At 68.8% G+C, this 111,690-nt stretch carries 110 protein-coding genes and 5 tRNA genes (2 of these 115 running past the window's edge); 55 read left to right on the top strand and 60 right to left on the bottom strand.

The window, feature by feature from the left end; translation table 11 throughout:
* Together ACIQF0_RS39580 and ACIQF0_RS39585 are read right to left on the bottom strand one after the other, a co-directional pair.
* Nucleotides 1-604 carry the beginning of an aldehyde dehydrogenase family protein gene (locus ACIQF0_RS39580; protein WP_401038731.1) on the bottom strand. The gene continues 842 nt to the left of window position 1, outside the view, so only the first 604 of its 1,446 coding nucleotides appear in the window; the start codon lies at nt 602-604; the stop codon falls past the left edge of the window.
* Nucleotides 605-614: 10 nt separating this feature from the next.
* Nucleotides 615-1,283 carry a phosphotransferase family protein gene (locus ACIQF0_RS39585; RefSeq protein ID WP_401038733.1) on the bottom strand — a complete coding sequence of 223 codons (669 nt, stop codon included), beginning with the start codon at nt 1,281-1,283 and terminating at the stop codon, nt 615-617.
* A 19-nt stretch (nt 1,284-1,302) separates the two neighbouring features.
* Here ACIQF0_RS39585 and guaA point away from each other — a divergent pair, with 19 nt between their 5' ends.
* Nucleotides 1,303-2,862, top strand: coding sequence for a glutamine-hydrolyzing GMP synthase (gene guaA, locus ACIQF0_RS39590; RefSeq protein ID WP_401038736.1), 1,560 nt, complete (start codon nt 1,303-1,305; stop codon nt 2,860-2,862).
* Between the two features lie 41 nt (nt 2,863-2,903).
* On the opposite strand, the gene ACIQF0_RS39595 is transcribed toward guaA, so the two are convergent.
* Nucleotides 2,904-3,098, bottom strand: coding sequence for a hypothetical protein (locus tag ACIQF0_RS39595; protein WP_360048264.1), 195 nt, complete (start codon nt 3,096-3,098; stop codon nt 2,904-2,906).
* Nucleotides 3,091-4,275, bottom strand: a complete 1,185-nt coding sequence (locus ACIQF0_RS39600; protein ID WP_401038739.1) for a PspC domain-containing protein — start codon at nt 4,273-4,275, stop codon at nt 3,091-3,093. Before ACIQF0_RS39600 ends, ACIQF0_RS39595 begins: the two co-directional genes overlap by 8 nt.
* 108 nt (nt 4,276-4,383) lie before the next feature.
* On the opposite strand from ACIQF0_RS39600, the gene ACIQF0_RS39605 reads away from it, so the two are divergent.
* From ACIQF0_RS39605 to ACIQF0_RS39615, 3 genes are read left to right on the top strand one after another with little or no spacing between them, the layout of a single operon-like run.
* Nucleotides 4,384-5,577: a PspC domain-containing protein gene (locus tag ACIQF0_RS39605; protein ID WP_401038742.1), complete on the top strand. Its 1,194-nt coding sequence runs from the start codon at nt 4,384-4,386 to the stop codon at nt 5,575-5,577.
* Nucleotides 5,574-6,224, top strand: a complete 651-nt coding sequence (locus ACIQF0_RS39610) for a response regulator transcription factor (RefSeq protein ID WP_090067146.1) — start codon at nt 5,574-5,576, stop codon at nt 6,222-6,224. Before ACIQF0_RS39605 ends, ACIQF0_RS39610 begins: the two co-directional genes overlap by 4 nt.
* A 7-nt stretch (nt 6,225-6,231) precedes the next feature.
* Nucleotides 6,232-6,813, top strand: a complete 582-nt coding sequence (locus ACIQF0_RS39615) for a hypothetical protein (protein WP_401038746.1) — start codon at nt 6,232-6,234, stop codon at nt 6,811-6,813.
* Here the strand turns inward: ACIQF0_RS39615 and ACIQF0_RS39620 are convergent.
* The 3 genes from ACIQF0_RS39620 to ACIQF0_RS39630 all read right to left on the bottom strand — a co-directional run bounded on the left by ACIQF0_RS39620 (nt 6,806) and on the right by ACIQF0_RS39630 (nt 9,829).
* Complete coding sequence (locus ACIQF0_RS39620; protein WP_401038748.1) at nt 6,806-8,086, bottom strand: serine/threonine-protein kinase; 1,281 nt, start codon at nt 8,084-8,086, stop codon at nt 6,806-6,808. The genes ACIQF0_RS39615 and ACIQF0_RS39620 overlap by 8 nt on opposite strands.
* Before the next feature lie 275 nt (nt 8,087-8,361).
* Nucleotides 8,362-8,781: an SsgA family sporulation/cell division regulator gene (locus tag ACIQF0_RS39625; RefSeq protein ID WP_093591358.1), complete on the bottom strand. Its 420-nt coding sequence runs from the start codon at nt 8,779-8,781 to the stop codon at nt 8,362-8,364.
* Between the two features lie 121 nt (nt 8,782-8,902).
* A complete protein-coding gene (locus ACIQF0_RS39630) occupies nt 8,903-9,829 on the bottom strand; it encodes a DMT family transporter (RefSeq protein WP_401038752.1) in 927 nt (308 codons plus the stop codon).
* Between the two features lie 81 nt (nt 9,830-9,910).
* Between ACIQF0_RS39630 and ACIQF0_RS39635 the strand changes: the two genes are divergently transcribed.
* Nucleotides 9,911-10,834: a LysR family transcriptional regulator gene (locus ACIQF0_RS39635; protein ID WP_401038755.1), complete on the top strand. Its 924-nt coding sequence runs from the start codon at nt 9,911-9,913 to the stop codon at nt 10,832-10,834.
* On the opposite strand, the gene ACIQF0_RS39640 is transcribed toward ACIQF0_RS39635, so the two are convergent.
* The 6 genes from ACIQF0_RS39640 to ACIQF0_RS39665 all read right to left on the bottom strand — a co-directional run bounded on the left by ACIQF0_RS39640 (nt 10,828) and on the right by ACIQF0_RS39665 (nt 17,421).
* Nucleotides 10,828-12,396 carry a protein kinase gene (locus ACIQF0_RS39640; protein ID WP_401038757.1) on the bottom strand — a complete coding sequence of 523 codons (1,569 nt, stop codon included), beginning with the start codon at nt 12,394-12,396 and terminating at the stop codon, nt 10,828-10,830. The genes ACIQF0_RS39635 and ACIQF0_RS39640 overlap by 7 nt on opposite strands.
* 190 nt (nt 12,397-12,586) lie before the next feature.
* Nucleotides 12,587-13,927, bottom strand: a complete 1,341-nt coding sequence (locus ACIQF0_RS39645; RefSeq protein ID WP_401038760.1) for a serine/threonine-protein kinase — start codon at nt 13,925-13,927, stop codon at nt 12,587-12,589.
* Between the two features lie 148 nt (nt 13,928-14,075).
* The gene (locus ACIQF0_RS39650) at nt 14,076-14,936 is read right to left on the bottom strand and encodes a hypothetical protein (protein WP_401038762.1); all 861 of its coding nucleotides are present in this window, start codon (nt 14,934-14,936) and stop codon (nt 14,076-14,078) included.
* 205 nt (nt 14,937-15,141) lie between these two features.
* Nucleotides 15,142-15,963 carry a hypothetical protein gene (locus tag ACIQF0_RS39655; RefSeq protein ID WP_401038764.1) on the bottom strand — a complete coding sequence of 274 codons (822 nt, stop codon included), beginning with the start codon at nt 15,961-15,963 and terminating at the stop codon, nt 15,142-15,144.
* A gap of 172 nt (nt 15,964-16,135) precedes the next feature.
* Nucleotides 16,136-16,990 (bottom strand): hypothetical protein, encoded by an 855-nt coding sequence (locus ACIQF0_RS39660; protein WP_401038766.1) that lies wholly within the window; start codon nt 16,988-16,990, stop codon nt 16,136-16,138.
* Nucleotides 16,991-17,094: 104 nt separating this feature from the next.
* Nucleotides 17,095-17,421 (bottom strand): hypothetical protein, encoded by a 327-nt coding sequence (locus ACIQF0_RS39665; RefSeq protein ID WP_401038769.1) that lies wholly within the window; start codon nt 17,419-17,421, stop codon nt 17,095-17,097.
* Nucleotides 17,422-17,491: 70 nt separating this feature from the next.
* On the opposite strand from ACIQF0_RS39665, the gene ACIQF0_RS39670 reads away from it, so the two are divergent.
* A complete protein-coding gene (locus ACIQF0_RS39670; RefSeq protein ID WP_401039142.1) occupies nt 17,492-18,544 on the top strand; it encodes a histone deacetylase in 1,053 nt (350 codons plus the stop codon).
* Between the two features lie 21 nt (nt 18,545-18,565).
* Here ACIQF0_RS39670 and ACIQF0_RS39675 read toward each other — a convergent pair whose 3' ends face one another.
* Nucleotides 18,566-18,826: a chorismate mutase gene (locus ACIQF0_RS39675; RefSeq protein WP_360048248.1), complete on the bottom strand. Its 261-nt coding sequence runs from the start codon at nt 18,824-18,826 to the stop codon at nt 18,566-18,568.
* Nucleotides 18,827-19,164: 338 nt separating this feature from the next.
* Here ACIQF0_RS39675 and ACIQF0_RS39680 point away from each other — a divergent pair, with 338 nt between their 5' ends.
* Nucleotides 19,165-19,641 (top strand): hypothetical protein, encoded by a 477-nt coding sequence (locus ACIQF0_RS39680; RefSeq protein ID WP_401038772.1) that lies wholly within the window; start codon nt 19,165-19,167, stop codon nt 19,639-19,641.
* 73 nt (nt 19,642-19,714) lie between these two features.
* A complete protein-coding gene (gene pcrA, locus ACIQF0_RS39685; RefSeq protein WP_401038774.1) occupies nt 19,715-22,027 on the top strand; it encodes a DNA helicase PcrA in 2,313 nt (770 codons plus the stop codon).
* 1,963 nt (nt 22,028-23,990) lie between these two features.
* On the opposite strand, the gene ACIQF0_RS39690 is transcribed toward pcrA, so the two are convergent.
* On the bottom strand, nt 23,991-24,779 hold the full coding sequence (locus tag ACIQF0_RS39690) for a M23 family metallopeptidase (protein WP_360044576.1): 789 nt from the start codon (nt 24,777-24,779) through the stop codon (nt 23,991-23,993).
* Between the two features lie 209 nt (nt 24,780-24,988).
* The gene (locus ACIQF0_RS39695; protein ID WP_360044573.1) at nt 24,989-25,882 is read right to left on the bottom strand and encodes an alpha/beta fold hydrolase; all 894 of its coding nucleotides are present in this window, start codon (nt 25,880-25,882) and stop codon (nt 24,989-24,991) included.
* Between the two features lie 221 nt (nt 25,883-26,103).
* On the opposite strand from ACIQF0_RS39695, the gene ACIQF0_RS39700 reads away from it, so the two are divergent.
* The 7 genes from ACIQF0_RS39700 to purH all read left to right on the top strand — a co-directional run bounded on the left by ACIQF0_RS39700 (nt 26,104) and on the right by purH (nt 34,846).
* A complete protein-coding gene (locus ACIQF0_RS39700; protein WP_401038779.1) occupies nt 26,104-27,783 on the top strand; it encodes a hypothetical protein in 1,680 nt (559 codons plus the stop codon).
* A gap of 240 nt (nt 27,784-28,023) precedes the next feature.
* Nucleotides 28,024-29,190 (top strand): ADP-forming succinate--CoA ligase subunit beta, encoded by a 1,167-nt coding sequence (gene sucC, locus ACIQF0_RS39705; protein WP_089915033.1) that lies wholly within the window; start codon nt 28,024-28,026, stop codon nt 29,188-29,190.
* Nucleotides 29,191-29,195: 5 nt separating this feature from the next.
* Complete coding sequence (sucD, locus tag ACIQF0_RS39710; protein WP_360044567.1) at nt 29,196-30,083, top strand: succinate--CoA ligase subunit alpha; 888 nt, start codon at nt 29,196-29,198, stop codon at nt 30,081-30,083.
* Nucleotides 30,084-30,244: 161 nt separating this feature from the next.
* Nucleotides 30,245-30,961 carry a DUF5336 domain-containing protein gene (locus ACIQF0_RS39715; protein WP_401038783.1) on the top strand — a complete coding sequence of 239 codons (717 nt, stop codon included), beginning with the start codon at nt 30,245-30,247 and terminating at the stop codon, nt 30,959-30,961.
* Between the two features lie 118 nt (nt 30,962-31,079).
* Nucleotides 31,080-32,615, top strand: coding sequence for a DUF6350 family protein (locus ACIQF0_RS39720; protein WP_401038786.1), 1,536 nt, complete (start codon nt 31,080-31,082; stop codon nt 32,613-32,615).
* A gap of 45 nt (nt 32,616-32,660) precedes the next feature.
* Complete coding sequence (gene purN / locus ACIQF0_RS39725; protein WP_401039144.1) at nt 32,661-33,278, top strand: phosphoribosylglycinamide formyltransferase; 618 nt, start codon at nt 32,661-32,663, stop codon at nt 33,276-33,278.
* A complete protein-coding gene (gene purH / locus ACIQF0_RS39730) occupies nt 33,275-34,846 on the top strand; it encodes a bifunctional phosphoribosylaminoimidazolecarboxamide formyltransferase/IMP cyclohydrolase (protein WP_401038789.1) in 1,572 nt (523 codons plus the stop codon). Before purN ends, purH begins: the two co-directional genes overlap by 4 nt.
* A gap of 52 nt (nt 34,847-34,898) precedes the next feature.
* On the opposite strand, the gene ACIQF0_RS39735 is transcribed toward purH, so the two are convergent.
* Nucleotides 34,899-35,621 (bottom strand): hypothetical protein, encoded by a 723-nt coding sequence (locus ACIQF0_RS39735; RefSeq protein ID WP_401038791.1) that lies wholly within the window; start codon nt 35,619-35,621, stop codon nt 34,899-34,901.
* Between the two features lie 224 nt (nt 35,622-35,845).
* Here ACIQF0_RS39735 and ACIQF0_RS39740 point away from each other — a divergent pair, with 224 nt between their 5' ends.
* The 3 genes from ACIQF0_RS39740 to ACIQF0_RS39750 are packed head-to-tail and all read left to right on the top strand — an operon-like array spanning nt 35,846 to nt 41,487.
* Nucleotides 35,846-36,640, top strand: coding sequence for a hypothetical protein (locus ACIQF0_RS39740; RefSeq protein ID WP_401038793.1), 795 nt, complete (start codon nt 35,846-35,848; stop codon nt 36,638-36,640).
* Nucleotides 36,637-38,139, top strand: coding sequence for a DNA polymerase Y family protein (locus tag ACIQF0_RS39745; protein WP_401038795.1), 1,503 nt, complete (start codon nt 36,637-36,639; stop codon nt 38,137-38,139). The genes ACIQF0_RS39740 and ACIQF0_RS39745 overlap by 4 nt, the downstream gene beginning before the upstream one ends.
* A gap of 60 nt (nt 38,140-38,199) precedes the next feature.
* A complete protein-coding gene (locus ACIQF0_RS39750) occupies nt 38,200-41,487 on the top strand; it encodes an error-prone DNA polymerase (RefSeq protein ID WP_401038797.1) in 3,288 nt (1,095 codons plus the stop codon).
* Nucleotides 41,488-41,489: 2 nt separating this feature from the next.
* Here ACIQF0_RS39750 and ACIQF0_RS39755 read toward each other — a convergent pair.
* The 6 genes from ACIQF0_RS39755 to ACIQF0_RS39780 all read right to left on the bottom strand — a co-directional run bounded on the left by ACIQF0_RS39755 (nt 41,490) and on the right by ACIQF0_RS39780 (nt 44,801).
* Nucleotides 41,490-41,561, bottom strand: a tRNA-Asn gene (locus tag ACIQF0_RS39755).
* Between the two features lie 10 nt (nt 41,562-41,571).
* Nucleotides 41,572-41,660, bottom strand: a tRNA-Ser gene (locus tag ACIQF0_RS39760).
* A gap of 8 nt (nt 41,661-41,668) precedes the next feature.
* Nucleotides 41,669-41,753, bottom strand: a tRNA-Ser gene (locus tag ACIQF0_RS39765).
* Nucleotides 41,754-41,869: 116 nt separating this feature from the next.
* A tRNA-Arg gene (locus ACIQF0_RS39770) sits at nt 41,870-41,941 on the bottom strand.
* 286 nt (nt 41,942-42,227) lie between these two features.
* Nucleotides 42,228-44,165 carry a hypothetical protein gene (locus tag ACIQF0_RS39775; RefSeq protein WP_401038799.1) on the bottom strand — a complete coding sequence of 646 codons (1,938 nt, stop codon included), beginning with the start codon at nt 44,163-44,165 and terminating at the stop codon, nt 42,228-42,230.
* Nucleotides 44,166-44,237: 72 nt separating this feature from the next.
* Nucleotides 44,238-44,801, bottom strand: coding sequence for a dihydrofolate reductase family protein (locus ACIQF0_RS39780; RefSeq protein ID WP_401038802.1), 564 nt, complete (start codon nt 44,799-44,801; stop codon nt 44,238-44,240).
* A 73-nt stretch (nt 44,802-44,874) separates the two neighbouring features.
* Between ACIQF0_RS39780 and ACIQF0_RS39785 the strand changes: the two genes are divergently transcribed.
* Complete coding sequence (locus ACIQF0_RS39785) at nt 44,875-45,444, top strand: TetR family transcriptional regulator (RefSeq protein ID WP_360044534.1); 570 nt, start codon at nt 44,875-44,877, stop codon at nt 45,442-45,444.
* On the opposite strand, the gene ACIQF0_RS39790 is transcribed toward ACIQF0_RS39785, so the two are convergent.
* The 3 genes from ACIQF0_RS39790 to ACIQF0_RS39800 are packed head-to-tail and all read right to left on the bottom strand — an operon-like array spanning nt 45,434 to nt 47,506.
* Nucleotides 45,434-45,754, bottom strand: coding sequence for a DUF3017 domain-containing protein (locus ACIQF0_RS39790; protein ID WP_360044531.1), 321 nt, complete (start codon nt 45,752-45,754; stop codon nt 45,434-45,436). The two genes, ACIQF0_RS39785 and ACIQF0_RS39790, sit on opposite strands and share 11 nt — an antisense overlap.
* Nucleotides 45,741-46,589, bottom strand: a complete 849-nt coding sequence (locus tag ACIQF0_RS39795; protein ID WP_401038807.1) for a bifunctional methylenetetrahydrofolate dehydrogenase/methenyltetrahydrofolate cyclohydrolase — start codon at nt 46,587-46,589, stop codon at nt 45,741-45,743. Before ACIQF0_RS39795 ends, ACIQF0_RS39790 begins: the two co-directional genes overlap by 14 nt.
* Nucleotides 46,586-47,506 (bottom strand): DMT family transporter, encoded by a 921-nt coding sequence (locus ACIQF0_RS39800; protein WP_401038809.1) that lies wholly within the window; start codon nt 47,504-47,506, stop codon nt 46,586-46,588. Before ACIQF0_RS39800 ends, ACIQF0_RS39795 begins: the two co-directional genes overlap by 4 nt.
* Nucleotides 47,507-47,644: 138 nt before the next feature.
* Between ACIQF0_RS39800 and ACIQF0_RS39805 the strand changes: the two genes are divergently transcribed.
* Nucleotides 47,645-50,308: a glycohydrolase toxin TNT-related protein gene (locus ACIQF0_RS39805; RefSeq protein ID WP_401038811.1), complete on the top strand. Its 2,664-nt coding sequence runs from the start codon at nt 47,645-47,647 to the stop codon at nt 50,306-50,308.
* A 78-nt stretch (nt 50,309-50,386) separates the two neighbouring features.
* Nucleotides 50,387-50,692 carry a hypothetical protein gene (locus ACIQF0_RS39810; protein WP_401038813.1) on the top strand — a complete coding sequence of 102 codons (306 nt, stop codon included), beginning with the start codon at nt 50,387-50,389 and terminating at the stop codon, nt 50,690-50,692.
* On the opposite strand, the gene ACIQF0_RS39815 is transcribed toward ACIQF0_RS39810, so the two are convergent.
* Complete coding sequence (locus tag ACIQF0_RS39815; RefSeq protein ID WP_360044602.1) at nt 50,678-51,229, bottom strand: pentapeptide repeat-containing protein; 552 nt, start codon at nt 51,227-51,229, stop codon at nt 50,678-50,680. The genes ACIQF0_RS39810 and ACIQF0_RS39815 overlap by 15 nt on opposite strands.
* A gap of 141 nt (nt 51,230-51,370) precedes the next feature.
* On the opposite strand from ACIQF0_RS39815, the gene ACIQF0_RS39820 reads away from it, so the two are divergent.
* Together ACIQF0_RS39820 and ACIQF0_RS39825 are read left to right on the top strand one after the other, a co-directional pair.
* On the top strand, nt 51,371-52,351 hold the full coding sequence (locus tag ACIQF0_RS39820; RefSeq protein ID WP_189154450.1) for a malate dehydrogenase: 981 nt from the start codon (nt 51,371-51,373) through the stop codon (nt 52,349-52,351).
* 20 nt (nt 52,352-52,371) lie between these two features.
* Nucleotides 52,372-53,241: an inositol monophosphatase family protein gene (locus tag ACIQF0_RS39825; protein WP_401038816.1), complete on the top strand. Its 870-nt coding sequence runs from the start codon at nt 52,372-52,374 to the stop codon at nt 53,239-53,241.
* Here ACIQF0_RS39825 and ACIQF0_RS39830 read toward each other — a convergent pair.
* The 9 genes from ACIQF0_RS39830 to ACIQF0_RS39870 form a co-directional block, all read right to left on the bottom strand.
* The gene (locus ACIQF0_RS39830) at nt 53,181-53,372 is read right to left on the bottom strand and encodes a DUF1918 domain-containing protein (RefSeq protein WP_330853138.1); all 192 of its coding nucleotides are present in this window, start codon (nt 53,370-53,372) and stop codon (nt 53,181-53,183) included. The genes ACIQF0_RS39825 and ACIQF0_RS39830 overlap by 61 nt on opposite strands.
* Before the next feature lie 96 nt (nt 53,373-53,468).
* Nucleotides 53,469-53,816: a hypothetical protein gene (locus tag ACIQF0_RS39835; protein WP_319975015.1), complete on the bottom strand. Its 348-nt coding sequence runs from the start codon at nt 53,814-53,816 to the stop codon at nt 53,469-53,471.
* 45 nt (nt 53,817-53,861) lie between these two features.
* Nucleotides 53,862-54,833, bottom strand: a complete 972-nt coding sequence (locus ACIQF0_RS39840) for an ATP-binding cassette domain-containing protein (protein WP_401038819.1) — start codon at nt 54,831-54,833, stop codon at nt 53,862-53,864.
* Nucleotides 54,830-55,627 carry an ABC transporter permease gene (locus tag ACIQF0_RS39845; protein WP_401038822.1) on the bottom strand — a complete coding sequence of 266 codons (798 nt, stop codon included), beginning with the start codon at nt 55,625-55,627 and terminating at the stop codon, nt 54,830-54,832. Before ACIQF0_RS39845 ends, ACIQF0_RS39840 begins: the two co-directional genes overlap by 4 nt.
* Nucleotides 55,620-56,330: an ABC transporter permease gene (locus ACIQF0_RS39850; protein ID WP_401038825.1), complete on the bottom strand. Its 711-nt coding sequence runs from the start codon at nt 56,328-56,330 to the stop codon at nt 55,620-55,622. The genes ACIQF0_RS39845 and ACIQF0_RS39850 overlap by 8 nt, the downstream gene beginning before the upstream one ends.
* 112 nt (nt 56,331-56,442) lie before the next feature.
* Nucleotides 56,443-57,813, bottom strand: a complete 1,371-nt coding sequence (locus ACIQF0_RS39855; RefSeq protein WP_401038827.1) for a serine/threonine-protein kinase — start codon at nt 57,811-57,813, stop codon at nt 56,443-56,445.
* A 37-nt stretch (nt 57,814-57,850) separates the two neighbouring features.
* On the bottom strand, nt 57,851-58,798 hold the full coding sequence (locus ACIQF0_RS39860) for an esterase-like activity of phytase family protein (protein WP_401038829.1): 948 nt from the start codon (nt 58,796-58,798) through the stop codon (nt 57,851-57,853).
* A 68-nt stretch (nt 58,799-58,866) separates the two neighbouring features.
* Complete coding sequence (locus ACIQF0_RS39865; protein ID WP_360044493.1) at nt 58,867-59,433, bottom strand: HhH-GPD-type base excision DNA repair protein; 567 nt, start codon at nt 59,431-59,433, stop codon at nt 58,867-58,869.
* A gap of 59 nt (nt 59,434-59,492) precedes the next feature.
* Nucleotides 59,493-60,608, bottom strand: coding sequence for a DnaJ domain-containing protein (locus tag ACIQF0_RS39870; protein ID WP_360044490.1), 1,116 nt, complete (start codon nt 60,606-60,608; stop codon nt 59,493-59,495).
* Nucleotides 60,609-60,714: 106 nt separating this feature from the next.
* On the opposite strand from ACIQF0_RS39870, the gene ACIQF0_RS39875 reads away from it, so the two are divergent.
* The 4 genes from ACIQF0_RS39875 to ACIQF0_RS39890 all read left to right on the top strand — a co-directional run bounded on the left by ACIQF0_RS39875 (nt 60,715) and on the right by ACIQF0_RS39890 (nt 62,922).
* Nucleotides 60,715-60,788, top strand: a tRNA-Ser gene (locus tag ACIQF0_RS39875).
* Between the two features lie 218 nt (nt 60,789-61,006).
* Nucleotides 61,007-62,242, top strand: coding sequence for a glycoside hydrolase family 18 protein (locus ACIQF0_RS39880; protein ID WP_401038833.1), 1,236 nt, complete (start codon nt 61,007-61,009; stop codon nt 62,240-62,242).
* A gap of 10 nt (nt 62,243-62,252) precedes the next feature.
* The gene (locus ACIQF0_RS39885) at nt 62,253-62,675 is read left to right on the top strand and encodes an MmcQ/YjbR family DNA-binding protein (protein ID WP_401038835.1); all 423 of its coding nucleotides are present in this window, start codon (nt 62,253-62,255) and stop codon (nt 62,673-62,675) included.
* Entirely contained in the window at nt 62,662-62,922 is a 261-nt protein-coding gene (locus tag ACIQF0_RS39890) for a hypothetical protein (protein ID WP_030478439.1), read from the top strand. Before ACIQF0_RS39885 ends, ACIQF0_RS39890 begins: the two co-directional genes overlap by 14 nt.
* Here the strand turns inward: ACIQF0_RS39890 and ACIQF0_RS39895 are convergent.
* Complete coding sequence (locus ACIQF0_RS39895) at nt 62,919-63,533, bottom strand: TetR/AcrR family transcriptional regulator (RefSeq protein WP_401038838.1); 615 nt, start codon at nt 63,531-63,533, stop codon at nt 62,919-62,921. The genes ACIQF0_RS39890 and ACIQF0_RS39895 overlap by 4 nt on opposite strands.
* A 60-nt stretch (nt 63,534-63,593) precedes the next feature.
* Between ACIQF0_RS39895 and ACIQF0_RS39900 the strand changes: the two genes are divergently transcribed.
* Nucleotides 63,594-63,929 carry a nitroreductase/quinone reductase family protein gene (locus ACIQF0_RS39900; protein ID WP_401038841.1) on the top strand — a complete coding sequence of 112 codons (336 nt, stop codon included), beginning with the start codon at nt 63,594-63,596 and terminating at the stop codon, nt 63,927-63,929.
* A gap of 5 nt (nt 63,930-63,934) precedes the next feature.
* Here ACIQF0_RS39900 and ACIQF0_RS39905 read toward each other — a convergent pair whose 3' ends face one another.
* From ACIQF0_RS39905 to ACIQF0_RS39915, 3 genes are read right to left on the bottom strand one after another with little or no spacing between them, the layout of a single operon-like run.
* Nucleotides 63,935-64,510, bottom strand: a complete 576-nt coding sequence (locus tag ACIQF0_RS39905; RefSeq protein ID WP_401038844.1) for an ABC transporter permease — start codon at nt 64,508-64,510, stop codon at nt 63,935-63,937.
* A gap of 28 nt (nt 64,511-64,538) precedes the next feature.
* Complete coding sequence (locus ACIQF0_RS39910; RefSeq protein WP_401038845.1) at nt 64,539-64,997, bottom strand: TetR/AcrR family transcriptional regulator; 459 nt, start codon at nt 64,995-64,997, stop codon at nt 64,539-64,541.
* Nucleotides 64,994-66,043, bottom strand: a complete 1,050-nt coding sequence (locus tag ACIQF0_RS39915) for a medium chain dehydrogenase/reductase family protein (protein ID WP_401038847.1) — start codon at nt 66,041-66,043, stop codon at nt 64,994-64,996. The genes ACIQF0_RS39910 and ACIQF0_RS39915 overlap by 4 nt, the downstream gene beginning before the upstream one ends.
* Before the next feature lie 108 nt (nt 66,044-66,151).
* On the opposite strand from ACIQF0_RS39915, the gene ACIQF0_RS39920 reads away from it, so the two are divergent.
* Nucleotides 66,152-66,778: a TetR/AcrR family transcriptional regulator gene (locus tag ACIQF0_RS39920; RefSeq protein WP_401038850.1), complete on the top strand. Its 627-nt coding sequence runs from the start codon at nt 66,152-66,154 to the stop codon at nt 66,776-66,778.
* 56 nt (nt 66,779-66,834) lie between these two features.
* Nucleotides 66,835-67,482: a hypothetical protein gene (locus ACIQF0_RS39925; RefSeq protein WP_401038852.1), complete on the top strand. Its 648-nt coding sequence runs from the start codon at nt 66,835-66,837 to the stop codon at nt 67,480-67,482.
* On the opposite strand, the gene ACIQF0_RS39930 is transcribed toward ACIQF0_RS39925, so the two are convergent.
* The 4 genes from ACIQF0_RS39930 to ACIQF0_RS39945 all read right to left on the bottom strand — a co-directional run bounded on the left by ACIQF0_RS39930 (nt 67,479) and on the right by ACIQF0_RS39945 (nt 71,317).
* On the bottom strand, nt 67,479-68,423 hold the full coding sequence (locus tag ACIQF0_RS39930) for a ribose-phosphate pyrophosphokinase (protein ID WP_360044457.1): 945 nt from the start codon (nt 68,421-68,423) through the stop codon (nt 67,479-67,481). The two genes, ACIQF0_RS39925 and ACIQF0_RS39930, sit on opposite strands and share 4 nt — an antisense overlap.
* A gap of 10 nt (nt 68,424-68,433) precedes the next feature.
* The gene (locus ACIQF0_RS39935; protein WP_360044454.1) at nt 68,434-68,916 is read right to left on the bottom strand and encodes a hypothetical protein; all 483 of its coding nucleotides are present in this window, start codon (nt 68,914-68,916) and stop codon (nt 68,434-68,436) included.
* A complete protein-coding gene (locus ACIQF0_RS39940; RefSeq protein WP_401038855.1) occupies nt 68,913-70,421 on the bottom strand; it encodes a PHP domain-containing protein in 1,509 nt (502 codons plus the stop codon). The genes ACIQF0_RS39935 and ACIQF0_RS39940 overlap by 4 nt, the downstream gene beginning before the upstream one ends.
* Nucleotides 70,422-70,510: 89 nt before the next feature.
* On the bottom strand, nt 70,511-71,317 hold the full coding sequence (locus ACIQF0_RS39945) for a metal-dependent hydrolase (protein WP_401038858.1): 807 nt from the start codon (nt 71,315-71,317) through the stop codon (nt 70,511-70,513).
* Nucleotides 71,318-71,589: 272 nt separating this feature from the next.
* Between ACIQF0_RS39945 and ACIQF0_RS39950 the strand changes: the two genes are divergently transcribed.
* The 3 genes from ACIQF0_RS39950 to ACIQF0_RS39960 all read left to right on the top strand — a co-directional run bounded on the left by ACIQF0_RS39950 (nt 71,590) and on the right by ACIQF0_RS39960 (nt 76,023).
* Entirely contained in the window at nt 71,590-72,813 is a 1,224-nt protein-coding gene (locus ACIQF0_RS39950; RefSeq protein WP_319975034.1) for an NADP-dependent isocitrate dehydrogenase, read from the top strand.
* Nucleotides 72,814-73,014: 201 nt separating this feature from the next.
* A complete protein-coding gene (locus ACIQF0_RS39955; protein ID WP_093591502.1) occupies nt 73,015-73,302 on the top strand; it encodes a hypothetical protein in 288 nt (95 codons plus the stop codon).
* 105 nt (nt 73,303-73,407) lie between these two features.
* Nucleotides 73,408-76,023: an AAA family ATPase gene (locus ACIQF0_RS39960; protein ID WP_401038862.1), complete on the top strand. Its 2,616-nt coding sequence runs from the start codon at nt 73,408-73,410 to the stop codon at nt 76,021-76,023.
* A gap of 28 nt (nt 76,024-76,051) precedes the next feature.
* On the opposite strand, the gene ACIQF0_RS39965 is transcribed toward ACIQF0_RS39960, so the two are convergent.
* On the bottom strand, nt 76,052-76,366 hold the full coding sequence (locus ACIQF0_RS39965) for a hypothetical protein (RefSeq protein WP_401038865.1): 315 nt from the start codon (nt 76,364-76,366) through the stop codon (nt 76,052-76,054).
* 169 nt (nt 76,367-76,535) lie between these two features.
* Here ACIQF0_RS39965 and ACIQF0_RS39970 point away from each other — a divergent pair, with 169 nt between their 5' ends.
* From ACIQF0_RS39970 to yhjD, 7 genes are all read left to right on the top strand, one after another.
* Entirely contained in the window at nt 76,536-76,754 is a 219-nt protein-coding gene (locus ACIQF0_RS39970; protein ID WP_319975036.1) for a hypothetical protein, read from the top strand.
* Between the two features lie 11 nt (nt 76,755-76,765).
* Nucleotides 76,766-77,560 (top strand): exodeoxyribonuclease III, encoded by a 795-nt coding sequence (locus tag ACIQF0_RS39975; protein ID WP_401038867.1) that lies wholly within the window; start codon nt 76,766-76,768, stop codon nt 77,558-77,560.
* A gap of 110 nt (nt 77,561-77,670) precedes the next feature.
* Complete coding sequence (locus ACIQF0_RS39980; protein WP_401038868.1) at nt 77,671-79,329, top strand: TIGR03767 family metallophosphoesterase; 1,659 nt, start codon at nt 77,671-77,673, stop codon at nt 79,327-79,329.
* Nucleotides 79,330-79,390: 61 nt separating this feature from the next.
* Nucleotides 79,391-81,913, top strand: coding sequence for a bifunctional FO biosynthesis protein CofGH (locus ACIQF0_RS39985; RefSeq protein ID WP_401038869.1), 2,523 nt, complete (start codon nt 79,391-79,393; stop codon nt 81,911-81,913).
* Nucleotides 81,914-82,036: 123 nt separating this feature from the next.
* On the top strand, nt 82,037-82,228 hold the full coding sequence (locus ACIQF0_RS39990; protein ID WP_093591525.1) for a hypothetical protein: 192 nt from the start codon (nt 82,037-82,039) through the stop codon (nt 82,226-82,228).
* Nucleotides 82,229-82,256: 28 nt separating this feature from the next.
* A complete protein-coding gene (gene trpS, locus ACIQF0_RS39995) occupies nt 82,257-83,282 on the top strand; it encodes a tryptophan--tRNA ligase (RefSeq protein WP_401038872.1) in 1,026 nt (341 codons plus the stop codon).
* 24 nt (nt 83,283-83,306) lie between these two features.
* Nucleotides 83,307-84,293 (top strand): inner membrane protein YhjD, encoded by a 987-nt coding sequence (yhjD, locus tag ACIQF0_RS40000; protein ID WP_401038875.1) that lies wholly within the window; start codon nt 83,307-83,309, stop codon nt 84,291-84,293.
* Between the two features lie 57 nt (nt 84,294-84,350).
* Here yhjD and ACIQF0_RS40005 read toward each other — a convergent pair whose 3' ends face one another.
* Nucleotides 84,351-85,619 (bottom strand): D-alanyl-D-alanine carboxypeptidase family protein, encoded by a 1,269-nt coding sequence (locus ACIQF0_RS40005; protein ID WP_401038877.1) that lies wholly within the window; start codon nt 85,617-85,619, stop codon nt 84,351-84,353.
* Nucleotides 85,620-85,680: 61 nt separating this feature from the next.
* Between ACIQF0_RS40005 and ACIQF0_RS40010 the strand changes: the two genes are divergently transcribed.
* Together ACIQF0_RS40010 and ACIQF0_RS40015 are read left to right on the top strand one after the other, a co-directional pair.
* A complete protein-coding gene (locus tag ACIQF0_RS40010) occupies nt 85,681-85,908 on the top strand; it encodes an SCO4848 family membrane protein (RefSeq protein ID WP_360044416.1) in 228 nt (75 codons plus the stop codon).
* Between the two features lie 10 nt (nt 85,909-85,918).
* Nucleotides 85,919-86,269 carry a hypothetical protein gene (locus ACIQF0_RS40015; RefSeq protein WP_319975046.1) on the top strand — a complete coding sequence of 117 codons (351 nt, stop codon included), beginning with the start codon at nt 85,919-85,921 and terminating at the stop codon, nt 86,267-86,269.
* A 97-nt stretch (nt 86,270-86,366) separates the two neighbouring features.
* On the opposite strand, the gene ACIQF0_RS40020 is transcribed toward ACIQF0_RS40015, so the two are convergent.
* Nucleotides 86,367-86,957 carry a hypothetical protein gene (locus ACIQF0_RS40020; RefSeq protein WP_401039166.1) on the bottom strand — a complete coding sequence of 197 codons (591 nt, stop codon included), beginning with the start codon at nt 86,955-86,957 and terminating at the stop codon, nt 86,367-86,369.
* Between ACIQF0_RS40020 and ACIQF0_RS40025 the strand changes: the two genes are divergently transcribed.
* Complete coding sequence (locus ACIQF0_RS40025) at nt 86,926-87,003, top strand: hypothetical protein (RefSeq protein WP_401039147.1); 78 nt, start codon at nt 86,926-86,928, stop codon at nt 87,001-87,003. The genes ACIQF0_RS40020 and ACIQF0_RS40025 overlap by 32 nt on opposite strands.
* A 39-nt stretch (nt 87,004-87,042) precedes the next feature.
* Nucleotides 87,043-87,957, top strand: coding sequence for a hypothetical protein (locus ACIQF0_RS40030; RefSeq protein ID WP_401038881.1), 915 nt, complete (start codon nt 87,043-87,045; stop codon nt 87,955-87,957).
* Between the two features lie 519 nt (nt 87,958-88,476).
* Here ACIQF0_RS40030 and ACIQF0_RS40035 read toward each other — a convergent pair.
* Genes ACIQF0_RS40035 through sdhC form a run of 4 tightly spaced genes read right to left on the bottom strand, consistent with a single transcriptional unit; the run spans nt 88,477 to nt 91,868 of the window.
* A complete protein-coding gene (locus ACIQF0_RS40035) occupies nt 88,477-89,259 on the bottom strand; it encodes a succinate dehydrogenase iron-sulfur subunit (RefSeq protein ID WP_319975049.1) in 783 nt (260 codons plus the stop codon).
* On the bottom strand, nt 89,259-91,013 hold the full coding sequence (gene sdhA, locus ACIQF0_RS40040; RefSeq protein WP_360044405.1) for a succinate dehydrogenase flavoprotein subunit: 1,755 nt from the start codon (nt 91,011-91,013) through the stop codon (nt 89,259-89,261). The genes ACIQF0_RS40035 and sdhA overlap by 1 nt, the downstream gene beginning before the upstream one ends.
* 22 nt (nt 91,014-91,035) lie before the next feature.
* On the bottom strand, nt 91,036-91,443 hold the full coding sequence (locus ACIQF0_RS40045) for a succinate dehydrogenase hydrophobic membrane anchor subunit (RefSeq protein WP_086660969.1): 408 nt from the start codon (nt 91,441-91,443) through the stop codon (nt 91,036-91,038).
* A gap of 2 nt (nt 91,444-91,445) precedes the next feature.
* Nucleotides 91,446-91,868, bottom strand: coding sequence for a succinate dehydrogenase, cytochrome b556 subunit (gene sdhC, locus ACIQF0_RS40050; protein WP_093591546.1), 423 nt, complete (start codon nt 91,866-91,868; stop codon nt 91,446-91,448).
* A gap of 675 nt (nt 91,869-92,543) precedes the next feature.
* Here sdhC and ACIQF0_RS40055 point away from each other — a divergent pair.
* The 8 genes from ACIQF0_RS40055 (at nt 92,544) to ACIQF0_RS40090 (ending at nt 101,133) form a co-directional block, all read left to right on the top strand.
* Nucleotides 92,544-93,677 (top strand): BMP family ABC transporter substrate-binding protein, encoded by a 1,134-nt coding sequence (locus tag ACIQF0_RS40055; RefSeq protein WP_360044599.1) that lies wholly within the window; start codon nt 92,544-92,546, stop codon nt 93,675-93,677.
* Nucleotides 93,678-93,769: 92 nt separating this feature from the next.
* Nucleotides 93,770-95,350: an ABC transporter ATP-binding protein gene (locus ACIQF0_RS40060; protein WP_360044401.1), complete on the top strand. Its 1,581-nt coding sequence runs from the start codon at nt 93,770-93,772 to the stop codon at nt 95,348-95,350.
* Nucleotides 95,350-96,423: an ABC transporter permease gene (locus ACIQF0_RS40065; protein WP_360044398.1), complete on the top strand. Its 1,074-nt coding sequence runs from the start codon at nt 95,350-95,352 to the stop codon at nt 96,421-96,423. The genes ACIQF0_RS40060 and ACIQF0_RS40065 overlap by 1 nt, the downstream gene beginning before the upstream one ends.
* A complete protein-coding gene (locus ACIQF0_RS40070) occupies nt 96,420-97,673 on the top strand; it encodes an ABC transporter permease (RefSeq protein ID WP_401038886.1) in 1,254 nt (417 codons plus the stop codon). Before ACIQF0_RS40065 ends, ACIQF0_RS40070 begins: the two co-directional genes overlap by 4 nt.
* A complete protein-coding gene (locus ACIQF0_RS40075) occupies nt 97,666-98,055 on the top strand; it encodes a cytidine deaminase (protein WP_360044392.1) in 390 nt (129 codons plus the stop codon). The genes ACIQF0_RS40070 and ACIQF0_RS40075 overlap by 8 nt, the downstream gene beginning before the upstream one ends.
* Entirely contained in the window at nt 98,052-99,326 is a 1,275-nt protein-coding gene (locus ACIQF0_RS40080) for a thymidine phosphorylase (RefSeq protein ID WP_401038890.1), read from the top strand. The genes ACIQF0_RS40075 and ACIQF0_RS40080 overlap by 4 nt, the downstream gene beginning before the upstream one ends.
* A 94-nt stretch (nt 99,327-99,420) precedes the next feature.
* Nucleotides 99,421-100,401 (top strand): hypothetical protein, encoded by a 981-nt coding sequence (locus tag ACIQF0_RS40085; protein WP_401038893.1) that lies wholly within the window; start codon nt 99,421-99,423, stop codon nt 100,399-100,401.
* Between the two features lie 66 nt (nt 100,402-100,467).
* Entirely contained in the window at nt 100,468-101,133 is a 666-nt protein-coding gene (locus tag ACIQF0_RS40090) for a hypothetical protein (protein ID WP_401038895.1), read from the top strand.
* Here the strand turns inward: ACIQF0_RS40090 and ACIQF0_RS40095 are convergent.
* Nucleotides 101,130-102,596: a serine/threonine-protein kinase gene (locus ACIQF0_RS40095; RefSeq protein ID WP_401038898.1), complete on the bottom strand. Its 1,467-nt coding sequence runs from the start codon at nt 102,594-102,596 to the stop codon at nt 101,130-101,132. The two genes, ACIQF0_RS40090 and ACIQF0_RS40095, sit on opposite strands and share 4 nt — an antisense overlap.
* 160 nt (nt 102,597-102,756) lie before the next feature.
* Nucleotides 102,757-104,202: a hypothetical protein gene (locus ACIQF0_RS40100; RefSeq protein WP_401038901.1), complete on the bottom strand. Its 1,446-nt coding sequence runs from the start codon at nt 104,200-104,202 to the stop codon at nt 102,757-102,759.
* Between the two features lie 957 nt (nt 104,203-105,159).
* On the opposite strand from ACIQF0_RS40100, the gene ACIQF0_RS40105 reads away from it, so the two are divergent.
* Nucleotides 105,160-106,254, top strand: coding sequence for an adenosine deaminase (locus ACIQF0_RS40105; protein WP_360044380.1), 1,095 nt, complete (start codon nt 105,160-105,162; stop codon nt 106,252-106,254).
* Here ACIQF0_RS40105 and ACIQF0_RS40110 read toward each other — a convergent pair.
* The gene (locus ACIQF0_RS40110; RefSeq protein ID WP_401038903.1) at nt 106,238-107,221 is read right to left on the bottom strand and encodes a dTDP-glucose 4,6-dehydratase; all 984 of its coding nucleotides are present in this window, start codon (nt 107,219-107,221) and stop codon (nt 106,238-106,240) included. The genes ACIQF0_RS40105 and ACIQF0_RS40110 overlap by 17 nt on opposite strands.
* Before the next feature lie 2 nt (nt 107,222-107,223).
* The gene (locus ACIQF0_RS40115) at nt 107,224-107,967 is read right to left on the bottom strand and encodes a GntR family transcriptional regulator (protein ID WP_401038906.1); all 744 of its coding nucleotides are present in this window, start codon (nt 107,965-107,967) and stop codon (nt 107,224-107,226) included.
* Nucleotides 107,968-108,057: 90 nt separating this feature from the next.
* On the opposite strand from ACIQF0_RS40115, the gene ACIQF0_RS40120 reads away from it, so the two are divergent.
* Nucleotides 108,058-108,387 (top strand): hypothetical protein, encoded by a 330-nt coding sequence (locus ACIQF0_RS40120; protein ID WP_401038909.1) that lies wholly within the window; start codon nt 108,058-108,060, stop codon nt 108,385-108,387.
* A 58-nt stretch (nt 108,388-108,445) separates the two neighbouring features.
* On the opposite strand, the gene ACIQF0_RS40125 is transcribed toward ACIQF0_RS40120, so the two are convergent.
* From ACIQF0_RS40125 to ACIQF0_RS40140, 4 genes are read right to left on the bottom strand one after another with little or no spacing between them, the layout of a single operon-like run.
* Nucleotides 108,446-109,672, bottom strand: a complete 1,227-nt coding sequence (locus tag ACIQF0_RS40125; RefSeq protein ID WP_401038911.1) for a primosomal protein — start codon at nt 109,670-109,672, stop codon at nt 108,446-108,448.
* Nucleotides 109,673-109,726: 54 nt separating this feature from the next.
* Nucleotides 109,727-110,164 carry a YbaB/EbfC family nucleoid-associated protein gene (locus ACIQF0_RS40130; protein ID WP_401038914.1) on the bottom strand — a complete coding sequence of 146 codons (438 nt, stop codon included), beginning with the start codon at nt 110,162-110,164 and terminating at the stop codon, nt 109,727-109,729.
* Nucleotides 110,161-110,514, bottom strand: a complete 354-nt coding sequence (locus ACIQF0_RS40135) for a hypothetical protein (protein WP_401038917.1) — start codon at nt 110,512-110,514, stop codon at nt 110,161-110,163. Before ACIQF0_RS40135 ends, ACIQF0_RS40130 begins: the two co-directional genes overlap by 4 nt.
* Before the next feature lie 5 nt (nt 110,515-110,519).
* Entirely contained in the window at nt 110,520-111,110 is a 591-nt protein-coding gene (locus ACIQF0_RS40140; RefSeq protein ID WP_401038919.1) for a TetR/AcrR family transcriptional regulator, read from the bottom strand.
* Nucleotides 111,111-111,198: 88 nt separating this feature from the next.
* On the opposite strand from ACIQF0_RS40140, the gene ACIQF0_RS40145 reads away from it, so the two are divergent.
* A complete protein-coding gene (locus tag ACIQF0_RS40145; protein ID WP_401038921.1) occupies nt 111,199-111,615 on the top strand; it encodes a 4-oxalocrotonate tautomerase family protein in 417 nt (138 codons plus the stop codon).
* A 1-nt stretch (nt 111,616) separates the two neighbouring features.
* Here ACIQF0_RS40145 and ACIQF0_RS40150 read toward each other — a convergent pair whose 3' ends face one another.
* On the bottom strand, nt 111,617-111,690 hold the end of the coding sequence (locus ACIQF0_RS40150) for a C40 family peptidase (RefSeq protein ID WP_401038924.1). 1,117 nt of this gene lie beyond the right edge of the window; the window shows 74 of its 1,191 coding nt (coding positions 1,118-1,191); its start codon lies beyond the right edge, outside the window; its stop codon occupies nt 111,617-111,619.

Genomic DNA, 111,690 nt, shown 5'->3' on the forward strand with positions numbered 1-111,690 from the left:
GCAGATCGGTCTCGGCCAGGATCTCGCCCAGCAGCAACGCGCTCAACGGCGTGGCGGAAGCGGGCTTCACGATCACCGGCGCACCGACCGCCAGCGCGGGCGCGACCTTGTGCGCCACCAGGTTCAGAGGGAAGTTGAACGGCGCCACGGCCAGCACCGGCCCGCGCGGCACGTGCCGGACGATCGCCATCCGCCCCACGCCACCGGCCTCGGTGTCGAGCCGCTGCAGCCCACCGGTGAACCGGCGCGCCTCCTCGGCGGCGAAGCGGAACGTGTTGACCGCGCGCGAGACCTCGATCTCGGCCCACTTCAGCGGTTTGCCGTTCTCGGCGGTGATCGTCTCGGCGATCTCCTCCGCGCGTTCGGCCAGCGTCCGCGACACCTGCAGCAGTGCCTCGGCGCGCACGTGCGCGGGTGTTCGCCGGAACTCCTTCGCGACCGCCGCGGCCGCCGCGATCGCGCGTTCCACCTGATCTCTGCCCGGTACGGCCACCGAGGCGACCTCGGTGCCGTCGAACGGGTGGAGGACCTCTAACGCCTGCTCGCCCTGCTCGGGGCGGCCGGCGACCCAGCACGGCCTGGGTTGCGGTGTGAACGCGTCCATGGGGATCACGTTAAGCCCTACTGGCCTGCACGTACCGGCTGAGATCCAAGTAGTGGTCAACATGCCCTTCTGCGCGTTGAAGTGCGAACCTCGGATCCTCCCGAATCGTTTGGATCATGTCGTCCAACCGGATCAGCACGTGCTCGCGGTCGTACTCGATCCCGTACGTCTCGCAGAACAGCCGGGTGCGCCGTTCGCGGTCATCGGGCAGTGCCAGCACGAACTGGATGATCGCCCAGCTGACGTCCCACCAGCGCGGACCCGGATGCGCGCCGTCCCAGTCGAACACGCCCTTCGGCGACCCGTCGTGGAACACGATGTTGTACGGCGCGAAATCACCGTGCAGCACCACCTCGACGGGTTCGCGGGCGGGGAACTGCCACCCGTTCAGCTCGCCGACGAGAGTGGCCGTCGCGTCGTGCAGCCGCCGCAGCAGCAGCGCCGACTCGATCAACGTCGCGTCGCTCGAAGGGGGCACGTGGCCAACGTCACCGGGCAGGTAGCTGAGCAGCTCGTGCTCCGCGTCGAGCCCGAGCGGAACCGGCGCGATCCCCAGCGGTGCCAAGCGCCGCAACAAATCGTGCACCCGAGGAGCCCACGGCCCGGCCGGCCTGCGCACCGCGTCACCCACCCTGAACACCTGGTTCAGCCCGCCACCGGTCAGCAGTTCCTCGTTCACGCATGAGATCCTTGGCGACGTGTCCGACACCAGCAACCGCCCTGTTCTCGTCGTCGACTTCGGCGCCCAGTACGCGCAGCTGATCGCCCGCCGCGTCCGCGAGGCCCAGGTCTACTCCGAGGTCGTCCCGCACACCGCGACCGTGAGCGAGATCCTCGACAAGAACCCGCTGGCCATCGTTCTGTCCGGTGGCCCGTCGAGCGTGTACGAGGAGAACGCCCCGCAGGTCGACCCGAAGCTGTTCGAGACCGGCGTCCCGGTCTTCGGCATCTGCTACGGCTTCCAGGCCATGGCGCGCGCGCTTGGTGGCGCGGTTGAACAGACGGGCACCCGCGAGTACGGCCGCACGGACCTGAGCGTGCCCAGCGAGGGCGGCGCGCTGCACCAGGAGCTCCCCGCGAGCCACCCGGTGTGGATGAGCCACGGCGACGCCGTCACCAAGGCTCCAGAGGGCTTCACGGTCACCGCGACCAGCGAGGGCGCGCCGGTCGCCGCGTTCGAGAACAAGGAGCGCCGGTTCGCCGGCGTGCAGTACCACCCCGAGGTGCACCACTCGCCGCACGGCCAGGAGGTGCTGCGCCGGTTCCTGCACGACATCGCGGGCATCCGTCCGCAGTGGACGACGTCGTCCATCCTGGACGAGCAGGTCAGCAGGATCCGCGAGCAGATCGGTGACGGCAAGGCGATCTGCGGCCTGTCCGGCGGCGTCGACTCCGCCGTCGCGGCCGCGCTGGTCCAGCGGGCCATCGGCGACCGCCTCACGTGCGTCTTCGTCGACCACGGCCTGCTGCGCTCCGGCGAGCGCGCCCAGGTCGAGCGCGACTACGTGGCCGCCACGGGCATCCGCCTGGTGACCGTCGACGCGCGCGAGCGGTTCCTCAACGCCCTGGCCGGCGTCACGGACCCCGAAGAGAAGCGCAAGATCATCGGCCGCGAGTTCATCCGCGTGTTCGAGCAGGCCGAGCGCGACCTCAAGGCCGAGGGCGACTACAAGTTCCTCGTCCAGGGCACGCTCTACCCGGACGTCGTCGAGTCCGGCGGCGGCGCGGGCACCGCGAACATCAAGTCGCACCACAACGTCGGCGGCCTGCCGGACGACCTGCAGTTCGAGCTGGTCGAACCCCTGCGCGCGCTGTTCAAGGACGAGGTCCGCCGCGTCGGCACCGAGCTCGGCCTGCCGGAGACGATCGTGCAGCGCCAGCCGTTCCCCGGCCCCGGCCTCGGCATCCGCATCATCGGCGAGGTCACCCAGGACCGCCTCGACACGCTGCGCCAGGCCGACGCCATCGCGCGCGAGGAACTGACCCTGGCCGGTCTCGACCGGCAGATCTGGCAGTGCCCGGTCGTGCTGCTCGCGGACGTCCGCAGCGTCGGCGTGCAGGGCGACGGCCGCACCTACGGCCACCCGATCGTGCTGCGCCCGGTGTCGTCCGAGGACGCGATGACCGCGGACTGGACCCGCCTGCCGTACGAGGTGCTGGAGCGGATCTCGACCCGGATCACCAACGAGGTGGCCGAGGTCAACCGCGTGGTGCTGGACGTGACGTCCAAGCCGCCGGGCACCATCGAGTGGGAGTAGAGACGTGAAAGGGGCCCCGGTCAGCTGACCGGGGCCCTTTCTCATTCGCGGGTCTTGCGTCTGATCGAGTTCGTCAGCAGCACCAGTCCGACCACGATGGCCGTCCCTCCCAGCGCCCACCGGAAGTCGAACCAGAACGACCCGTTGCTCAGCACGTAGGCCGCCATCAGCCCGCCGCCGATCCCGAAGACCAGCGTCACCGGGTCGATCCGCCTGCGCATCACCTGCTCAGTCACGGAGCACCTTCACCTCTCCGACGCTGGCCTGCACGTCGAGCTCGATCTGGAGGCCGCCCTCGCCGTTCTCGCCGAGGTCGCGACCGCTGACGTCCACGCTGTTGCCCTCGGCACGCTTGCCCAGGCAGTCGATCTCGCCGAGGGACGACGCCTCGCACCGGTACGTCACGTCCGCGTTCTTGGGCACGCGCACCTGCACCTCGCCGAGCTCGACCTCGATCGCGGTCTTCACCGAACCGGAGTCGGGCAGGTCGCGGAGATCGAGCTGCACGCTGCCCACGCTCGTCTCGTACCGGTCGCGCACGTCGGTCACGGACTTCGGCTTCTCGTTGTAGCTGCTCAGGTTGGACGGGCTGCCGTCGAAGTCGATCGCCGTCACGCCGAAGCCCACCACGGACAGCGGGATCATCAGCCAGATCAGGCCTCGGCCGCCGCCGGTGAACGACCCGATCAGCAGGCCCGCCGCCAGCACCGCGAGCACCAGGCCGATGACGTGCGGCACCGTGAACCACGGCGCCCAGGCACCGGCGATCGCGGAACCGGCGACCACCAGCGTCGCCACGCCCAGCGTCATCAGGCCGATGCGCGGTCCGCGAGGCGGCCTGGGGGCCGGTGGCTGCGGCTTCGGCGTCGGTTCCGGCAGGTCCCACGCGAACGGCGCGGCACCCAGCGGGTCCCAGGCCGGTGCCCCCGGCACCGGTGGCGTCACGGGTGTCACGGAGTCGGCGAGCGTCGTTGCTGGCTGCAGGTGCCCACGGTTCTTCTGCAGCAGGTAGACGCACGCGACCGCCGCGGCCAGCGTCACCACGACCTGGAACCCGCCGCTCCCGAACGTGAAGGCGAGCGCGGGGAACATCAGGAAGCCCAGCAGCACCGTCTGCGCCTGCGGCATCGAGCTGTGGCCCTTGTTGATCAACGACTCCAGCGGCGAGACCGCGTCGCCCTCCTCCGGCAGCAGCAGCCAGCCCGCGAGGTACAGCGGAACGCCCACGCCACCCGACAACGCGAGTGCGACGAACGCGATCCGGACGATCACCGGGTCGATCTGGAAGCGCAGGGCGATTCCGGTGGCCACGCCGCCGGCTTTGCGTCCTGCACGGGGCCGCACCGGACGGTGGGCCCAGAACTCTCTGAGCGTGTCCGCCACGCCCTGCATCGCCTTCTCAGTCCCGCTCACGATGACAAGGTTGCGCTGTCACGCCTGGAACCACATCAGGGACCAGCCCTGATTCACGGAACCGGGGTCATCCCTGATGAACAACTCGCCGGGACGTGTGACGATCGGATGGTGAGTGCACGCATTGAGCCGATGCGCCGTCGACGCACCGGCCGGGTGGTCGCGGGCGTCGCGAGCGGACTGGCCGACCATCTCGGCGCACCCGTCTTCTGGGTGCGCGCGATCTTCGCCGTGTTCGCCGCGTTCAGCGGGGTCGGGATCATCGCCTACGCGTTGCTCTGGATGTTCGTGCCGCAGTCCGCGGTGGCGGAACCGGAGACCGACAAGGACCGCAAGGAGTGGCAGCAGGCCGTCGGCCTCGCGGCCCTCGGCGTCGGTGTCGCGGTCTTCACCGGCCTGATCGGCGGGACGTGGAGCGGCTGGATCACCGGTCCGATCGCCGTGGCACTCGTGGGCGCCGCGGTCGTGTGGCGCGAGGCGGACGAGGCGCAGCGACGCCGCTGGAAGGACGGGGCGTTCGCGCAGGGGAAGACGGGGATCGTGCGGACGGTCGCGGGAGGCGCGCTGGTCGTGGCGGGGGTCGCCGCGTTCCTCGTGGTGAACGACACCGTCCAGAACCTCTCGACCGTCATCCTCTCCGTGCTGGCCACGTTGATCGGTGTCGCGGTGCTGACCGTGCCGCTGTGGATGCGGCTGGTGCGCGACCTCGACTCGGAACGCCGTGCGCGCATCCGCACCGAGGAACGCGCCGAGATCGCCGCCCACCTGCACGACTCCGTGCTGCAAACGCTTGCCCTGATCCAGAAGCAGTCGGAGTCGCCGCGCGAGGTCAAGCGCCTGGCCCGCAGCCAGGAACGCGAGCTGCGCGGCTGGCTCTACGGCCGTGAGGTGGGCGAGCAGCCGCATTCCATCAGCGTCGCGATCGCCCAGGTGTGCGCGGAGGTCGAGGACGGCTTCGCCATCGCCGTCTCGCAGGTCGTCGTCGGGGACGCCGAACTGGAGGACGGGATGTTCGCGCTGGTCCAGGCGTCGAAGGAGGCGATGGTCAACGCGGCCAAGCACGCGGGGGTGGCCGAGGTCAGCGTCTACGCCGAGGTCGAGCCGGAGAAGGTCACGGTGTTCGTGCGCGACCGGGGCAAGGGTTTCGACCCCGACGCGGTTCCGGACGACCGGCATGGCCTGGCGGGCAGCATCAGGGGGAGAATGACGAGGCACGGCGGGGAGGTGCGACTGCGCACGGCTCCGGGAGAGGGGACCGAGGTGCAGCTCGAGATGCCGAGGAAGACGGAGGCCAGGACATGAGCGTCAGGGTGTTCCTGGTGGACGACCACGCGTTGTTCCGCGCAGGGGTCAAGGCGGAGCTCGACACCATCACCGACGAGGTGGACGTGGTCGGCGAGGCCGGCAGCGTCGGTGAGGCGGTGGCCGGCATCGCGCACCACAAGCCGGACGTCGTGCTGCTGGACGTGCACATGCCCGACGGCGGCGGCGCCGAGGTGCTGCGGCAGATCCGCACCAAGATCCCCGAGGTCACGTTCCTCGCCCTGTCGGTCTCCGACGCGGCCGAGGACGTCATCAACGTCATCCGCGCCGGTGCGCGTGGCTACGTGACGAAGACGATCTCCAGCCAGGAGCTGGTCAGGGCCGTCGTGCGGGTGTCGGAGGGGGACGCGGTGTTCTCGCCGCGGCTGGCGGGGTTCGTGCTGGACGCGTTCGCCGACCGGCCTGGTGCCGCGCCGATCAGCGACCCCGAACTCGACCTGCTGACGCCGCGCGAACGCGACGTCCTGCGGCTGCTGGCGCGTGGTTACGCTTACAAGGAGATCGCGTCCGAGCTCTTCATCAGCGTGAAAACGGTGGAGACGCACGTGTCGAGCGTCCTGCGGAAGACCCAGCTCTCCAACCGGTACGAGCTCTCCCGCTGGGCCACTGATCGCAGACTGGTCTGAGGGGACATTGATCAAGAAGGTCGCCCGCGGTGCCACCGAGGTGCTGGCGCCGTGGGTCTGGGTGATTTTGCTGCCGTTCGGCGTTGCAGCCGCGACGGAGAACATCTGGATGACGCTGCTGTGGGGGTTCGTGGTCGCCGTGACGGCGTCCGTCATCCCCATGGCCGTCATCGTGCGTGGCGCGCGCAAGGGCAAGTGGGACGGCCACCACGTCACGAACCGCGAGGGCAGGCTCGTTCCGCTGGTCACGGCGGGAGCGTCGCTGGCCGCCGGCACGGTGATCATGGTCCTGGGCGACGCGCCCCGGAACATGCTCGCGCTGGCGGGCAGCATGTTCGCCTCGCTGGTCGTCAGCATGGCGATCACGTTCGGCATGAAGTGGAAGATCTCGCTGCACGCCGCCGTGGCGTGGGCCGCGGTGGTGACGCTGGCGATCGTCTACGGGCCGTGGTGGCTGCTTCTCGCGCTGCCCGCCGCCCTGGTGGCGTGGTCCCGCGTCGAGCTGGGTGATCACACGACGGCGCAGGTGCTGGCCGGGTCGGTCATGGGCGTGGTCGTCGGTGGCGGCAGCTTCTGGCTGCTCAGCTGACGCGCTTGGTGCTGACGATCTTCATCTGGTTGTCGACCGCGGCGACCTCGATGTCGTAGACACCGTTCTCGGTGACGCCGTTCCTGGTGGTCACGAGGCCGATGTTGACCACCCAGTTCCGGCCCTCCGACCGCACCGTCCCGGGTCCCGCGATGGTGACGCTCGAGTAGGTGCTCCAGCGCTGCAGGTAGTCCGCCTGCGGTTCGGCGGCCGAGCCGTAGAGGTTCCGCCACGCCGTTTCCGCGTTGTTCGGCAGCAGGCGGTAGTGGTCCTGCACGAAGCCGTTCGCCTGGTCCGCTGAGTAGTAGACCGGTTGCTGCTGGGTGAAGTCCGCCTGGTTGACCGGGGTGGTGCCGTTGCCGGTGCCGCCCCAGTACGCGGCCGCCGCGCCACCGCCGATCGCCAGCACCGCGATGACCGCGAGGATCACCAGGATCCGGCGGTTCGGCGCCTTGAGCCTGCGTTGTGGCCGCGGGATCTCCAGCGGCTGCGACGGCTGCGGCTCGGAGGCCAGCAGGTCGGCGGCCTCCTGCATGCTCGGCCGGTCCTCTGGGTCCTGCGAGAGCAGCCGCAGCAGCAACGGGGTGAGCTCGCCCGCGTTCTTGGGATCGCGGAGCTGGCCGCTGGCGGCGCGGTAGAGCAGGCCGAAGCTGTTGTCGCTGGGCCCGAAGACCGACTCGCCCTCGATGGCCGTGTAGATCGTGGCGCCGAGCGAGAACACGTCGGACGCCTCGCCGGGCTGCTCGCCGCGCGCCACCTCGGGTGCGAGGTAGGCGGGGGTGCCCGAGATCATGCCGGTGTCGGTCATCGTGCCGTCGCCGGTCGCCTTGGAGATGCCGAAGTCGGTGAGCTTGACCGTGCCGTCGTGGCCGATCAGGACGTTGCCGGGCTTGACGTCGCGGTGGACCAGTCCGGCGGCGTGCGCCGCGGCCAGTGCCGAGGCGACCTTGCCGCCGATGCTCGCGGCCTGGGCCGGCTTGAGCGGCCCGCGCTCGGCGATCAGCGCCGAGAGGCTGTGCGACGGCAGGTACTCCATGACGATCCACGGCTCTTCGTCGTCGCTGCCCACGACGTCGAACACCGCGATCGCGTGCTGGTGGTGCAGCCGCGCGGCGTTGCGGGCTTCCCGCATCGCGCGCTGGTGATCGCCGGTGATGAGCTCCTTGACCGCGACTTCGCGGGCCAGCACCTCGTCCCGTGCCCGCCAGACCACCCCCATCGCCCCGCTGCCGATGCGCTCCAGCAGCGTGTAGCGGCCCCCGATGGTTGTCACACCCTGAGACTAATCAATCGCGCAGACGAGCATCGAATGATCCGGTCTGCCCGTCGAAGATCGGTGAAGTGCTGTGCGCCGAGCCGAAGTCACCGGTGGGGACTGTCTGCCTCTGTGACCTGCTCAGCCTGTCGAGACGTGCGTTCGTCGCTGCCCACGACGTCGCACGGCGCCGTTCCCGGTGGTCTCCGGTGACGAGCTGGTCGGCAACGCTGCCCCGCGTGCCGGCACCTCGTCCCGCGCCCGTAGAACCACCCCGGAACCTCGCCAGGGGACTAGTCGATCGTCGAGACCAGCTTCTGCAGCTCACGGTCGAAGTCGATCCACAGGTCCTCCTCGCCCGGCTGCACGACGTCGTAGGAGCTGTCCAGGAACTCCGCCACGTCCTCGGCGACGGCGCTGAGGATGGCGAACCCGGTCGGCGCGTTCAGCTCGACCAGGACGCGCTCCGGGTCGTCGGACGCGGGCCGGACGAGGATGTCGCCCTCGCCGGACGGCGTCAGCAGACCGTCGGCCAGCAGGTCGCGGGCGAACATCCACTCGACGCGGCCGGAGCCCGTGAAGAAGATGACCGCGACCGCGTAGGGGTCCTCGGGGTCGTAGACGAGTTCGGCCTCGACCGGCGCCGGCGCGGCTCCGGGTGCCAAGAGCTGAAAAGTCGTCCGGGTGGTGACCTTCAGGTTCTCGTTGTTCATGTCGATGTCCTTCCCAGGCTGGTCTCCATGTCCGCTCACAAAGAGGAGACGGCCAACCAGCCCGTTAAGGACGCGATTCGTCTCGGAACCATCCTATTGGGGGAGACGTGCGTCTCACCCTTCAGCGTTTGACCAGGTCGCGTGTCTCGTTTGGTGAGATGGTCTGACCTGCCGCGACGGGCTTCCTCCGGGTCAGCGCGACGCCCAGGAGAACCACCAGCATGCCGACTACGACCCTTGCGTTGAGTTGCTCTCCGAGGAAGATCGCTCCAAGGAGTACCGAGACGACGGGCAGAAGGTAACCGACGGTAGTTGCCGTCGTGGCGCCCTCGTCGGCGATGACGCGGTAGTTGAGGATGAACGCGACGCCGGTGCCGAAGACACCGAGGATCATCACGGCGGCGACGCCGACCCAGTGCAGGTGCAGCGGCTGCAGGCCGCCGAACGGCGTCGCCAGGATCAGCATTCCCATCGCGGTGGTCAGCTGCATGGCGGCGAGCTGCGTCGAGGTGGCGCCCGTGTTGACCAGGTAGCGGCCGGCGTAGGAGTAGCCGATCGCGTAGCTCGCGGCGCCGATGAGGCAGAGCACCGCGCCCCAGCTCGCGATGCTGTTGGCCGACTGCCACGGCGCGAAGATCACCAGAACGCCCGCGAAGCCGAGCGCCAGTCCGAGCATGCGGACCACGTTGGTGATCTTCTCCGAACCGAGCACGAGGCCGATGGCCAGTGCGAACAGCGGAGTCGTGGAGTTGAGCACCCCGGAGACGCCCGAGTCGACGGTCTGGCCGCCGAACGCGAACAGCGTGAACGGGATGGCGCTGCCGAACAGGGCCACGAAGAGCATGTGACCCCAGATCCTGCGGTCACGCGGCAGGCTCATCTTCGCCAGCGCGAGCACGACGAACAGCACGAGCGCCCCGAAGAACGTCCGCACGAGCGAGATCTGCAGTGGCGCGAGACTCCCGAGCGCGAGCTTCATCCACAGGAAGCTGGATCCCCACAGCAGGGCGAGCACGCCCATCCTGATCAACGTTCCGCGTTGGTTCACGTGTCAACCATGCGCCCGCCGACACCTAATAACAATTTAATTGTTGTGCTGAACCTTTAAGCAGCGCTGTAAGGTCGAGGCATGTTGGACGTGCGACGAATGCAGGTGCTCAGGGCCGTCGTGAGCACGGGTTCCATCACCGCGGCCGCGACCAACCTCGGCTACACCCCGTCCGCCATCTCACAGCAGGTCGCGGGCCTGGAGAAGCAGGCGGGACTGCCGCTGCTGGAACGCGTCGGCAGGGGAGTACGCCCCACCGCGGCCGGGCGCCTGCTCACCGAGCACGCAGGTCGCCTCGCCGAGCAACTGGCCGAGGCCGAGAGCGCCCTGACGGCGTTGCGCAACGGCTGCGCCGGCACCTTGCGCGTCCGCTACTTCGCCACGGCCGGAGCGGCGCTCGTGCCGCCCGCGGTGGCGACGTTCCGGGCCGAGCGCTCGGGCGTGGAGCTCGACCTGAAGCTGACCGAGCCGACCGACCCGTTCGTCGAACTGGCGGCGGGCCGCGCGGACGTGGCGATCACCGTCCTCGAACCCGACGCGCCCGCGCCGGAGGGCATGGTCGCGCGGCACCTGCTCGCCGACCCGTTCTACGCCGTCCTCCCACGTGGCCACGCCCTGGCCCGCAAGCGCGTGCTCGATCTCGGCGAACTGGCCGACGAGCCGTGGATCGACGTGGACTGCGGCGCCTCCGGCCCGTGCGCGGACCTCGTGGGCAATGCCTGCGCGGGCGCCGGATTCTCGCCGCAGGTGGCCGTGGAAAGTGACGACTACGCGACCGCGCAAGGATTCGTGGCGGCCGGACTGGGCGTCACGATCATTCCCCGGCTCGGCCTGGGATATGCGCACCCCGGCGTTGTTCTGCGCAAGGTGCGCAATCCCGAACCCGTTCGGCACATTCACGTGGTCTACCGCGAAGATGCCGCGTGGAACCCTGCTGTGCTCACTCTCGCGGAAGCCCTGGAGAGGCCGCACGGGCCTCCTGACCAGGGCTGTCGCGATCAGTAGGAGCCGAGCGACTTGTCGCTCGAAAGCAGGAAGTTCGGGCTTGCCCACTGGAACGAGATACCGCGTCGCTCCGTGGCCTTGTCGCCGTTCTTCTTGGTGTACTCGACGACGACTTCCCAGTAGAAGCCTTCTTTTTCCTGGGCGTCGACGACCTTGGCCTGCTTGAACCCGGACCAGTAGTCCTGGAAGCCGCCGTAACCGCCGGGGTAGCTGCCCTGGAAGTTCGCGTTGCCCATCTTCCACGCGTCCTCGGGTGAGGCCGGAGCGTGGCCGAAGTAGTCGTTCAGGAACGACCGCATGTCGTCAGGAGTGGGCTGGCTCGTCCACTGACCGGCCTTGCCCGCGGACTTCGGCGGCGTCGACTGCTTCGTCTGGCCGGCGTCCTGCGTCTGCTGCGTCGAGGTGTTCGCGCCCGCGTTGTTGTCGTTCCCGCCGTCGCCGCCGTTCGACAGCATGCTCGCGAACATGATGCCCACGACCGCCGCCGCCACGATGGCGAGTGCGGTGTAGATCGTCGACTTCTTGCTCTTCGACGACGAGGACTGCGCTGCCGGCCTCGGGCGCTGCGAGTACTGCGGCGCGGCGGCCGGGCGGTGGTTCGACGGTTGCTGCTGCTGCGCGGTGCGCGGCGGCGGCGTGTGCATGTCCACCCGCGTCGCGTTGGGCGGCGGCGGTGCCTGCTGCTGCCCGTGCGGCGGCGTCAGGGCCCGCGTGGCGGCCTGCTGCTGCGGCTGCTGCACCGGCACACCGCGCCACGACGGCGGGTGGGTCGGTGCGACCACGGCGGGGGTGAAGGCGGGGGCGGCCTGGCCGTTCGCGACGGCGGCGAGCGCGTCGCGGGCCTCGGCCATGGTCGGGCGGTCTTCCGGCTCCGCTCGCAGCAGGCGCATCAGCAGCGCGGTCAGCGGCCCCGCGTTGCGCGGCGGGTTGACCTTGCCGGACGCGACCTTGTGCAGCAGCGCGATGGTGTTCTCGCTCAGGCCGAACGGCGGCTCGCCCTCGATCGCGGCGTACAGCGTCGAGCCCAGCGAGAACACGTCGGACGGCGAGCCCGGGTCGTAGCCCTTGGCCACCTCGGGCGCGAGGTAGGCGGGGGTGCCCGCGAGCATGCCCGTCGCGGTGACCGTGACGTCACCGGTCGCGCGGGAGATGCCGAAGTCGGTGATCTTGACCGTGCCGTCGTCGCCGAGCAGCACGTTGCCGGGCTTGATGTCGCGGTGCACGATGCCGGCGTTGTGCGCGGCCGCCAGTGCGGACGCGACCTGCATGCCGATCGACGCCACGTCGCGCGGTGGGAGCGTGCCGCGTTCGGAGAGCACCGCGGACAGGCTCTTCGACGGCAGGTACTCCATGATCAGCCACGGCTGGCTGTCGTCCTCGGCGACGTCGTAGACAGCGACGGCGTGGGGGTGTTGCAGGCGCGCGGCGATACGGCCCTCGCGCATGGCACGTCTCTTGGCCTCGTCCGTGTCAGCTTCGGCTAGTCCAGGCTGCAGGAGGAGTTGCTTGACCGCGACTGTGCGGTGCAGGCGTTCATCAAGTGCCGTCCAAACGACGCCCATGGCGCCGCTGCCGATCCGCTGGCTCAATCGGTAGCGACCAGCGACCAATCGGCCATCGTCGGTCACAGTTGCTCCCCGCTGTGCGGTCACTTGCTCTCTGTTCAACGGCTGATCACACCTTCGGGTTCAGATCACCCATCGGTGCGGGTACCCACCTTACGAGATTTCAACGACGTAATGATGCTTAGCCCTACTGCCCCTGTCCGGGCGGCGGCACCGTCGTAGTTGTTACGACAGGAACCGAGGACGACGGCTTCGGAGTAGTCGTCGTTGTAGTGGTAGTCGTCGTCGTAGTCGTCGTGGTGGTCGTCGTGGTGGTCGTAGTGGTGGTCGTCGTAGTGCTAGACGTCGTTTGCTGCGTTGTCGTTGCCTCGGGCGTGGTTGTGGTCACCTCGGGCAACGAACTCGTCGGCTCCACCGTCTGTGAACTGCTCGCCGGAGGCGCTGACGGGTTTTGCGGGTCCTTGTTGAAGACCCCGAGCGCGACCATCAAACCACCGATGACCAGCAACAACGCCAGCACCACCGCGGCGATCACCAGCGGCCGGTTGTCCTGACCCCTGGCGGGAGCCATCGGCGGCGCGGTGCGTGGTGGAACGGTCCGGGCCACCGGCCGGACCACGCGAGTCCGATCGGGTTCCACGATCGTCGTCGGGTCGGGCCCGGCGGTCACCGCCAGGCCGCTGAACGACGGCGAACGGCCGTGCGCGACGGCGTTGAGCACCTCGCGCGCCTGGGCCATGGTCGGCCTGTCGTCCGGTTCGAAGTTCAGCAGGTACAGCAGCGTGTCGGAGAGCGGGTGGTCGACGGTCGGCGGGTTGATCCGCCCGGCCGCGACGGCGTGCAGAACACCGAGAGTGTTCTCGCTCACTCCGTAGGGCGGCTCGCCCTCCATCGCGGCGAACAGCGTCGAGCCGAGCGAGTAGACGTCGGAGGCCGGCGTCGGGTCCTGGCCCCGCGCGATCTCCGGCGCGAGGTACGCGGGCGTGCCGGCGATCAGGCCGGTCTTGGTGACCGTGATGTCGTCGGAGGCGCGCGAGATGCCGAAGTCGGTGATCTTGACGACGCCGTTCTCGGCGATCAGCACGTTGCCGGGCTTCACGTCGCGGTGCACGATCCCCGCCGCGTGGGCCGCGGCCAGCGCCGCCGCGCACTGGGAGCCGATGCTGGCGACCTCGATCGGGTCCATCGGCCCGCCCTCGGCCAGCGCGTCCGCGAGGCTGTAGGACGGCAGGTACTCCATGACCAGGCACGGGACGCCGTCTTCCTCGACGACGTCGTACACGGCGATGGCGTTCGGGTGGTGCAGCTTGGCGGCGATGCGGCCCTCGCGCATGGCGCGCTGGATGGCCTCGTCCTGTTCGGCCTCGTCGAGACCGGGAGCCAGCAGCAACTGCTTGATCGCCACCTCGCGGCCGAGGCGTTCGTCGTGGGCTCGCCAGACGATGCCCATCGCGCCGGAGCCGATGCGGTCGAGGAAGCGGTACCGGTCGGCGATCAGACGGCCGTCCGAGGTGCCGGACGTCGTCACGGGCTCACCTCAGGGGTGCTCGAAGGCGTGACTGCGGCTGCGGCAGCAGATCCCACGCTCGTGCTCCTCGTGCGGTAGTCAGCGGGTCGTCCGGAATGCCCGCACAGGGTACCTGTCGAGGGCGGCCGCTGAAGCTACGTGTCGTACGTCAGTTCGCCGGGGCGAAGAAGTCGAATCCGCCGACGACGTCGCCCACGGTGTTCAGCACCGGGTCGAGGATGCCGAGGTCCACGCTCACGTCGACCGGGTTGGACGGCGGCGGCAGCGGGTTCTGGGAGGTGGGAGGCGTGCTGTTGCTGCTGCTCGGCGGGGTGGCCGTGGAGGAGCTCGGCGGCGGCGGAGGGGTCTCACTCGACGGCGGCGTGCTCGGCTGGCTGGTCTCAGTGGACGACGACGGCGGCGTGGTCTGCGTCGAGGTCTCGGACGTGGGCTGCTGCGTCGGCTGCTGGGTCTGCTGCGTCGGCTGCTGCTTGACCTGCGTGTTCGGCTCGACGCGCCTGGTCGGGCTCGTGGTCGTCGGGTCGGCCTGCTGGGTCTCGGTGGCGTCGGCCTGCTGCGTCTTGTTCGACGGCAGCTTCACGACGCCTTCGGTGCCGGAGCTGGCGCCACGGGCCTGGGCGCGCTCGTCGAACCGCACCTCGGCGAGCGGGCGCTCGTCCGGTGAGGACAGCCAGGAGGAGGCGGCGAACGCGACCGAACCGCAGATGATCACGCCACCGCTGGCCGCCGCGGCCAGCTTGCCGACGGTGAACCCGCCGCGGTGGGTGTCGTCGGCGAGGCCTTCACGGCGCAGCAGCTCCGTGATGTGCAGCTCCTTCATGGGCTGCTTCTTCTTGCCGCCAGGAGCCTTGACCGGCTTGAACTTGACGGTCGGCTCGAACGACTCGGGGGTGACGTCGTCGGCGAGCATGTCGGCGGTGATCACCGGGATCTCCACGGTTTCCGCCTCGCGGCGGGCGATCAGCTCGGCGACGGACAGCTGGCCGGTCGACTCAGCCGACCCGGTCAACCGCCGACGATGGTCCTCAATCGACACCGCTCGTTCACCCTTCCAAGTTCGCGTACGCGCACTGGCGGGGATATGGATACCGAATCGTGACCGGAGATGTAACCCCTATGGGGGAATTTTCACGATCAAACCTAGGTTTTCGCGACGAGCGGTCACCGTTCGACTGCGAACGGCGAATCAGTTGGGTGCGACCTAAGTTCGCGACCTAGCTGCGCTGCGCCGAAAGGACCTCGGTGCCGACGATGCGCGGCTGGCTCGTGCTGGTGAGCCAGAAGAGCTGCTCGATGCGCAGCCAGCTGCCGTCCACCTCCTGCATGGAGACGACCGCGAGCACCGATCCGTCCGGCCGCACCGACGTCTGGTCGACGTTCACCGTCTTGACCCTGCCCCAGGACTTCACGAACTCCGCGGGGTTCGCGCCGACCAGTTCCGGCGAGAGCAGCTTGGCCGCTGAAGCAGGCTTGGTCGTGAGCAGCTCGTAGAACCTCTTCACCACGTCCACCTGCGGCTGAGGACCGACCGAGACCTCGGGCGTGGACGGTTCGGGGTCGGCCGTCTGCAGCAGCAGCGCGGACGGCTGCGGCATCGGCACGGCGGTGGTCTGCACCGGCGCGTGTTCGTTCGGCAGCTGGGCGGACAGGACGTCCGGGCGCAGCGCGCTCGACCCGGACAGCGCGACGGGCCGTTCGGTGACCGGGACGCCGTTGTTGGCGGGGCGCTTGTTCGCGAGGACCGCCGCGCCCGCGATCGAGGAGACCAGCACGATCGCGCCGGTCAGCAGGCCGGCGGCCCTGGCGAGGGTGCCCGACTTCGTGCGGCGGCGGCGACCGGGCACGACCGGGATCACGGTCGTCGTCGCGGTCATGTTCTCGGTCGGGCCGAGCAGGGAGGTGACGAGAGCGTCGGTGGCGGCTTCCTCGTTCGACAGGATGCGCATCGGGGTCGGCTGCTGCTTGATCAGCTCGGCCACGCTGATCGAGCCGGCGCGGGTGTGCCGCCGTCCGGTCGTCGCCGCGGGACGCTGCACTGCTCTGGTCCTCCGTACTGTCCGTGTTCGACTGAAGACGTACCGTGGCCACGCGTGAAGATGCCAGTGTCCTGGTGAACTTCACTCGTTCGTGGCGGCCAGCGGCGCTCAGGATTCGCTCGAAGGTGCTACCTACTACGTTCGGTAGCTCCGGCCGTGACCTTTAGCCACTTCAGCCGCCGGCCTTCAACCGTTCACTGTTGATCAGCGGCAGGTCGCCGAGCGTGAAGCTGAGCTCGCGCTTCTCGGTGCTGACCGAGCCGTCCTTCTTCGTCACCTGCAGCAGGCTGACGGTGAGGCCCTTGCTCGGGTCGACCGCGATCTCCTTGACCTCGATCAGTGAGATGTCGGCGAGCCTGCCCTCCAGCAACGCGTCGGCGTTCGAGCGCACGGTGTCCGTGGTCATGGCGAGCGCGGTGTCCGCGTTCGTCGCCATCGCGCGGTAGAAGGTCTCGGTCTGCTGGGCGATCTTGCCGCCGTCGACCACGGGGGCCTGGGTGACCGGCACGGTCGTGATGACCGGCGGGGCCGTCCCGGACGGCTTGGGGTTCGGCGCGGAGGCCTGGCCGCTCGTGGCGGGCGCGCTGGAGCCCGTGCCCGGCACGGGGGCGCCCTTCCCGGTCTTCGCGGCCGACGGCGCGGTGCCCGTGGTGGCGGACGGCGTGGTGCCGCCGGTGGGCAGCTGGGAGATGAGCGGCACGTCCGACGGGTAACCGGGCAGCCCGACCGTCTCGGTGGCGCCACCGCCGCCGACCAGCTTGGCCGCGGCGACGCTCAGGCCGACCAGCACGAGCACCGACGAGACGACGGCGAACCAGGCCGCGCGCTTCCAGGTGCGCGGCGGCGTGACCGAGGCGGGCACCAGCCCGATGTTGAACTTGCGCAGCCCGTCGGTGTCCTGCAGCGGGTCGATCTGGCGGCGGCGCGGCAGCGGGATGCGGTCGCCCCCGACGACGGGCCGCGGCTGCATCTCCGGCGGCAGCGCGACCCCGTCGTCGAGACGATGCTTGCCCGGCAGTTCGTCCATCCCGACACCCCTCTGCGACGCAATCAGCGTAGGGCCGTCTGGAGGTACCGAACCAACCAAAAGGGGGTGTTCAGGACGAGTGACACTCTTTTGTGTGAAGTTTGTCAGCGCGGCGGGAGTTGAGCTTGACCGCTGTTCAGCTGCTTGCGCGTGTTCTGGACGCCGTTGAGCGCGGCCAGGCCGCTGCCGCCCGCGATCAGCGCGCCGATGACGTCGGCGCCCAGCGAGTCGCCGTTGGTGATCAGCAGGCCGATCACCGCGCCCGCGGTCGTGATGATCGCGGTCTTCCAGCGGCTGCGGACGAACTGCGAGACGGGCGCTCCGGCGAGGCCCTTCTTGTTCGCGGCCGAACCGAGCAAGCCCAGGTAAGCGTCGTGCGCCAAGGCGGCGAGCAGGCCGGCGATGGCGATCAGTGCGGCGATGAGGCCCATGTGTCCAGTGTGCCCCCAGAACTTTTCGGTGGACCATCCGTGATCGCCCTGATATCCGATTCGGGTGGACATGTTCTGGCACGACGACTGTCTCGAGCACGACGCCGGTGAGGGCCTGTGGGAGCTGCCGGGCTCCTGGCCGTGGCTGGACGTCGCCGAACCGCACCCGGAGACCGCGGCGCGCCTGCGCACGTTCCGGCACGCGCTGACGCACGGCCCGGTGGCGCCGCACTTGAAGTGGCACGAGGGGCGCCACGCGTCCGTTGACGAGCTTCTGCGCGTGCACACGGCGGGGTACTTGGACTCGTTGCGCGTATCGGAGCGTGTGGCGCTGGAGGTGAACACCATCGTGGGGCCGGAGACGTGGCGTGCGGCGTCTGCGGCGGCAGGCACCGCGCTGGCGGCGCTGGAGTCCGGTGCGCCGGTGGCATATGCGCTGGTACGACCGCCGGGGCACCACGCGCAGCCGGACATGGCGGACGGCTACTGCTTCGTGAACAACGCGGCGCTGGTGGCGGAGACCGCACGGCGCCAGGGGATGCGCGTCGCCGTCCTGGACTGGGACGTGCACCACGGCAACGGCACGCAGGAGGTGTTCTACGACCGGCCGGACGTGCTGACCATCTCGGTGCACATGCGGCACGGGTCGTGGGGCACGAACCACCCGCAGACGGGTGCGCCATCAGAAGTGGGCGCCAACGGCAGGAACGTGAACATCGAACTGTCGCTCGGTGCGGGCGACACGACGTACTTGCGCGCGCTCGACGAGATCGCCTTCCCGCTGCTGCGCGACTTCGAGCCGGACCTGCTGGTGTGCGCGTCCGGGTTCGACGGGTCGGCGTTCGACCCCAACGGCCGCCACAACCTCACGGCGGACGGGTACCGCGAGATCGGCCGCCGGGTGGCGTCGTTCGGACCGCGCGCCGTGCTCACCCAGGAGGGCGGCTACCTGCGCGGCTACTCCGCGTTGTGCCTGCACGCGCTGGTGGAGGGCCTGCTGCGGCTGCCGGAGCCGTTGCTCGAGGACCCGCTGGCCTACGTGCCGGACGACTCCCAGCTCGCGGACGCGGACCTCGAACGCGTGCGCGCCGCCCTGAAGCCTTTTTGGCCCGGCGTGCTGTGACGCCGGGCCCGTGGGGTGCTGCTACCTGCCGAGCGGGCCGCGCCCCATCTTGAGCAGGATCATCGCGAGATCCTTGCCCTCGGTGCCGAGCGGCCGGTAGCGGTTGAGAACGTCGATCTCGCGGTTGTGCACGATCTTCGTGCCGCCGGCCGCCATGCGGGCCGCGCCGATGATCTTGGACACCTCGACGCGTCGTTGCACGAGGCGAAGGATCTCCGCGTCGAGGTGGTCGATCTCCTCGCGCAGCGCGTTGATGTCGGGTTCGGTGGTGGTGGCGTCCATCGTGGTGTGACCTCTCGACTCTTCGAGTCCTGGCCCGGAAGCGACGAAGCCCCGGTGTCCGAGGACTCCGGGGCTTCGTGGTGGCTTTTCAGCGCTAGACGACCACGGGAGCCGGAGTCCGGGTCCCGTAGAAAAACTCGAAGAACGTCGCGCGCATGGATTCAGTGTTGCACAGAACCTCCCGCACTCGCCAAGCCCGCGCGGTTGAAGGGCTCACCAAGTGGGAACCCACCGTTCGAAGTTCCCTCTTCTGCCCTAGCTCCTCGGCAGAGGAGTGGACATACAGTCGTCCGGTGCTAAGACCAAGACCTGGGGGTCATGTGAAGTACGCACTCGGGATGGCGACCGCTCTGGCGCTGTCCTCCTCGGTCGCGCCGGCAGCAACGGCAGCGGAGCCGGATTTCGCCACCATCAAGATATCCAGGGTTTCCGGCTGGTTCGGCCAGGAGGACTTCTGGACCACCAGGGGTGGGTTCGTCCCCAGGCAGAAGTTCAGCGTCGACATCACGAACGTCGTTGGCCACGACGAGCGGGGCCTGAACCTCTTCATCTCGTTCCCGACCGACCGTCTCGAGGTCACGGGCTTCGAGGGCGACGGCTGGGACTGCCGTGACGTGAACGAGGGCATCGGCGCCGAAGGCCTCAGGTGCACGCAGGATCACCTGATCGTGCACAAGGAGGCGTGGCCGACGCTCACGGTCGAGACCAAGGCCGAGGCCGTCTGGACGCAGGACTCCATCGACATCTACGCCGAGGCAGGCGACCACGCGGCGGTGCACGCGTCGAAGCCGTTCAGGATCGACACCAGCACCTGATAGCTCCTGCTCATCGAACACATGGTCGGGCGGTACCGGATTTGTCGGTGCCGCCCGGTACCGTGGATGGACGATGAGCGCCTTGTTCGACTTGCCCTCAAGTCCCCCCGTTTCCCGCGCGGGTCACCTGCTCGACGACCTGAATCCCGCGCAGCGCCGTGCCGTCGAGCACGCCGGTTCACCGCTGCTCGTGGTGGCGGGCGCCGGCTCCGGCAAGACGCGCGTCCTCACCAGGCGGATCGCGTACCTGCTCGCGGAACGTGACGTGCATCCCGGCCAGATCATGGCCATCACGTTCACGAACAAGGCCGCCGCCGAGATGAAGGAGCGCGTCGCCGACATGGTGGGCGCGCGCGCCCGTTCGATGTGGGTGTCGACGTTCCACTCGATGTGCGTGCGCGTGATGCGCCGCGACGCGAAGACCCTCGGCATGTCGTCGAACTTCTCGATCTACGACAGCGACGACACGCGCCGCCTCGTCACGCTCGTTGCCAGGGACCTGGACCTGGACCCGAAGAAGTACGCGGCCCGCACCCTCGCCGTGCACATCTCGAACCTCAAGAACGAGCTCGTCGACCCGGAGACCGCCACCGCCCAGGCCACGAACGACCTGGAACGCCGGGTGGCCGAGGTCTACACCGTCTACCAGCGCCGCCTGGCCGAGTCGAACTCGCTCGACTTCGACGACCTCATCATGAGGACCGTCGAACTCCTCCAGCGCTTCCCGGACGTGGCCGAGCACTACCGCCGCCGCTTCCGCCACGTCCTGGTCGACGAGTACCAGGACACGAACCACGCGCAGTACACCCTGGTGCGCGAACTCGTCGGCAAGGCAGGCGGCGAGATCCCCCCGGCGGAACTCTGCGTGGTGGGCGACGCGGACCAGTCCATCTACGCCTTCCGCGGCGCCACGATCCGCAACATCGTGGAGTTCGAGCGCGACTACCCGGACGCCACCACGATCCTGCTGGAGCAGAACTACCGCTCCACGCAGAACATCCTCACGGCCGCCAACGCGGTGATCTCCCGCAACCCGAACCGCCGCGACAAGTCGCTCTGGTCCGACCTCGGCGAGGGCGAGAAGATCGTCGGCTACGTCGCGGACAACGAACACGACGAAGCGGCCTTCGTCGCCAACGAGATCGACCGCCTGGTCGACGGCGGCGAGGTCAACAACTCCGAGATCGCCGTCTTCTACCGCACCAACAACCAGTCGCGGGTCTTCGAGGAGATCTTCATCCGCCTCGGCCTCCCGTACCGCGTGGTCGGCGGCGTCCGCTTCTACGAGCGCCGAGAGGTCCGCGACGCCCTCGCGTACCTGCGAACCCTGGCCAACCCGGAAGACACGGTCTCGCTCCGCCGAATCCTGAACGTCCCGAAACGGGGCATCGGCGAACGAGCGGAAGCCTGCGTCTCGGCCTACGCGGAACGCGAACGAATCAGCTTCGCCGCAGCCCTCCGCGAGGCCGTGAACGACCGAGTCCCGATGCTGAACCCGCGCTCCCGCAACGCCATCGCCGGCTTCGTGGAGATGATGGACCAGCTGGGCGAGATGGTCGCCCGCGAGGACGACGTCGCCGACATCCTCGAATCGGTACTCGAAAAGACCGGCTACCGCACCGAGCTGGAAGCCAGCGAGGACCCGCAGGACCACACGAGGATCGAAAACCTCAACGAGCTCGTCACCGTGGCCCGCGAGTTCACCGAGCTGGAGCTCCCCGAAGGCGCCGAACCGATCCCGTCGCTCCCGGCGTTCCTGGAACGCGTCTCCCTGGTGGCAGACGCGGACTCGATCCCAGACGCGGACTCGGACGGCGTGGTCACCCTGATGACCATCCACACGGCCAAGGGCCTCGAATACCCGGTCGTCTTCAGCACGGGCTGGGAAGACGGCGTCTTCCCGCACATGCGAGCACTGGGCGACCCAGCCGAGCTGGCAGAAGAACGCCGCCTCGCCTACGTGGGAATCACCAGGGCCCAACGCCGCCTCTACCTCTCCAGGGCACTGGTGAGATCAGCCTGGGGCCAACCGTCAGCCAACCCGGCCTCCCGCTTCCTGGGCGAAATCCCACAGGACCTCCTGGACTGGCGCCGAGTAGAACCCTCACGCTCAGGCCCGGCGGCAGCCACGACGTGGGGCCGCTCAGCCTCAGGCGGCATAGCCTCCCGAGGCCTCTCCCGCCCGGCCCCGGGCAAAGCGGGCTGGAAGGACGGCCCAGCGATGAAGCTGGAAGTGGGCGACCGAGTGACCCACGACAAGTACGGCCTGGGCAGAGTGACGGCGGTGGACGGCGAGGGCCTGCGAGCCACCGCGACGATCGACTTCGGCGGCTCAGGCACAGTCCGCCTGATGCTGATCGGCAGCGTCCCAATGACGAAACTCTAACGAGCCCGAGCCCGAGCCCGAGCCCGAGCCCGAGCCCGAGCCCGAGCCCGGCCGCACGCTAGTCCGAGCCCATGCCCGACCGCACGCGAGCCTGAGCGCACGCCCGAGCCCGAGCCCGGCCGCGGGCGCGCCCGAGCCCGACCGCACCCCCGCGCGCGCAGAATGCAGGCTCGCGCAGGGGTCCCCTTCGAAGTTGGATCCCCCGCGACCCAACTTAGCGACGAGGTCTGACACTCCCGCGAAGCCGAAGCCGAAGCCGAAGGCGAGGCAGGCGAAGGGCGAGGGCGGACAGCCCAAGCGCGCGGTCAAGGCAAGCGCCCACCCACCCGCGATGCCGAAGGCGAGCCGTCCTTACCGTGCGGTCTGGGTGGGGTGGTTTCGTCACGAGTCGTGCCACAGCTCTTGCTGCAGGCAGAAGGGGATGTCAAACGGACACGCTTTTCGTCCGTTTGACATCCCCTTCTGCCTGTGGCCCGCTCTTGGCTCGACTCGTGACGAAACCACCCCACCAACGCGCCCACCTACTCAACGCCACTCCGCCCAAAGCAACAGGCGTGCCATCTACCTACGCACGGCGTGGACCCCGGTTTTTGATCAGATTGGTGGGGTCTGGGGCGGAGCCCCAGGAATCAGCCGCCACACCAAGCACGCAACCCAACCACCTACGAACAACAAACCGGCACCCGCCAACGCACCAGGGAGACGACCCACAAAACCAACGCGTACGCCGAAGGCGGCCGAGGCACTTACGGAACGTCAGAGACCCACCATCCGGGTGCACGACACAAGCCACATCCCCACCCAAACCGGACCACCCCCACCCCCCTGACCAGCACTTTCCCCACCCCCAAAGAAATCCCCTAATTTTCCTCAAAACCAGCGCAACGGACCGCCACAACGTGCGTCTATGTGGGTGTCGCAAGCAGCACAGCCAGGGAACGTTCGGGGCGGTCCAAGGCAACCAAGCAGCCTGCAGACGAAGGGGAGCGAAGGGACGGCGGGGGCCGAACTTCGCGGCGAGGTGCGGCCGGACCGAACGGGAGAGCGGTCCGGCCGCACTGTCTTCTCAGGACTGTCGTCTGGGGACTGTCTTCGGGGGACTGTCGTCTGGGACTGCCCAGTCCGGCACGGGGCCCGGACGACACAGGCAGAGGCCCAGTTTTGTCCGGCGCAGCCCAGGCATCTGTCCGGCGCAGCCCAGGCTTTCTTCGACACAGCAACAACTTCTGCCCGGCGCAGCCCAGGCGTCTGCCTGGCATGGTCCCTGCATCTGTCCAGCGCAGTCCCTGCATCTGCCTTGCATCTGCCCGGCTGCTGCCCTGCTCGTGTCCGCCACAGTCCGCACGCGGCTCCCGCCGCCCCGCCAAACCAGAAGATCGACGCAGGTCATCCCTACCGCGTCCAAAAATTGTCAGACCCCCGGAGCATCATCGACCGCATGAGGCCACAACCCCAGCGGGAGAGCTCAAGATGGATCACGTACTGGCCGGCGCCCTGCACGAACGTGTGTTCGCAATCCTCAGCCAGCTGGAATCCCCGGAAACGACCAACCTGGTCGAGGCGTGGCGCACCCTGCTCCGCCACCACGAACCAACGGCGAGCGGGTCCTGCAAGGCGTGCGGCCCACGCTGGCGCAGACACATGTGCTCGGTCTGGCGCGTAGCGGCCAACTACTTCGTCCGTTGTGAAGGCGGACGGCTGGAAGCCTCCCGGCGCGAAGTAGCCGGGCAAGGTCCCGCAGGAGCGGAGCTGGGGTGCGACTGGAGCGACGCTAGAGGCTCCTGGGCCACACGAGCCCTCTGAGGCTTCTCAAACGCCCTGACCCACACCGCGAGGTGGGTCAGCCGCGAAATCCCGTCAGAAAGCTACTGAGCCGTAGTTCAACAAGTCTCGAACCAAGTGGCCCGCAACGTCCGGCGAACCCGGAGGCCCGGCGAACCCGAGGACCCGGAGGTCCGGTGAATCAGACAGTCACACCGCGAGCGTTCAGCCAGGTCAGCGGGTTGATCTTCTGGCCGCCCGGGTTCCAGACCTCGAAGTGCAGGTGAGGGCCGGTGGAGAAGCCGCGGTTGCCCATGCGGGCGATCTGCTCGCCTGCCTTGACGACCTGGCCCTCGCGGACGTTGAACGTGTCGACGTGGCCGTAGACGGTGATGGTGCCGTCGGCGTGCTCCACGCGGACCCAGAGGCCGAAGCCGGAGGCGGGACCCGCCTCGAGCACCTTGCCGTCGGCGGCGGCGAGGATCGGGGTGCCGATCGGGCCGGCGATGTCGATGCCGAGGTGCATGGTGCCCCAGCGGCCGCCGTAGCCGGAGGTGAAGTCACCGGCGGCGGGGCGGACGAACTTCGGGCGCTTCTTCTCGGCCTCGACGGCCTCGCGCTCGGTGGTGAGCTGCTGGCTGCGCAGGAGCTTGGCGGCCTCGGCGGAACCCTCCGCCGTCGTCTTGGAGACCGCGAGGATCTGCGGGGCGGGGGCGGTGTCGCCTCCCACGCCGTCGAAGGTGGCGGCGCCACCGGAGTGGTTCGCGAGCTGGACGTCACTGCTGTCGTCCGCTGCGGCCTGGCCGATCTGTCCTGCGCCTGCTGCTGCGAACGCGCCTACTGCGACGGCGGCGACGACGATGCGTCCGCGAAGCGCCGACGGCGGCGGGGGGAGCCGGTGAGAGCTGACCGTGCGCGCGTTGGCGCGGTCGACTGCCTCTTCAAGCGCAGCACTGCGTTCATGGCCGCCGGGGGAGCGGTGGTGACTCAAAGCTTGCCCTTCCGCCTTCGGGGAGCCTGATCTTGTGGACTGCCGGGCGGGGGATTCCCGGTGAGTCAGGATTCGGGGTTCTGACTCGGTGTCCTTCTGTGATCAGACCGTGACAACGGACCGGGGGAAGGTAACGGCTGGGAGCCTCGGAGGGCAAACCCCAGTTCGTTATGTCCTCCCAATGGGCGGCGACCAGCGGGTTTCAACTGTCAACTGTGACTGTCGGTCATGCCAGGCGGTCGACACGCCTCACCGCCAGCGGCGATGGGGTGAGTTGACAAGTCATCCGATCGGGTGATGGCCGTCACAACTACATGAAGAGTCCTCGTGTCAACAGGCAAAGAAAGGTGACCTGAATCACGTATCTGGTGCTCTTCGACGAGTAACGACGAGTGCTCCAGCCGGGCGTTGCGCTGAGGCACGATGATCTGATCCATCTCCGACCAGACGACGACGAAACGCGTGCGGCACGGCCGGCACGGTTCGGCGAGCTCCTCGAGCAACTCGGAGCCCGGTCGCAGTTGCTTGGTCAGCGGAGTCGGCAGCAGATAGGCGGCGAGCGTGCCCCTGTGCGGCGTTCCCAGCGTTACGAGCGTGCGAACGCGTGCGTCGCCATGTAGCCGTTGTACGTAGTAACGAGCGATGAGTCCGCCCAGCGAATGGCCGACGACGTGCACCTGGTCGGATCCGGTCTGTTCACAGATCCGCTCGATGTGCGCGCCGAGCAACGCGGCCGAACGGCGGACGTCTCCGGTCAACGCCGTCAGCACGCTGTAGTTGATGGCGTGAACTACCCCGAAGCCCCGCCTTCGCAGCGCCCCCGACAGCACCGCGAAGGCGGAACGGTTGTCCCCGATGCCATGCACCAACACGATCGGGGTTCCCGCCGCGTCCATCGCCGAAACCATCAGCCCGCGCTGGCGCGGGGGCAGGCCGTCGGTGCGGTAGTGCCGGTACTGGCCGTCCGTGCGCAGCTGTTCGGTGATCGCACCCCACGGGTAGAGCACCGCGTGGGCCGTCAGCCAGGCCGCTTCCATCGCGACCCCGCGCACTCCGCCGGGCGTGGCCATCGCCCGCAGCGCGACCTTCACTTCTTCCGCCACGTCACGGGCCGTGTGCACGCCCCAGCCGGCACGGTCGAGAGCCGCGTCCGTCAGACGCGTGATCCACGACCGGCCGCTCTCGCTCATATGAGCGACGGTAAGTGATGAAGTCACGGGCTAGGAGTACCCGCCGGACGTTTTCCACATGCGAACGAATTTCGTCTTGATAGGCACAACGGGCCACACACGGGCACACACCGGTCTTGCTAGGTTCGCCCGCGATGACTCGCACCGAGCTCGAGAACCAGACCCCGGCGGCCGCGAGGCTGCGCACGTCGTGGGCACTCGCCGCGGCAGGCTCCCTTCTACTGGCGGCCGGTCCGCTGCTCGGCGTGGTCGACGGCGCGGATCCCGCGTTCACGTCGTGGCCGCTGCTCGCCCTGCTGGCGCTGTTGCCGCCGGTCGTCGCGGGTGTGCTGCTGATGCGCGGCCGTCCGTTCGTGGCGGCGGGACTGATCGCCGCGGTCGGTGTCTTCTCGGTCGGACGCCTGCTGAGCGACTTCCAGATCGTCCTCGACGCGATGAAGGTGGCGCGGCCGGAGCTGTTCCGGCCGACGACCCTCGTCGCGGTCGTCCCGTCGGCGGGAGTCTGGCTGCTGATCGCCGGGCACCTGCTGGTGATCGCGGGCGGTGCGCTCGCGGCTGGACGCGCCGGCATGCCGGCGGACGAGTCGGAGCCCCCGACCCTGGTGGCCCTGCCGGTGATCATCGCCGCGTGGGCCGCGATCGGGTTGCTGGGCAAGCCGTTCATCTCGACGGACCCGTTCCAGCTGGATCGCGGGCCGTGGGACCTGCCGGTGCTCGGCCTGACCGGCGGTCTGCTGATCGCACTGGCCGCGCCGCTCGCCACCGCGCTCGCGGCCAGCTCGCCCGACCCGGACACCCGCCAGGGCGGGACGATCGGCGTGACGCTCGCGTTGCTGGCCGTCGTGCTGCCGCCGCTGGTGGCGGGCACCGTCGCGGCCGGGCTGAGCATCAGCGCGGGGTCGATGATCGCGCTGGTCGCCGCTCTCGTGCTGCCCATCACGCCTCTCTACGGCCGGACGGCGCGACTGCTGCGCGGCAAGCGCGACGAGACGCGCGACCCGGCGCTGCCATCTCTTCGGCGCATGCACCTGGCCGCCGGTGTCTTCGCCGTCCTCTCGGCCGCCGCGATGCTCATCGGCGCGTTGCTGCCGCAGCTCGTTCTCAGCACGGGCGGTGTGGCACCCGATCTGGCGTCCGTGAACCTGCTCTGGGCGGCCGGACTCGCGTTCGCCGGGCTGGGACTTCTCCTGGTGTTGCCGTCCACGGCCGCTGTGGTGCGCCCGGCGTTGGTGGGCGGTTACTTCGCCATGCAGTTCGCCGCGGCGGGCGCGACCGAACCCGTGCTGGCGGCGAGCCAGCTGGGCGTCGCGCAGCCCGGCGCGGGGTTCTGGCTGATGACCGTCGAACTCCCGCTCGGCCTGCTGGCACTGGCCTGCGCGGGCCTCGCGGGCGCGATCGAGCGGGAGAACGCGGGCGAGACCAAGAAGGAGCAGGTGCCGGTGACCGAGCTGGGCGCCGTGCTGCTCGCCGGGCTCTTCGCGGCAGGCGCCTTCGCGCTGCCGACCCTGCGCGGCGACAGGTACACGTCACCGACCCTGGTCCCGGACAACGACCCGACGGTCTCCGCGGTCCTGCTGATCTCCCTCATCGTGCTGATCATGACCCTCGTGCTCGCGCTCCGGTCGAAGCCCGCTCGTGGCGCGGCCACGCTCGTGGGCGGCGCGCTGCTGCTCGGCGTGCGGGCTCTCGAACTGCCGCTGACCGGCGGACGCGTCGAGGGAGCGGTGGCGGCGCCCGGCACGTGGCTGGCGCTGGCGTCGATCGCGGCACTGCTGATCGCGGCCGGCTTGATGGGGACTCGCGCGACCCGCTGAAACGTGTCGCAAAAGACTTCTTGAACGTCTCGTACCCCTGCTTTTCCCTATAACGCGCGATAACGCGCGCGCACGCGTGATCGACCTCACCGCCGTTGAGACCGACCTCACCAGTGGTGGCGTGCGAGCGGTACCTGCAGCTCGATAGTGTCTGGGCCCAGCCGCGTCAAGTGGGTTCGCACGGCCCCTTGAGGACCACCCAGGCGCGGTGTTCCGACACCGACGTCGCAGGAGACCCGAGTGGACCTGTACGAGTACCAGGCGAAGGATCTCTTCGCCGCCCACGGCGTCCCGGTTCTGCCGGGCGATGTGGCAACCAACCCCGCCGACGCCAAGGCCATCGCCGCGAAGTTCGGCCAGGCCGTCGTCGTCAAGGCCCAGGTCAAGACCGGCGGCCGCGGCAAGGCCGGTGGTGTGAAGCTCGCTTCCACCCCGGAGGAGACCGAGGAGAAGGCGACCGCCATTCTCGGCCTCGACATCAAGGGGCACATCGTTCACCGCGTTCTGGTGACGCCCGCCTCCGACATCGCGGAGGAGTACTACTTCTCCTTCCTGCTCGACCGTGCCAACCGCACCTTCCTCGCCATGGCGAGCGTTGAGGGCGGCATGGACATCGAGGAGGTCGCCGCGACCAAGCCCGAGGCCCTCGCGAAGATCGCCATCGACGCCATCAAGGGCGTCGACGTGGCCAAGGCCACGGAGATCGCCGACGCGGCGAACTTCCCGGCCGAGGTCAAGGACCAGGTCGTCGACACCATCGTGAAGCTCTGGGAGACCTTCGTCTCCGAGGACGCCACGCTGGTCGAGGTCAACCCGCTGGTCCGCGACCCGCAGGGCAAGATCGTCGCGCTCGACGGCAAGGTCACGCTCGACGAGAACGCCGACTTCCGCCACCCGGCTCACGCCGAGCTGGTCGACAAGGCGGCGGAGAACCCTCTCGAGGCGAAGGCCAAGGAGAAGGGCCTCAACTACGTCAAGCTCGACGGCGAGGTCGGCATCATCGGAAACGGTGCCGGTCTGGTCATGTCGACGCTGGACGTCGTCGCGTACGCCGGTGAGCAGTACGGCGTGAAGCCCGCGAACTTCCTCGACATCGGTGGCGGCGCGTCCGCCGAGGTCATGGCCAACGGCCTGGACGTCATCCTCGGCGACGAGGCCGTCCGCTCCGTGTTCGTGAACGTCTTCGGTGGCATCACCGCGTGCGACGCCGTCGCCAACGGCATCGTGAAGGCGCTGGAGATCCTCGGCGACTCGGCCACCAAGCCGCTCGTCGTCCGCCTGGACGGCAACAACGTGGAGGAGGGCCGCGCGATTCTCGCCGAGGCCAACCACCCGCTGGTGACCGTTGTCGACACGATGGACAACGCGGCCGCCAAGGCCGCCGAGCTCGCGGCTGCGGGGGTCTGAGTCAGATGGCTATCTTCCTCAACGAGACCAGCAAGGTCATCGTCCAGGGCATGACCGGTGCCGAAGGCACCAAGCACACCAAGCGCATGCTCGCGTCCGGCACGAACATCGTCGGTGGCGTGAACCCGCGCAAGGCGGGCGAGAAGGTCGACTTCGACGGCACCGTCCTCCCGGTCTTCGGCACCGTCAAGGAGGCCATGGAGGCCACCGGCGCGAACGTGACCGTGATCTTCGTCCCGCCGGCCTTCTCGAAGGCCGCCGTGGTCGAGGCGATCGACGCCGAGATCGAGCTGGCCGTCGTCATCACCGAGGGCATCCCGGTGCACGACACCGCCTACTTCTGGGCGCACGCCGTCGCGACGGGCCACAAGACCCGCATCATCGGCCCGAACTGCCCCGGCATCATCAGCCCCGGCAAGTCGAACGCCGGCATCATCCCCGCCAACATCGCGGGCAGCGGCAAGATCGGCCTGGTGTCGAAGTCGGGCACGCTGACCTACCAGATGATGCACGAGCTGCGGGACTTCGGTTTCTCCACCGCGATCGGCATCGGTGGCGACCCGATCATCGGCACCACGCACATCGACGCCCTCGAGGCGTTCGAGGCGGACCCCGAGACCACCGCGATCGTCATGATCGGTGAGATCGGTGGCGACGCTGAAGAGCGCGCCGCGGCGTACATCAAGGAGAACGTGACCAAGCCGGTCGTCGGCTACGTCGCGGGCTTCACCGCTCCCGAGGGCAAGACCATGGGCCACGCCGGCGCCATCGTCTCGGGCTCGGCGGGCACCGCGCAGGCGAAGAAGGAGGCCCTCGAGGCCGCCGGAGTCAAGGTCGGCAAGACGCCGTCCGAGACCGCCGCTCTGATGCGCGAGATCATGCAGGGTCTCTGATTTCAGGCACTTAGCGCGATACGAGGGCTGGATTCCGAGTACTTTCGGAGTCCAGCCCTCGCTCGTATGGCGGAACCGGCATGATCGGTCCATCGTCCTAGTAGCGGTAGAGCACTGCTAGCGTCAATCGACGCACCCTGGTTTGAGGAGGAGACCTCGACATGTCCGTGCCTTACGGCGCACCCCAACAGCAGCCGCCGGGTCCGGCACAGCACCAGGCTCCGCCGCCGGCCCACGGGGCCGCCGGCGCCAACAACATCAACCTGGCCCTGATCCTCCCGCTGGTCGCGGCGGGTCTCGGCCTCGTGGCGTACCTCGTCGCGTTCGCGGACGACGTCAGCGGCAGCGTGACGTACCTGCTGGCCGCGGGCATGCTCGCCGGCCTCTCGGTGCTCCCCAGCATCCCGAAGGGCTTCGTCCCGGTCGCCGCGGTCCTCGCGGGCGTCCAGACGCTGCTCCAGCTGCAGGGCATCATCAAGTCGCCGTCCGTGCAGGGCCTCGACATCGTGCTGCTCATCGTCGCGCTGCTCGAGACGGCCGCGGTCGTGCTCGCGTTCCTGCTCGCCGAGGGCATCGTGAAGTTCGAGCCGAAGCCCGCGAACCCGTACGCGGGTCAGCAGCAGGGGCAGCCGGGCGGCTGGAACCCGCAGTCCGGCGCGTTCCCGCAGCAGGGCCAGCACCCGCAGCACGGCGCGCCCCAGCAGGCCCCGCAGCAGCAGGCGCCACAGCAGTTCGGCCAGCAGCAGCAGTTCGGTCAGCAGCCGCAGCAGCCCGCGCAGCCGGGTCAGCCGCCGCAGCAGACCAGCTTCATGCCGCAGCCGGGCCAGTTCGGCTCGCCGGGCACGCCGCCCGGCGGCTTCGGCGGACCGCAGCAGTAAGGTCCGCACACCGTTCGACCTCAGGGGTGGTGCCGGTTCTCCGGCACCACCCCTGTCGTATGACCCGGCGTGCCTGCCCCGAATGGCTCAGGCGGCCTGACACAGTGGAGAAGTGCCCGTGCTGCAACGCGATGTGACCCGTGAGGTCAACACCGTGCGCCCACCGGAGTTCTCGCGGTCCGAACGCACGCGCGTGCTCATCGCCTCCGCGGTCGGATCGGTGGTCGTCGGATACGCCGCGGTCGCCGCGGTCCTCGCGCTGGTCTCCGCGACGGCCACGTACGCCGAATTCTCCACGTCAGGCGTGCTCAGCGCCGCCGCGCCCGCCTGGCTGGCGGCGCACCACGTGCCGTTGCGCTTCGAGTCGGGTCAGCTCGGCGTGCTGCCGCTGCTGCCCACGGCGTTGCTGATGCTGCTGGTCGGCCGCACCGCCGCGGGGGCCGCCGACCGTCTCGGCCTCTACGAACCGCTGCAGGCCCGTGGGGTCGTGCTCAGCATCGCCGGATCGCACGCGGTCGTCGGCGGCACGATCGCGCTCGTCATGGGCGAGGGCGTCGTGCGAGCCACACCGGCCGTGGCGTTCTTCGGCTGTGCGGCGGTGTCCGGTCTCGCCGCGACGATCGGCGTGGCTCGCCGTTGTGGCCTGGTCGAGGTGGTGTTCGACAAGCTCGACCCGGTGGCGCTGCACGGTCTGCGCTCTGGCTTCATGGCATTGTTCACGCTGGTCAGCATGGGTGCGTTGGCGCTGGCCGCCGGTCTCGCGGCGTCCTGGCCGACGACCAGCGGGCTCTTCGCGGGGGCCGGTCCGTCGTTCGGCGTCGGTCTCGGCGTGTTCCTGCTGTGCCTCGGCTACCTGCCGAACGCGATCATCGCGGGCTTCTCGTACGTCGTGGGCGCCGGCTTCTCGCTGGGCGGGGTCGAGGTCGCGCCGACGCGGTTCGTCGGCGGTCCGGTGCCCCCGGTGCCGTTGCTGGCGGCCATGCCGGAGAACGCGTTCGTGTGGAGTCCCGCCGTGCTGGTCGGCGGCGCGGTGATCGGCGTACTGGTCGGCTGGACCTGCCGCAAGGTGTCCGACCGGCCGACCTCGCGGCTGCGCGCGGTGCTCGTGGCGGCGATCACGGCAGCCGTGGGCAGCCTGGTGCTCGCCGCGACGGCCGGTGGACGGCTGGCCGGCGGCGCGTTCGACCCCGTGACGGTGCCCGCGGGCCTGCTCGCGCTGCTCGTGGCGCTGTGGGTGCTGGTGCCGGGCGCCCTGGTGGCCTGGCTCGCGGGGAACCGCAAGAAGACCGTGGTGGCGGACGACGCCGAGTTCGTCGAGCCGGACTACGACGAGGACGCGGAGGCCGTCGACCCGGACGTCGTGTTCGAGGACGACGAGCTCACCGACCAGTTCGAACAGCTCGAAGTCGTGGACGAGGACGAGTTCGAGGTCGAAGAGGACCTCGAGGACGACGATTACTACGACGAAGACGAGTACGACGAGGAAGAGCCTGAAGACGTCGTCGAGGCCGAAGACGTTGAGGACGAACAGGAAGACGAACCGGAGGACGACGCGGACGAGGACCTCGAAGAGGAAGAGGACCTTGATGCGGAGTTCGACGAAATGCTCGGTATGGAGTCCGAGGAGGACCTGGACGGCAAGCCGGGACGGTGACGTCCTAGGCTGCTCCTGAGCTGCTGCAACGACCAGGAGTAGACGCTGAGCACCGAACTTCGGCTTCCCACACCGGCGCGCGTCGTCGTACTCGTCTCCGGTTCCGGAACCCTCATGCAGGCCCTGCTGGACGCGGACCTCCCGATCGAGGTGGTCGCGGTCGGCGCCGACCGCGAGAACATCGAGGGCCTCAAGCGCGCCGAACGCGCCGGGGTGCCCCACTTCGCCGTCAAGCTGCGCGACCACGCCGACCGCACGGCCTGGGACGCCGCCCTGACCGAGGCCGTCGCGTCGTACGAGCCCGATCTCGTCGTGTCCGCCGGCTTCATGAAGATCATCGGTGAGCAGTTCCTCGCCCGCTTCGGCGGCCGCATGATCAACACGCACCCCGCGCTGCTGCCGGCCTTCCCCGGCGCGCACGGCGTGCGCGACGCCCTGGCCTACGGCGTGCACGTCACCGGATCGACGGTGCACCTGGTCGACGCGGGCGTCGACACGGGGCCGATCCTCGCGCAGGAGGCCGTGGTCGTCGAACCCGGCGACACCGAGGACACCCTGCACGAACGCATCAAGGTCGTCGAACGCCGGCTGCTCGTCGAGACAGTCGGCCGGCTCGCCCGCGAGGGCTGCACCGTGAACGGACGAAAGGTGAGCATTCCGTGAGCACTCCTGCCGAGAGGCGACCGGTCCGCCGGGCCCTGATCGGGGTCTCCGACAAGGCCGGCCTGCTGGAACTGGCCACCGGCCTGCACGCGGCCGGAGTCGAGATCGTGTCCACCGGCGGCACCGCGAAGGTGCTGGCCGACGCGGGCGTCCCCGTGACGCCGGTCGAGCAGGTCACCGGGTTCCCCGAGTGCCTCGACGGCCGCGTGAAGACGCTGCACCCGCGCGTGCACGCCGGTCTGCTGGCCGACCTGCGCAAGGACACGCACGTCCAGCAGCTGCGCGAGATGGACATCGCGCCGTTCGACCTGCTGGTCGTGAACCTGTACCCGTTCACGCAGACCGTCGCGTCGGGTGCCTCCCAGGACGACTGCGTCGAGCAGATCGACATCGGCGGCCCCGCGATGGTCCGCGCGTCGGCGAAGAACCACGCCAACGTCGCGGTCGTCGTCGACCCGGCGCGCTACGACTGGGTGCTGGAGAACGTCCGCGAGGGCGGCTTCACCCTGGCCGACCGGCAGCGCCTGGCCGCCGACGCGTTCCGCCACACCGCTTCCTACGACGTCGCCGTCGCCTCCTGGATGGGCAACGCACTGGCGCCGGACGACGAGGGCAGCGGCTTCCCCGGCTGGGTCGGCGCGACCTGGAACCGGTCGAACGTGCTGCGCTACGGCGAGAACCCGCACCAGAGCGCCGCGATCTACACGCAGGGCGACGGCCGCACCGGCCTGGCGTCGGCGAAGCAGTTGCACGGCAAGGAGATGTCGTACAACAACTACCTCGACGGTGACGCCGCGTGGCGTGCCGCGTGGGACCACGAACTGCCGTGCGTCGCGATCATCAAGCACGCCAACCCGTGCGGCATCGCGGTGTCCGAGCTGAGCATCGCGGACGCGCACCGCAAGGCGCACGAGTGCGACCCGGTCAGCGCGTTCGGCGGCATCATCGCGGCGAACCGCGAGGTCACCGTGGAGATGGCCGAGTTCGTCTCGGAGATCTTCACCGAGGTGATCATCGCTCCGTCCTATGAGGATGGTGCCGTCGAGGTGTTGCAGCGCAAGAAGAACGTGCGCATCCTCGTGGCCAACGCGCCCGCGCGCGGCGGTGCCGAGATGCGCCCGGTGTCCGGCGGCCTGCTGCTGCAGCAGCGCGACGCCATCGACGCCGACGGCGACTCGCCCGCGAACTGGACGCTGGCGTGCGGCAAGCCCGCGGACGAGAAGACGCTGGCGGACCTCGAGTTCGCGTGGCGCGCGATCCGCGCGGTGAAGTCGAACGCGATCCTGCTGGCGAACGACGGCGCGACCGTCGGCGTCGGCATGGGCCAGGTCAACCGGGTCGACTCGTCGCACCTCGCGGTGAAGCGCGCCGGTGAGCGGGCCAAGGGCGCGGTCGGCGCGTCCGACGCGTTCTTCCCGTTCCCGGACGGCCTCGAGGTGCTGCTGGAGGCCGGCGTGCGCGCGGTCGTGCAGCCCGGCGGCTCGGTGCGCGACCCCGAGGTCATCGCCAAGGCGGAGGAAGCGGGCATCACGCTGTACCTGACGGGTACGCGCCACTTCGCTCACTAGAGCACCGCAAGCGAAAGGGCCGCTTCCCGTTGGGGGAGCGGCCCTTTCGCTTTCAGATCTTCGCGACCATCTCCTGGGCGATGCCCTTCGCGGCGGCCTCGAACTCCGCGACGTCCGGCTTGGTGTTGCTGAACAGGCCCGCGTCCCAGCCGGAGTAGTCGACCTCGATCACGGTGTCGCCCTTGCGCACGACGATCCAGATGTCGGTGTACGCGGAGTCGCCCTCCACCAGCACGGCCGTGGCCTGGTCACCGAGCCCCTCGAGCGGCTTGCGCTGGGGGACGCCCCTGGTGTCCATGTGCTGCGCCACGAGCCGGTCGAAGTCGGTCTTCATGTCGTCGTCGGAGACGTAGACGTCGGTGCTGCGGTGGCCCTTGCCGTCGACGCCCTTGGTCTGGTTCCACGAGCAGATCGTGCGCGTGCCGTTCGACACCGTCGTCTCGCGCGAACCGAGGCCGTTCGGGTTCGTCGTGCGCGCCTTGGCCAGTGTCGCTTCGGAGACGTTGCCGCACAACGCGGGCATCTTGTCGGCGCGCTTGCTGGTACCGGCGTCCTTGTTGACGTTGAGGTGGAGCACGAGTCCGGTGATGCCGCCGGCGAGCACCAGGACGCCGGCGAGGATGCCGATGATCAGCGGCGCCTTGCTCCTCTTGGGTGGCTGCGGCGGACCCCAGCCCGGCGGCGGCTGCTGCCAGCCCTGCTGTGGGGGTGGCTGCTGCCAGCCCGGTGGAGGTGGCGGCTGCTGATGCCAGCCGTGCGGAGGTGGTTGAGTCACGATTTCCCCAGTTCCAAGTAGTGCTGAAGGCACCGTAGAGGAGCTTCCGGACCCGTGTGGCCGTGTCCACCAAAAGGGTGACGCTCTGGGATTGACACAGGGGTGCGCTCGCGCGCTACGATCATCTCGTTCGTTCGAACAAGAGTTCGAATAAGCAAGTCGCCGAACTTCCCTCGGCGGTCGTGCACAGGGGTGCGCACGGTCCGTGACGGGAGGTGGGTGGAGTGTCCAGGTCGGCAACGGCGTCGTTGGCCGCGCTCGGGGTGAACCCGGCCAGCGAGCTGACCAGCACCACCACCGACCACACCACGGGGCGGGTCCTGCCGGTTCGCGGGGAACTGGCAGGCCTGCTCCCGTGGGGCGGCTTGCGGCGTGGCAGCACGGTGTCGGTGGGCGGATCGACATCGTTGCTGCTCGCTCTGCTGGCGGGTGCGACCGCGGACGGCTGCTGGGCCGCCGTGGTCGGCCTGCCCCAGGTGGGAGTGCTGGCCGCGGCCGAACTGGGCGTCGCGGTGCAACGCCTGGCACTGGTCCCACGCCCCGGCTCCGATCCGGGCCCGGTCATCGCGGCCCTGCTGGACGGCATCGACCTGGTGGCCGTCGCCTGCCCGCTCCCTCCCTCACTGGCCCGCCGCCTGACGGCCCGCGCCCGCCAACGCCGTTCCGTGCTCATCGCCTTCGGCCCCTGGCCCTCGGCCGACGTGGAACTGACCGCGGAGTCCGTGAGCTGGAACCCGTTGCACGACGGCGCGGAAACGTTGCGGCGCCAGGAGATCAGCGTCCGCAGCGGTGGTCGCGGCTCGGCAGGGCGCGCGAAGAACGTGCTGCTGACTTTTGGCGCGGAAGAAATCGAGCTCCCGCTGGTGGCCGGCGAACCGGTCCGCTCCGACGAGCCGGCTGATGCCGGTCCGGGCCGGTCCGACGAGCTGGCCGCCAGACGGGCGGACAGTGCCGTCACCAGGCGGACGGAGGCAGTGGAGCGCCTGGTCAGGCTCGCGCAAAAGGGTCCGTCGGCGTGAAGGACGCACGGCTGCTCGCCGTCTGGTGCCCCGACTGGCCCGTCATCGCCGCCTGCACCGCCACCGGCACCGCCCCGCACGTGCCGGTGGCGGTGGTCGACGGCAACGAGATCGTGTCCACCTCGGCGGTGGCGCGGGCCGAGGGCATCCGGAAGACGATGCGCAAGCGCGCGGCCGAGGCGATGTGTTCTGAACTGATCACCTTCGAGCACGATCCGCAGCGCGACGCCCGGTTCTTCGAGCCGGTCGCGGAGGCCGTCGAGGAGCTCGCGCCCGGCATCGAGGTGGTGCTGCCGGGACTGGTCGCGGTGCCGGCGCAGGGGCCGGTCGGCTACTTCGGGTCCGCGGAGCAGGCGGCCGAACGGATCGTCGACCACGTCGCGACCCGCACCGGGACCGAGTCCCAGGTGGGTATGGCCGACAGCCTGTTCGCGGCCACGAAAGCCGCGCACCGCAACGTGATCGTGCCGCCGGACCGGACGCCGGAGTTCCTCAGGCCGTTGGGTGTGCACGAGCTTGACGCCCCAGAACTGGTCGACCTGCTCAGAAGGCTCGGCCTGAAGACGCTCGGCGCGTTCGCGGAGGTGCCGGAGAACGCGGTGGCGTCGAGGTTCGGCGGTCCGGCGACCAGGCAGCACCGGCTGGCCCGCGGGTTGCCGGAACGCCCGCTCGACAAGCGCAGGCCCGCACCGGAGCTGGCGGTCACCGAGACCTTCGACGAACCGGTCGAGCGCATCGACGCGGCCGCGTTCGCCGCGAAGATCCTGTCGGAACGGCTGCACGAGAACCTCGCGGCCAGAAGTCTCGCGTGCACGCGGCTCGGCATCCACGCCCGCACCGAGAACGACGAGGAGCTGCACCGGGTGTGGCGGGCCGCGGAACCGTTGACACCACGGGGAATCGCGGACCGGGTGCGCTGGCAGCTCGACGGGTGGCTCACCCGCGAACGCCTCACGTCCGGCATCCGCACGCTCACCCTCGAACCGGTCGAGGTCGTCAACGGCACCGCGCTCCAGCTCGGGTTGTGGGGTCACGACGACGAACGCGCGGTGCGGGCGCTGCTGCACGTCCAGGGGTTGCTCGGTCCGGACGGCGTGCTCACCGGGGTCATCGACGGCGGCAGGGGACCGAAGGAGCAGGTCAGGCTCGTGCCGTGGGGCGACGAACGAGTACCCGCTCGAAATCCGGACCACCCGTGGCCCGGCCGGCTCACCAGGGCGCCCGCGACGCTCGCCGACGACCCCGCGGACCTGAAGGACGAGGCAGGCGACGAGGTCGGCGTGACCGGCCGCCTCGAGCTCACCGCGCAGCCGAAAAGCCTGACGGTCAAAGGGAAGACACGGGAGATCACCGCGTGGGCCGGGCCGTGGCCGGTCGACGAGCGGTGGTGGGCGCCGGACCCGCACCGGGCCGCGCGCATCCAGGTGCAGACGAACGAGCAGGCGTTCCTGCTGATCCGCAGGAACAAGAGGTGGTTTCTGGAAGGGGTGTACGACTGATGTACGACGAGTACTGGGATCTGCTGGAGACTCTGATCCCGTTGCCGCGCAAGGAACCTGATGGGCTGGAATAACCCGCCGGTTCGCTGGAGGGAGCTGGAGCGGGCTCTCTCCGGCAAGCCCTACGAGCAGAAACCCGACGGCGGCGACGGTCCGGGGTGGGGAAGACACCGCGACCGCTACGCCGCCCCGCCGGGGTTCGAGCTGCACGCGGACGAGCTCGCGGTCACCCGCAAGCGCGTGCCGTACGCGGAACTGCACTGCCACTCCAACTTCAGCTGGCTCGACGGCGCGAGCCATCCCGAGGAACTGGTTGAGGAGGCACAACGGCTCAAGCTCGACGCCATCGCGATCACCGACCACGACGGCATGTACGGCGTGGTCCGCTTCGCCGAGGCCGCCAAGGAACTCGGCATGCACACGGTGTTCGGCGCCGAGCTGAGCATCGGCCTGAGCAGACCCGCCAACGGCGAACCGGATCCCGAGGGCGACCACCTGCTTCTCCTGGCTCGCAAGCAGGACGGCTATCACGGGCTGTGCCGCACGCTCACCACCGGCCATCTGGAAGAGGGCGCCGAGAAGGGCAAACCCGTCTACGACATCGACCAGATCGTGGCCGACACCAAGGGCGATGTCGTGGTGCTCACGGGCTGCCGCAAGGGAACCGTCCGCCGGGCGCTGGTGAGGGAAGGCCCGGAGGCGGCGTTCGAGGAGATCGTCAGGCTCACCGACCTGTTCGGCAGGGGCCGCGTCTACGTCGAACTGACCGACCACGGCCTGCCCGAGGACAGCAGGCGCAACGACGTTCTCAACGCGATGGCGCAGAAGCTGCAACTCCCAGTCGTGGCAACGAACGCGGTGCATTACGCGACGCCGAGCCGTGGCAGGCTCGCCGCCGCGATGGCCGCCGTGCGCGCGCGAAGCAGCCTCGACGACATGGCCGGTTGGCTGCCGCCGTCACCCGCCGCGTTCCTGCGCAGCGGTGAGGAGATGTTCCACCGGTTCCGTCGTTTTCCCGGCGCCGTGCACAACGCCGCGTTGCTCGGCATGCAGCTGGCGTTCGACCTGCGGCTGGTCGCGCCGAAGCTGCCACCGTTCGACGTGCCGGACGGCCACACCGAGATCAGCTGGCTGCGCCACCTCACCTACGAGGGCGCGCGCCGGCGGTACTCCGAGAGCGACGAGAAGGCGTTCGGGCAGATCGAGCACGAACTGCGGATCATCGAACAGCTCGGCTTCCCCGGCTACTTCCTCGTCGTGCACGACATCGTGAACTTCTGCAAGGAGAACGACATCCTCTGCCAGGGCAGGGGCAGTGCCGCGAACTCTGCGGTGTGCTTCGCGCTCGGCATCACCAACGTCGACGCGGTCCGCTTCGACCTGCTCTTCGAACGGTTCCTGGCGCCCGCCCGCGACGGCCCTCCCGACATCGACGTCGACATCGAGTCCGACCGGCGCGAGGAGGTCATCCAGCACGTCTACGCCAAGTACGACCGCAGGCACGCGGCGCAGGTCGCGAACGTGATCACCTACCGCGCCCGGTCCGCGGTGCGCGACATGGCCCGCGCGCTCGGCCACTCGCCGGGCCAGCAGGACGCGTGGAGCAAGCAGATAGACAGGTGGGGCCCGCTCGGCACCACCACCGACGACTGCGACATCCCGCGGGACGTGCTGGAACTGTCCGCGCAGCTGGAGAACTTCCCGCGCCACCTCGGCATCCACTCCGGCGGCATGGTGATCTGCGACCGCGCCGTCAGCGAGGTCTGCCCGGTGGAGAAGGCGCGCATGGACAAGCGCACGGTGCTGCAGTGGGACAAGGACGACTGCGCGTCCATCGGCCTGGTGAAGTTCGACCTGCTCGGCCTCGGCATGCTCTCCGCGCTGCACTACGCCATCGACCTGGTCCGCGACCACGAGGGCGTCGACGTCGACATGGGCAAGATCGACCTCACCGACTCCGCCGTCTACGACATGCTGCAGAAAGCCGACTCGGTCGGCGTCTTCCAGGTGGAGAGCCGCGCGCAGATGGCGACGCTGCCGCGCCTGAAGCCGCGCAAGTTCTACGACCTGGTCGTCGAGGTCGCGCTGATCAGGCCCGGCCCGATCCAGGGCGGCTCGGTGCACCCGTACATCCGGCGCCGCAACGAGGTCGAGAAGTGGGACTACGACCACCCGTTGCTGGAGAACGCGCTCAAGAAGACCTACGGCGTGCCGTTGTTCCAGGAACAGCTCATGCAGATCGCGGTGGACGTGGCAGGCTTCACCGCCGCCGAGGCCGACGAACTGCGCCGCGCGATGGGCGCCAAGCGTTCGACCGCCCGCATGGAACGCCTGCGCGACCGCTTCTACGAGGGCTGCGCGGCTCAGGGCATCAACGAGGAACTGGCCGGCCGCATCTACGCGAAGCTCCTGGCGTTCGCCAACTTCGGCTTCCCGGAGTCGCACGCCCTGTCGTTCGCGCACCTGGTGTTCGTGAGCGCGTGGTTCAAGCTCTACTACCCGGCGGCGTTCTGCGCGGCCCTGCTCAGAGCCCAGCCGATGGGCTTCTACTCACCGCAGTCGCTGGTGATCGACGCCCGCCGCCACGGCGTGACGGTGCACAGCCCGTGCGTGAACCGCTCGCTTCCCTGGGCGGGCCTGGAACCGTTCGAGGGCAAGAACTCCGTCCGCATCGGCCTGTCCGCCGTCCGCGGCATCGGCGACGCGGACGCCGAGCGGATCGTTGCCGCACAACCGTTCCGCGACATGGAGGACTTCGGCACCCGTGTGCAGCTCACAGCGGCCCAGGTGGAAGCCCTCGCCACCGCCGGTGCCTTCTCCTGCTTCGGCCTGGAACGCCGCGAGGCGCTCTGGGCGGCCGGCGCGGTGGCCGCCATCAGGCCAGACCGCCTGCCCGGCACCGTGGTCGGCGTCGACGCACCAGCGTTGCCCGGCATGGACGACGTCGAACTGGCGGTGGCGGACGTCTGGGCCACTGGCCTGTCCCCGGACAGCTTCCCGACCCAGTTCGTGCGGTCCACTTTGGACTCGATGGGTGCTCTGCCGGTGACTCGGCTCGCGTCCGTCGAACCCGGCACGCGGGTGCTGATCGGCGGCGCGGTGACACATCGGCAACGGCCGGCGACGGCGGGCGGGGTCACGTTCCTCAACATCGAGGACGAGACCGGGATGGTGAACGTCGTGTGCTCACCGGGTCTGTGGGCGCGGTACCGGCGGGTGGCGCGCGGCAGCGGCGCGATGCTCGTGCGGGGCGTGGTCGAGTCGGCGGAGGGCGTGGTCAGCCTGCTGGCGGACCGGTTGCAGCACCTGGACCTGCGGATCCCGTCGAAGTCACGGGACTTCCGCTGAGGTTCCCCTGCCAGGATTCGAACCTGGTCCTCCCGCGTAACAGTCGGGCGTGCTGCCATCAGCACTTCAGAGGACACGGTGGAGCGGAGGATGCAGGATTCGAACCTGCGCAGCGCTCGCGCGCTGACCACTGTTTTCGAGACAGCTGCCTTACCGGGCTCGGCCAATCCTCCCCAGGACGCGGAGGGCGCGCGGATCGAACGCGCGCCAGACGAAGCTGGACCTCGGATTAGCAATCCGGTGCCTTACCACTCGGCCAGCCCTCCTTTGCCCTGCTTTACCGGTGCGCCCGAAGGCGCCTTTCCGTCGGATGCCCGCGAGTCGAACGCGGTGTGTCCTCATCCCAAATGAGGTGGGTTGCCGTCTCCCTCGCACCCGTGAGTACCCCTGCCAGGAGTCGAACCTGAATCTCGGCGTTCGTAGCGCCGCACTCTTTCCATTGAGCTACAAGGGCGTAATTGAATGCACAGCAAACAAAGAGAGCCGCCCTGATCGGTTTCCCGATGGGCGGCTCCCCGTGTGACCTGAAGCTTGGCCACTACAAGGAGCTCACCTGCGAAAACGGTCGCGAGGAGCTGGGGAGCCGTGATGAGCGCACGCAGGCGACGACGCTGCTGGAGCGTCCGCGTCGCATGTCCTGGCTCTTCATGACGTTCCCCTTCGGCTTGGTGTGTGGCACAAGTATTGCGGCGGGCGGTGTCCGCCGTCAATCATTTTTTCGAACGAATTCAATTGTTGAACTAGTTCCCGGCGACCTGCCAGCTTCCGAACGGGTTGGTGGGGCCGGCCGCGCTCTGCTTGCGTTCGTAGAGCTTCGCGTCCGCACCGACGACGAGCACCCGCACGAAACCTGAGGCGTCACGAACGGCGGCAGGGCCGACCTCCGCGTAACCGCCGAGGTCCTCCCACGGGCTGAACGTGTTGCCGTTGGTCTGACGCGCCACGCTGATGCCGTAGCTGTCGTTGCGCGCGAACGCCAGCACGCGCGCGGAAGCGCCACCGCCGGAGGTCACTGCCGCGACCGGTCCGACACCGCCTTGCCCGCCGAGGTGGGCGAGCGCGCCGAACGTGCCGTTGCTCGAGCCTTCGGCGACCGTGCCGACGGCGCCGTCGCCGTGCTCGCGGACGATCGCGCGGACCTTGTTGCCGTCCATGGCGACGGCGGGTGCGTGCGTGCACTCGACGGACCCGACCGACTTGTACCCGGTCGACGCGCCGGGGTTCTGCTGCCAGTGGGCGACCTGGCCGTTGTTGTCGGCGAACAGGTGCAGGCGGCCGGTCGACGACGTGAAGCCGACAGGAGGCGACACGATCATGCTCGCCACGCCACCCGTGGACAGCGCCTCCCAGCCGCTGAACGACCCGTCGCCGTTCTGCCAGGCGTTGCTCACGCCGTTGTTCTGGTTGATCGCGAACAGTTCGAGGCCGCCGTCGCCGTTGAGCACGAGGCCCGGCGTGCCGAACACGGGCGTGGCGCCGTCCGGGTTGCCGACGTCGGTCCAGGTGCCGAACCCGCCGCCCGGCGAGGTCTGGCCGGTGATCAGGATCGAGCCGGTGTCCAGGTCCAGGACGGCGACGTGCACGAGGCCCGATCCGTTGAGCGCGACGGCGACACCCGGTGCGAACGTGCCGCCGCGCAGCATCTGCGGGCCGGCCCAGGCGCCGTTGACCGGCTGGTGCCACCACATGATCGAGTCACCGGCGGCGACGAACGCGTGCAGCGTGCCCGTGCTGTCGACGATCGCCCACGGCGCGACGACGGGCCACCGCTGGTAGTTGTGGAACACGTGCTCGTCGAAAGCGGGTCCGGTGACCGGGTCGTGCTCGGCGTACGCCTGGTAGGCCGCGCTCTTCGGCCCGGCCAACGCGGCCGGCACGTTCCTGGGCGACGCGGCGATGTTGTAGCAGCGGTACCGGGTGAACAGCACGAACCCGCGCCCGGTGGTGCCTTCGTAAGCCTTGACGGCCTTCGTCGCGAACTTCGCCGCGTGGATGTGGTCGGTGTGCTCGGTGCCCTCGTTCGGGAAGCTGAGGGACGGCAGCGGGTCCTGAGCGCGGATCACCGTCGGCTGGAACTCGTCGAGCAACGCGAGCAGCACGTTGTTCACGTCCGCCTGGTTGTACCACTGCGAGACCTGGACCGGCCCGCCCGTCGGCCTGATGGCGGGGGCCGCGTAGTTCGGGTCGTTCCACAGCTTCTCGAGCGCCTTGTCGTGCTCGGGCAGGTCGCCGCCGCCGTCGGGCAACTGCAGGTAGACCAACTGGATGTTCGGCGCGCCCACGAGGGTGTCGATCTCGAGGACCATCGTCGCGACCTCCTTGGTCGCGCGGGTCCAGTTGTTCGGCTTGCCCGCGAGCGTCGCGTAGGCGGAGCGCTGGCCCTCCTGCACGCTCGCGGCCAGGTCCTCGCGGCTCAGGCTCCCGTGGCCGTTGTACTGGTCCGCCGTGAGGACGATCGTCCGCATCGGCAGCCCGGAAAGGACGGACGGCTGGATGTCCGGGTTGAGGAACAACAGGTCATCGTCGGTGTGCGCGACGATGTTGACGAAACTTCCCTGGCCGGGCAGGGCGCTGGTGCCTGGTGCCGCGGCGAACGCGATGCCGGAGTTGGCGATCGCGGTCGCGGCGGCGGCAGAGGCACCTGCGACGAGCACTGTGCGTCGGCTGATGCTGGTCATCGAGAATCCCCCAGATTCTGTCCAATGCAACAAACCACAGGACGCGCGGTCCCGCAGCAGGTTGCACGGGCCTCAGGGGCGTTCGTAGGTCATGAACGAGACTCCGCTCTCGAACAGCTGCGCGTTGGTGCGCTGGAACTTCGTGATGTCGGCCTTGCCGTCGAACAACGGGATGCCGCGCCCGAACACCACCGGGTGGATCTTGAGCAGCAGCTTGTCGATCTCGGGCAGGAGTTCGCCCGCGAGCTTGCCTCCGCCGCACAGCCAGATGTCGAGGCCGTCCTCCGCCTTCATCGAACGCACGCGCCCCAGCACGTCCTCGCCGATCAACTCGACGTCGTCCGGGGTGTCGAGTGCCTGGGACGTCACGACGAACTGGCGCAGGTGCGCGTACGGCGAGGCCAGGCCGCCGGGGACCTGGTAGGTGTTGCGGCCCATCAGGACCGTGTCGAAGTTCCGGTTCGGCGCGTCCTGCAGGCCGAGTGCCTCGCGGAACTGGGTGGGCAGCGTGTCCGCGTACACGGCGTTGATGCCCTCCATGTGGTCGCCTTCGAAGACGAACCCGTCGAAGGTCCCGTCCTCGGCGGCGATGTAACCGTCCAGCGTGACGGCCACGTAGTAGACGAGCTTTCGCATGCGAACCCCCTGGGATCTCGTTCAACCACGACAACTGTAGTACTATGGGTGTAGTGGTTGTCAAGGAGGCGGCGTGGTCCGGAACGAGGCAAGGCGAACTGCTCTGTTGGACGCGGCGATCGACGTCCTGGCCGAGGAAGGCGCGCGGGGGCTGACCTACCGCGCGATCGACGCGAAGGCGCAGGTGCCGGCGGGCACGGCGTCGAACTACTTCGCGAACCGCGACGAGCTGATGTCGAACGTCATGACGCGGGTGCACGACCGGCTGATGCCGTCCGACGAGTCGGTCGCGGAGTCGCTCGCGATGCCGCGCGACAGGTCGCTGACGGTGAAGTTCATGCACGACATCATCAAGCGGGCGGACGCCGACAAGGCCTGCTACCTCGCGATGATGGAGCTGCGGCTCGAGGCCACCAGGAGGCCGGAGATCCGGCAGGCGCTCACGAGGACGATCGCCGACAACATCGAGGCCAACGTCGCGTTCAACGAGGAGTCGAAGCTGCCGGGCGACCGGATGACCGTCGTCTCGCTGTACTTCGCGATGACGGGGCTGATCTACGAACGGCTGACGCTGCCGGACGTGGTGGCCACCATGGACCTCGACGAACTCGTCGAGGTCATGGTGGACCGGGCTATCGGCTGAGCGGGCCGCCGGTGATCGTCAGACTGACGGCGATCACCACGATGCCCAGCGTCGAGTACAGGAACGCGTCCATGCCGCGGCCGCGGATCTTGATCAGACCCGCCTGCTCGTCGGTCACGAGGATCCGCAGCACGGCCGCGACCAGCAACGACACGCCGAGCAGCACGGCGCCCTGCCGCCAGTGGTACTGGAAGATCCGCACCAGCCCAAGCGCGCCGACCCCGAGCACCAGCGCGAACGGCAGGTGCTTCCCGGGGCCCGAACGCCAGCGCTGTTCGCCCATGAGCGCTTCCGCGTCAGACCGCTGCATTGGCGCGCTCGGCGGCTTCGACGGTGTTGGTCAGCAGCATCGCGACGGTCATCGGGCCGGAGCCACCGGGGATCGGGGCGAGCCAGCCGGCGACCTCGCGGACCTCGGGGGCCACGTCGCCGACGAGACCGGCCTCGGTGCGGGTGATGCCGACGTCGACCACGGCCGCGCCCGGCTTGACCATGTCCGCCGTGATCAGGCCGGGGCTGCCGGCACCGGCGATCACGATGTCCGCGCGGCGCACCTCGGCCGCCAGGTCCTTGGTGCCGGTGTGGCACAGCGTCACGGTGGCGTTCTCGCTGCGGCGGGTCAGCAGCAGGCCGATCGGGCGGCCCACGGTGACGCCGCGGCCGACGACGGTGACGTTCGCGCCGGCGATCGGCACGTCGTAACGGCGCAGCAGCTCCACGATGCCCCGCGGCGTCGCGGGCAGCGCCGCGTCCTCGCCGAGCACGAGCTTGCCGAGGTTGACCGGGTGCAGGCCGTCGCCGTCCTTGGCCGGGTCGATGCGCTCCAGGATCGCGTTCGCGTTGAGGTGCTTCGGCAGCGGCAGCTGGACGATGTACGCGGTGACCTCGGGGTTCGCGTTCAGCTCGTCGATGACGGCTTCCAGCTCCTCCTGCGTGGTCGACTCGGGCAGGTCGCGCCGGATCGAGGAGATGCCGACCTTCTCGCACGCCCGGTGCTTGCCCTTGACGTACGAGTGCGAGCCGGGGTCGTCGCCGACCAGCACGGTCGCCAGACCCACTGAGCCGGGCAGCGCGGCGACCCGCGCCTTGAGGTCCTCGAACAGCGCGTTCCGGGTTTCGTTGCCGTTGAGCAGCGTCGCAGTCACGTCCTCATCCTCCCATTGGGCAGGGCCGCGACGCCCACCGACACCAGCGTCAGCGCCACCCCGACGACCGTCGGCAACGCGAGGTGCCCGCTCACCGCGTCGAGCAGCACGGCCCCGATGAGCTGCCCGCACACGCCGCACAGCCCGACCATCAACACGCCGATGAACCGCACCGAGGTGATCGCGCCACCGACGCCCACGATGCCCAGCAACCCGCCGAGGTACAGCCACCACTGCGAGGGGAACGCGCCGGGCACTCCGCCCCAAGCCACGGCGTTGACCAGCGACAACGCCGCCGTGCCCACGCTGAAGTTCACCAGGATCGTCGCCACCGAGCTGACCGCGGCCTCGCGCACCAGCCCGTTCACCGCCTGCTGCCAGCCCATCAGCAGGCCCGCGACCAGCGGCAGCACCGCGAGCCACAACCCACCGGGCGACGTGAACCGCTCCGACACCGCGATCGTGACGGCGATAACGCCGACGGCCGCTCCGACGACACGTGTCTTTGTAATCGGCTTCGACTCGCCGGGACCGACCCCGAGGTTGTCCATGACCATGCTGCTCACGACCTGCCCGATCACCACCGCGACCGTGAACACCGCCACACCGATGGTCGCGACCGCGAGGCCCTGCGAGCCGACGAGCACCGCGCCGCTGATGCCGCCGACGCACTCCCACCACCGGATGCGCCGGTGCCGCAGCGCGTCCCGCAGCCGCAGCAGCCCGTCCCGTCCGGACTGCCGGGACAGGACCACCGCGAGCAGCACGAACCACCCGCCGCCGAAGGAGATCAACGCCGCCAGCAGCCCGTTGCCCAGCGACTGCGCCAGCGATCCGTTGACGCGCGCCTGGACCGCGATGGCCACTCCGCCCGCCGCCGCCAGCAGACCGCCGGTCACCTGCGCGGACCGCGTCACCTGGCCTCCAGACCCCACAAAAGTGTTCTTGATCAGCTTTAACCATGCACGTCGACCACGTTATGGTCGGGCCTCCACCGTTCGGCGCAGTGGCGGGGGACGTGTGCGATCCGGCGAGTTGCGGGGGAAGATGTTGGCGTGTCCGAGCCGAAGCCGTTGAACCCTACCGAGCAGGACGCTCTGGTTAAGCAGATCGGCCTGACTCTGATGCGGGCCGCACCAGAGGACTGGCGCAGTGTCATCGCGCAGTACCGAGCCACCGGCCGGTACTTCGAACTGGAGGCCGAACTCAAGCTGCAGGACGGCTCGAAGCGCGCGTGGGCGGTGCCGCAGGACGCGGCCTCGCTGTTCGCGCGGCTGCGGGCCGGAATGCACCGCGAGGGCCGGGGCAGCTGGACCAACGCCCGGTACCAGCTCGACCACCCCTCCAGCTACAACCTCGACTTCGACCGCGCGGAGCCGAGCTGGCAGACCCCGCCTCCGCAGCAGGCGTACTTCGACGAGATGCGGTTCTTCCCGCGTGCCGAGGAGAACGTCCCGGAGTGGCTGCGCCGCAGGCTGAACCCGCCGACGCCGGTGTTCCGGACCGTCCGCGTGTTCGACGGCGCCGGACCGAACGGTCGTCCGTCGGTCAACCGGCCGCCGGTGCCGGAGCCCGAGGTCGCGCCGCTGCTCGCGTACCTGTCGAACGCGCCGGTCGCCGTGGCCGGTCGTGGCTTCGACAACGACGTGCTGCACCCGGACGCGCCGCCGGTCGTGCCGTCGGGCTTCCAGACGGACGGTGCGTGGATCTGGCCCGCCGGAGTCGCGTACTACCTGCGCAAGTACGGCGTGCCGCCCGAGCCCGAGCTGGTCGAACGCGCGCGTGCCGCCGGTTTCAGCCTGCCGGAGGTGAGTGAGGAGTCGAGGCTCGCCGCCGCGGCGAACCTGGGCGCTCCCGCCGCGCCTCCCGGCACCGTGGTGCCGACGCCGGTCGAGCCCGAACCGGCGTCCGAACCCTCGGTGGACGCGACGCAGTTCGTCACGGCCCCCAAGTTCGAGGCCACGAAGTTCGAGGCTCCCGAGCCGGAGACGGCGGACGAGGCGGAGGAGGAGTACGACTTCGAGCCGCTGTACCCCGAACCGCCGGTGGTCGAGGAGCGCAGGCCCGAGCCCGTCGACGACCTCGGTGAGACGCTCGCGGTCGCCGCGCCGCCGCTGGGCGCGGACGGCCCTCCCTACCGGGTCGTCTTCGACTCGGACGGCGCGCCCGGCATCGTCGACGACCGGACCCTGCGCGACACGTACGGCGCGGGCATGGACCTCTTCGCCCCGCACCCGAGCGAGGTCGCGGAGTCCGAGGCACCGGAGCCGGTCCGGGAGATCGTCCGGGAGCCCGCTCCGGAACCGGTCGCGGAGTTCGTCGCCGAGAAACCGAACGAAAACGACCTCCAGGACGAACACGTAGACGTGGACGTCCCCGAGGAACCCGAGATCCCCACCGCAGGGCCGGACGAGCCCGAGCTCCTCACGCACCACCGCGAAGAGGAGCTCACGGACCACCTGGTCGCCGAGACCGAGGAACGTCCGCGCGACGCCATGCAGGACACGATGGCGTGGAGTCCTGTCCTCGACGAGCCGCGGGAGAGTCCGGCCGAGGTCACCGAGGAGCACCCGGTCGTCGCGGTCACCGAGGACGAGCCCGACCTCGCCGAGGAGGAGATCGAGTCCACGACCTCCTTCGAGACGACCGAGTTCGAGCCGGAGTTCGAGGACCGCTTCGAGGCGCAGCTCGACTCGCACTTCGAACCGGAGCCCGTCGCCGAGGCCGCGCCGGTCCTGCCGGTCGTGCCAGTGGTTCCGGTGTCCCCGCCGGCGCCGACGCGCTCCGAGGAGACCACCCAGTTCGACGCGGCGCTGTTCAGCGAGCCGGAACCCGAGCCGGAGCCCGAACCGGTCAAGCCGCCGCGGCAGGTCACGAAGGAAGAGGACCGCGAGCTGGCGGGCACCCGCCGCGCGCTCGACGACCTCAACGTGCCGCACGGCGTGTTCCGGATCGGCGGCGAGCCCGCCGACCGCACCTGGACGCTGCGCCTCGACGGCGACAGCTGGGAGGTGTGCTGGTTCGACCACGGCCCGAAGAACCCCGTGCGGTTCGACAAGGTCGAGGACGCGTCGGCGTACCTGGTCGGCAAGCTGGTGCTGGGCAACTTCCGCACGATTCCGCGGACGCCCCCGCCACCGCAGCGACCGATCACCAACGGCTTCCGCGAGGAGCCGCGCCGCCCCGTTCCGCCACAGCGCCCGCCGATGCCGCAGGCGCAGCCCCAGGCACAGGCGCCGACGCAGGTCCAGCAGGCACCGCTGCCCCCGGCCGCGGCTCCGACGAAGGTCCAGCCGGTTCCGCCACCCGCACCGCAGCAGGCCCCGGCACCCTCGCCGGTCGCCGCCGCCGTGGCGCAGGAGGAACCGTCGAAGCGGAAGTTCCCGATCTCACCGCTGGCGGGCGAACCCCCGCTGACGTTGTTCCGCCACAAGCAGATGTTCGAGCTGCCGGCGGGCACCGAGATCGACCGCTACGGCGACCAGAGCGGCAACCTCGTCTACGTGGCGGGCACGCCGTTCCCGGAACGCAGCCTCGTGCCGTCGTGGATCAACCGCCCGTACCGCGTGTACCGGTTGCGCCGCCCGCTCGAGGTGCTGACGGGCGTGGCCGTGCCGTGGTTCGAGCAGCCGGGTGGCGGCACCGCCTACCTGCTGCCGAAGGCGGTCGAGGAGATGATCGCCGACGGCGTGCTGGTGGAGATCTCGACCGACCACTGACCGCGGGCTTTGAGGTGGCCGGGATCCGTGCGATCCCGGCCACAGCCATGTGAGCAGCGGTGTGGCTTGGAGGCGATGATGCAGGTGCCGTCCCACGACGAGATCCTCGACGCGTTCGGGGTCACCCCCGAAACCGGGGACGAGCCGTGGATCAAGGTCGTTCGAGTCGAGGACGTGCTGCTCTCGTTCGACGAGCTCGCCGCTTCCGTGCGGGTGCGGTGGTTTCAGAGCGGCGAAACCGTGGTCGACCTCTACCGCGAGCGCGCGAGCCGGCTGCTCGTCCGCTCGGGCCGAGGTGAGTCGCACGCCGTCGTGGAGTTCGCAGACGGAGAACTGACTGTGCGCATCCACCCGTCCGTGCGCATCACTTCACGACACCACTAGGCCGTAGGCGGCCGCGAAGGCGATCGCCTGGTCGATGTCGATCAGGGCTCCGGCGAGCTTGGCTTGCCGGAGCCCGTTCGCGTCCACGACCGCCCCGCGCAGGTCGGCGCCCTCCAGCTTCGCGTCGAGCAGCCGCGCCCCCAGCAGGTCCGCCTTGCTCAGGTCGGTGTTGCGCAGGTCCGCCTCGCTGAGGTTCGTCTCGCGGAACCTCTGGCCGGCCAGCTTCAGGTCGTACAGCGGCGCCTTCACGAACGACGCCAGCGTGAAGTCCACCTCGGTGAAGGTGATGGGCCGCAGCACGCAGTCGACGAAGTTCGAACCCATGAGGCTGCACGAGTTGAACGACGACCGCGTCAGCACCGTGCGGTCGAAGGTGCACTGCCGGAACGCCGTCGCCTGGTGCTTCGACTCGCCGAGATCCGTCCGGGTGAAGTCGCACCGGGTGAACGTGCACCCCGTCGTGACGAGCTCGCGGAGGTCGGCCTCGGTGAAGTCGCAGTCGGTGAAAGAGCGCTTCTCCCAGTGCTGACCGGGCATGACGGCGTCGGAGTAGTCCTCGCCGATCTCTTCGTCGGGGATGTCCACTCTCACACTCTGCCATCGGCCACGTGTTGGTAACGTGCGGGTCGCCGGGCAGACCCGCCCGACGTCAACGAGGACCGTCATTCGGGAAGGCTCATGACCCGCACGCCCGTGAACGTCACTGTCACCGGTGCAGCCGGCCAGATCGGCTACGCACTGCTCTTCCGCATCGCTTCCGGCCACCTGCTCGGCCCGGACACCCCGGTCAACCTGCGGCTGCTGGAGATCACCCCCGCGCTGAAGGCCGCCGAGGGCACCGCGATGGAGCTGGACGACTGCGCCTTCCCGCTGCTCAAGGGCATCACGATCACCGACGACGCGAAGACCGCGTTCGACGGCGTGAACGTGGCCCTGCTCGTCGGCGCCCGCCCCCGCACCAAGGGCATGGAGCGCGGCGACCTCCTCGAGGCCAACGGTGGCATCTTCAAGCCGCAGGGCGAGGCGATCAACGCCGGTGCCGCGGACGACGTGAAGGTGCTCGTGGTCGGCAACCCGGCCAACACCAACGCCCTCATCGCCCAGCAGCACGCGCCGGACGTCCCGCGCGAGCGCTTCACCGCGATGACGCGCCTGGACCACAACCGCGCCCTGTCGCAGCTCGCCAAGAAGCTGGGTGTCGCCGTCACGGACATCCAGAACATGACGATCTGGGGCAACCACTCGGCCACCCAGTACCCGGACCTGTTCCACGCCAAGGTCGGCGACAAGACCGCCGCCGAGGCCGTGAACGACCAGGCGTGGCTGGAGAACGACTTCATCCCGACCGTCGCCAAGCGCGGCGCGGCGATCATCGAGGCCCGTGGCGCTTCGTCGGCCGCCTCGGCCGCCAACGCCGCCATCGACCACATCTACGACTGGGTCAACGGCACCGAGTGGACCTCGATGGCCATCCCGTCGGACGGTTCGTACGGCGTGCCCGAGGGCATCATCTCCTCGTTCCCCGTCCGCACCTCGGGTGGTTCCTACGAGATCATCCAGGGCCTGGAGATCGACGAGTTCTCCCGCGGCCGCATCGACGCCTCGGTCGCCGAGCTCGTCGAGGAGCGCGACGCGGTCAAGGGCCTCGGCCTGATCTGATCCGTGGCAGTGTGGGGCACGTGCTGATCCCGTGGGACGTGCCCCAGCCACAGCTTTCCGATGACGTGCACCCCGCGCTCGCTGATGCCGCTCGCGCGGCGTCGGCGGCGTACGGGCGTGCCCGATCTCTGCACACGCGCCTCGAACTCCGCGAAGAAGTGGCGGACGGCGCCGACGGAACACCGACGATGCGCGTCGATCGCATCGTCGAGGACGCGATCCTGGAGTCCATCCACCGCAGTCGCGTGAACCTGCTCTCCGAGGAAGCCGGGTTCGTCGACAACGGTTCCTCGATCACCCTCGTCATCGACCCGGTCGACGGGTCCGCGAACGCCGCGTTCGGCGTTCCTCTCTCTTGCTTCGCCGGTGCGCTCGTGGAAGACGGCACGGCCAAAGAAGCTCTGACGACATGGTTCGACACGGGCCGTGCGTGGCATGCGCTCGCAGGCGTGCCGACGTCGTTCCGCACCACCGGACGCACGACGCTGGACGGCGCGTCCGTGTGCATCATGCGCCCCAAGACAGCCACTCAGGACGCGTGGCTGCGCATCGCGAACCGCGCCGACCGCATCCGTGTGCTGTGCACGACGTGCCTGGAGACCATGCTGGTCGCGGAAGGCACCGTCGACGCGTTCATCGACCCCGGCAGCGACACGCACCGGATCATGGACCTCGCGACGGCGCTGGTCACCGTCCCCGCCGCGGGCGGGGTGCTGGTCGACCTGCACGGGCGGCCGTTCACGTTCGAACCCGACCTGACCCACCGGTGGTCAGGCGTGGCGGCAGCGACTCCTCAGCTGGCCGAGGAGCTCATCGCGACCGTGCTGGGTCAGACCGTGCCCCGCGACTCGACGACGCAGTCGGGGCCGGGGAACACCAGGCCCTCGTGACCGTCGTTGAAGCGGACGAGGTACGGCGGATGTCCGTCGCTCCCGCGCACTTCGAGGATCTCGCCCAGGCGCTCCTCGAGGCCGATGGAGCGGCTGTGGACGTGGAGCCTGTCACCCACTGTTGCTTGCATGGTGCTGCAACACCTCCGGTGTGCGGCCGAGGCTTGGCGCGTCGAACGCGTCAAAGCCTAGGCGCACACCGGAGGCGCGCAACAGGGCTCAAGTGCTCATCCGCCGCAAGCCGAGGAGACCTTCGCGGCGAGGTCGGCCTTCTGGGCCACCCAGTCCGCCGCGGAGTTCACGTTCTGCATGCCGTTCGCGGCCTCTTCGAGAGCCTTCTTCACGTTCTCGTCCGGCGAGGAGTTCGCGAGGGTCTCGAGCTCCTTCGCCTTGGCCTGAGTCTCCTCCAGGGCCTTCTGCGGGTCGCTCATGTCCGGCGAGAAGCCCAGGAGCGAGATCGCGTCGGCACACAGCTTGACCTTGTCCGCGGTGTCGCTGACGCCCTGGATCGTGTCGCACGCCGTCAAGCTGCCCAACGCGATGACAGCCGCGGCAAGCGGTCCAACTAGGCGCATTCGCTCTCCTTGTGCCCGATGTGTCCGGATTCGTTGCTTATGACTCTACCGATGTACGTCTTGATCGAGTTGCCGTTGGTAGAGCTTGCGGATGACGTCGTCGATTTCCGGCTCCACGACGGCGAGGTCGTGGACCTCCACCTGCCGCACCACCTGGGTGATCAACTGTGCCGCCGTCGTCTCCGCCCTCCTGAACGTGAGGTGGTGTCGCAACCCGTTGGCCTCGCTGCGCACCGCCGTTACTCCGGGGACGTCCGGCGCCGGGCCGGGTTCCCTGAGGTCGATGACGAGCTCGCGGTCCGGGGTGACCTCGGCGCGCAGCGCGTCCAGCGGGCCGTCGGCGAGCACCCGGCCGTGGTCGATCACCATCAGCCGCGGGCAGAGGCGTTCGATGTCGTCGAGGTCGTGGGTGGTGAGCAGGAGCGTGGTGCCCCGGCGGGCGTTGATGTCCGCGAGGAACTCCCTGAGGCGCTCCTTCGACTCCAGGTCCAGGCCGATCGTCGGCTCGTCCAGCACCAAGAGCTCGGGGGCGTGCAGCAGGGCGGCGGTGATCTCGCCGCGCATCCGTTGCCCCAGCGAGAGCTGCCGCACCGGCGTGATCAGAAGCTCTTGCAGGCCAAGGAGTTCGACGCACTCGTCGAGCCGCTTCCGGTAGTCCTCGGCCGACACCCGGTAGATGGACCTGAGCAGGTCGAAGCTGTCCTTGAGCGGCAGATCCCACCAGAGCTGGCTGCGCTGGCCGAACACGACCCCGATGCGTTTCGCGAGATCCCGCCGCTGCCTCGACGGATCCACGCCGCCCACCTCGATGTGCCCGCTGGTCGGCACCAGGATCCCGGTCAGCATCTTGATCGTCGTGGACTTGCCGGCGCCGTTCGGCCCGACGTACCCGACGGCTTCTCCGGCCTGCACGCCGAACGTGACGCCGTCGACCGCCGTGACCGTCTTGTAGTTGCGCCGCAGGCCTTTCGACGTGGCGACCTTGAACTCCCTGCGGAGCTCCCTGACCTCGATCATGATCCCGTTCCCCGGTAGTGCCTGACCGCGAACCGCCACACGAACCCGGCAACTGTGGCCGCCAGGGCCGCGACGAGCGGTGATGTCCAGCCGACCCAGCCAGGAAGGCCGAGCGGATCCTGCTTCCCGAGCAGCGCGAGGCTCGGGTAGTACGCGACGAACGCCCCCGGCACGATGAACGCCATCAGCCAGCGCAACGGCCGTGAGTAGACGTTGATCGGGTACGACGTGAAGGTGTTGCTGCCGTAGGTGACCGCGTTGGCGAACTCGCGCCCCTCGACGATCCAGAAGCAGATCGAGCAGGCCACCACCCAGACCGCGCCGTAGATGACCGCACCGGCCAGCGGCGTGACGACGGCCAGCGCGACCTTGCCCGGTGTCCAGCCGATGCCGACCTGCGTCAGCGCGTAGACCATCACGGCGATCGCGCCGGCGATGCGCCCGACCCTGCGCAGGCGGACGTCCGACACCATGATCTGCGGCAGCGTGCCGAGCGGTCGCATCAGCAGCACGTCGAAGTTGCCGGTGCGGATGTACGTCGGCAGGTTGTCGAGCTGTCCGGCGAAGAGGTCGGCGACGCCGAACGCGATGCCCGCGAACGCGTACATCAGCAGCACTTCGTTCTTGGTGAACCCGCCGAGCGCACTGACGTGACCGAACAGCACGAGGATGACGACCAGCTCGATCCACTGCGCGAGCACCTGCGTGGCGAGGTCGAGCGCGAACGACGCGCGGTAGGACATCTGGCTTCTCAACCGCGCGCCGATGAGCCTCGGATAGATGGAGTCAGCCACCCTGCACCACCACCTTGCGCACCGCTCGTTGCAGTGTGAAGTGGCCGGCCGCCAGGATGACCACGGCCCAGAACGCCTGCAGGAACAGGAGTTTCACCGGATCGCCGTGTCCGAGGAACACGTCGATCGGCGCCTGCAACACGGAGGGGAACGGCGTCATCCAGAGCACGTCACGAGCCCACTCGGGGAAGAACGCGATGGGCACGGTCAACCCGCACAGCAGGCCGGACGAGACGTTCCAGAACCCGTACAGCCCCCGGTTGTCGATCAGCCAGAACGAGCTGATGTCGATCAGGAACCGGCAGCCGAAGCAGATCACCAACGCGATGAGCGCACTGACCAGGAACAACGGCCACTGCACGGCTTTCGCGGGGAACTGGAACGGGAACAGCACCATGCCGAACACCATCGGCGGGACGAGCCGCGTCAGGAACGCGTAACCGCCCCGCCCGACGTCCTCCGCGAGAAGGGCGCCCTGCAGGTTCCACGGCCGATAGAGGTCTACCACCACGTCACCGGATCGCACGCGCTCGGCGAGCTCGTTGGTTCCCCACAACAGGACGAACCCGAGCAGCCCCTGCCCGATCCAGACGTACGTATTCGTTGCAGCGACGTCGTAGTCCGCGATCTCACCGTTCGCCGCCTTGAGCGCGGCGACGAGGACGGCGACCCGCAGCAGGCCGAAGACCACGTTCGTGGTCATTCCGGCCAGCATCGCTTGTCGGTAGGTCGAGTACCTTCGGAATCCAGCAATGATCAAATCGGCGTGAACACGCACGTCGGCCTACATTACTGACCGTCGCAAGTGGATTATCTCAACTGCCGAAAGCGCTCGTCACGACCTCGCCGGCCTCTGGCTGCGAGGCGAGGCAGAGGAAGTAGTTGCGGGTGCCGTCCTTGAACCCGACCGCGGTCCTCTCCCAGCCGGTGGTGTCGACGGTCGGCCGGGTGGCGGCCTTCATCACCTCGGGCGTGCAGACGTCCTTCACCTCGACGGACGCCAGCAGTTCGTCGGAGTCGACGTCCGGGATCTCCCCGGAGAGCCAGCCGCCTCCGAACGCCTCCCAGTAGTGCTCGGTCGAGCAGCTGCCGACCTTCCGCGCCGAAGCGGGGTTGCCGCCGATGCTGACGATCCCGCGGAAGCAGGTCGACTGGTCGATGCAGAACCCCTTGCCGCACTTCTTGAGGAACGGCGGGACGTCCTCCGCACCGCCCGGCTGCGTCGTCGCCGGCCCGGGCCCCTGGGCCGTCGCCTCGTCCTTGTCGACGAGGTTCCACACGAGCAGGCCCGCCACGATCGCGACGACCAGCCCGGCCGCCGCGGCCAACGGCCACCGCTTGCGCTTGGGCGGGGGAGGAACCGGCACGGTGGGCATCCGCATCGGGTCGACCAGCTCGTCGCGCAGCTGGGCGGCACTCGGCGTGCGCAGGTTCGCGTCCGGGTGCAGCGCCCTCGCCAGAGCCTCGTGCAACGCGGGCGGCACCCCCGGCACCGCGGGCACGGGCCGGCGCAGGATCTCGCCGAGCTGGTCGAACGACGTGATCGGCCACGGCACCGGACGCGGCGGCTTGCCCGCGAGCAACGTGTAGAGCGTCGCGGCAAGGCTGTACACGTCGGCCTGCGGCGTCGGCTCGGCCATCGCGAACGCTTCCGGCGGCGCGTAGCTGGGGCTTAGGGCGTCCCGCGTGACCGTGCTGCCGCCCTGCGCGTCGAGCAGCGCCGCGAGCCCGAAGTCGGCCAGCTTCGGCGTGCCGTAGCGGTCGACGAGGATGTTGCCGGGCTTGATGTCCCGGTGCAGCACACCTACCTGATGCGCGGCGGCCAGCGCGTCGGCGAGTTTGATGCCGAGGTCCCGCACCTGGTCGGGGTGCAACTGCCCCTGCCGGTCGAGCTGGTCGGCGAGTGACCCGCCCGTGCAGAGCTCCATCACGATGTACGGCGTGCCCTGGCCGGTGATGTTCGCGTCGTGCACCCCGACGACGTGCGGATGCCCCGACAACTTGGCCGCCGCCTGCGCCTCGCGCAGGAACCGCCTCCGGTCGCGTTCGTCGACGAGCACCCGGTTGTCGATCTTGACGGCGACGTCACGACCGAGTTGTGCCTGGTGCGCGGTGTAGACGGTGGCGAAACCGCCCGCGCCCAACGGTCTCAGGTCGGTCAGGCCGGGGATGTGGGGTGCGGTCACGCGCGGGAGCATAGTTCCGCACCCCGACAATCCTCTGCTAGACCGTGCAGTTCAGCGAACCGCTCCTGAGCGCGTGACTGCTCGTGTTGTCGTCGTCCGACCACAGCACGACCTTCTTGCCGCTCACGCAGCTCGGCGAGATCGCGAAGCCTTCGAGGTTCACGTTCGGCAGCTTCGACGGCCGGTCGTACGTCGCCGTCACCTTGAACTTCCCGTCACTGATCGCGAGCGTCGTCGCCCGCCCGCTGCAGTGGTCGTCGCAGGTGGCCCAGAGCCTGTTGTTCTCCCACTCCAGGTCCATCACCTGCGCCTGCCCGCTCGCGAACTTCGAGACCAGCTTCGCCCCGCCGTCCTGCAGCGCGTACAGGAAGATCCCGCCGGTCGCCTCGAGCCCGACCGCGAACAACCCGGTCCCGTGCGCCGGGTAGTCGGCGGGGTTGTAGAGCTTGCCTGTGTCGTCCTTGAACTGCTGCGCGGTCAGGAACGAGTCCGGAATCCACGAGATCGCCTCGGGCCCGTCGTTGGGGTCGGCCGACGGCATCCCGGGCAGCTTCCACTCGGCCACCGCGTTGCTGCCACTGCCGAACTTCAACACCATCGGCGCACTGACATCACCGTTGTCGTTGTCCCGCTCGGTGACGACGAAGAGCCCGTCCGGCGTGCTCACCACACCCTCGGCGTCCGGGTCGCCCTTCCCGTTCTTGAACTTGAGCGACCGCTTCGAGTCGACCTTCCACGTGCTGCCGCTCGGCACGAGCCGGTAGAGCGTGGACGGCCCGTTCTTCACCGCCCACACAACCCCGGCACTCTCGAACGACAACCCGCTGAGGTTCTTGCCGAACACGTTCGTACCGTCAGCCGTCTTGCTCGCCGAGTCCCCTGGCCACGTGGTGGCGGCGTCGGCCGCGGTGGTGCCCAGACCGAGCGCCAGGACCGTGAAAACGCCAATCGCCTTGATGCGCAACGGAAACCGCCCTTCTCTCACAGGGCAAGATGGCACCCCGTGCGGACAGGCGGCGGACGTCCAGTGCACCAGACGATGAACAGTCCGTGCTACTTCTTGGCGGCGGCCTTCGCGGCCTTCTTGAAGTCGCGAACCTCGAGCAACGACTTCTGATCGCGCACGTCAGCGACGCTACGTCGGCTTCCTTCGTCCCCGTAGTGCCCAGCGGCCTCACGCCACCCAGCGGGCGTCACGTCGAACTGTTTGCCCAAAAGTGCCAGGAAGATCTTGGCCTTCTGGTCCCCGAACCCGGGCAGCGCCTTGAGTCGCTTGAACACCGCGGCCCCGTCCCCGTCGGCCCAGATCCGCGTCACGTCGCCGTCGTAGTTCTCGACGACGAACTGCGACAGCGCCTGCACCCGCTTGGCCATGGAACCGGGGAACCGGTGCACGGCGGGCGGCGTGGCCATGACGGTGGCGAAGGCCTCCGGGTCGGCCTCGGCGATGCGGTGCACGTCCAGGCCGCCCATGCGGTCGGCGAGGACCTTGGGGCCGGAGAACGCCTTCTCCATCGGAATCTGCTGGTCCAGCAGCATCCCAGTCAGCAGGGCGAACATGTCCGACGCGAGGAGTGCGTCCGCGTCCGGGTTCTGCGCGAGGCACAACGTGCGGGTCATGGCGGCAATCCTGACACGAACTGCTCCCTCCGGCCTCACGCCGGTGGGTCCTCCGGGAGCTAGGCGCCGGCCACGCGGACTTCCGAGATCACCTGGCGCACCAGGGCGCGCAGGGCCTCGCGGTCGACGGTGGCCGGGTCGTCGGCCAGCCAGTCGCCGATCTCGCTGACGAACTGCTCCGGGGTCATCGGCGGCACCTCGAAGTCGAGGTCGTCGTCGCAGGTGACCTCGCCGGCGCGGCTCGGGTAGACGATCAGGGCGCCGCGGATCTCCAGCCACGGCAGGAGTTCGGCGAAGCGTTCGACGCCGTCGAGCAGTTGGGAGCCGCCGCCGCGGAACGGGTGGCCGTTGCGCCAGAGTTCGCCGTCCTCGTCGCAGTAGTAGTGGCCGGGCAGCCACGACTTCGACTCGATCAGGACCAGGCGGCGGCCGCAGAGCAGGGCGTGGTCGACGTCGGTGAAGACCGAACCCGGCCAGGCAAGGCCGTGGAAGATGCGCACGCCCGGTAGCTGCGTCATGTACTCCGTGAGCAATCCGGCGGTCAGCCGTTCGCGTCTGTTTTCACCCGGACGGCCGAAAATCGTGTTGCCGTCGTACTCGCCGGCGAACGCCCTTTCGGCCCGCGCGACCGTCATGTAGCGGCGCACCAGTCGGAACGCCCCGTAACCGGCGCCCGCCACGAGCGGCAGCCAGACGACGAGGAGCAGCGGTGACAGCGGCATCGCCAACGGGATGAGCAGGACGAACCACCCACCGATCGCGGCCGCCGCGGGGGCGTGGCCGAGGCCGGTGGCGGGCACGTAGCGGACGCGTGCGCCGAGGTCGATGCGGTGCCACCACTCCATCGAGCCGAGGTCGACGCGGGGGCGTGGCGCCGCGTAGTTCGGGTCGTCGCCGAAGTCGCGCAGGCGGCCCGTGTGGCCTGTTCGGCGAGGTCGCGGGCGTGTCTGCGGGCGGACGACCGTCGGCGCGGGCCTCGCGGGGCGGTCGTAGTCCGCGCGCCGGACCGGGTCCTTCAGCGTCTCGTAGGCCTCCTGGAGCAGCCGGAAGCCGCCAGACGTCCCACCCGCGTCGGGGTGCATGACCTTGGCGAGAGAGCGGTAGGCCGACTTGATCTCCGAGGCACTGGCGCCCCGGTTGACACCGAGCAACTCGTAGTAGTCGATCCCGGGCACGACACCGTCCAGTTCGGGGTTGGTCCGTGAACCTTATTGGGTCCAACACTTTCGCAGGGCATACGGCCCGCAGTTCGCCGACTAGTGTGAAGGGCGCGGTGGCGAAGGGGCCTGTAGCGCAGTGGTCGACGCGCCCTCCGGAACGGAGGGAGAACGCCGGTTCGAATCCGGCCGGTCCCGCTCTCTCAGGGGATCGCTGTTCGCGGAGAACGCGAACCGCATCGATCGCCGTCGCTGTGGGGACACCCCACACCCCGGGTCCTTTCTGAGCTCTCGCCGCATCTTCCTCTCCTCCCTACGGCTTCGCCGTGTCGCCGGTTCAGCTGTTGACGTCAGTGGTCTAGTCCACCTAGCTTGAGAGCAGCGCCGCCGCGCAGTCACCCATCGAGGAGACCGCTATGTTCAGGCGCAGAATCATCGCGGCGGCAACGGCACTCTTGACGGCGGCCACGCTCGCGGCACCGGCATCACAAGCCGCACCACAGCAGGAGATCGGCGCTCAGGCGATCGCGAAACGCGTCGTCGGCTACTTCGTGCAGTGGGGCGTCTACCAGCGCAATTACCACGTGAAGAACATCCGCTCGTCCGGCTCGGCCGGCAAGCTCACGCACATCAACTACGCGTTCGGCAACGTCAGCGGCGGCCGGTGCGCGCTCGGCGACGCCTATGCCGACTACGACAAGTTCTACGACGCGGCGTCCTCTGTGGACGGTACGTCGGACACCTGGGACGCGGGTGCGTTGCGCGGCAACTTCAACCAGCTGCGCAAGCTCAAGGCGGTCACCCCGGGACTCAAGGTCCTGTTCTCCTTCGGCGGCTGGACCTGGTCCGGCGGATTCGGGCAGGCGGCGAGCAGCCCGAGCGCGGCGGCGGCGTTCGCGGACTCCTGCTACAAGCTCGTCGAGGACCCGCGCTGGGCGGACGTGTTCGACGGCATCGACATCGACTGGGAGTACCCCAACGCGTGCGGACTCACCTGTGACACCAGCGGGTTCAACTCCTACAAGACGCTGATGCAGGCCGTGCGCAGCAGGTTCGGCAGCGGCAACCTGGTGACGGCCGCGATCAGCGCGGACGGGTCCGCCGGCGGCAAGCTCGACAAGGCCGACTACGCGGGCGCGGCGCAGTACGTCGACTGGTACAACCCGATGACGTACGACTTCTTCGGCGCCTTCAACCCGCAGGGCCCGACCGCCCCGCACTCGCCGCTCACGTCGTACCCCGGCATCCCGACGGCCGGTTTCAACACCGACGCGGCGATCCAGAAGCTCAAGAGCAAGGGCATTCCGGCGAGCAAGATGTTGCTGGGACTCGGTTTCTACGGCCGCGGCTGGACCGGCGTCACCCAGGCCGCGCCCGGCGGCACGGCGACCGGCGCCGCACCCGGCACGTACGAGGCGGGCATCGAGGACTACAAGGTTCTCAAGACCCGTTGTCCCGCCAACGGAACCGTCGCCGGCACCGCGTACGCCAAGTGCGGCAGCCAGTGGTGGAGCTACGACACCCCGGCCACCGTCCGCAGCAAGATCTCGTGGGCGAGCGGCCAGAACATGGGCGGCGTGTTCTTCTGGGAGCTCTCCGGTGACACGGCCAACGGTGAGTTGATCAGCGCGATTCGCGCCGGCACCGGCTGACACACCGAAAATGGCGCAGGATGTTCGGGTGGACGCACTCGAACACCTGCGCCGCCTCTGTCTCGCGTTGCCAGAGGTGACCGAACGCCTGAGTCACGGCGAACCCACCTGGTTCGTCCGCGGCAGGAAGACCTTCGTGACCTCGGCCGACCACCACCACGACGACCGCACCGCGTTCTGGTGCGCGGCGGGCCCCGGCGTCCAGGAAACCCTGATCGCCCAGGCTCCCGGGAACTACTTCCGCCCGCCCTACGTCGGCCACCGCGGCTGGCTCGGCGTGTACCTGGACGTGCCGGTCGACTGGGACGTCGTCGCCGATCTCGTCGAGGACGCCTATCGGGTGATTGCCCCGAAGACGCTGGTCGCGCTGCTCGACGTTCGAGTTGCCGACCAGGCTGACCTGCCGCAGTCTTCCGCGCATGGCGACCTGTGACGTCTGTGGCAACGAGTACTGGATGGCCTTCGAGGTGCGCACCGTCGGCGGCGGCGTGCACACGTTCGACAGCTTCGAGTGCGCGATCCAACGGCTCGCGCCGCGCTGCGAACACTGCGACTGCCGCGTGATCGGGCACGGCGTGGAGGTGGAGGGCAAGTTCTTCTGCTGCGCCCACTGCGCGCGGATGGGCTCCGCCGACCTCGGCGCGATGATCCGCGACACCGTCGGCGCCCACCCCGGCTAACCGAGCACGAGGTCCAGGCTGAGCGGCACGGGCGGCGGCAGCACGTCCGTGCCGCTCCGGAACGACTCCAGCAGGTACGCGACCAGGCGGCGGGACGCGGCCGTCGCGACCTCCACCGGTACGCCGGAAAGCCCTCCGTTGGCCATGAGCACCAGCGTCAGGTCGTGCGGCGAGAAGTCGGCGCGCAACTGTCCGCTGTCCTTCGCCCGTTGCACCAACGCGCCGAAGTCCTCCCAGGTCCGGTGGCGCACCTCGGAGTGCAGTTCGGGGAACGAGGCCGTGAACGCGGCGGTGAACCCGCGGTCGGCCGCCTGCAGCAGGCACACCTTCTCGATCACCGTGCAGAGCCCGCGCCACGGGTCCGGGTCGCGCAAAGCGTCGTCGATGACGCCCTGGCAGATCGCGAACTGTTCGGTGAAGGCCTCCATGACCAGCGATTCCTTGGTCGGGAAGCGCCGGTACAACGTGGCGACGCCGACTCCGGCACGGCGGGCGATCGCGGCCATCGGCACCTCCAGCCCGCGTTCGGCGAACAGGTCGCGGGCGACGGCCAGCACCCGCGCCCGGTTCTCGCGGGCGTCGGCGCGCATCTGAGACGGTTCAGCGGTCACTTCTTCTCACTTCGCCTCAAGTGGACGGGGGTCTCCACTTACCAGGCTACGTTGGTGGGTATGAACTTCAGGAGTCCGATCGTGAACCGCGTCAACAAGTTGATCGTCGGACTGCGGGACGCGCCGCTCGTCGGGAAGCTCGTGCGCAAGGGCATCACCGTCGTGTCCTACACGGGCCGGAAGTCGGGCCGCACGTTCACCACACCCGTTGGCTACCAACGCAAGGGCGACACCGTCGACATCCAGGTGATGATGCCGGACTCGAAGACGTGGTGGCGCAACTTCAACGGCGAGGGCGGTCCGTTGACGCTCGAACTCGATGGCGGCGAACGGACCGGACATGCGACATCGCACCGTGACGACAAAGGTCGTGTCACGGTGCGAGTGCAGCTGTAAAAGCCTTACGCGGCAAGGCGACGAGGCTCCAGGAACGCGGCGACCAGGTAGGCGCCGCCACCCAGCACGGCCAGCGTGCCGAAGAAGCCGGCTCCCGGGATGAACAGCGTCGCGGCGGCGACCAGCATGAGCCAGGTGCCCAGGTTGTAGTGCAGGGCGTTGCCGCGGATGGCGCCCTCGGCGATGTAGATCAGGCCGACGACGATGGTCGAGCCGGCGGGCCAGAGCACGGTCTGGAGCTCTGGCTTGTCGAACACCGTGCTCACGCCGGTGACCGCTAACGCCAGTGCGGTGAAGCCGGTGATCCAGGCCATCCCGACGAGCTTCTCGGCTCGTCGCCGCGCTTCGGAGGCCGCTCGCTGGGCACGCAGCGACGCGGTCATGGCGAAGACGGTGCCGGCGAGCAGACCGGTGGCCAGCAGCGCGATCGGCAGCCACGACGGCATCATGACCGCGCCGGACTTCGAGAGCAGCGCGGCGCCGTGGCCGAAGACGTAGGCGAACGCGAAACCCAGGTAGGCGGCGCGGTTGTCGACCTCGGTGGACGCGACGGTGGCGGTGCGAACAGCGGTGGCGTTCATGGTGGGGACTCCCGGAAGTCGGATGAGCTCAGATGAGTGAACTGATCAGGCGCGGTGCGATGACGAGGAACTGGGGCGAGCGGCGGATCGAGGCGCGCTGGTCGGCGAGGCCGTGCAGGCCCAGCCAGAACGTCAGGGCCCGGTCGGGGTCGGCGACGACTCGGGTGAACAGCCGCAGCGCCTGGTCGGAGAGATCGGCCGCACCGAACATCACGCGGTAGCGGCGGGGGTGCAGGACGGCGAAGTCCAGGTAGGCGAGGCCCGCCGCGTAGGCGTCCGGTGCGGCCAGAACGGCGGCTTCGAGCTCGCGGAAGGCCTCGTGGCACGTGGCCAGCAGGATCGCCGGCACGTCGGGGAACTGCTGGTAGATCGCCGAGGTGGGGACGTCCGCCTCGCGGGACACGGCCCGCAGCGTCACGGCGTCGTCCCTGTCGACCAGGGCGGTCGCCGCCGCCACGATCAGCCGGCGGCAGCCCTGCCTGCTCACGGCTCCGGAACGATGACGACCTTGCCCAGCACCGTGCGCGACTCGGCCAGCACCAGCGCGGAGGCGGCCTCCGGCAACGGGATGCGCGCGGCGATCTGCGGCTTGAGCGCACCGGCCTTGACCAGCTCCAGCACCTGCGTGAGGTCGTCGCGAAGGCGAGCGCGGAACGTGGCCGTGCGGAAGCGCTTGCCGGCCCAGAAGTTGTAGAAGCCCGCGCGCTTGCCGTTGGGCAGCAGGTTCCACACCATCAGCTGGCCGAACAGCTTGAGCACCGGCAGCATCGCGTTGCCTTCGTCGTCCTTCGACGCGGCAGAGCCGTAGTTGACCAGCGCGCCGCCTCGACGGACCAGCCGCCACGAGTCGTGCAGGGCGGGGCCACCGACGTGGTCGAACACCGCGCTGACACCTTCCGGCGCCAGCTCGCGGATGCGGTCGTACATGTTCGGGTCGCGGTAGTCGACGGGGATCGCGCCGAGCTCGCGCACCGCGTCGTGGTGGCGGGCCGAGGCCGTGCCGATCACCTTGATGCCGGCGTGCTTCGCCAACTGCACCAGCGTCGAGCCGACGCCACCGTTCGCGCCCAGCACGACGATCGTGTCGCCCCGCTTGACCTTCGCGGTCCGGTACATCATCTGCCACGCCGTGACGCCGTTGACCACGACGGTCTCGGCGGCGGCCGAGTCCACGCCGTCCGGCACCGGCACCAGGTCGGCGGCCTCGACGATCAGGTGGCTGGCCCAGCTGCCGACCTTGGTGACGACGGCGAACCGGTGCCCCCGCAGGTCGCGGTCGACGCCGGGACCTGCCGCGACGACCGTGCCGACGACGTCGTAGCCGGGCACGAACGGGAACGCGGGCTGGTCGTAGTACTTGCCCAGGCGCATCTGCTGTTCGGCGAACGAAACGCCGGTGGCCTCCATGCGCAGGACGACCTGACCGGCACCCGGTGCGGGCAGGTCGCGGACCTGGACCTGCAGGCCGGCGGGCTCGACCACGCCCGGCAGAACGATCTCGGTGGCGCGGGTGGTGGCGGTCGTGGCGTTCATCGTGTGCTCCTTGGCGTCTCGGTTGTGCTTACGGACATAAGCTAACGCCCGTAAGTCTAAGAGCGCAAGGCCTAACACCCATAAACTTTCAGGTGTATGGTTACGGCCGTGACGAACACGGAACCGCGCAGGCGCAACCGCAGGGGTGAAGGCGGGAAACTGCGCGAAGAGATCATCACCGCGGCGGTCGCGCTGCTGGACGAAGGCGGCGACGAACGCGCGGTCACGCTGCGCTCGGTCGCCCGCAAGGCGGGGATCGCGGCACCGTCGATCTACCCGCACTTCGCGGACCAGCCGTCGATCATGCTGGCCGTCGTCCAGCAGGAGATGGACAAGCTCACCGCGGTCCTGCGCGAGGCCAACGACAACGCGGGCGCGGACGCGCGCGCACGGCTCTTCGCGATCGGCCACGCCTACCTGGACTTCGCGCAGGCGCACCCGCAGCGCTACCGGATCATGTTCGGCGGCCTCTGGACCCCGTCGGTCGAGGACACGTCGATCACCGACGCCGACCTCGACTCACTGGGCGTGGCGGCGTTCACGCTGCTCGTCGAGGTGCTCGGCGCGTGCGTCGAGCAGGGGATCGCACACGGCAGCGACGACCTCTTCGGCGACGCGGTGGCGTTGTGGCTCGGGCTGCACGGCCTCGCGCACCAGCGGGCCGTGGTGCGCAAGATGCCCGGACCCGCCGACGTCGGGGACCGGCTGATCAGGGCACTCGCGCACCTGAAGTAGCCGTCTCACTCGTTTGGCGAGTTCGGAGCGGGCCGCACTCCAGCCAGAATGTGCTGGTGGATCCGGCTGCGTCGAAACCCGTCGAGCGGCTGGTCGCCGACGGCCTCACCGGTGCGACCAGCGAGCAGGTTGAGAAGTACATCGACTGGCTGCAGGCCTCGCTGGCCGACTTCACCAAGGAGAAGCGCCGCCGGTCTTTTCTCCTGATCACGCTCGCGGCGGTCTTCGAGCTCCTCGCGGCCGGTGGGCAGTCCGAGATCGTCATCGGACCGCTGAAGATCAGCCAGCCTTCGGTCGTCCTCGTCTTCATGCCCACGCTCGCGGCTTACGTCTTCACCGAGCTCATGATCGTGCACAACAAGACGCACGACCTGCTTGACGCGTTGTGCACGTCAATGAGGGCGTGGCACGGAACTGCCCACGCGAACGCTCTGGCCTACCTGACTGTCGGGCCGGAGCCGCTGTTGTGGAACACCAGCATCTTGCGCGGTCACCTGGGCTCCAAGCCCAAGAGAGGCAAGGCCGAGGAACGCCTCTCCACCGCGATCGTCCTTCTGGTCATCCTCGGACTGCTGGCGTTCCTCGTGCACGCGTTCGTGGTGCTGTTCCAGAGACTCGGCCCAGGCAGTGTCCTGATCTGGGTGAACCTCGCCGGGACGTCCACGCTGATCGTTGCCGCTTTCGATCAGCTGCGGGTCGACTAGGGAGCCTCGAACAGCGTCGACACCGACTCTCCGACGTTGATCCGCCGCATCGCCTCGGCCATCGCCGGCGCGATCGACAGCACCTTCAACTTCGGCACGGCCTTGTCGGCAGGGATCGGCACGGTGTTCGTGGCGACGATCTCCAGCACGTCCTCGAACGCCTGCAACCGGTCCAGGGCCCCGGACGAGAACAGCCCGTGCGTGCAGGCCACCCGGATCGGCCCGGCACCGCGCTCCCGCAGCTTGTCGATCAGCTCGACCACGGTCGAGCCCTTGGCGATCTCGTCGTCCAGCACGATCACGTCGCGCCCGGCCACCTCGCCGATCACGGTCTGGATCTGCACCTTGTCGTCGGCGAACCGCTGCTTGGCGCCGGCCGCGACCGGCAGGCCAAGGATCCGGGCGAAGTGCGCGGCCTCCTTGGCGTTGCCGAGGTCCGGTGACACGACGACGGTGTTCGACAGGTCGTACTGGGAGAAGTGCGCGGCCAGTTCGCGCAGGGCGTGCAGGTGGTCGACGGGCACCGAGAAGAACCCGTGCACCTGCGGTGAGTGCAAAGTCATCGCCAGCACCCGTGAGGCACCCGCGGCGACCATCAGGTCGGCGACCAGGCGGCCGCCGATCGAGATCCGGGGCGCGTCCTTCTTGTCCGAACGCGCGTAGGCGTAGTGCGGCAGGACGACGGTCGTGCGCGCGGCGGAGGCGCCACGGGCAGCGTCCAGCATCAGCAGGAGTTCGACGAGGTGTTCCTGCACCGGGGGTACCAGCGGCTGGATCAGGAACACGTCCCGCTCCCGGCAGTTCGCCTGCAACTGCACTTCCAGGCAGTCGTTGGCGAACCGCGTCAAGCGGCTGGGTGAGAGCTCGACACCGAGATGGCCACAGATCTCCGCTGCGAGTGAGGGATGGGCAGAACCACTGAAGACAGCGATGTCACGCACACCCCGAAACCTAGTCGATGACCAGCACCAACTTGCCGTCGCGGAAGAACGGCGTCAGGTTCCCGCGCGTGTCGACCGTGTGGGTTCCGCGCGGCAGAACGACCTCTATGGCCGTGAACGCGAGGATGTCCGACACGCCATGACGGCCGCGCAACGACCGTTGGCCTTGGTATCGCAGAGCGCGCCCCTCGCGGCGGTACTGGTGGGCCTCAGCAGCAGTGGAGGCGCCTACTCGAAGCGCCTCCGGGCCTACCTGACGTGCTGAGGAAGCACCGCGTACGGAGACGCCGAAACCCTGCGCGACCAGTGAGTTCACCACTGCGTCGGACGGGGGGACTGGCAGGAGGAAGGACATCGCGAAATGGCTGTCGACCTCGTGCACCGCGACCGTTCGGGCCGTGGTCAGCACGGTGTCGTGCAGCTCCAGTGCGATCTTCTCCGCTTCCCAGCGGTTTTCATAGCCGGCGTCGATGCCGACGAAGGTGCTGGTCACCTGACCTCCACGAAGATCGGGTTGGTGTAGCACCACAGGTCCTCCCACGGGTTCGCGGCTCCGGGTGTGTCCGCCTGCGGTTCGAACGCGCCGCGGTTGCCGTCGGTTCCGCGCAATCGGAGGTAAAAAGGCTCCCGGACGTTGCGGAACGTGTGCGTGAAGACCGCATAGTGCCAGCGCGGCTCGTAGGATCGCTCGACCTTCACATGTGGCGTGGCCAACGTTTCAGATGATGATCGTCCGGTTACCGCGCCCTTGATGAGGTCCAAACGGCGCAATCGTGGCACGAATCCGGCGCTGTTGGGGCGGGTTGCCAAACGTGCTTTGACCAGCACGGTCACGTCAGAGCCGCGCCGGACGCGCAAACGGCCGCCCAACGTCTGGGTTCCGCCGGACGCGTAAACCTGGAATTGAAGATCATCGACCAAGCCGCCGTGCGAAACCCACGCTCGACCCGCCCTCAAGCCCTCCATCACGGCGCCGCGCGTCCGCCGGGTGGCGCCGACGACGGTCCGGGAGAACTCGCCGGGGAAGAAGTCGACGTACGGCGGCTGCACCTGGGGCACCCCGCCCTCGATCGCGTCGAGGTGCTTGCCCGTCAGGTCGAACTGGTCGCCGGGCTCCGGCACGCGGACGATCGTGTCGCGCGAGTTGAAGTGCGAGTCGGAGTTCGACGTGATCCACCAGCCGAGACCCTCGGCGAGCAGTGAGTCCCAGACACCGCCGACCTTCGCGGTCATCCAGTCGAAGCCGCCGAAGGTCTTGTAGGCCTCGGGTGGGTAGGGCGCGTAGGAGTTCGGGCCGGGGCTGTTCGCGTACCCGCCGCGGTGGCCGCCCGGACCGCGCAACGGGTCGCCGTCGCCCTGCGCTCCCGGTGCGCCCTCCATCCCGACAACGATGTCGGGAGCCAGGTCACGCATGTTCCGCAACTCGTGGGGCGCCACCCGGCCGTTGCGCATCGGGTGGTTCACGAACACCAGCGCGGACTTCATCGTGCCGTTGCGAATCTTGGTCTGCAGGAACCGGATCGCGTCGAGCGCCTTCTTCTCGTTCGCCGGGGTCGAGGCCTCCGCGCCGTTCAGCCGCCAGTCGAACTGCCGCTCGAAGTCGCGCAGCACCCCGGCCTCGTCCCGGCAGTCCTCGAAGAACAGCGTCGCGTGCTCCGCGCCGGGGACGTTCCACTCCATCCCGTGCCACAGCAGCAGTTGCGGGAACTTCCGCCGGGCGCGCTGAAGGTCCGCCGCCGTCGCCTCGACCGAGTGTGCCTCGTGCGACGCGTGGCCGTGGTCGGTGATCACGAGCCAGTCCGTCCCGTGCCGCAACGCACCGCGGATCTGCTGCTCGACGCTGTACATGCCGTCGTACGAGTACTGCGTGTGCGTGTGGTGATCGCCGGAAAGCCACTGGTAGCGCCCCGATGCCGAGGCGGTTCCGGTGCCGAGTGCTCCCGCCACGCCGAGCACGCCGGCTCCCTGCAGGAAGCGTCTGCGGGCTACTTCGGACATGGCTGATCCTCCACACGACGGGTCGGGGTCCGTGGAGGCTAGAGCGAACGGGTGAGCCCGAGGTGGACTGCGAATGTCCAGGGGACGAACTAGATCGGAAGCAGGTCCACCCAGTCCAGGAACGGCAGCGCGCCCGTGCCCTGCAACGCCGCGAGCCCCAGCCAGATCGACAGGATCGTCACGATCGGCCCGACGATCGCCATCTCCACGACGCCGCCGGTCTTCATCCGCAGGATCTTCGGCGGCGCGACCGGGAACCACGTCTTGCCCATGATCGGGATCGGCCAGAGGATCGGGCAGCCCTGCTCGGTGATCGCGTCACCGATGTAGTGCGCGAAACACCCGATGCCGACCGCGATCCCGCACGCCGCCGCGGACGCGTCCGTCTGCGAGGTCGACGCGATCATCGCCCAGGTGATCCCGGCCGACACCACGGTGATCAGCAACGCGTCCTGCTTGGGGCACCAGTCGTTCATGATGCCGCGCACCGCCAGACCGGCGAACACGAACATCAGCACGGGCAGCGCCCACTTCTGGCTGTTCTGGATGACCGCGGCGGTGAAGACGGCGGCGAACATCGCGAAGACGAGCGTGTGCGTGAGACCGCGATGTCCGCCGTCTCGCTTGGAATCCCGCTTCAGCCGCGTTGTCCGGTAGACGAAGCTGCTCAACGCGTTGATGCCCGCGGACAGCCCGCTGCTCAGCGCTCCGAACGTGCGCGAGATGGTCGATCCGGGGTGGTCCAGGTCGGGCAGAAGTGCCGCGCCAGTGGCGAGAACCGCGCCAACGGCCCAGCTCTGCGGCGAGAGTTGGCCGATCGGGTGAGTTGACGCGATCGCGGTGACGGCGCTCCAGGCGAGCAGCCCGCTCATCGCATGTGTTGGCCCAGTTGACACTTACGCCCTTTCCAGTGATCACCCGACCGTGCTGACAGTAGTCGTTGCTTCAACGCCGCCGGAGCGAAACTCGTTCAACGGCGAAGAAGATCGACTTGTGCCTGGTGGGGCCCTCTCTCGTGGTGACCAGTGGGCGACAGGACTACGGTTCACACCAATGGCGCAGTGCTGGGCGCCAGTTGAATCGATGTAACCAGGGTCGCAGGCACAGGACGGCGGTTTACCAGTACGCTTGTCCTGCTTGCATCGTCGCGAGAGGAGCGCCCAGGATTATGGGCAAGATCAAGGTTCAGGGCACCGTCGTCGAACTCGACGGCGACGAGATGACCCGGATCATCTGGCAGTTCATCAAGGACAAGCTGATCCACCCGTACCTGGACGTCACTCTGGAGTACTACGACCTGGGCATCGAGCACCGGGACGCCACCGACGACCAGGTCACGATCGACGCCGCGAACGCCATCAAGAAGCACGGCGTCGGCGTCAAGTGCGCCACGATCACGCCGGACGAGGCGCGCGTCGAGGAGTTCGGCCTCAAGAAGATGTGGGTCTCGCCCAACGGCACGATCCGCAACATCCTCGGCGGTGTCGTCTTCCGCGAGCCGATCATCATCTCGAACGTGCCGCGCCTGGTCCCGGGCTGGACGAAGCCGATCATCATCGGCCGTCACGCCCACGGTGACCAGTACAAGGCCACCAACTTCAAGGTGCCCGGCGCCGGCAAGCTCACGATCACGTTCCAGCCGGAGGACGGCTCGGACCCGATCGAGCACGTCGTCACCGAGTTCCCGGCGGAGGGCGGTGTGGCGATGGGCATGTACAACTACAACAAGTCCATCGAGGACTTCGCCCGCGCCTCGTTCTCCTACGGCCTGCAGCGGGGCTACCCCGTCTACATGTCGACGAAGAACACGATCCTGAAGGCCTACGACGGCGCCTTCAAGGACATCTTCGAGCGCGTGTTCAACGAGGAGTTCAAGGCGGAGTTCGACGCCAAGGGCCTCACCTACGAGCACCGCCTGATCGACGACATGGTCGCCGCTGCCATGAAGTGGGAGGGCGGCTACGTCTGGGCGTGCAAGAACTACGACGGTGACGTCCAGTCCGACACGGTCGCGCAGGGCTTCGGCTCGCTCGGCCTCATGACGTCGGTCCTGATGACGCCGGACGGCAAGACGGTCGAGGCCGAGGCCGCGCACGGCACCGTGACGCGTCACTTCCGCCAGCACCAGGCCGGCAAGCCGACCTCCACGAACCCCATCGCGTCGATCTACGCGTGGACCCGTGGCCTCATGCACCGCGGCAAGCTGGACAACACCCCCGAGGTGATCCGCTTCGCCGAGGCGCTCGAGGAGGTCGTGATCGAGACCGTCGAGGCCGGTCAGATGACCAAGGACCTGGCCCTGCTGATCAGCAAGGACCAGGCGTGGCTGACCACCGAGGACTTCCTCGGCGCGCTCGACGAGAACCTCAAGAAGAAGATGGCGTCGTTCTGACGGTCGCCTGATTCGAGTACGTGAGAAGGCCACCCCGGTCACACCGGGGTGGCCTTTCGCGTTGGGCGTCACCCGGTCGGTTCCTCTTGCGGGTGGTTGCCGCGCCGAGCCGTCCACACCGGCCCTCCAGCCGCTATATCTGCTGTTCCAGGGCTTGTGTTGTGCGGAGGCGTCGCGATGCTGGGTGTTCCGGTTCGGGGAATGATCGTCATTGGTGTGCTCGGGGTCGCCGGCGTCATGTACGCGGTGAACGGCGGCAAGCCGATGGGCAGTGACAAGGGGTCGGAGATCTGCAAGATCACGGTGACCGCGGACATCCTCAACGTCCGGTCGGGTCCCGGTGACATGCAGCCGATCGTCTCGACCATGCCGCGTGACGCGGTCACCGACGCGCAGGGCCGCGTCGAGAACGGCTACCGGATGCTGAGCGACCGGCGCTGGGTCAGCCAGTCGTTCGTCGCGCTGACCAGCGACTCCACCTGCAAGTAGGGATACACCCGGAGGAACCCCAATAGGATTGGTCCGGCTGGCCCAGTGGGGTCGGCCGGACGCGCCGCCACGTGTTCGAAGCGCGTGCGGCGAAGGGATGCCTCGGTGGCGGTCGCGAGTTCCGCGGTGTCCGACCGCAGGCGCGAACTGACGGTGGTGCGCGAGGCGCTGGAGGCCGCTCCCGCTGTCGTGTGCGTCGAGGGCAGCGCGGGCATGGGCAAGTCGACGGTGCTCGCCGAAACCGTGCGGATCGCTCGTGAGCGGGGCTTCCAGGTCTTCCGCGCACAGTGCTCCGCCTCGGAGTCCGGGTTCCGCTTCGGTGTGGCGGCGCAGCTCTTCGAAAGCGAAGCCGACGCGATCCTGGCGGGGGACGCCGATCAGGCGGCGATGCACCGGCTGCACCGGCTCGTTCGCAAGATGTCCCTCGGCTCTCCTGTGCTGCTGGCCGTCGACGACGTGGAGTTGGCCGACGCACCGTCGTTGAAGTTCCTGTCCTACCTGCGAAGGCGGCTGAGCGACCTGCCGGTCGTCCTTGTGGTGACGCGGGGTTTCGTGGTCGACGCGCCGTTGCTGCGCGAGGTCGTCGGTGACGCCGTTCGCGTCCGGCTCGCAGGTCTTGACCAGGCGGGGTGTGCGCGGTTTCTGAGGACGCTCTTCGCTTCCGGGGTCACCGACGAGGTCGTCGCCGACTGGCGGGTGGCGACCGGCGGCAACCCGTATCTGCTCGGTCTGCGCCCTCGCGACCTCGGGGAACGCGCCGGCGAACTGGTCGCGCGGCTGTCGTCGGCCGGTGCCGCGGTGGTGGCGCTGGCGCAGGCGTTCGCGGTGCTCGGCGAGGCCGATCTGGCGCTGGCGGGTGCGGCGGCCGGGCTGGGGCCGCAGGAGGCCGTGGACGCGTCACGGGCGTTGGGCGGCTTGGGTTTCGCGGGCGTGCCGATGGTGCTGTCGACGTTGGCGCAGAGCACGGCCGCGTTGGACCGGGCGGCGATCCACGCGCGAGCGGCCCGGTTCCGGTACGACGACCAGGCGTCCGTCGACGTCGTGGCGGCGCATTTGCTCGAGGCCGCGCCGATCGGGGAGGAGTGGGTGCGGGACGTGCTGCGCGCGGTGGCCCGGAAGTCCACTTCGGACAGAGCGATCGCCTTTCTGCGCAGGCTTTTGCGCGAACCGCTGCCGGACGACCTGCGCGGCGAGGTGCTGGTCGAGCTGAGCGAGGCGCAGTCGTTGGTCGATCCCGGCGCGGCTCGCGCGTCGCTGCACAAGGCCGCGGGTGCGTCGATGGACGTGCTGGCCGAGGGGCGGATGGCGTTGCTGCTCGCCTACGACCTGGCCGGGCGGCGGCTGTACCGGGACGCGGTCGCGAAGGTCGAGTCGGTGATCGCGCGCGTCTGCGGTGCGGACCCGGACCTGGCTCAGCGGCTGGACCTGTACGCGTTGTCGCTGGGGTTGGAGGAGTCGTTCTTCTCCAGCGAGGTGGAGACGCGGATCGCGCGGTTGCTCGGTTCGCGGATGACGTCGGCCCGCAACGCGCGTTTCTTGAACACCCTGCTGGCGTATAGGGGCGCGACGATCGGCGCGAACCCCGGCGAGACGCGGCGGCGGGTGCGGGCCGCGCTGCCGTTGCACGTCGGGCGGGACCTGATCGACCAGTTCTCGTTCGCGCACATGATCGTGGCGTTGCTCGGGCTCGACGAGTACGAGCTGGCGGACCGGCAGTGCGAGGAGGCGCTGCGGGTGACGTCCGAACGCGACCTCGCCCTGTGCGCGGCTCTGGTGCAGGGGCTGCGGTGTCACGTCGCGCGCCGGCTGGGTTCGTTGGCCGTGGCGGAACAACTCGGCCTGGCGTCGCTGGCGCGGCTGGACTCGGTGGGCGCGGGGCAGGACGGCAACATCGTGGTGTCCGTCGCCGGGCTGGCCGGCGTGTGGGTGGACACGGGCGACACGGCGTCGGCGTCGCGGCTCGTGCGCGAACGCTCGCTCGACGGCGATCTGCCCGAGTACTCGCACTACAACGCGTTGCTGCACCAGCGTGGCCGCCTGCACATGGCGTTGGGAGATCCGGTTTCGGCGTTGCGCGACCACCTCTTGTGCGGTCAGCGGATGGAACGCCGTGGCGCGCGCAACCCGTCGTTGCAACCGTGGCGCTCGCACGCGGCGTTGGCGCACTTGGCTTTGGGGGAGCGGGATCAGGCTTCCCGCCTGGCTTTCCAGGAGCTGGAACTGGCGCGCGACTGGGGTCTCGCCGTGCCGGTCGGGGTTTCCGCGAGGGTTGCCGGTGTCGTGGCTTCGGACGCTCTGCTGCTGGAGGAGGCCGTGTCGGCGTTGCGCGGAACTCCGGCCCGGCTGGAGCTGGCACGGGCGTTGATCGACTGGGGAGTGGTGCTGCGGTCGCTCGGCCGCGGCCCCGAGGCGCTGGCGGCGTTGCGGCAGGGCCACGACGTCGCGAAGAGGTGCGGCGCGATCCCGTTGATGGGCCTCGCGGCACGGGAACTGCGTGCGGCCGGCGGACGTCCGGCGCGCCTGCCGTCGGGTTCGGTGCTCACCGCACAGGAGGAACACATCGTGCGGCGCGCGGTGCACGGACTGACGAACCGGCAAATCGCGGCGGAGTTGTTCGTGACGCCACGGGCCGTTGAACTGCACCTGACCCGCGCCTATCGAAAACTGGGGATCTCCGGGCGGCGAGATCTGGCCGCCGCGTTGGAAAAGGCCGGCGCGTGAGGGCGGCGCCGGCCATTTCCCGCTCGTCCTACTTGAGCACGATGATGCCCAACGCGAAGATCTTGCCGCCCAGCTTCAGCCCCTTGACGTCGACGCTCGCGCCGACCTCCAGCTCACCGGAGATGATGGTCTTCACGACGTCGTAGTCCACGTCCACCGTCGTCGAGGCGTCGACCCTGACCTTGATGGACTTGCCCTTGACGACCGCGACGACCTCGCCGGTCAGGTCCGCGGACACCTCGGCCGACTGCGCCGGCGCCGGCGCGGCGAAGGCCTGGGCGGCGCCACCGAACAGCACGGCGGTGGCGGCGAGACCGGCGAGAACACCCTTGATCGCGTTCATTGCTTCTCCTTGGTGCTTTTCGTGCTTTGGGGGAGATTTCCTGGGCCCGCCAGAAGAATGTCTTCCGATGATCCGCACGCTCAAGTCTTTGGTTTCAACAGTTCGCTATCGCCGAAGTGCGGCTTTGCATTGGTCAACGACTTCGGTGGCGTGTGGCAAACTTGCGGGCATGCTGCGGAACATGTTTCGGTGGGGCAGAGCCAAGGGCGTCACGCAGTGCTCCTGCGACCCCGAGTGGCAGGGCCTCTACACCGAGATCGACGGCCAGCGCCAGCTCGCCCTGCCGCGCGACGAGATGGCCACCCTCGTCGGCTACCTCGACCTAACCGCGCACTGCGCCGGCTGCGGCGCCGAGTACCCGAAGCCCTGGGGTCTGGCCTCCCAGTAGGCTCCTCCGTCGTGCTCACGGTCTCCACGGTCAACGTCAACGGTCTGCGCGCCGCCGCGAAGAAGGGCTACCTCTCGTGGCTCGCCTCGACTTCCGCGGATGTGGTGTGTCTGCAGGAAGTCCGCGCCGAACCAGCCGAGCTGACCCCTGACGTCCACTCGCCCGAGGGCTGGCACGGCGTGTACGCCCCGTCGTCCTTGAAGGGCCGTGCAGGCGTGGGCATCCTCTCGCGCGTAGAGCCCACCTCGGTCCGCATCGGCTTCGGCACCGCCGAGTTCGAGGCGAGCGGCCGCTACGTGGAGATCGAACTGCCCGGCGTCGTGGTGGCGTCGCTCTACCTGCCGTCCGGCGACGTGGGCACCGAGAAGCAGGACGAGAAGGACCGCTTCATGGCGGCCTTCCTGCCGTACCTGGTGTCGCTACGAGAGAAGGCGGCCGTATCGGGCCGTGAGGTGCTCGTGTGCGGCGACTGGAACATCGCGCACCAGCAGGCAGACCTGAAGAACTGGAAGACGAACCAGAAGGAGTCCGGCTTCCTGCCGTACGAGCGGGAGTGGCTCACGTCCGTGTTCGCGTCTGGGTACAACGACGTGATGCGCGCGCTGCACCCCGATGCCGTCGGGCCGTACTCGTGGTGGTCGTACCGGGGGAAGGCCTTCGACAACGACTCGGGCTGGCGGATCGACTACCAGGTCGCGACGGACGGCCTGGCGGCTCGGGCTCGGACCGCGGTGGTGGAGCGGGCGGCGACGTACGCCGAGCGCTGGTCGGACCACGCCCCGGTCACCGTCGAGTACTCCGACTGACCCAGCCCGAACAGCCTTTATCGCTCTTGTCGCCCACCTGACGGCTCGATTCCACCCACCCGTTCCCCGAATATGAACACGATTCACCATCGATGAATCGGGGGCGGCTCATGACAGGCTTCAACCGGCGTTCGTTCCTCCTGGCAATGGGCGTGGGCGCCGCAGGCGTCCCGCTCCTCGACGGCCAAGCGTTTGCGTCCACGGCGGGCACCACGCTCGACGTCACGGCCGCGCCGATCGGCACCAGCGGCTACCGCAGGCTCGCCGCAGGTCCGGGCTGGCCGACGGTCGTGCGCAGCGACCTCATCGCCGCGAAACCCGACCGGGAGGCCAGGCGCCGAGCGCTCGCCAGCTTCGTGCAGTTCAGCGACATGCACATCTGCGACGCCCAGAGTCCGCTCCGGTTCGAGTACCTGCACCCGATCATGGGCTCCAGCGCGCACCGGCCGCAGGAAGCGCTCACCACGCAGGGCTCCACCTCACTCGTCCGTCGCGTCAACGCCGTCCGCCAAGGGCCGTTGACCGGCAGGCCGTTCGACTTCCTCATGACCACCGGCGACAACACGGACAACCACGAGAACGTCGAGCTCGACTGGTTCCTCACGATCCTCAACGGCGGCCGCATCACCCCGAACACCGGCGACGCGCGATACGAAGGTGTGCAGAACGCGGGCATCAGCACGTTCTGGCAGCCGGACGTCAGCGGCGGCGACGACTACAAGGCAAAGGGTTTCCCGCAGCTCAACGGGTTGCTGGACGCGGCCGTCCGCGAGTTCGCCAGCCCCGGCCTGAACATCCCCTGGTACTCCACGATCGGCAACCACGACGACAGCGTGGTCGGCGCGCTGCCGGACGGGCTGCTCGACAGCTGGTACACGGGACGCAAGAAGATCGTCGGGTTCGGCGACCCCGTGCAGAACGCCAAGGTCGCGCAGGCGTTCAACGATCCCAAGGCCATCCCGGAAGCGATGGCCATCCTCGCGAGTGGCGGCGTCGTCCGCACCGTGACGCCAGACAGCCGTCGGAGGCTGTTCGACACCGGTGAGTTCGTGCGCAAGCATCTGCCGTCGGGCGGGCACGGCTACACGGACGCCAACGCGGATGGCGTGGACGTCTTCTACACGTTTCGGATGGCGCCTGGTGTCACGGGCATCAGCATGGACACCACGAACCTCGCAGGGTTCTCCACGGGCTCGATAGGGCTGCATCAGCTCAACTGGATCGAGAAGACCCTCAGGCGCAACAGCTCGCTCTACTACGACTGGCTGGGCTTGCCGCAACGGCAGAACGTCACCGACGAGCTGTTCGTGCTCTTCAGTCACCACACGAGCACGACGATGGGCAACGTTCTGCCGGACAAGCGCCGGCCGCTCGACCCGCGGATGAACGGCGACGCGCTCGTGAATCTCCTGCACCGCTTTCCGAACGTGCTGGCGTGGGTCAACGGCCACACGCACCGCAACGTGATCACGCCGCACCGGCACGACACACCCGGCAGAAGCTTCTGGGAGATCAACACCGCCGCGCACGTCGACTACCCGCAGCACGCCCGCGTGATCGAGGTCGCGGACAACGGCGACGGCACGTTGTCGCTGTTCACGACGTTGCTCGAAGCGGACGCGCCCTATCAGGTCGACTACGACGACCGCAGCGACGCGGGGCTCGCCAGCCTGTGCCGGGAGTTCACCTACAACGACATCCACTCGCGGACGAACCCGCTGGGCACGCCGCTCGACCGGAACACGGAGCTGCTCGTCGCCGTCCGCTGAGTGGGATGTCCCACAGCCAGTCACACCTGATCAGGAATTTCGGCGGCCTAAGGTCGTTGACGTGGCAGTGGACATCTCGCTAACCCCACCTCAGCCCCGTCCGAGTGCGGCGGCCATGCGGCGTGCGCTTCGCCGGGCCGCCGACGGTGCGGTGCTCGACGCGACCGAAGCCTCCGTGCTGCTCCACGCGCGTGAGGACGACCTGGACGCGTTGCTGACAGCGGCGGGCAAGGTGCGGGACGCGCACCTGCTCGCCGAGGGGCGGGCGGGGATCGTCACGTACAGCCGGTCGGTGTTCATCCCGCTGACCAGGCTGTGCCGCGACCGGTGCCACTACTGCACGTTCGCGACCGCGCCGCACAAGGTGCCCGCGGCGTTCCTCGAACGCGACGAGGTGCTGGCGATCGCACGGGCCGGGGCCGCCCAGGGCTGCAAGGAAGCCCTCTTCACGCTCGGCGACCGGCCGGAGGACCGCTGGCCCGCCGCGAAGGAGTGGCTGGAGGCGCGCGGGTACGAGTCCACTTTGGACTACGTGCGGGCCAGTGCCATCGCGGTGCTGGAGGAGACCGGGCTGCTGCCGCACCTCAACCCCGGCGTGCTGAGCTGGGAGGAACTGACGCGGCTGCGGCCCGTCGCGTCCAGCATGGGCATGATGCTCGAGACCACGGCCGAACGGCTGTGGAGTGAGAAGGGCGGCCCGCACTACGGCAGCCCCGACAAGGATCCCGCCGTCCGGCTGCGCGTCCTCACCGACGCCGGCCGCGTGAACGTGCCGTTCACCACCGGAATCCTGATCGGCATCGGCGAGACCATCGCCGAGCGCGCCGAGTCGTTGCTCGCGATGCGGCAGATCGCCAAGCAGTACGGGCACATCCAGGAAGTCATCATCCAGAACTTCCGCGCCAAGCCGGACACGGCGATGCGCGGCATGCCCGACGCCGACCTGACCGAGCTCGCGGCCACGATCGCCGTGGCACGCCTGGTGATGCCGTCGACCGTGAGCGTGCAGGCACCGCCGAACCTGGTCGGTGGCGAGTTCGGCCTCATGCTGCGCGCGGGCGTCGACGACTGGGGCGGCGTCTCGCCGATCACGCCCGACCACGTGAACCCCGAGAAGCCGTGGCCCCAGGTCGACCAGCTCGCGGAGATCACCGCGCAGGCCGGTTTCTCCTTGCGGGAACGGCTGAACGTCTACCCGCGCTTCGTCCGCGCGACGGTCGGGCAGTGGATCGACACCCGGCTCACCGCGCACGTTTCCGCGCTGGCACTGGAGAACGGCCTCGCGAACCCGGACGCCGAGGTGGTCGGCCGCGAGTGGCAGGAACCGGACGGCGGGACCGACACCTACGGACGCGCGGACCTCAACACCGCGATCGACACCGAAGGCCGCACGAACGACCGCCGCGGCGACTTCGACGAGGTCTACGGCGACTGGGACGAGCTGAAGATCCCCGTTGCCCCGCAACGGCTTCCCGACGACGTCCAACGTGGACTGAAGATCGCCGAGAACGACCCGGCCGCGTTGCTCGAGGACACCGAGGCCGCGATGGCGCTGCTGACGGCCGACGGTGACGCGCTCGAGGTGATGACCCGCCTGGCCGACGACCTGCGGCGCGAGGTGGTCGGCGACGACGTCACCTACGTCGTCAACCGGAACATCAACTTCTCCAACGTCTGCTACGTCGGATGTCGCTTCTGCGCCTTCGCCCAGCGCGAGCGCGACGCCGACGCGTTCCGGCTCTCCGCGGAGGAAGTCGCCGACCGCGCCCAGGAGGCGTGGAACGACGGCGCCACCGAGGTCTGCATGCAGGGCGGTATCGACCCCAAGTTGCCGGTGACCTACTACGCCGACGTCGTGCGCGCGATCAAGAAGCGCATTCCGCAGATGCACGTCCACGCGTTCAGCCCGATGGAGATCGTCTCCGCCGCGGCGAAGGCCGGCGTGAGCGTGCGCGAGTGGCTGACCGAGCTCAAGGAAGCCGGTCTCGACACGATTCCCGGCACGGCGGCCGAGATCCTCGACGACGACGTGCGCTGGGTGCTCACCAAGGGCAAGTTGCCGACCGCGACCTGGCTCGACGTCGTCGGAACGGCCCATGAGCTGGGCATTCGTTCGTCCAGCACGATGATGTACGGCCACGTGGACCACCCCGGCCACTGGCTCACGCACTTCCGCGTGCTCGCGAAGCTCCAGGACCGCACGGGCGGGCTCACCGAGTTCGTCGCGCTGCCGTTCGTGCACCGCAACGCCCCGATCTACCTGGCAGGAGTCGCCCGCCCCGGCCCCACCCGCCGCGACAACCGCGCCGTGCACGCGTTCGCACGGTTGGCGCTGCACGGGCGCGTGGACAACATCCAGTGCTCATGGGTGAAGCTCGGCGACGAGGGCACCGCGGAGATCCTCAACGGCGGCGCGAACGACATCGGCGGCACGTTGATGGAGGAGACCATCAGCCGCATGGCCGGGTCTGAACACGGCTCGGCGCGTACTGTGCGTGAGCTTGAATCCCTGGCTTCGCTCGCAGGGCGTAACGCCCGTCAGCGGACTACGACATATGGGCGAGTGCTATCTGATCACGAGTGACCGATAGTCTGATTCGGCGCATCGACGCTACCGGCGATCGGTAGCTTGGCGGCCAATCAGTCAGCAAGGTTCACCCGTTCCGGGGTGGATCTGTGCCTTGGGGAGGCTCGGCAAGTGCACGGCATGAGTCTGGTTCTGAGCGCTGCGGTCGAAAGCAGCATGACCGGCACCGCTGCCGGTCCCGTGGGTCTGATCGCGGTGACGGCGGGCGTGGGTGGTCTGGTGTACGGCCTGGTGAAGCGGCGCAAGCCCGCTCCGGTCGTCGCGGCCAACCAGCGCATCGACCTGGTCCAGCAGGACTCCGCGCAGAACTGATCGAGCTGGGTCTGAGAAGATTTCGTTCGTGTCCACGGAGAACGCGCCTGTAGAGGCTGTCAAGCGCCCCCGCGTCCTGTCCGGCATCCAGCCGACGGCCGGGTCGTTCCACCTCGGCAACTACCTGGGTGCGGTGCGGCAGTGGGTGGCGTTGCAGGAAGCGCACGACGCGTTCTACTGCGTCGTCGACCTGCACGCGATCACCGTGGAGCAGAACCCGAAGGAACTGCGTCAGAACACGCGCGTCTCGGCCGCGCAGCTGCTCGCGCTGGGCATCGACCCGGATCGGGCGACCCTGTTCGTGCAGTCGCACGTCCCGGAGCACGCCCAGCTCGGCTGGGTCATGCAGTGCATGACCGGCTTCGGCGAGGCGTCGCGGATGACGCAGTTCAAGGACAAGTCCGCACGTCAGGAGCAGTCCGTCGGCGTGGGCCTGTTCACCTACCCGATCCTGCAGGCCGCGGACATCCTGCTGTACCAGGCGCACTACGTGCCGGTCGGCGAGGACCAGCGCCAGCACCTGGAGCTGACCCGCGACCTCGCGACGCGCTTCAACTCGCGCTACGGCAAGACGTTCCGCCTGCCGGAGGCGTACATCGTCAAGGACACGGCCAAGATCTTCGACCTGCAGGACCCGACGGCGAAGATGAGCAAGTCGGTGCCCGGCGGTGTCGTCGAGCTGCTGGAAGACCCGAAGCGGTCGGCCAAGAAGATCCGCTCCGCCGTCACCGACACGGGCCGCGAGGTCCTCTTCGACGTCGAGAACAAGCCGGGCGTCTCGAACCTGCTGACGATCTACTCGGCCCTGACCGGCCGGACGGTCGAGTCGCTGGTCACCGACTACGACGGCAAGGGCTACGGGGACCTGAAGAAGGACCTCGGCGAGGTCTTCACCGAGTGGGTCACGCCGGTGCAGGAACGCGTGAAGACGTACCTCGACGACGTGGCGTCGCTGGACAAGATTCTGGCCGCCGGTGCCGAACGCGCCCGTGAGGTCGCTTCCGGCACGTTGCGCCGCACGTACGAGAAGATCGGCTTTGTTCTGCCTGAGTAGTGCAAGTGCACTAGCGTCCTACGCGTGGACAAGTGGCGGCGGAAGTACGCATGGCTCGACCACATCATCCTGGCCTATGAGCGCTTCACCGAGAGATACGGCACGCACTACGCCGCCGCGGTGACGTACTTCAGCGTGCTCTCGCTGGTGCCCATCCTGATGATCGGTTTCGCGGTCGCCGGTTTCGTGCTCCAGTCGCAGCCGGATCTGCTGGCTGAGCTGCGCGGGGCCATCACCGAGGCGGTGCCGGATCCCAACCTGAGCAAGCAGCTCAACGACGCCGTCACCACCGCCCTGGAGTCCAAGGGCACGGTCGGCATCATCGGCCTGATCGGTGCCGCCTACTCCGGTCTCGGCTGGATGGGCAACCTCCGCGACGCCCTGACCGCGCAGTGGGGCCACGCGAAGGAGAACCTGCCGTTCCTCGGCACGTTGTGGCGCGACCTGCTGGCGTTGCTCGGCCTGGGCCTCGCGATCGTGCTGTCGTTCGGCATCACGGCGGTGGGGACGGGGTTCGCGGAGCTCATCCTGAGGTGGATGGGGCTGGAGAACGCCGGCTGGGCGCACGTCCTGCTGCGGATCGGCACGATCATCCTGTCGCTGCTCGCGAACTGGCTCGTGTTCCTGTGGGTGCTCTCGCGGTTGCCGCGCAAGCCCGTCGGGTGGCGCAGCGCGATCCGCGGCGCGTTCGCCGGCGCGGTCGGGTTCGAGATCCTGAAGCAGACGGCGACGATCTTCCTGTCGTTCACGACCAAGTCGCCGACCTCGGCCGCGTTCGGGTCCGTCATCGGTGTGCTGGTGTTCGCGAACCTGGTGGCGCAGTTCGTCCTGTTCATCACCGCCTGGACGGCCACCGCGAAGGAGAACCGCGAGCCAGAGGTCGTGCAGGCGCCTCCGCCCGCGGTGATTCAGCCCGTGGTGTCCGTGCGGTCCGGGCCGTCGCCGTCGTTGATGCTCGGTGCCGGAGCGCTGGCAGGCGCGGTGCTCGGCCTTCGGTGGCGCCGCAAATAGCGTTCAGAACGAGAACGGCCCCAGCGCGAGCGCGCTGGGGCCGTCTTCTTGGGTGTCTCAGACGCCCTGTGCCGCCTGCTGCGCGGCCTGGCGGCGTGCCCTGGCCGCCTTGGCGCGCTTGCTGCGGATGAAGAGCACCAGACCGGCCAGCAGGCCGAGCACCGCGACGGCCGTGATGGGCAGGCCGACGGTGCCGAACGCGGTCGGCGTCGGGCGGCCGGTGCGCGGGTCGGTGACCGCCACGTCCTGGGCGTCGGTGCTGTCCTGGGTGGGGACGACCTTCGGCTTCGGCTGCGGCGCGCCGTCGACGAGCTTGCCGACGCCGCCGGGGCCCATGGAGAAGCCGTAGTCGAGCAGCTTCGACGCCTGGGCGTCGATGCGCGTGGGCGTCTGCTGGCCGCGGAGCAGCACCACGACGAGACGGCGGCCGTTGCGTTCGGCGGCGCCCACGTAGGTGTGCTGGGAGTCGTCGGTGAAGCCGGTCTTGCCGCCGAGCGCGCCCTCGTAGTTCGTGAGCAGGCGGTTGTCGTTCTGCAGCATGATCGTGCCGCCGTTGCGGCCGGGGAACTGCGACTGCTGCAGCTTGATGGCCGTCGCGAACTCCTCGTACTTCATCGCGCCGCGGAAGATCAGGCCGACGTCGTAGGCCGAGGTGCTGGTGCCGGGGGCGTCGAGGCCCGACGGCGTCACGGCGCGGGTGTCGAGGGCGCCGAGCTCCTTGGCCATCGCGTTCATCTTGCGCAGGGCGTTCGGCACGCCGCCGAGCTGACGGGCCAGCGTGTGCGCCACGTCGTTGCCCGAGGTGAGCAGCAGGCCGTGCAGCAGCTGGCGGACCGTGTACTGGCCGCCGTCCTTGAGACCGACGCAGGTGCATTCCTGCTGCGTGTCCTCGGCGCTGGCGGTGACGACGAGGTCGCCCCGCAGTTCCTTGGCGACGACCATCGCGAGCAGCACCTTGATGACGCTGGCGGGACGCTGACGGCCGTGCGGGTCGTACGCGGCGATGACCGCGCCGCTGTCCATGTCCGCGAGCAGCCACGACGCGGCGGTGATGCCGCTGGGCGGCTGGCCGGAGTTCGGCGGCAGGATCAGGCCGCACTCGCCCAGCCGGTCGCCACCGACGGGCTTCTCCGGCACCTCGAGCGCGAGCGGGGCCTTCTGACCGGGCGCCGGCTGTTCGGACGTGTCCACCGGTGGAGGCGGCGTCTCGCGGTTCTCACACTGAGCCGAGCCGGCGGCCTGCTGTGCGGTGCTCGTCGGTGCGGCGAACGCGGCGGTGGCCGTTGCTAGGACCAGGGCGACGATGAGCCGTTTTGGGAAGGGCACACGTTCAGGCTATCCACCCCCGTTTAGCGGCTTGCACGCGCCACGTCTGATACTGGGGAACGTGAAGCTCTCGCGCCCGATGTCACTCTTCCTGGTGGCTTTCGGACTGTGGTCGTGGGTGATCTGGCCCACTTTCCTGAAGAACATCTGGAAGGACCCCCGTTCGTTCAGCGACGGACCTACCGCGTTCTTCACGGTCCACCTGGTGCTCGTGATCGCCTCGCTCGTGTTCGGCACCGTCATCGGCGTGCTGGGCGTGCGGGGATTCCTGGCCACTCGACGTCGATAAGGAAAACGCTGTGGAGTTCGTACGCCTGCTGCTGGTGTTCCTGCACCTGCTCGGCATGGGCATGCTCGTCGCGATGATCATGTTGCAGGCCAGGGCCGGCAAGGACGCCCCGGTCAACAAGGGCTGGCTGCACGGCGCGGCGCTGCAGCTGCTGACCGGTGTCGCGCTGGTGGCCATCGACCCGCTGGTCGACTCCGTCAAGTACGACCACGTCAAGATCGGCGTGAAGCTGCTGGTCGTCGTGGCCATCGCCGCCGTCGTGGCGATCAACGTCAGCAAGCCGAAGGCGCCGTCCTGGCTGCTGCCGACCGCCGCGTCGCTGGTCGTGCTGAACGTGGGCATCGCGGTCTTCTGGACCTGATCGGGCGATGTCGCCCGCTCTGGCGGGTGACGTGGGCCTGCTTTTGACCCGACAGGCTGTACCCGCGCGCAACCATCCGTGGCATGTCACGTATCGCCTATATCGGTGTGCTCACCGCCGGAGCAGTGTTGACGCTCGTCGCACTGCACGGTGCCGCCCCGGAAGCTTCGGCCTCCGGGGATGGCCAGGTGTGCGCCGCTGCGTGGTGCCCGAAAGTACGCCCAGACTGGCGCGCGCCGTCGCCGAGAGGTGAAGAGCCTCCGACGTCGTCCACGACCACTCCGACGACAACGACCACCACCCCTTGCACGACGACCACGACCACCACGACTCCGCCAACGACGACCACGACCACGTCGACGACCACCACGACCTCGACCACGACGACGACCACGGACACGCCGCCGGGGTCGACGCCACCGAGCACGACCACCTCGACGACCACGACCACGACGCCGCCGGGTTCGACGACCTCGACGACGACGTCGAGGACCACGACACCGCCGGACTCGACCACGTCGACGACGACCACGCCGAAGACCACCACCCCGCCCACGACGACGAAGCCGCTGGTAGCGACTCCGCCGGTCACGAAGCCCCCGGTCCACCAGGACAACCGCCTGGCCAACACCGGCGCCTCCACCACGTGGCTGCTCCTGCTCGGCGTGCTGCTCCTCGTAGGAGGCACCGCTCTGATGCTGATCGACCGCGCCAGGCGACCCTCCAGGCGCTGACCCCTCGAAACTGTCGGTGTCCCTCGTCACACTGGTGACGTGCGAATCGAACACCTGCGCGAACGCAGCGATCTCGGCGTGATCAGTGCCGGCGCCCTGAAGTCACTGGGCGTCACCAACCCGTGGCGACGATGTACCGCGGGCGGGCCGTGGCAGCGCATGTACCCAGGCGTAGTGCTGCTGCACAACGGCCCGCCCACCGCGGACCAACAACTGACCGCGGCCCTCCTGCGCGCAGGCCCAGGAGCCGTGGTGACAGGCGCCGAAGCCTGCCGCCGCCACGGCCTCCCAGCCCGCGCCCCGGAAATCCACGTCCTGATCCCAGGCACGGCCCGAGGCAGCGGCCTCCTGATCCTCGAACGAGCCGCACCCATGCCCACGTCAACAGACGTCGGCGGCTACCCGGTGGTGTCCGCGGCCAGGGCCGTCATAGACGCCTGCCGCTTCCTGCGCTCCGAAGACGAGGCCACCACCCTGATCGCAGCAGCAGTCCAACGAGGCCGCTGCACCCCACAAGACCTCGCGGCAGAAGCCCGAACCAACCGCTTCGGCACGAAGCTGGTCCGCACCGTCCTAAAAGAACTGGGCCGCGCCGAATCCGTGGCAGAACGAGACGCCCGCCGCCTCTCCCGCAAGATCCGCCTCACCACACCCCACTGGAACGCCACGATCGCCAACGCCGACGGCGTCCTGATCGGCAGACCGGACGCCTGGTACGACGACGTGGGCCTGGCCTGGGAGATCGACTCGAAGGCATTCCACTTCGGACCGCGCGACTACGAACGAACCCTCGCCCGCAACAGCCGTTACGCGGCAGCGGGAATCCTCGTCCTCCAGACCCTGCCGACGAGGCTGCGCGACAGCCCGGAAGCAGTGGCGCGCGAACTGAAGGCGGCACATCGGGCGGCAGCGGCCAGACCCCGCCCACCGGTGCACGTGGTGGAGGCGACTTGAACAAGCATGCACTCTGACGCTGCCTCCGACCCTCGTGGTGCCACCCGCACTCGCCAACGCAAGGCGACCACGACGTATGCCCGGCGCGCTGTGCCAACAGGCGCGGCCCCTCGCGAGGCAACCACGTACGAGTCCTGGCGTGGCGATGCGAAGCGAGCCGTGTGAACCGATGCCGCCTGGGTAGCGGTGCACCCCGCTCATGGCGATTGGGGCTTGACCTTGAGGGGCTGGGTGCCACCCTGTCTGGGCTCGGCCGGGGCGCTTTGAACCCCGGTCTTTGAGGCCGACTACGCGCCCAGCTAGAGGCTCAAGGTCAAGCCCCAATCGCAACCCCGCACTTCGTCACTACCCGCGCGCCCACCCTCGCAAGGCGACCTCTCGCACGGAACGCGACCAACCCCGCTGGAACAGCAACGGCCCGCACACAACCCGCACCGCACACAACCCGCACACCCACACAAACGCCAAAGCGCCGCGCCCCCAACGGGAACGCGGCGCCTCAACCAACCCAAAACCAGATCAAACGCGCTTGAACAGCAAAGCCCGCTTAACTTCCTGAATAGCCTTGGTCACCTGAATCCCACGAGGACAAGCATCGGTGCAGTTGAACGTGGTCCGGCACCGCCAAACCCCATCGATGTCGTTGAGGATGTCCAACCGCTCCTCAGCACCCTCATCACGAGAGTCAAAAATGAACCGGTGCGCGTTGACGATCGCCGCAGGCCCGAAGTAAGACCCCTCAGACCAGTAAACGGGGCACGAGGTAGTGCAGCAGGCACAAAGGATGCACTTGGTCGTGTCATCGAACCGCTCACGGTCGGCAACAGACTGGATGCGCTCACGCGTCGGCTCGTTGCCATAGGTGACGAGGTACGGCTTGACAGCGCGGAACGCCTCGAAGAACGGCTCCATGTTGACGAGCAGGTCCTTGTTCACCGGCAGGCCCTTGATGGGCTCGATGGTGATCGTGGTGTGCTTGTCGCCCTTCTCCAGCAAGTCCTTCAACAGCACCTTGCACGCCAGGCGGTTCACGCCGTTGATGCGCATCGCGTCCGAGCCGCAGATGCCGTGCGCGCAGGAGCGCCTGAAGGTCAGCGTTCCGTCCACGTACCACTTGATGTGGTGCAGCAGGTTCAGCACGCGGTCCGACGGCAGCGCCGGGATGTCGAACGAGTCCCAGCGCGGCTCGTCGTCGATCTCCGGGTTGAACCGGCGGATCTTGACGGTGACCGTGACAGCGCCGTCCGGAACCGGCGGCTGCGAGCCGCGCGAGCCAGCAGTAGTTTCAGCGGTGGCGGTCATCAGTACTTGCGCTCCATCGGCTTGTACCGGGTAAAGGTCACGGGCTTGTAGTCCATGCGGATGTCCGCGGCCAGACCGTCGCCCTGCTTGTAGAACATGCTGTGGCGCATGAAGTTCGTGTCGTCGCGGTTCGGGTAGTCCTCGCGGGCGTGACCGCCGCGGGACTCCTTGCGCTCCAGAGCACCGTGCACCAGCACCTCGGCCAGCTCCAGCAGGAAGCCGAGCTCGACGGCCTCCAGCAGGTCCGTGTTGAAGCGCTTGCCCTTGTCCTGCACCTGGATGTGCGCGTAGCGCTCCTTCAGGGCCTGGACGTCGTGCAGCGCCTTCTTCAGCGTGTCCTCGGTGCGGTAAACGGACGCGTTGGCGTCCATGGTGGCCTGCAGCTCGATGCGGATGTCCGCGACGCGCTCGTGGCCGTGCTCCGACAGCGCCAGGGCGACCTGGGCCTCGACGGACGCGGCCGGGTTCTCCGGCAGGTCCACGTGGGACTCACGCGACAGCGCGTACTCCGCGGCGGCGATGCCCGCGCGGCGGCCGAAGACGTTGATGTCCAGCAGCGAGTTCGTGCCGAGGCGGTTCGCGCCGTGCACGGACACGCAGGCGCACTCACCGGCGGCGTAGAGCCCGGGCACGACGTTGTCGTTGTCCCGCAGCACTTCGCCGTGGATGTTCGTCGGAATGCCGCCCATCGCGTAGTGCGCGGTCGGGTACACCGGGACGGGCTCGACGACCGGGTCGACCGCGAGGTAGGTGCGGGCGAACTCGGTGATGTCCGGCAGCTTCGTCTCCAGGACCTCGGCACCGAGGTGCGTGCAGTCCAGCAGCACGTAGTCCTTGTTCGGGCCGGCGCCACGGCCTTCCAGCACCTCGAGGGCCATCGAACGGGCCACGATGTCGCGCGGCGCCAGGTCCTTGATGGTCGGGGCGTAGCGCTCCATGAACCGCTCACCCGAGGCGTTGCGCAGGATCGCGCCCTCGCCTCGGGCACCCTCGGTCAGCAGGATGCCGAGACCGGCGAGGCCGGTCGGGTGGAACTGGTAGAACTCCATGTCCTCCAGGGGCAGGCCCTTGCGGAAGACGATGCCCATGCCGTCGCCGGTCAGCGTGTGGGCGTTCGACGTGGTCTTGAAGACCTTGCCGAAACCACCGGTCGCGAACACGACGGACTTGGCCTGGAAGACGTGGATCTCGCCGGTCGCGAGCTCGTAGGCGACGGCGCCGGTGCAGACCGGGCCGTTCTCCGTCTCGGTCAGGCAGATGTCGAGCACGTAGAACTCGTTGAAGAACTCGATGCCGTGCTTGACGCAGTTTTGGTAGAGCGTCTGCAGGATCATGTGGCCGGTGCGGTCCGCGGCGTAGCAGGCGCGGCGCACGGCGGCTTCACCGTGGTTGCGCGTGTGGCCGCCGAACCGGCGCTGGTCGATCTTGCCCTCGGGCGTCCGGTTGAACGGCAGGCCCATCTTCTCGAGGTCGAGAACGGCGTCGATCGCCTCCTTCGCCATGATCTCGGCGGCGTCCTGGTCGACCAGGTAGTCGCCGCCCTTGATCGTGTCGAAGGTGTGCCACTCCCAGTTGTCCTCCTCGACGTTGGCGAGGGCGGCGCACATGCCGCCCTGGGCCGCGCCGGTGTGCGAACGCGTGGGGTAGAGCTTGGTGAGCACCGCGGTGCGGGCGCGCTGGCCGGACTCGATCGCCGCGCGCATTCCGGCACCACCAGCGCCGATGATGACTACGTCGTACTTGTGGAACTGCATTGTGGTGGGCTCCCCGCGCGGGTCAGTTCGAGATGTTCGGGTCGAAGGTGAAGATCACGAACGTGCCGAGCGAGATGATCAGGACCATCGACACGTAGAGCAGCATCTTCAACCAGAACCGGGTGGAGTCCTTGCGGGCGTAGTCGTTGATGACCGTCCGCACGCCGTTGCCGCCGTGGATCTGCGCGAGCCAGAGCATCGCGAGGTCCCAGAACTGCCAGAACGGGGACGCCCAGCGGCCGGCGACAAAGCCGAAGTTGATCTTGTGTACGCCGCCGTCGAGGATGTTCATGATGAACAGGTGGCCCAGGACCAGGACCACGAGCAGCAGGCCGGAGAGGCGCATGAACAGCCAGCTGTAGAGCTCGCCGTTGCTGCGGCGGGCCGCGGGGCGACGCGGCTGGCGGGGCTTGTCGAGTGCGAGTGACATGGTCAGTGACCCCCAACCAGGTCGGAGATCGTGCGCTCCATCATGAAGTAGAAGCCGGGGATCATCACGACGACCCAGACGGCCAGCACGGTCCAGAGCATGACCCTCTGGTACTTGGCGCCCTTCTCCCAGAAGTCGACCAGCATGACCCGGATCCCGTTCAGCGCGTGGTAGAGCACCGCGCCGACGAGGCCGACCTCGAAGAGGTTGACGATCGGGTTCTTGTAGGTCTCGATCACCGCGTCGTACGCGTTCGGGGACACCCGCACGAGTGCGGTGTCGAGCACGTGGGTGAAGAGGAAGAAGAACGTGAGGACACCGGTGATCCGGTGGGCGACCCAGGACCACATGCCCAGATCACCGCGGTAGAGCGTCCCACCCCCTCGGGTGGTGCCCGACCGCTCGGGTGCGCCTGCGCTGGTCATGCGCCGCGACCTCCAACGTCAGTGGTGGTGGGTCGGCAACAGTTCTTCCCGACCATGACCGGAAAATCCTAGTCCCGCACGTTGGAACCGACCCAGCAGGCGCACCCGCTCTGTGATCGATGAGACACGCTGTCGATCCACCAAGCGGTCTTGATCGATTCTGAAATGCGGTCCACGCCACAAAACGACGACAAAGGACGGCGGCCAGGACCTCCGCCTTGGTCCGGGCCGCCGTCGTCGGCAAGGGCACTTGCCACCCCGTACACGTCGGGAGGCCCGCGACCGGTTCAACGCGAATGACATTCCGGAGTCAGCGGCACGGCAGCGCGCCGACCCATCCTGGGCGTCATGGGGAGGGACAACTCGTCGGGCTGGCCTGCGGGCGGCCCGGTTTCCGGCATGTCGGGGGCGTTGGAGCGGTGGGCTTGGCGCGCGGAACTGGGCCGAACGGACGAAGATCGGAGCGAGGAAGCGGTCGAAGAGGAGTTTTCGCCACGCCCCGAACACGAGTGATCACCACAGGTACGGCCAAAGCGTCGAATGCGTAACCGATAGGGGTCTTTGTAGGTGCTGACGGCAACGAGGTTGGTTACTAAGAGGTACGGTGCCGCCTCTAGGACCCAACAACGTCGTTGGGGAGGAACCTCAGGGAGGAGACGAGCCGTGCGTCGTCGTATGCGTGGTGTCGCGGTCGCCGCGATCGCGTTGACCAGCGTGATGACTATGGCCGCCTGCGCGAAGGACTCGGGTGGCGGAAACACCAGCTCGGGCACGGGCACTGGCGCCGCTTGCGAGTTCGCCGAGGCCCCGACCGCGCCTGCCACCTCGAACACCAGCGCCGCCAACGGTGACAAGGTGGACGCGAGCACGCTGAAGGTCGGTCTGGCCTACGACATCGGTGGCCGTGGCGATGCGTCGTTCAACGACTCCGCCGCCGCCGGTCTGGACAAGGCGCTCACCGACTTCGGTGTGAAGAAGGAGAACACCCGCGAGCTGTCCGCGGCTCCGAGCGAGGACGAGTCGGCCAAGCAGACCCGTCTGCGCCAGCTGGCCTCCGAGGGCTTCAGCCCGATCATCGGTGTCGGCTTCGCCTACGCCGAGTCGATGAAGCTCGTCGCCGCGGAGTTCCCGAACGTCAAGTTCGGCCTGGTCGACTCGGCCGTCGACGGCGCCGCGAACGTCACGCCGCTGGTGTTCGCCGAGCAGGAGGGCTCCTTCCTGGCCGGCGTCATCGCCGCGTACCAGAGCAAGAAGTGCCACGTGGGCTTCGTCGGCGGTGTCGAGATCCCGCTGATCCAGAAGTTCGAGGCCGGCTACTTCCAGGGTGCCAAGGCCGCCGCGCCGAAGATCCAGATCGAGAAGAAGTACATCACCCCCGCCGGTGACTTCACCGGTTTCCAGGACGCCCCGAAGGGTCAGGAAGCCGCGAAGGGTCAGATCGACAAGGGCGCCGACGTCATCTACCAGGCCGCGGGCGCGTCCGGTAAGGGCATCTTCTCGGCCGCCAAGCAGGGTGGCGTGCTGGCCATCGGCGTCGACTCCGACCAGTACAACCAGGCGACCGTCGCCGACACGAAGGACGTCATCGTCTCCTCGATGCTCAAGCGCGTCGACGTCGCGGTCTACGACTTCATCAAGGCCGTCGCGAAGAACGATCTCGCCTCGCTGCCCAAGGTCTTCGACCTGAAGGTGGACGGTGTCGGCTACGCCACGTCGGGTGGCAAGATCGACGCGAAGCTGCAGGGCATCCTCGAGGGCTACAAGGCCCAGATCATCGAGGGCAAGATCAAGGTCGCGGACAAGCCGTAGTCCCGCTAGTCCTTCAAGTCGTTTGCACGTGCCGGGCCCTGTGAGGATCTGCCCTCACAGGGCCTGGTGCGTGGTAGGAGGAGCACTCGACGATGAGCAGTTCCACGTCCGCACGGACGGACGATCCCCCCGCTGTGGTGCTCACCGGCATCACGAAGCGATTCCCCGGTGTGGTCGCCAACAGCGACGTGCACCTGACCGTCCGCCGTGGCGAGGTACATGCCCTGTGCGGTGAGAACGGCGCCGGCAAGTCCACCCTGATGAAGATCCTCTACGGCATGCAGCCGCCGGACGAGGGCACCATCGAGGTGAACGGCGAGCAGGTGCGGTTCCGCACCCCGTCCGACGCCATCAAGGCCGGTATCGGCATGGTGCACCAGCACTTCATGCTGGCCGACAACCTCACCGTCCAGGAGAACGTGGTCCTGGGTGCCGAGGCGCTGCACGGCATCGGCAAGAAGGCCCGCGCGCGCATCATCGAGCTCTCCGGCAGGACCGGCCTCAACGTCGACCCCGGCGTTCTGGTCGAGCAGCTCGGTGTCGCGGACCGGCAGCGCGTCGAGATCCTCAAGGTGCTCTACCGCGGCGCCAAGGTGATCATCCTGGACGAGCCCACCGCCGTGCTCGTGCCGCAGGAGGTCAACGAGCTCTTCGACACCGTGCGCGGCATGCAGGAGCAGGGCTACACGTTCCTGTTCATCTCGCACAAGCTCGACGAGGTGCGTGCGATCGCGGACTCCGTCACGGTGATCCGCCGCGGCACGACCGTGGGCAGCGCCGACCCGAAGACCGTCAGCTCCCGGCAGCTCGCCGAGATGATGGTCGGCAGTGAGCTGCCCAGCCCGGAGACCCGCGAGTCCACGGTCACCGACACGGTCGTGCTGGACGTCAAGGGCCTCAAGCTGATGACCCCGGACGGCTCGCGGCCGATCCTCGACGACGTCGACATGGCGGTCCGTTCCGGCGAGGTCGTCGGCATCGCCGGCGTCGAGGGCAACGGCCAGACCGAGCTCGTCGAGACGATCATGGGCATGCGCAAGGCCGGCAGCGGCACGATCACGTTGCAGGACAAGGACCTCACCAAGCTGGGCACGCTCGCCCGGCGCGAGGCGGGCATCGGGTACATCCCCGAGGACCGCCACCGCCACGGCCTCCTGCTCACGCAACCCCTTTGGTACAACCGGATCCTCGGCTACCAGACGCGCAAGCCGACGGCCAAGGGCATCTGGCTCGACACCGACGGCGCGAAGAAGGACACCGAGCGGATCGTCACCGAGTTCGACGTCCGCACGCCCGGAATCGACGTGCCCGCGGCCGCGCTTTCCGGTGGTAACCAGCAGAAACTCGTCGTCGGACGCGAACTGTCCGGCAACCCCGTGCTGCTGATCGCCTCGCACCCGACCCGCGGTGTGGACGTCGGCGCGCAGGCGTTGATCTGGGACGAGATCAAGCGCGCCCGTGCCGCCGGCCTCGCCGTGCTGCTGATCTCCGCCGACCTGGACGAGCTGATCGGCCTGTCGGACACGATCAAGGTCATGCTGCGCGGACGCCTGGTGGCCGACGCCGACCCGAACACCGTGACGCCCGAAGACCTCGGTAGCGCCATGACCGGTGCGGGCAGCACGAGCGCAGCGGTCCAGGAGACCGCTGTCGTCGAGGAAGGCGAGAACTGATGGGACACCTGCGCGGCAAACTCCTGCCGCCCGCGTTGGCGATCGTCTTCTCACTGCTGTTGTGCGGCGTGGCGCTCGTCATCTCCGGCGCGAACCCGCTCAGCGCGTTCGGTGCGATGGTGACGCAGGTCGGCAAGGGCACGACGTTCGTCGACATCCTCAACTCGACGGGCATCTACTACATCGCGGCGCTCGCGGTGGCGATCGGGTTCCAGATGAACCTGTTCAACATCGGTGTCGAGGGTCAGTACCGCGTCGCTGCCGTGGTCGCCGCGGTCGTCGGCGGCTCGATCGCGCTGCCCACCGGCATCCACACGCTGGTGATCATCATCGTGGCCGCGATCGCCGGTGCCGCCTGGGCCGCGATCCCCGCGATCCTCAAGGTGACGCGCGGCGTCAACGAGGTCATCTCGACGATCATGATGAACGGCCTGGCGATCGGCCTGTCCGCGTACCTGATCCGCCGCGACGTCTTCGGTGAGCTGCGGGGCAACAACATCCGCACCGCCGAGATCCCGGAGAGCGGCTGGATGCCCGGCATCTCGTTCGGTGGCGGCGGCACGATGTTCGGTTTCATCTTCGTGGCCATCGCTCTCGGCATCGGCTACTGGGTGATGATGAACAAGACCCGGTTCGGCTTCGAGCTGCGCGCCTCCGGCGAGTCCTCGACCGCCGCGTCGGCCGGTGGCGTCAACGCCAAGAAGATGGTGCTGGTCTCGATGCTGCTCTCGGGCGCCATCGCGGGCCTGATCTCGTTGCCGGAACTGCTCGGCCGCGACCACACCTTCAGCCTGAACTTCAGCGCCGGCATCGGTTTCTCGGGCATCGCGATCGCGCTGCTCGGCCGCAACCACCCCGGTGGCATCGCGTTCGGCGCGCTGCTCTGGGCGTTCCTCGACAAGTCGGGCCTTGCGCTCGACAACGTCGGTGTGCCCAGGGAGATCGTCACCATCATGCAGGGCTCGATCGTCCTGTCGGTCGTCGTCGCCTACGAGGTGGTGCGCCGCTTCGAGCTCGCCTCCGAGCAGCGTCGCGTCGGCCGTGAGCTCGGAACTGTCGGAGGTGCCGCGTGATCTCGACGTTGGAAGAGAAGCCGCACGTCCCGGCGGCGCCGCGCAAGCGCAAGTTGCCCGGCTGGGCCGTGGCCATGCTCGGTGTCGCTGGCGCGATCGCGTTGCTGTCGATCACGTCGATGCAGACCGGGTTCCCGCAGCTCACGTCGTCCGGCACGACCCAGACCGCGGTCCGGCTCGCGCTGCCGATCCTGCTCGCCGGTCTCGGCGGCCTGTGGGCGGAACGCGCCGGTGTGGTCAACATCGGCCTCGAAGGCATGATGATCATGGGCACCTGGGGCGCGGCGTGGGCCGGGTACCAGTGGGGTCCGTGGGCCGCTCTCGTCGCGGCCGTCGTGTTCGGTTCGCTGGGCGGGCTGCTGCACGCGATCGCCACCGTCACGTTCGGCGTCAACCACATCGTCTCCGGTGTGGCGATCAACCTGCTCGGCGCCGGTCTGACGAAGTACCTGTCGACGCTCATCTTCCTGCCGGTGTCGCACAACCCGCGGCAGTCGCCGCCGGTGCAGCCGTTCGACACGTTCTCGGCGGCGGGCCTCGGTGACTGGCTCGGTGAGCTCGAAGCGGGCCAGCGCCTGTTCATCTCGGACGTCGCCGGCATCCTGCGCGGCCTGGTCACCGGTGTCTCGCCGCTGACGATGATCGCGATCCTGCTGCTGCCGCTGTCGTACTACCTGCTCTGGCGCACCCGCTTCGGCCTGCGCCTGCGCTCGGTCGGCGAGAACCCGCACGCGGCGGACTCGCTGGGCGTGAAGGTGTACTTCCACAAGTACGTCGCCGTGATCGTCTCCGGTGGTCTCGCCGGCCTGGGTGGTGCCGCACTGGTGCTCAACCCCGGCCAGCTGTCCTATTTGGAGGGTCAGACCGGCGGCCGCGGTTACATCGGCCTCGCCGCGATGATCTTCGGCAACTGGCGGCCCGGTGGCCTGCTGGGTGGTGCGGCGCTGTTCGGCTACGCCGACGGCCTGCAGCTGCGTTCGGGCGGCGAGACGGTGCTGGCGCTGGTCTACGGCGTGGTGATCCTGCTCGCCGTGATCGTGGTGTGGCAGCTGATCCGCCAGAAGTGGTTCTCCGCCGCGTCGGCGATCGTCGTGGCCGTGCTGATGTACCTGCTGTACATCAGCCTCGACGAGATCCCTGGCGAGTTCGTGTCCTACGCGCCGCACATGGTGACCCTGGCCGTGCTGGCCGTGGCGTCGCAGCGGTTGCGAATGCCGGCCGCCGACGGTCTGGTGTACCGCCGTGGCTGAGGTCGACTGGGACCTGCTGCGGGCACGGGCGGTGGAAGCGGCGTCGTTCGCCCACTGCCCGTACTCGGGGCTTCAGGTCGGGTCCGCTGCGCTGTGCGACGACGGCCGCATCGTCGTGGGCTGCAACGTGGAGAACGCCTCGTACGGCGTCGGTTTGTGCGCCGAGTGCGCGATGGCGGGCCAGTTGCAGTTGACGGGTGGCGGCCGGTTCGTCGCCGTGGCCTGTCGTTCGGGCGCCGGTGACCTGCTGATGCCGTGCGGTCGCTGCCGTCAGGTTCTCTACGAACTGGGCGGCCGGGACTGCCTGGTGGACACGCCGTCCGGCGTGCTGCCGATGTCGTCGGTGCTGCCGGACGCGTTCGGACCGGAGGATCTGCCATGAGCTACTCCGCCGTGGACGTCATTCGCGCCAAGCGCGACGGCTTGGCGTTGTCGGACGCGCAGATCGACTGGGTCATCGACGCCTACACGCACGGCGCCGTCGCGGACGAGCAGATGTCCGCGCTGGCCATGGCGATCTTCCTCAACGGCATGACGTCGTCCGAGACCGCGCGCTGGACGCAGGCGATGATCTCGTCCGGCGAACGCCTCTCGCTGCACGTCGACCGCCCGACCGTGGACAAGCACTCGACGGGCGGCGTCGGCGACAAGATCACGCTGCCGCTCGCACCTCTCGTCGCCGCGTGCGGTGCCGCCGTACCGCAGCTTTCTGGCCGCGGTCTCGGCCACACCGGCGGGACCCTGGACAAGCTGGAGTCGATCCCTGGGTGGCGGGCCGCACTGTCCACTTCGGAGATTCTGGCGCAGTTGTCCTCGGTCGGCGCCGTGGTTTGTGCTGCTACTGAAGGACTTGCACCGGCCGACCGCAAGCTCTACGCGTTGCGGGACGTCACCGGCACCGTCGAGGCGATTCCGCTGATCGCGTCCTCGATCATGTCGAAGAAGATCGCCGAGGGCGCCGAGTCGCTGGTGCTGGACGTGAAGGTCGGCTCCGGCGCGTTCATGAAGGACCTGGCCTCCGCACGCGCGTTGGCCGAGGCCCTGGTGGCCATCGGCGTTCAGCACGGCGTGCGGATCTCGGCCCTGCTGACCGACATGTCCGTACCTCTCGGACAGGCTGTCGGCAACGCGGTCGAGGTCGCCGAGTCCGTCGACGTGCTGCGCGGCGGCGGACCTGCCGACGTGGTCGAGCTGACGGTGGCCTTGGCGGCGGAAATGCTTTCGCTGGCCGGGATCTCCGCCGACCCGGCCGCTGTTCTGGCTTCGGGTGAGGCTTACGAGGTGTGGGCGCGGATGATCCGGGCCCAGGGCGGCGATCCCGATGCCGCACTGCCCGTCGCCTCGCACAAGCACGTCGTCGAAGCACCTGCCTCCGGTGTGCTGTCCACTTTGGACGCGTACGGCGTCGGGGTGGCGGCGTGGCGACTCGGTGCCGGCCGTGCGCGCAAGGAGGACCCGGTGCAGTTCGGTGCCGGCGTGCTCTGCCTGGCCAAGCCGGGCGACCACGTCGAGGCCGGGCAGCCGTTGCTGGAGCTGTACACCGACACCCCGGGCGCGGTCTCCGGAGCGCTGCAGGCACTGGAAGGTGCATACAGCGTCGAGGATTCCGCGCCGGAGCGTTCGCCGCTGGTCATCGACACGATCCGCGGCTAGTTCAGGTCAAAAAGAGGTCAGTGTCCTGACTTCGATTGACTGTGCTTCGACACCACGGTCACGCTGCCTGTTTCCGACGCTCGACGGAGGCAGCGTGACCGGTGGGAGTCAGCCGCGGTACGACCCAGTCGCGGCCACCAGCCGTTATCTCGTGTACCTGTTGTCCAACAAGCCGTACCGGCAGGTGTGGGAACAGGTCACGGGCAGGCGCGACCAGTCTGCGCGACCTGGAAAGCTGCAGCAGGACGCCGTTCGTCTCGTCTACGTCAAGCACTTGGCGGGGGTGGACGACGGACTGAAACCCGCTGAGCGCGAGCAGTTCAGGAGCGAGGGCTACCTGAAGGGCGACGACCGCAAGCGCGTCAGGAAGGACCAGGTCAACCGGGCGTTGAACGGCAAGTCATTGGACCTCGACTTGCTGAACCAGTTCATCGACGCGTTCGGCATCGAACTCAAGGACGCCGAACGGCTGCGCATGATCCTCCGTGGGGACGCGGCCGAGCCCATCGCGATCGGCACGCTGCGGCGCCCGGCGGGGTTGGAGCCCGCGGGGCACGAGACCCTGACCCTGAACGAGGTCCACCACCTCGGCCGCTACGGCCTGCCGATCGCGCACGTGAGTGAGCAGCGCATCCGCGCGCTGCGCGACGGTCTCACGCACTTCCCGTACCGGTTCGACACCGACAACATCCGGGTGAGTGTCATGTACGGCGGCACTGCCGGTGAGCTGGTGCAGGTCACGGACGGCGTCTGGGAGGTGCCGATCCGGTTCGCGGAGCCACTCCGGTACGGCGACGAGAAGTCCTTCAAGTTCTCCAGCCGGTTCGACTACGACAGTGCACCGTGGACCGACTTTCGCCGGGCCGTTTCGGGACGTCTGGATCGGCTGACGATCAGGGTGAAGTTCCACCGCCAGCACCTCCCTGCTCGCGTGTGGTGGACCGAGTGGGAGCACTACCGCGACGGGAGCCCCGTGGTCTGGGAGGAGCAGGTCCCGTTGCAGGACGAACTGATGGTGGACCGGTTCCTGAACTACGTGGAGTCCGCCGTCGTCGGCTTCCGCTGGGAGTGGTGAACGCGACAACCCTGCGACAGGTCGCCTCTACGGTTCGCGCCAGCACCGCACCGTGGAGGAAGCAAGTTGAGCGAGACCCAGGAAGAATCGCGCGACGCCCTTGAACGCAAGTCGTTCCTCGCGACCGTCAAGGGCCTGCACATCAACACGACGATCCTCGTACTGACGGCGTTGGGCGTCGCGATCACCGTTTTCGTGGCGTGCCAGCCCAAGGCGGAGCCGTCCCCCGACCAGACTGTGATCCAGGACGACAGCTCTTGCGGCGTCGTGAGCGACCACAGCACCTGCACCGTGCAGCAGGTGAGGGAGGCTGTTCAGGAAGCCGAGAAGGTGGGCGCCGACGAGGCGAAGTTCAAGGCGAAGCTGGCGGAGAAGTCGCAGGCCTCGCCAAGCGGCGACGGCCCGTGGCCGTTCGTCGTCGTCGACACCATCATCGACGGCAAGAACTGGGGCCTGTACGCCAGGACGACGAACCGTGCTCTGGCCGAACGGCAGGGCACGGCGGCGAACCACAGCGTCATCTGGGCGGACTGCGTCGCCACGAGCGACTACACGCCGACCGACGTGACCGGTGACAACAACGTCGGCCCGCAGTGGTTGCGGGTGCGCTGGGCACCAGTCGTACCGCTGGACCGGTCAGTCTCGGAGCCCACCGAGGAACGCCGTTCGTGGATGTACCGAGGCGCCACCGTGCCGTTGGAGCACAACGGCAAGATCCCCGAGTGCCGTTAGCCGACGAGCGAGCCCGCCAGGGGCGACCTGTCCTGCTTCCACAGCACGCACAGGACCTCCTGGCGGCCCGGCGACGCGGCGTCGTTGTAGGCCTCCCACTCCTTCTGCGTGGGCACGAGGCCGGTGAAGCCGAGGACCTCCTTGGAGTTCGGCTCGACGGCCTTGAACTGCTCGGTGCAGTAGTTCTTGGTGAAGTCGGCGAGCCACTGCGTGCCGGGGTAGGCGATGTCCTTCGGCTTGTCCCAGAGCGGCGTGGCGGCGGAGAACAGCTGAATCCCGTGCGGCCCGCTGCACGGCACCTCGGCCCGCACCGGCGACCCCTGCGTGAGGAAGTCCTTGGCGCACTGCGTGCCGGAGAGGTTCCACTCGGGCACGTCACCGCCGCGCCCGAACGTGGCGATGCGGCGCGACGGCAGCGGAGCGCCCACCGGCAGCGACGAGGCCTCGGTCCACTCGCTGGAGTTCTCGCTGGTCTGGCTGGTGCTCGGGCCCGCGTTGTTCGTGGTCGAGTCCTTCGGCTTGAGGACCTGGTACCCGGCGAACGCGACCCCCGCGAGCACGGCGATGCCCACGACCACCGCGGCGATCTTGACCGCCGTGCCCTTCTTCTTACCGCCATCGTTGCCCTGCGGGAACGAAACCTGAGTGGCGCCCTGACTGATCGCGGTCAGCATCTGCCGCGCCTGGGGAGCGGTGAGCCGGCGCGCCACGTCGACGGTCAGGAACCCGCGGATCACCTGGGCCAGTGCGGGCGAGGCTCGCTGCAGCACGGGCGGCTCGTTCATGACGGCGTGCAGCGTCGACGCCGTGGAGGTGCGTTCGAACGGGCTGATGCCCTCGACCGCGTGCGCCATCGTGACGCCGAGCGCCCACAGGTCCGACGCGGGCGAGGCCTCCCAGCCGCTGAGCCGGTCCGGCGACATGTACGCGGGCGAGCCGACGATGCCGCCGTTGTGCGTGAGCCGCGGGTCGTCCATGGCCTGCGCGATGCCGAAGTCGGTGAGCTTCACGGCCCCGTCCGGCCGCACCATGATGTTGCTGGGCTTCACGTCCCGATGCACGATGCCGGCCTGGTGCGCGGTCTCCAGCGCCCCCAGCACCTGCAACGCCACGTTCGCCATCCACGTCGAGTCGCGAGGCCCGTGCCGCTGAACGATCGTGGAGAGGTCGAGCGCGTCGACCAGTTCCATCGCGAGGTAGGTGCGGTCGTTCTCGCGGACGATGTCGTAGACCGTCACGACGGCGGGGTGGTTCAGCCGGCCGGCGGTCCGCGCCTCGCGGAGCATGCGCTCCTCCAGCACGGTGCGCTCCGCGGCTGCCATGCCCTGCGGCGGGTGCAGCTCCTTGAGCGCGACGGCCCGGCCGAGCACCTGGTCCTGGGCACGCCACACGATGCCCATCGCACCGCGGCCGAGCTCCGCGAGCAGTGCGTAGCGGTTGGCGACAAGTCGCTGTTGCTGCACGGACTATCCCTTCTGGACGCCCCCAGATTCCGGCGAGCATAACGACGGTCGTGTGAGCGCTCTCGTCATGGTCACGTGTGTCACGTCGCGCGGGTTCACCTCAGGACGCAGAACGGCCCCGGAGCGACGTTGCCCCGGGGCCGTTCTCACGCAGTGACGATCAGGCGCCCTCGGCCGCCAGGTCGTCGTCGTCCATGTCCTTGCCGCCGTTCGCCGGCTTGGGGCCGCCGTTCTTGCGGGTGCGGCGCTGCGGGCGCGGCAGGGCGGTGGGCGGCGGGGGAGGCGTGGGCGAGCCGCCGCCGAGGATGAGCTCGGCGAAGGTGGCCATGGCCTCGTCCAGCTGGCCGCCGATGCGCAGTTCGGACTCCTGGTTCGACTTGCGGACCAGGGACTGCAGCGCGTCGGCGTCCGGGCGGGCGCCCACGGTCTCGGCGACCTTGGTGAGGCTCGCGTCGACGGTGCCGCCGAGCTCGGAAATGCGGCTGGCGAAGCCGTCCTCGACCTTGTCCAGGCGGTTGGTCATGTTGTCGAGCTGCGAGGTGACGAGCTCCAGGCGGCGGGCCAGGGACTCGAGGCGGTCGGCAGCGTCGACCTGGTCGCGGGACTGCTCGATCGCCGCGTACAGGGCGGTGCGGGCCTCGTCGAGCTTGCCGTTGACGACCTCGCGGGTGTCGGCGACGGCCGTCGTCAGCTCGGTGCGGGTCTCGGCCAGTGAACCGGCGAGCGCGTCGCGGGTCTCGGCCAGCGTTCCGGCCAGCGAGTCGCGGGTCTCCGCCACGACGCCTGCCAGTTCGCCGCGGGTCTCCGCCACGGCGCCGGACAGCTCGGTGCGGGTCTCGGTCAGCGACGCGGCCAGCTGGTTGTGGCGGTCGGTGACGGTCGAGGTCAGCTTCTCGCGGCTGTCGTTGATCGCTCCGGCCAGCTCCCCGCGGCTCTCGGCGATCGCGGTGACCAGCTCGCTGCGGGCAGCGGCGAGGGCGTCACGCTGCTCGTCGGCGCGGCCGTGCACGCTGGAGAAGGACTCGGCGAGGATCTTCTGCAGGGCCTCGCGGGTGCCGTCGAGGTGCTCGTGCACGCCCTCGTCCACCTCGTCGAGACGGCCACGCAGCGCGGCCTCCAGCGCTTCGACGCGCTCGCGCAGCGGGTTCGTGACGGCGGCCGGGATCGCGTCGACCTTGCCGTCCTGCTTGTCCAGGTGGCCGTCGAGGTCGTCGATGCGCTTGTGGATGCTCGAGAGCTTGTCCTCGAGACCGTCCATGCGGCCCGCGACACCCTCGAAGCGGCCGGCGACGCCGTCGAGACGACCGTCGAGCTGCGCGAACGGCTTGGCGAGCTTGTCCACCAGGGAGTCGACCGCGCGACCGATGTCGGCGACGGCGTTGTCCTGGGCCTCCAGCTTGGCGAGGGCCTCGTCCAGGCGCTCAGCGAGAACGCTGACCTCGGTGCGGTCCGGCAGCTCCGACAGGCGCTTGCGAACCGAACCCAGCGACTCCAGAGGCGACATCCGGGCGTGGATCTCGTCCAGCGCGTCGAAGATCTGCTGCTGCTCGCTCTCACGGATCTCCGCGGCGCGCGTGAGCATGTTGCGCATCCGATCGAAGGACATCGTGGAGTTGTTGTTCTCTGTCACGGCTGAGTGCCTTCGTCCAGGGGAGGGGGAGACCACGGGAGCCTATCCGCGTCACGGGACGTCGCTGTACCACCCCCGCCAGAAAATGGCCGGGTGCGGATGGCCAACTAACCCGATCAGGCTACCCGACTACTCTGAACGCCAAGTGACCGGCCGAAAGCAGGCAGTAGCCACCGATGATGTTCCTACCTTGGGGTGACTCAAGCCTCGCGTTGGTTGCAGAAAGTTGCTGATCACGGATCTGCAACGACGTTGACGCAGCAAATGATCATATCGAGGGCAAGATCATTTTTGCCAGCACTGAGGCGGCGTGTCGCCTGGAGTCGGCCGATCGTGGGGGAGTGGGGCGGGGCGGCTTGCAGGCGTTTGTCGCGTTCCAGCGGGGTTGGTCGCGTTACGTGCGGGTGGTCGCCTTGCGAGGGTGGGCGCGCGGGTAGTGACGAAGTGCGGGGTTGCGATTGGGGCTTGACCTTGAGCCTCTAGCTGGGCGCGTAGTCGGCCTCAAAGACCGGGGTTCAAAGCGCCCCGGCCGAGCCCAGACAGGGTGGCACCCAGCCCCTCAAGGTCAAGCCCCAATCGCCATGAGCGGGGCTCACCGCTACCCAGGCGGCAGAGGTTCACACGGCTCGCTTCGCATCGCCACGCCAGGACTCGTACGTGGTTGCTTTGTTGGGGGCCGTGCCTGTTTGCACCGCGCGCCGGGCCCTCGTAGGTGGTCGCCTTGCGTTGGCGAGTGCGGGTGGCACCGCGCCGGACCTTCGTGCGTCGTCGCCTTGCGTTGGCGAGCGCAAGGTGGCACTGCGATGCCGGTTGTGTCGCCTGGCCAGGCCGTGCGGGCCGTTCCCGCCTCAGCGGAGGGGACGGGTCGCGTCGGCGACTGCCGTGCATGCGCTGCGCCCCAGCCGGGTGCGTCGCCTGGAGTAACGTGTAGCAATGTCCACGCCGCTTACCTTGGAGTCCATCCGCAGCGCGCCGAAGGTGCTGCTGCACGACCACCTCGACGGTGGCCTCCGCCCGCAGACGGTGATCGAACTCGCCGATGCCACCGGCTACCAGGGCCTGCCCACCACCGACGCGGGCGTCCTCGGCGGCTGGTTCCGCGACAACGCGAACTCCGGCTCCCTCGTGCGTTACCTCGAAGGCTTTGCCCACACGTGCGGCGTCATGCAGGACGAGGCGTCGCTGGTGCGAGTCGCCGCCGAGGCCGTCGAGGACCTGGCCGCGGACGGCGTCGTCTACGCCGAGATCCGCTACGCGCCCGAGCTCAACACCGACAAGGGCCTCACGCTGGAACAGGTCGTCGAGGCCGTCCAGGAGGGCTTCCGCGTCGGCGAGCAGCGCGTCGCCGCCACCGGCCGCAAGATCCGCATCGGCACCCTGCTGTGCGCGATGCGCCAGAACGAGGGCTGGCTGCGCATCGCCGAGCTCGCCGTCCGCTACCGCGACCTCGGCGTCGTCGGCTTCGACATCGCGGGCCCCGAGGCCGGTTTCCCTCCCACCAGGGGTCTCGACACGTTCGAGTACCTGCGCCAGCAGAACGCGCACTTCACCATCCACGCCGGTGAGGCGTTCGGCCTGCCGTCCATCTGGGAGGCGATCCAGCACTGCGGCGCCGAACGACTCGGCCACGGCGTGCGGATCGTCGACGACATCAAGGTCTCCGGCGACGGCGACGTCCAGCTGGGCCGCCTGGCCGCGTACGTCCGCGACCGCCGCATCCCGCTGGAGATGTGCCCGACCTCGAACCTGCAGACCGGCGCCGCCCCGACGCTGGCCGACCACCCGATCGGCCTGCTCGCGAAGCTGCGGTTCCGCGTCACCGTCAACACCGACAACCGCCTGATGAGCGACTGCACGCTGTCGAGCGAGTTCGCCGCGCTGGCCGAGACGTTCGGCTACGGGTGGGCGGACCTGCAGTGGTTCACGATCAACGCGATGAAGTCGGCGTTCCTCGGGTTCGACGAGCGGCTGGCGATCATCAACGAACTGGTCAAGCCGGGCTACGCGGCCCTCACCGCCCGGTCGTAACCGCCCACGCGCTCTCGTCGATCGCGCTGAGCCGCAGCAACGGCTCCCACCACGCGCGGTTGGCGGCGTACCAGCGGATGGTGTCCCGGACTCCGGCCTTGAAGCCGATCTCCGGGCGCCATCCGAGCTCGCGGCCGATCCGGCCGGAGTCCAGCAGGTAGCGGCGGTCGTGGCCGGGCCGGTCGGCGACGACCGACTTCCGCGACCGCGGCAGGCCGAGCTCGTCCAGCACCAGGTCGGCGATCTCATCGACGCTCGCCTCGACGCCCGTGCCCACGTGGTAGGTCCGGCCGATCTCGCCGTCCCGCAGCACCGCGTCGATCGCACGGCAGTGGTCCAGGACGTGGATCCACTCGCGGCGGTTGTCGCTCGACGCGTAGACGGGCAGTTGCCCACCGTCCAAAGCACGCGTCGTGAACAGCGGCAGGACGTTCTCGGGGAACTGGTTCGGGCCGTAGTTGTTGGCGCAGTTGGTGATCGTCACCGGCAGGTCGAACGTCTCGAAGTACGAGCGGACGGCGTGGTCCGCGCCGGCCTTCGACGCGTTGTAGGGCGTGCGTGGTCGATAGGGCGAGTCCTCGTGGAACGCCTCGGTGGCGTCCAGCGCGAGGTCGCCGTACACCTCGCACGTCGACACGTGGTGGAACCGCTGCACGCCCGCGCGACGGCAGGACTCGAGCAACGCCTGTGTGCTCAGGACGTTCGTGCGGAAGAAACGGCCGGGATCCAGCACGGCGAGGCTGTTGTGCGACTCGGCGGCGAAGTTCACGACGACGTCGATGCCCTCGACGTCCGCCTCGGCGATGTCCGCGTGCACGAACGGCACGTCGGCGGGCAGGTTCGCGCGGATGCCGCGGTAGGTCAGCGCGTCGAGGGCGATGACCTCGTCCGCCGGGTGTTCGCGCAGCCAGTAGCGGGTGAAGTGCGAGCCGATGAACCCGGCCGCACCGGTGACGAGCACGCGCATGATCAGTCCTCCGAGGGGATCGCGGCGACGCCGGGAGGTTCCGCGCCGGGCCAGCCGCGGAACTCGACCTCCAGCTGGAACCGGTGGCCCAGGTAGTGGTGCTCGGACAGTGCGATGGGCTGCTCGGCGCCGTCGAACGCGATGCGGCGCACCAGAAGCACGGGTGTGGTGGCGGCGACGCCGAGCAGTGTGCCGAGGTCGCCCGCCGCGACGGCCGCGATGCTCTGCCGGACGACGGCGATCTGATTGCCGTTGCGCCGCAACGTCTCCCACGTGCCGGGCGACTCGGCGTCGGCCCGGCTGACCGGGGCGGCCAGTGCCAGCGGCACCCACTCGGTCACGACGTCCAGCGGTGTGTCCCCGGTGCGGCGCAGCGAACGCGCGCGCAGCATCTCGCCCGGTCCCAGCGTCGAGGCGACGGTCGAAGGTGCCTCGCGGTAGCCGTACTCGAGCACCGTGCGCACCAGTGAGACACCGGCTTCGGCCACGGCCGACTGCGCGTGCTGGAACGAGCCGAGCGCCAGTGGCTGGGCGAACGACACCACGTACCAGCCGGCGCCTTTTCGCGACGCCAGCAGGCCCTCGTCGCGGAGCTGCTCCAAAGCCCGGCGCACGGTCACGCGGCTGACCTCGTAGCGGCGGCCCAGTTCGGCCTCGCTCTCGATCGACCCCGCCGGGCCGTAGTCGCCGAGCGTGATCCGTTCCCGCAACTCCACGGCGAGGCGCTGCGACCGAGAACCTGTCATAAACCTGTATCATACAGGCGGGTGCAACCGGATGTCGTTCCGGTCCTGGAAGACAGCTGATCGACAGCTGCGGCTGGGAAAGTGGATCTCATGCGCCCTGCACTGATCGCCGGAGGACTCGCCGTCCTCGCCTCGATGGCCCTCGCCCTGCCCGCCAGCGCCGAAGGTGAGCACGCCGTGCTCTACAGCGGCTCCAACCTGTCCGGCACCAAGTCCGCGGTCGACCTCGCGAACGGCGAGTGCGTGAACGTGGCACCGGTGCGTTCCGGCCTCAACATCTCGTCCGCGAACATCGACGTGTTCTTCAACGCGAACTGCGCCAAGGGCCTGCCCGGCCAGTCCGGCGACACCTACTACGTCCTCGGCAGCCTGCACCAAGGCAACTTCCCGTTCCCTGCCGTGAGCTACCGAGTCCGTTAGACGACAACGAAAAGGGGGCCGCTCACCGGAAGTGAGCGGCCCCTCGTCACACCAGAGTTCAGTTGGTGTTGAGCCGGTCCTCGAACGCCGCCTGCAGCGTGCGGAACGCGGCCACCTCGGCGTCGTACGGGGCGGACGGCGCGAGACGCGTCGGGTCCGGCGACACGACGAACGACACGAGCCAGCCCAGCGACTCGGACGAGGCGAGCGCGTCCTTCACGGACTCGTCCTCGGCCCACTCGGCCGCGTCCTCGAACAGTTCGACGGCGAGGTCGAGCTGCTGCGGGTCGAGGGAGTCGGGGCCCTCCTCCATGTCCTCGGCGATGCCGGTGAGCACGTAGACGTTGTCGTCGTCCACGTCGACGTCGAGCTCGCCCGCGGTGGCCTTGACCTTGATGTCGTTCCAGGTCTCGACCTCGGCCAGGTCGTGCTCGTCGTTCTCGGCCACGAAGCGGCTCAGGGCGCGGTGCGAGGTGAAGACCTCGATCTTGCCGCGGCGGCCCAGGAACACCGGGTCGTCGCCCAGGTAGCAGCGCAGCGTGTAGAACTCGCCGGCCGACGTGATGATCTTGATGGGGTCGACGCCGACCTCGGCCCAGAAGCCCGTGGGCTCGGCCTTCTCCTCGTCGGAGTCCTCGTCCGCGGGGGAGTCGACGGCGGCCGCGGCCGTGGCGGCCGTGGCGGCCTCCAGCGCGGCGAGCTCGTCCTGCGCGACGGAGAGCTCCTTCTCGGGGACCTCCGGCGTGTTCACCACGCTGTCGATCGCGTCGAGGACCTCGTCCCACTTCTCGGAGACGACCTCGGACAGCTCGCCCCACAGCTTGCCGCCGTCACGGCCGCTGAACGGCAGCGTGCCCTGCGGCAGCAGCGAGAAGCCCTCGGCGCTGTCGAGCACCTCGTGGACCTTCTCCAGGTCGCAGACGTCCGCGAGGGCGCGCACGATCGCGATGACGTCGGCGAGCTCGCCGATCGTCCAGGTGTCCGGGTCCTCCGCGACGAGCTCGGGCACGCCGACGAGGTCGAACTGGTGGTTGTCGTCCGGCGAGAGGTCCGCGACACCCAGCGACGGCACGACCGGCCACGCGGGGTGATCGGTCAGGTCGTGCTCCTCGGCGGTGCGCACGAAGGCGGCGAGATGCGCGGCGTCGGGGAAGACGAACAGGTCTTCCTCGTCGCCGAGGAACGCCTCCCACTCCTCGCCCTTCTCGCGCCAGCGGGGTGCCCACAGGGTGACTACGTCACCCTGCGTCAGCCCCAGCTCGATGGGGACGATGTCCTGCGCCATCCTGACCTCCCGGTCACGCCTGCCTGATGCCGTCGACGAGCCTAACGGTGCTGATCACCGGAGCCACGAGGGGTTCTCGAAGAACGCGTCGTCGTCCGGGTTCTCGATGTGCGGCGCCCTCTGCCTGCGCTCCGGTGGTGCCTGCTCAGCGGGGGATTTCGGTGGCACGACGGGGTTCCACGTCGACCGGAAGGGTGAGTCCCCCGCGACGGACTCGACGTCGATCGCCATTCCGTCACCGAGCGCCAGCGCCATCTTGTTGAAGCTGATCTGCACGGCCGCGTTCGTGGCGAGCTGGACGGTCTCGGTGACGACCTGCCCGACGGCCTGCGCGCCCTGCGTGAGCAGCGCGGGGTGCAGGTGCAGGGCCTTGATCTCGCCCTTCGGCGACGCCGTGACCATGCACGTGCCGTTCGGGTGCTCGACCGTGGCGGTGAGGGCCGCGAGCTCGCGCTGGAGACGCTCGGTGGCCTGCAGGCGTTCCTCGTTCACCGCCGCCACCCGAGTTCGTCCTCGTCGGGGCCGCGTTCGAGGCCCACGGCCGTCAGTTCGCGCGGGTCGACCACGCGGTCCAGCGTCTGGTGCAGGCGGGTGTTCGCGTTGCGCTGGGCCTTGTCGGCGATGCGCATGATCTCGGCGGCCAGCCCGTGCGGGCCCATCCGCAACGCCGCCGGGCTCACCGCGATCTGCTGCGGCGGGCCTCCCGGGGTGGCGACCACCGTCACCGCGCCGTCCGGAGAGGACGCTCGTCCCGTGATGGGACCACTGCGCGTGACGTGCTCCGACACCGCCTGCTCGACCTCGCGCACCTTCCGCGCGGCGCGCTGGACGTCGTCGTCCACTCCGATCACCCCCTGATGGGGACAGTGTGCCGCATCCCAGGATCTTCGGTGGCCGCATGTAGCAACGCGGTGAGTTCGGCGGCCACGTCGTCGAGGGGTTCGATGCTGCGCTGGGCCCTGCACAGCGCGACCGCGCCCTCCGCCGCCGAGACGCAGAGGTGGGCGAGGCTGCGCGCACGGGCCGGCGAGACCCCGTGCTCCTCCAGAGACGCGGCCAGCTGGGCCGACCACGCCCGGAACCCGTCCGCCGCGGCCATCAGCGCCTGCGGGCTCGCGTTCTCCTCGATGGCCACCGCGAGCACGGGACAACCGGCCTGAAAACCGGTCTCGGTGACGATCTGCCGCCACAGCGCGAAGAACGCCTTCACCCCGTCGACCGGTCCTTTGCGGAGCTTCGCCGTGAGCACCTTCGAGACGGTCTCCGTCGCCCACTGGACCGCCTCGGTCGCCAGTTGCGTCTTGCCGCCGGGGAAGTAGTGGTAGGTCGAGCCGAGCGGTGTGCCCGCGTGCTTGGCGACCTCGCGGATGCTCGTCGCGTTGAGGCCGCGCCGCCGGATCATGTCGGCCGCGCCGGTGACGATCTGCTCTCGGGACATGTCAGGCCTCTCTGGCTATAACACTCGTCATAGGTTAGCGTCCGCCGAGGGTTATAACAGTCGTCATAGATCGGGGAATGTCATGCCGATGATCGAACTGACCGCGCCGGCCGGATCGCTGACGGACGCGGGCCGCAAGAGCGTGCAGCGCGACCTCGCCGCGTTGCTGCTGAAGTGGGAGGGCGCGCCGGACAACGAGTTCTTCCGCTCGGTGGCGTGGACCTACCTGCACGAACTGCCCGCGGGCGCGCAGACCACCGCCGAGGACGACGCGCCGCGGTTCCGGGTGGACGTCCGGGTGCCGGTGGGCGCGCTGTCCGACCGGCGCAAGGCCGGTCTCGTGCAGGAGGCGACCGCGCTGGTGCTGGAGGCCGCCGGACTGGGCGAGGCCGACGCGTTGCGGGTCTGGGTGCTGATCCACGAGCAGCCGGAGGGGACCTGGGGCGCGGGCGGTCAGATCGTGAAGTTCGCCGACCTGAAGGCCGCGGCCCAGGCCGCGAAGTAGCTCAGCCCGTGGGGCGGTAGAAGCCGTAGAACGACATCCCGCTGTTCGACGTGCGGATCGGCTGCACCTGCACGG

It is taken from the genome of Lentzea sp. NPDC092896, from assembly GCF_044754905.1.
Classification (GTDB): Bacteria; Actinomycetota; Actinomycetes; order Mycobacteriales; family Pseudonocardiaceae; genus Lentzea.

Coding starts and splice junctions, on each gene's coding strand:
- ACIQF0_RS39605 (WP_401038742.1), top strand. CDS start 4,384: ATGGTGAGTGCACGCATTGAGCCGATGCGCCGTCGACGCACCGGCCGG.
- ACIQF0_RS39610 (WP_090067146.1), top strand. CDS start 5,574: ATGAGCGTCAGGGTGTTCCTGGTGGACGACCACGCGTTGTTCCGCGCA.
- ACIQF0_RS39625 (WP_093591358.1), bottom strand. CDS start 8,781: ATGAACAACGAGAACCTGAAGGTCACCACCCGGACGACTTTTCAGCTC.
- ACIQF0_RS39635 (WP_401038755.1), top strand. CDS start 9,911: ATGTTGGACGTGCGACGAATGCAGGTGCTCAGGGCCGTCGTGAGCACG.
- ACIQF0_RS39640 (WP_401038757.1), bottom strand. CDS start 12,396: ATGGGCGTCGTTTGGACGGCACTTGATGAACGCCTGCACCGCACAGTC.
- ACIQF0_RS39660 (WP_401038766.1), bottom strand. CDS start 16,990: ATGGACGAACTGCCGGGCAAGCATCGTCTCGACGACGGGGTCGCGCTG.
- ACIQF0_RS39665 (WP_401038769.1), bottom strand. CDS start 17,421: ATGGGCCTCATCGCCGCACTGATCGCCATCGCCGGCCTGCTCGCCGCC.
- ACIQF0_RS39670 (WP_401039142.1), top strand. CDS start 17,492: ATGTTCTGGCACGACGACTGTCTCGAGCACGACGCCGGTGAGGGCCTG.
- ACIQF0_RS39675 (WP_360048248.1), bottom strand. CDS start 18,826: ATGGACGCCACCACCACCGAACCCGACATCAACGCGCTGCGCGAGGAG.
- ACIQF0_RS39680 (WP_401038772.1), top strand. CDS start 19,165: ATGGCGACCGCTCTGGCGCTGTCCTCCTCGGTCGCGCCGGCAGCAACG.
- pcrA (WP_401038774.1), top strand. CDS start 19,715: ATGAGCGCCTTGTTCGACTTGCCCTCAAGTCCCCCCGTTTCCCGCGCG.
- ACIQF0_RS39700 (WP_401038779.1), top strand. CDS start 26,104: ATGACTCGCACCGAGCTCGAGAACCAGACCCCGGCGGCCGCGAGGCTG.
- sucD (WP_360044567.1), top strand. CDS start 29,196: ATGGCTATCTTCCTCAACGAGACCAGCAAGGTCATCGTCCAGGGCATG.
- ACIQF0_RS39715 (WP_401038783.1), top strand. CDS start 30,245: ATGTCCGTGCCTTACGGCGCACCCCAACAGCAGCCGCCGGGTCCGGCA.
- ACIQF0_RS39750 (WP_401038797.1), top strand. CDS start 38,200: ATGGGCTGGAATAACCCGCCGGTTCGCTGGAGGGAGCTGGAGCGGGCT.
- ACIQF0_RS39775 (WP_401038799.1), bottom strand. CDS start 44,165: ATGACCAGCATCAGCCGACGCACAGTGCTCGTCGCAGGTGCCTCTGCC.
- ACIQF0_RS39780 (WP_401038802.1), bottom strand. CDS start 44,801: ATGCGAAAGCTCGTCTACTACGTGGCCGTCACGCTGGACGGTTACATC.
- ACIQF0_RS39790 (WP_360044531.1), bottom strand. CDS start 45,754: ATGCAGCGGTCTGACGCGGAAGCGCTCATGGGCGAACAGCGCTGGCGT.
- ACIQF0_RS39810 (WP_401038813.1), top strand. CDS start 50,387: ATGCAGGTGCCGTCCCACGACGAGATCCTCGACGCGTTCGGGGTCACC.
- ACIQF0_RS39815 (WP_360044602.1), bottom strand. CDS start 51,229: ATGCCCGGTCAGCACTGGGAGAAGCGCTCTTTCACCGACTGCGACTTC.
- ACIQF0_RS39820 (WP_189154450.1), top strand. CDS start 51,371: ATGACCCGCACGCCCGTGAACGTCACTGTCACCGGTGCAGCCGGCCAG.
- ACIQF0_RS39830 (WP_330853138.1), bottom strand. CDS start 53,372: ATGCAAGCAACAGTGGGTGACAGGCTCCACGTCCACAGCCGCTCCATC.
- ACIQF0_RS39835 (WP_319975015.1), bottom strand. CDS start 53,816: ATGCGCCTAGTTGGACCGCTTGCCGCGGCTGTCATCGCGTTGGGCAGC.
- ACIQF0_RS39840 (WP_401038819.1), bottom strand. CDS start 54,833: ATGATCGAGGTCAGGGAGCTCCGCAGGGAGTTCAAGGTCGCCACGTCG.
- ACIQF0_RS39850 (WP_401038825.1), bottom strand. CDS start 56,330: ATGACCACGAACGTGGTCTTCGGCCTGCTGCGGGTCGCCGTCCTCGTC.
- ACIQF0_RS39865 (WP_360044493.1), bottom strand. CDS start 59,433: ATGACCCGCACGTTGTGCCTCGCGCAGAACCCGGACGCGGACGCACTC.
- ACIQF0_RS39880 (WP_401038833.1), top strand. CDS start 61,007: ATGTTCAGGCGCAGAATCATCGCGGCGGCAACGGCACTCTTGACGGCG.
- ACIQF0_RS39885 (WP_401038835.1), top strand. CDS start 62,253: ATGGCGCAGGATGTTCGGGTGGACGCACTCGAACACCTGCGCCGCCTC.
- ACIQF0_RS39890 (WP_030478439.1), top strand. CDS start 62,662: ATGGCGACCTGTGACGTCTGTGGCAACGAGTACTGGATGGCCTTCGAG.
- ACIQF0_RS39900 (WP_401038841.1), top strand. CDS start 63,594: ATGAACTTCAGGAGTCCGATCGTGAACCGCGTCAACAAGTTGATCGTC.
- ACIQF0_RS39905 (WP_401038844.1), bottom strand. CDS start 64,510: ATGAACGCCACCGCTGTTCGCACCGCCACCGTCGCGTCCACCGAGGTC.
- ACIQF0_RS39915 (WP_401038847.1), bottom strand. CDS start 66,043: ATGAACGCCACGACCGCCACCACCCGCGCCACCGAGATCGTTCTGCCG.
- ACIQF0_RS39940 (WP_401038855.1), bottom strand. CDS start 70,421: ATGTCCGAAGTAGCCCGCAGACGCTTCCTGCAGGGAGCCGGCGTGCTC.
- ACIQF0_RS39950 (WP_319975034.1), top strand. CDS start 71,590: ATGGGCAAGATCAAGGTTCAGGGCACCGTCGTCGAACTCGACGGCGAC.
- ACIQF0_RS39955 (WP_093591502.1), top strand. CDS start 73,015: ATGATCGTCATTGGTGTGCTCGGGGTCGCCGGCGTCATGTACGCGGTG.
- ACIQF0_RS39965 (WP_401038865.1), bottom strand. CDS start 76,366: ATGAACGCGATCAAGGGTGTTCTCGCCGGTCTCGCCGCCACCGCCGTG.
- ACIQF0_RS39970 (WP_319975036.1), top strand. CDS start 76,536: ATGCTGCGGAACATGTTTCGGTGGGGCAGAGCCAAGGGCGTCACGCAG.
- ACIQF0_RS39980 (WP_401038868.1), top strand. CDS start 77,671: ATGACAGGCTTCAACCGGCGTTCGTTCCTCCTGGCAATGGGCGTGGGC.
- ACIQF0_RS39990 (WP_093591525.1), top strand. CDS start 82,037: ATGAGTCTGGTTCTGAGCGCTGCGGTCGAAAGCAGCATGACCGGCACC.
- ACIQF0_RS40035 (WP_319975049.1), bottom strand. CDS start 89,259: ATGACCGCCACCGCTGAAACTACTGCTGGCTCGCGCGGCTCGCAGCCG.
- sdhA (WP_360044405.1), bottom strand. CDS start 91,013: ATGCAGTTCCACAAGTACGACGTAGTCATCATCGGCGCTGGTGGTGCC.
- ACIQF0_RS40045 (WP_086660969.1), bottom strand. CDS start 91,443: ATGTCACTCGCACTCGACAAGCCCCGCCAGCCGCGTCGCCCCGCGGCC.
- sdhC (WP_093591546.1), bottom strand. CDS start 91,868: ATGACCAGCGCAGGCGCACCCGAGCGGTCGGGCACCACCCGAGGGGGT.
- ACIQF0_RS40055 (WP_360044599.1), top strand. CDS start 92,544: ATGCGTGGTGTCGCGGTCGCCGCGATCGCGTTGACCAGCGTGATGACT.
- ACIQF0_RS40060 (WP_360044401.1), top strand. CDS start 93,770: ATGAGCAGTTCCACGTCCGCACGGACGGACGATCCCCCCGCTGTGGTG.
- ACIQF0_RS40065 (WP_360044398.1), top strand. CDS start 95,350: ATGGGACACCTGCGCGGCAAACTCCTGCCGCCCGCGTTGGCGATCGTC.
- ACIQF0_RS40080 (WP_401038890.1), top strand. CDS start 98,052: ATGAGCTACTCCGCCGTGGACGTCATTCGCGCCAAGCGCGACGGCTTG.
- ACIQF0_RS40100 (WP_401038901.1), bottom strand. CDS start 104,202: ATGTCCTTCGATCGGATGCGCAACATGCTCACGCGCGCCGCGGAGATC.
- ACIQF0_RS40105 (WP_360044380.1), top strand. CDS start 105,160: ATGTCCACGCCGCTTACCTTGGAGTCCATCCGCAGCGCGCCGAAGGTG.
- ACIQF0_RS40110 (WP_401038903.1), bottom strand. CDS start 107,221: ATGCGCGTGCTCGTCACCGGTGCGGCCGGGTTCATCGGCTCGCACTTC.
- ACIQF0_RS40115 (WP_401038906.1), bottom strand. CDS start 107,967: ATGACAGGTTCTCGGTCGCAGCGCCTCGCCGTGGAGTTGCGGGAACGG.
- ACIQF0_RS40120 (WP_401038909.1), top strand. CDS start 108,058: ATGCGCCCTGCACTGATCGCCGGAGGACTCGCCGTCCTCGCCTCGATG.
- ACIQF0_RS40125 (WP_401038911.1), bottom strand. CDS start 109,672: ATGGCGCAGGACATCGTCCCCATCGAGCTGGGGCTGACGCAGGGTGAC.
- ACIQF0_RS40140 (WP_401038919.1), bottom strand. CDS start 111,110: ATGTCCCGAGAGCAGATCGTCACCGGCGCGGCCGACATGATCCGGCGG.
- ACIQF0_RS40145 (WP_401038921.1), top strand. CDS start 111,199: ATGATCGAACTGACCGCGCCGGCCGGATCGCTGACGGACGCGGGCCGC.